Origin of the sequence: Roseovarius sp. W115 (genome assembly GCF_032842945.2) — a bacterium.
Classification (GTDB): Bacteria; Pseudomonadota; Alphaproteobacteria; order Rhodobacterales; family Rhodobacteraceae; genus Roseovarius; species Roseovarius rhodophyticola.
Window position 1 is genome coordinate 3330772 of record NZ_CP146606.1, and the last position, 113575, is coordinate 3444346.

The 113575-nt window shown below is 56.2% G+C and carries 110 protein-coding genes, 3 tRNA genes, 1 other RNA gene, 5 pseudogenes and 1 other annotated feature (2 of these 120 running past the window's edge); of the genes and pseudogenes, 68 read left to right on the top strand and 51 right to left on the bottom strand.

Features of this window, described 5'->3' with window-relative positions; genetic code table 11:
- Positions 1–633, bottom strand: the start of a protein-coding gene (locus RZS32_RS16925; protein WP_339106728.1) for a cation-translocating P-type ATPase. It extends 1974 nt beyond the left edge of the window; 633 of the gene's 2607 nt are visible here — the first part of the coding sequence; its start codon is at positions 631–633; its stop codon lies beyond the left edge, outside the window.
- A gap of 16 nt (positions 634–649) precedes the next feature.
- Here RZS32_RS16925 and RZS32_RS16930 point away from each other — a divergent pair, with 16 nt between their 5' ends.
- On the top strand, positions 650–1093 hold the full coding sequence (locus RZS32_RS16930) for a phasin family protein (protein ID WP_339106729.1): 444 nt from the start codon (positions 650–652) through the stop codon (positions 1091–1093).
- Here RZS32_RS16930 and RZS32_RS16935 read toward each other — a convergent pair.
- Both RZS32_RS16935 and RZS32_RS19035 read right to left on the bottom strand, forming a co-directional pair.
- Entirely contained in the window at positions 1078–2553 is a 1476-nt protein-coding gene (locus RZS32_RS16935) for a PHA/PHB synthase family protein (RefSeq protein WP_339106730.1), read from the bottom strand. The genes RZS32_RS16930 and RZS32_RS16935 overlap by 16 nt on opposite strands.
- A 57-nt stretch (positions 2554–2610) precedes the next feature.
- Positions 2611–2727 (bottom strand): annotated as a pseudogene (locus tag RZS32_RS19035) (poly-beta-hydroxybutyrate polymerase N-terminal domain-containing protein); the annotation flags it as partial.
- Positions 2728–2962: 235 nt separating this feature from the next.
- Between RZS32_RS19035 and RZS32_RS16940 the strand changes: the two are divergent.
- Both RZS32_RS16940 and RZS32_RS16945 read left to right on the top strand, forming a co-directional pair.
- Entirely contained in the window at positions 2963–3397 is a 435-nt protein-coding gene (locus tag RZS32_RS16940; protein ID WP_317054736.1) for an ion channel, read from the top strand.
- Positions 3398–3529: 132 nt separating this feature from the next.
- Positions 3530–4054 (top strand): VIT1/CCC1 transporter family protein, encoded by a 525-nt coding sequence (locus RZS32_RS16945; protein ID WP_317054737.1) that lies wholly within the window; start codon positions 3530–3532, stop codon positions 4052–4054.
- On the opposite strand, the gene RZS32_RS16950 is transcribed toward RZS32_RS16945, so the two are convergent.
- Positions 3990–5218, bottom strand: a protein-coding gene (locus RZS32_RS16950) for an IS3 family transposase (RefSeq protein ID WP_422395913.1) whose coding sequence is annotated in 2 segments (ribosomal slippage) — positions 3990–4924 and positions 4924–5218 — 1230 coding nt in all. Because the reading frame shifts where the segments join, the coding sequence is not laid out codon by codon here. The two genes, RZS32_RS16945 and RZS32_RS16950, sit on opposite strands and share 65 nt — an antisense overlap.
- Positions 4815–4931, bottom strand: a sequence feature (AL1L pseudoknot). It overlaps the preceding gene by 117 nt.
- Before the next feature lie 115 nt (positions 5219–5333).
- On the opposite strand from RZS32_RS16950, the gene RZS32_RS16955 reads away from it, so the two are divergent.
- The 5 genes and pseudogenes from RZS32_RS16955 to RZS32_RS16975 all read left to right on the top strand — a co-directional run bounded on the left by RZS32_RS16955 (position 5334) and on the right by RZS32_RS16975 (position 7799).
- Complete coding sequence (locus RZS32_RS16955) at positions 5334–5561, top strand: VIT1/CCC1 transporter family protein (protein ID WP_336623555.1); 228 nt, start codon at positions 5334–5336, stop codon at positions 5559–5561.
- Positions 5533–6060, top strand: coding sequence for a DUF4342 domain-containing protein (locus RZS32_RS16960; protein WP_317054739.1), 528 nt, complete (start codon positions 5533–5535; stop codon positions 6058–6060). Before RZS32_RS16955 ends, RZS32_RS16960 begins: the two co-directional genes overlap by 29 nt.
- Before the next feature lie 102 nt (positions 6061–6162).
- Entirely contained in the window at positions 6163–6684 is a 522-nt protein-coding gene (locus RZS32_RS16965) for a cytochrome c (protein ID WP_317054740.1), read from the top strand.
- Positions 6685–6904: 220 nt separating this feature from the next.
- Positions 6905–7164 (top strand): annotated as a pseudogene (locus RZS32_RS19040) (integrase core domain-containing protein); the annotation flags it as partial.
- Positions 7165–7619: 455 nt separating this feature from the next.
- Complete coding sequence (locus RZS32_RS16975; RefSeq protein WP_317054741.1) at positions 7620–7799, top strand: hypothetical protein; 180 nt, start codon at positions 7620–7622, stop codon at positions 7797–7799.
- On the opposite strand, the gene RZS32_RS16980 is transcribed toward RZS32_RS16975, so the two are convergent.
- Together RZS32_RS16980 and RZS32_RS16985 are read right to left on the bottom strand one after the other, a co-directional pair.
- Positions 7796–8518 carry an RlmE family RNA methyltransferase gene (locus RZS32_RS16980; protein ID WP_317054742.1) on the bottom strand — a complete coding sequence of 241 codons (723 nt, stop codon included), beginning with the start codon at positions 8516–8518 and terminating at the stop codon, positions 7796–7798. The genes RZS32_RS16975 and RZS32_RS16980 overlap by 4 nt on opposite strands.
- The gene (locus RZS32_RS16985) at positions 8518–9630 is read right to left on the bottom strand and encodes a Ppx/GppA phosphatase family protein (RefSeq protein ID WP_317054743.1); all 1113 of its coding nucleotides are present in this window, start codon (positions 9628–9630) and stop codon (positions 8518–8520) included. Before RZS32_RS16985 ends, RZS32_RS16980 begins: the two co-directional genes overlap by 1 nt.
- A 254-nt stretch (positions 9631–9884) precedes the next feature.
- On the opposite strand from RZS32_RS16985, the gene RZS32_RS16990 reads away from it, so the two are divergent.
- Genes RZS32_RS16990 through RZS32_RS17000 form a run of 3 tightly spaced genes read left to right on the top strand, consistent with a single transcriptional unit; the run spans position 9885 to position 12226 of the window.
- A complete protein-coding gene (locus tag RZS32_RS16990; protein ID WP_317054744.1) occupies positions 9885–10190 on the top strand; it encodes a virulence factor in 306 nt (101 codons plus the stop codon).
- 32 nt (positions 10191–10222) lie between these two features.
- Positions 10223–11155: a methylenetetrahydrofolate reductase gene (locus RZS32_RS16995; protein ID WP_317054745.1), complete on the top strand. Its 933-nt coding sequence runs from the start codon at positions 10223–10225 to the stop codon at positions 11153–11155.
- A gap of 3 nt (positions 11156–11158) precedes the next feature.
- Positions 11159–12226, top strand: coding sequence for a methyltetrahydrofolate cobalamin methyltransferase (locus tag RZS32_RS17000; protein WP_317054746.1), 1068 nt, complete (start codon positions 11159–11161; stop codon positions 12224–12226).
- 92 nt (positions 12227–12318) lie between these two features.
- On the opposite strand, the gene RZS32_RS17005 is transcribed toward RZS32_RS17000, so the two are convergent.
- Positions 12319–12684 carry a hypothetical protein gene (locus tag RZS32_RS17005; protein WP_317054747.1) on the bottom strand — a complete coding sequence of 122 codons (366 nt, stop codon included), beginning with the start codon at positions 12682–12684 and terminating at the stop codon, positions 12319–12321.
- An 88-nt stretch (positions 12685–12772) separates the two neighbouring features.
- Complete coding sequence (locus RZS32_RS17010) at positions 12773–13741, bottom strand: AraC family transcriptional regulator (protein WP_317054748.1); 969 nt, start codon at positions 13739–13741, stop codon at positions 12773–12775.
- Positions 13742–13807: 66 nt separating this feature from the next.
- Between RZS32_RS17010 and RZS32_RS17015 the strand changes: the two genes are divergently transcribed.
- Positions 13808–14401: a DUF4142 domain-containing protein gene (locus RZS32_RS17015; RefSeq protein ID WP_339106731.1), complete on the top strand. Its 594-nt coding sequence runs from the start codon at positions 13808–13810 to the stop codon at positions 14399–14401.
- Positions 14401–14745 (top strand): cupredoxin domain-containing protein, encoded by a 345-nt coding sequence (locus tag RZS32_RS17020; protein ID WP_339106732.1) that lies wholly within the window; start codon positions 14401–14403, stop codon positions 14743–14745. Before RZS32_RS17015 ends, RZS32_RS17020 begins: the two co-directional genes overlap by 1 nt.
- A 69-nt stretch (positions 14746–14814) precedes the next feature.
- Here the strand turns inward: RZS32_RS17020 and RZS32_RS17025 are convergent, their stop codons facing one another.
- The 9 genes from RZS32_RS17025 to RZS32_RS17065 form a co-directional block, all read right to left on the bottom strand.
- Entirely contained in the window at positions 14815–15441 is a 627-nt protein-coding gene (locus tag RZS32_RS17025; RefSeq protein WP_317054751.1) for a cysteine hydrolase, read from the bottom strand.
- A gap of 16 nt (positions 15442–15457) precedes the next feature.
- Entirely contained in the window at positions 15458–16177 is a 720-nt protein-coding gene (locus tag RZS32_RS17030) for an alanyl-tRNA editing protein (protein ID WP_317054752.1), read from the bottom strand.
- Complete coding sequence (locus tag RZS32_RS17035; RefSeq protein WP_317054753.1) at positions 16174–18630, bottom strand: DUF3772 domain-containing protein; 2457 nt, start codon at positions 18628–18630, stop codon at positions 16174–16176. The genes RZS32_RS17030 and RZS32_RS17035 overlap by 4 nt, the downstream gene beginning before the upstream one ends.
- Positions 18627–19658 (bottom strand): cysteine synthase A, encoded by a 1032-nt coding sequence (locus RZS32_RS17040; protein ID WP_339106733.1) that lies wholly within the window; start codon positions 19656–19658, stop codon positions 18627–18629. The genes RZS32_RS17035 and RZS32_RS17040 overlap by 4 nt, the downstream gene beginning before the upstream one ends.
- 54 nt (positions 19659–19712) lie before the next feature.
- Complete coding sequence (locus tag RZS32_RS17045) at positions 19713–20846, bottom strand: NUDIX domain-containing protein (RefSeq protein WP_339106734.1); 1134 nt, start codon at positions 20844–20846, stop codon at positions 19713–19715.
- Positions 20812–21270, bottom strand: a complete 459-nt coding sequence (locus RZS32_RS17050) for a TrgA family protein (RefSeq protein WP_317054755.1) — start codon at positions 21268–21270, stop codon at positions 20812–20814. The genes RZS32_RS17045 and RZS32_RS17050 overlap by 35 nt, the downstream gene beginning before the upstream one ends.
- Positions 21271–22479, bottom strand: coding sequence for a cyclopropane-fatty-acyl-phospholipid synthase family protein (locus tag RZS32_RS17055; protein ID WP_317057814.1), 1209 nt, complete (start codon positions 22477–22479; stop codon positions 21271–21273).
- Between the two features lie 77 nt (positions 22480–22556).
- Positions 22557–23981: a cryptochrome/photolyase family protein gene (locus RZS32_RS17060; RefSeq protein WP_317054756.1), complete on the bottom strand. Its 1425-nt coding sequence runs from the start codon at positions 23979–23981 to the stop codon at positions 22557–22559.
- A gap of 56 nt (positions 23982–24037) precedes the next feature.
- The gene (locus tag RZS32_RS17065; protein ID WP_317054757.1) at positions 24038–25258 is read right to left on the bottom strand and encodes an aminotransferase class V-fold PLP-dependent enzyme; all 1221 of its coding nucleotides are present in this window, start codon (positions 25256–25258) and stop codon (positions 24038–24040) included.
- Positions 25259–25540: 282 nt separating this feature from the next.
- On the opposite strand from RZS32_RS17065, the gene RZS32_RS17070 reads away from it, so the two are divergent.
- From RZS32_RS17070 to RZS32_RS17110, 9 genes are all read left to right on the top strand, one after another.
- Positions 25541–27388 carry a BCCT family transporter gene (locus RZS32_RS17070; RefSeq protein WP_317054758.1) on the top strand — a complete coding sequence of 616 codons (1848 nt, stop codon included), beginning with the start codon at positions 25541–25543 and terminating at the stop codon, positions 27386–27388.
- Between the two features lie 464 nt (positions 27389–27852).
- Positions 27853–28201: a transfer-messenger RNA gene (ssrA, locus tag RZS32_RS17075) on the top strand.
- Positions 28202–28418: 217 nt separating this feature from the next.
- Positions 28419–29234, top strand: a complete 816-nt coding sequence (locus RZS32_RS17080) for a sulfurtransferase/chromate resistance protein (RefSeq protein ID WP_317054759.1) — start codon at positions 28419–28421, stop codon at positions 29232–29234.
- Positions 29231–30484 carry a chromate efflux transporter gene (chrA, locus tag RZS32_RS17085; protein ID WP_317057815.1) on the top strand — a complete coding sequence of 418 codons (1254 nt, stop codon included), beginning with the start codon at positions 29231–29233 and terminating at the stop codon, positions 30482–30484. The genes RZS32_RS17080 and chrA overlap by 4 nt, the downstream gene beginning before the upstream one ends.
- A gap of 60 nt (positions 30485–30544) precedes the next feature.
- Entirely contained in the window at positions 30545–31018 is a 474-nt protein-coding gene (locus RZS32_RS17090; RefSeq protein WP_339106735.1) for an SspB family protein, read from the top strand.
- A 93-nt stretch (positions 31019–31111) separates the two neighbouring features.
- Positions 31112–32509, top strand: a complete 1398-nt coding sequence (gene fumC, locus RZS32_RS17095; RefSeq protein ID WP_317054761.1) for a class II fumarate hydratase — start codon at positions 31112–31114, stop codon at positions 32507–32509.
- Positions 32506–32682, top strand: coding sequence for a DUF4169 family protein (locus RZS32_RS17100; protein WP_317054762.1), 177 nt, complete (start codon positions 32506–32508; stop codon positions 32680–32682). The genes fumC and RZS32_RS17100 overlap by 4 nt, the downstream gene beginning before the upstream one ends.
- The gene (locus RZS32_RS17105) at positions 32679–32894 is read left to right on the top strand and encodes a ribbon-helix-helix domain-containing protein (protein ID WP_317054763.1); all 216 of its coding nucleotides are present in this window, start codon (positions 32679–32681) and stop codon (positions 32892–32894) included. The genes RZS32_RS17100 and RZS32_RS17105 overlap by 4 nt, the downstream gene beginning before the upstream one ends.
- Positions 32895–32928: 34 nt before the next feature.
- Positions 32929–33159 carry an N-(5'-phosphoribosyl)anthranilate isomerase gene (locus RZS32_RS17110; RefSeq protein ID WP_317054764.1) on the top strand — a complete coding sequence of 77 codons (231 nt, stop codon included), beginning with the start codon at positions 32929–32931 and terminating at the stop codon, positions 33157–33159.
- Positions 33160–33212: 53 nt separating this feature from the next.
- Here the strand turns inward: RZS32_RS17110 and RZS32_RS17115 are convergent, their stop codons facing one another.
- Genes RZS32_RS17115 through RZS32_RS17125 form a run of 3 tightly spaced genes read right to left on the bottom strand, consistent with a single transcriptional unit; the run spans position 33213 to position 36610 of the window.
- Positions 33213–34568 carry a cytochrome P450 gene (locus RZS32_RS17115; protein WP_317054765.1) on the bottom strand — a complete coding sequence of 452 codons (1356 nt, stop codon included), beginning with the start codon at positions 34566–34568 and terminating at the stop codon, positions 33213–33215.
- The gene (locus tag RZS32_RS17120; protein WP_317054766.1) at positions 34565–35803 is read right to left on the bottom strand and encodes a hypothetical protein; all 1239 of its coding nucleotides are present in this window, start codon (positions 35801–35803) and stop codon (positions 34565–34567) included. Before RZS32_RS17120 ends, RZS32_RS17115 begins: the two co-directional genes overlap by 4 nt.
- Positions 35804–35857: 54 nt before the next feature.
- The gene (locus tag RZS32_RS17125) at positions 35858–36610 is read right to left on the bottom strand and encodes a cytochrome c biogenesis CcdA family protein (RefSeq protein WP_317054767.1); all 753 of its coding nucleotides are present in this window, start codon (positions 36608–36610) and stop codon (positions 35858–35860) included.
- Between the two features lie 92 nt (positions 36611–36702).
- On the opposite strand from RZS32_RS17125, the gene RZS32_RS17130 reads away from it, so the two are divergent.
- The gene (locus tag RZS32_RS17130; RefSeq protein ID WP_317054768.1) at positions 36703–36933 is read left to right on the top strand and encodes a sulfurtransferase TusA family protein; all 231 of its coding nucleotides are present in this window, start codon (positions 36703–36705) and stop codon (positions 36931–36933) included.
- A gap of 67 nt (positions 36934–37000) precedes the next feature.
- Here RZS32_RS17130 and RZS32_RS17135 read toward each other — a convergent pair whose 3' ends face one another.
- The 8 genes and pseudogenes from RZS32_RS17135 to purC all read right to left on the bottom strand — a co-directional run bounded on the left by RZS32_RS17135 (position 37001) and on the right by purC (position 46489).
- A complete protein-coding gene (locus RZS32_RS17135; RefSeq protein WP_317054769.1) occupies positions 37001–39634 on the bottom strand; it encodes an Rne/Rng family ribonuclease in 2634 nt (877 codons plus the stop codon).
- Positions 39635–40330: 696 nt separating this feature from the next.
- The gene (locus RZS32_RS17140) at positions 40331–40699 is read right to left on the bottom strand and encodes a hypothetical protein (protein ID WP_317054770.1); all 369 of its coding nucleotides are present in this window, start codon (positions 40697–40699) and stop codon (positions 40331–40333) included.
- 381 nt (positions 40700–41080) lie between these two features.
- Positions 41081–41461, bottom strand: a complete 381-nt coding sequence (locus RZS32_RS17145; protein ID WP_317054771.1) for a hypothetical protein — start codon at positions 41459–41461, stop codon at positions 41081–41083.
- A gap of 198 nt (positions 41462–41659) precedes the next feature.
- Positions 41660–42994, bottom strand: a complete 1335-nt coding sequence (locus RZS32_RS17150; protein ID WP_317054772.1) for a sigma-54-dependent transcriptional regulator — start codon at positions 42992–42994, stop codon at positions 41660–41662.
- A gap of 5 nt (positions 42995–42999) precedes the next feature.
- On the bottom strand, positions 43000–44763 hold the full coding sequence (locus tag RZS32_RS17155) for a sensor histidine kinase (RefSeq protein ID WP_317054773.1): 1764 nt from the start codon (positions 44761–44763) through the stop codon (positions 43000–43002).
- A 43-nt stretch (positions 44764–44806) separates the two neighbouring features.
- Positions 44807–45473: pseudogene (gene purQ, locus RZS32_RS17160) on the bottom strand (phosphoribosylformylglycinamidine synthase subunit PurQ).
- Positions 45473–45712 carry a phosphoribosylformylglycinamidine synthase subunit PurS gene (gene purS, locus RZS32_RS17165; protein ID WP_317054774.1) on the bottom strand — a complete coding sequence of 80 codons (240 nt, stop codon included), beginning with the start codon at positions 45710–45712 and terminating at the stop codon, positions 45473–45475. Before purS ends, purQ begins: the two are co-directional and overlap by 1 nt.
- Positions 45713–45727: 15 nt before the next feature.
- On the bottom strand, positions 45728–46489 hold the full coding sequence (gene purC, locus RZS32_RS17170) for a phosphoribosylaminoimidazolesuccinocarboxamide synthase (RefSeq protein ID WP_317057816.1): 762 nt from the start codon (positions 46487–46489) through the stop codon (positions 45728–45730).
- Positions 46490–46659: 170 nt separating this feature from the next.
- Here purC and RZS32_RS17175 point away from each other — a divergent pair, with 170 nt between their 5' ends.
- The 3 genes from RZS32_RS17175 to bmt all read left to right on the top strand — a co-directional run bounded on the left by RZS32_RS17175 (position 46660) and on the right by bmt (position 50024).
- Positions 46660–46974 carry a DUF1476 domain-containing protein gene (locus RZS32_RS17175; RefSeq protein WP_317054775.1) on the top strand — a complete coding sequence of 105 codons (315 nt, stop codon included), beginning with the start codon at positions 46660–46662 and terminating at the stop codon, positions 46972–46974.
- Between the two features lie 137 nt (positions 46975–47111).
- The gene (locus tag RZS32_RS17180; protein WP_317054776.1) at positions 47112–48971 is read left to right on the top strand and encodes a phosphatidylglycerol lysyltransferase domain-containing protein; all 1860 of its coding nucleotides are present in this window, start codon (positions 47112–47114) and stop codon (positions 48969–48971) included.
- 33 nt (positions 48972–49004) lie between these two features.
- Positions 49005–50024: a betaine--homocysteine S-methyltransferase gene (gene bmt / locus RZS32_RS17185; protein ID WP_317054777.1), complete on the top strand. Its 1020-nt coding sequence runs from the start codon at positions 49005–49007 to the stop codon at positions 50022–50024.
- 67 nt (positions 50025–50091) lie between these two features.
- Here the strand turns inward: bmt and RZS32_RS17190 are convergent, their stop codons facing one another.
- Positions 50092–51183, bottom strand: a complete 1092-nt coding sequence (locus RZS32_RS17190) for a PA0069 family radical SAM protein (RefSeq protein ID WP_317054778.1) — start codon at positions 51181–51183, stop codon at positions 50092–50094.
- A gap of 210 nt (positions 51184–51393) precedes the next feature.
- Here RZS32_RS17190 and RZS32_RS17195 point away from each other — a divergent pair, with 210 nt between their 5' ends.
- From RZS32_RS17195 to RZS32_RS17205, 3 genes are all read left to right on the top strand, one after another.
- Positions 51394–52098, top strand: a complete 705-nt coding sequence (locus RZS32_RS17195; RefSeq protein ID WP_317054779.1) for a corrinoid protein — start codon at positions 51394–51396, stop codon at positions 52096–52098.
- A gap of 158 nt (positions 52099–52256) precedes the next feature.
- Positions 52257–53228: a phosphatase PAP2 family protein gene (locus RZS32_RS17200; protein WP_317054780.1), complete on the top strand. Its 972-nt coding sequence runs from the start codon at positions 52257–52259 to the stop codon at positions 53226–53228.
- Between the two features lie 73 nt (positions 53229–53301).
- On the top strand, positions 53302–53937 hold the full coding sequence (locus RZS32_RS17205) for a DUF1638 domain-containing protein (protein WP_317054781.1): 636 nt from the start codon (positions 53302–53304) through the stop codon (positions 53935–53937).
- A gap of 79 nt (positions 53938–54016) precedes the next feature.
- Here RZS32_RS17205 and RZS32_RS17210 read toward each other — a convergent pair whose 3' ends face one another.
- Entirely contained in the window at positions 54017–54427 is a 411-nt protein-coding gene (locus RZS32_RS17210) for a SufE family protein (protein WP_317054782.1), read from the bottom strand.
- 174 nt (positions 54428–54601) lie between these two features.
- Here RZS32_RS17210 and RZS32_RS17215 point away from each other — a divergent pair, with 174 nt between their 5' ends.
- Positions 54602–55192 (top strand): hypothetical protein, encoded by a 591-nt coding sequence (locus tag RZS32_RS17215; protein ID WP_317054783.1) that lies wholly within the window; start codon positions 54602–54604, stop codon positions 55190–55192.
- A 13-nt stretch (positions 55193–55205) separates the two neighbouring features.
- Here the strand turns inward: RZS32_RS17215 and rnd are convergent, their stop codons facing one another.
- The 3 genes from rnd to purM form a co-directional block, all read right to left on the bottom strand.
- Positions 55206–56366 carry a ribonuclease D gene (gene rnd, locus RZS32_RS17220; protein ID WP_317054784.1) on the bottom strand — a complete coding sequence of 387 codons (1161 nt, stop codon included), beginning with the start codon at positions 56364–56366 and terminating at the stop codon, positions 55206–55208.
- A gap of 90 nt (positions 56367–56456) precedes the next feature.
- Positions 56457–57050 carry a phosphoribosylglycinamide formyltransferase gene (gene purN, locus RZS32_RS17225; protein ID WP_317054785.1) on the bottom strand — a complete coding sequence of 198 codons (594 nt, stop codon included), beginning with the start codon at positions 57048–57050 and terminating at the stop codon, positions 56457–56459.
- Positions 57047–58093: a phosphoribosylformylglycinamidine cyclo-ligase gene (purM, locus tag RZS32_RS17230; protein ID WP_317054786.1), complete on the bottom strand. Its 1047-nt coding sequence runs from the start codon at positions 58091–58093 to the stop codon at positions 57047–57049. Before purM ends, purN begins: the two co-directional genes overlap by 4 nt.
- A gap of 108 nt (positions 58094–58201) precedes the next feature.
- Between purM and RZS32_RS17235 the strand changes: the two genes are divergently transcribed.
- Both RZS32_RS17235 and RZS32_RS17240 read left to right on the top strand, forming a co-directional pair.
- A tRNA-Ile gene (locus tag RZS32_RS17235) sits at positions 58202–58278 on the top strand.
- A gap of 93 nt (positions 58279–58371) precedes the next feature.
- On the top strand, positions 58372–58641 hold the full coding sequence (locus RZS32_RS17240) for a glutaredoxin family protein (protein WP_317054787.1): 270 nt from the start codon (positions 58372–58374) through the stop codon (positions 58639–58641).
- Positions 58642–58773: 132 nt separating this feature from the next.
- Here RZS32_RS17240 and RZS32_RS17245 read toward each other — a convergent pair whose 3' ends face one another.
- Positions 58774–60078, bottom strand: a complete 1305-nt coding sequence (locus RZS32_RS17245; RefSeq protein WP_317054788.1) for an ATP-binding protein — start codon at positions 60076–60078, stop codon at positions 58774–58776.
- A gap of 46 nt (positions 60079–60124) precedes the next feature.
- Between RZS32_RS17245 and RZS32_RS17250 the strand changes: the two genes are divergently transcribed.
- The 6 genes from RZS32_RS17250 to RZS32_RS17275 all read left to right on the top strand — a co-directional run bounded on the left by RZS32_RS17250 (position 60125) and on the right by RZS32_RS17275 (position 65413).
- A complete protein-coding gene (locus RZS32_RS17250; RefSeq protein WP_317054789.1) occupies positions 60125–61027 on the top strand; it encodes an MBL fold metallo-hydrolase in 903 nt (300 codons plus the stop codon).
- Positions 61028–61109: 82 nt separating this feature from the next.
- Positions 61110–61184 (top strand) — tRNA-Asn (locus RZS32_RS17255).
- Positions 61185–61273: 89 nt separating this feature from the next.
- A complete protein-coding gene (locus RZS32_RS17260) occupies positions 61274–61855 on the top strand; it encodes a hypothetical protein (RefSeq protein ID WP_317054790.1) in 582 nt (193 codons plus the stop codon).
- Positions 61856–62435: 580 nt separating this feature from the next.
- Complete coding sequence (locus RZS32_RS17265; protein WP_317054791.1) at positions 62436–63938, top strand: ABC transporter substrate-binding protein; 1503 nt, start codon at positions 62436–62438, stop codon at positions 63936–63938.
- A 336-nt stretch (positions 63939–64274) separates the two neighbouring features.
- Entirely contained in the window at positions 64275–64814 is a 540-nt protein-coding gene (locus RZS32_RS17270) for a hypothetical protein (RefSeq protein WP_317054792.1), read from the top strand.
- Entirely contained in the window at positions 64811–65413 is a 603-nt protein-coding gene (locus RZS32_RS17275) for a Hint domain-containing protein (protein WP_317054793.1), read from the top strand. Before RZS32_RS17270 ends, RZS32_RS17275 begins: the two co-directional genes overlap by 4 nt.
- A gap of 51 nt (positions 65414–65464) precedes the next feature.
- Here the strand turns inward: RZS32_RS17275 and RZS32_RS17280 are convergent, their stop codons facing one another.
- Positions 65465–66130, bottom strand: a complete 666-nt coding sequence (locus tag RZS32_RS17280; protein WP_317054794.1) for a helix-turn-helix transcriptional regulator — start codon at positions 66128–66130, stop codon at positions 65465–65467.
- Positions 66131–66400: 270 nt separating this feature from the next.
- Here RZS32_RS17280 and RZS32_RS17285 point away from each other — a divergent pair, with 270 nt between their 5' ends.
- From RZS32_RS17285 to sucD, 4 genes and pseudogenes are all read left to right on the top strand, one after another.
- Positions 66401–67612 (top strand): aminotransferase class V-fold PLP-dependent enzyme, encoded by a 1212-nt coding sequence (locus tag RZS32_RS17285; protein WP_317054795.1) that lies wholly within the window; start codon positions 66401–66403, stop codon positions 67610–67612.
- A 15-nt stretch (positions 67613–67627) separates the two neighbouring features.
- Complete coding sequence (locus tag RZS32_RS17290; RefSeq protein ID WP_317054796.1) at positions 67628–68611, top strand: 2-hydroxyacid dehydrogenase; 984 nt, start codon at positions 67628–67630, stop codon at positions 68609–68611.
- A 531-nt stretch (positions 68612–69142) separates the two neighbouring features.
- On the top strand, positions 69143–70327 hold the full coding sequence (locus tag RZS32_RS17295) for a malate--CoA ligase subunit beta (protein WP_317054797.1): 1185 nt from the start codon (positions 69143–69145) through the stop codon (positions 70325–70327).
- Positions 70327–71207 (top strand): annotated as a pseudogene (gene sucD, locus RZS32_RS17300) (succinate--CoA ligase subunit alpha). The gene RZS32_RS17295 and the pseudogene sucD overlap by 1 nt, the downstream one beginning before the upstream one ends.
- 85 nt (positions 71208–71292) lie before the next feature.
- Here the strand turns inward: sucD and RZS32_RS17305 are convergent.
- Positions 71293–71679: a cell division protein ZapA gene (locus tag RZS32_RS17305; RefSeq protein ID WP_317054799.1), complete on the bottom strand. Its 387-nt coding sequence runs from the start codon at positions 71677–71679 to the stop codon at positions 71293–71295.
- A complete protein-coding gene (locus RZS32_RS17310) occupies positions 71679–72176 on the bottom strand; it encodes a hypothetical protein (protein ID WP_317054800.1) in 498 nt (165 codons plus the stop codon). The genes RZS32_RS17305 and RZS32_RS17310 overlap by 1 nt, the downstream gene beginning before the upstream one ends.
- A 194-nt stretch (positions 72177–72370) precedes the next feature.
- Between RZS32_RS17310 and tkt the strand changes: the two genes are divergently transcribed.
- The 8 genes from tkt (at position 72371) to RZS32_RS17350 (ending at position 79153) form a co-directional block, all read left to right on the top strand.
- A complete protein-coding gene (gene tkt, locus RZS32_RS17315) occupies positions 72371–74386 on the top strand; it encodes a transketolase (RefSeq protein WP_317054801.1) in 2016 nt (671 codons plus the stop codon).
- Positions 74387–74510: 124 nt separating this feature from the next.
- Positions 74511–74876 carry a hypothetical protein gene (locus tag RZS32_RS17320; protein WP_339106736.1) on the top strand — a complete coding sequence of 122 codons (366 nt, stop codon included), beginning with the start codon at positions 74511–74513 and terminating at the stop codon, positions 74874–74876.
- 277 nt (positions 74877–75153) lie between these two features.
- A complete protein-coding gene (gene gap / locus RZS32_RS17325; protein ID WP_317054803.1) occupies positions 75154–76155 on the top strand; it encodes a type I glyceraldehyde-3-phosphate dehydrogenase in 1002 nt (333 codons plus the stop codon).
- Between the two features lie 197 nt (positions 76156–76352).
- The gene (locus tag RZS32_RS17330) at positions 76353–76613 is read left to right on the top strand and encodes a PepSY domain-containing protein (RefSeq protein ID WP_317054804.1); all 261 of its coding nucleotides are present in this window, start codon (positions 76353–76355) and stop codon (positions 76611–76613) included.
- 58 nt (positions 76614–76671) lie between these two features.
- On the top strand, positions 76672–77187 hold the full coding sequence (locus RZS32_RS17335; protein WP_317054805.1) for a helix-turn-helix transcriptional regulator: 516 nt from the start codon (positions 76672–76674) through the stop codon (positions 77185–77187).
- A gap of 60 nt (positions 77188–77247) precedes the next feature.
- Positions 77248–77391, top strand: a complete 144-nt coding sequence (locus RZS32_RS17340) for a hypothetical protein (RefSeq protein WP_317054806.1) — start codon at positions 77248–77250, stop codon at positions 77389–77391.
- Between the two features lie 33 nt (positions 77392–77424).
- A complete protein-coding gene (gene gap, locus RZS32_RS17345) occupies positions 77425–78432 on the top strand; it encodes a type I glyceraldehyde-3-phosphate dehydrogenase (protein WP_317054807.1) in 1008 nt (335 codons plus the stop codon).
- A 106-nt stretch (positions 78433–78538) separates the two neighbouring features.
- Positions 78539–79153: an outer membrane protein gene (locus tag RZS32_RS17350; protein WP_317054808.1), complete on the top strand. Its 615-nt coding sequence runs from the start codon at positions 78539–78541 to the stop codon at positions 79151–79153.
- Positions 79154–79159: 6 nt separating this feature from the next.
- Here RZS32_RS17350 and coaD read toward each other — a convergent pair.
- The 3 genes and pseudogenes from coaD to RZS32_RS17365 form a co-directional block, all read right to left on the bottom strand.
- A pseudogene (gene coaD, locus RZS32_RS17355) lies at positions 79160–79659 on the bottom strand (pantetheine-phosphate adenylyltransferase).
- Between the two features lie 124 nt (positions 79660–79783).
- The gene (locus RZS32_RS17360; RefSeq protein ID WP_317054809.1) at positions 79784–80218 is read right to left on the bottom strand and encodes a CBS domain-containing protein; all 435 of its coding nucleotides are present in this window, start codon (positions 80216–80218) and stop codon (positions 79784–79786) included.
- Positions 80219–80276: 58 nt separating this feature from the next.
- Positions 80277–81173 carry a LysR family transcriptional regulator gene (locus RZS32_RS17365; RefSeq protein ID WP_317054810.1) on the bottom strand — a complete coding sequence of 299 codons (897 nt, stop codon included), beginning with the start codon at positions 81171–81173 and terminating at the stop codon, positions 80277–80279.
- 118 nt (positions 81174–81291) lie between these two features.
- Between RZS32_RS17365 and RZS32_RS17370 the strand changes: the two genes are divergently transcribed.
- Together RZS32_RS17370 and RZS32_RS17375 are read left to right on the top strand one after the other, a co-directional pair.
- A complete protein-coding gene (locus tag RZS32_RS17370; RefSeq protein ID WP_317054811.1) occupies positions 81292–82791 on the top strand; it encodes a CoA-acylating methylmalonate-semialdehyde dehydrogenase in 1500 nt (499 codons plus the stop codon).
- Positions 82792–82975: 184 nt separating this feature from the next.
- Positions 82976–83743: a methyltransferase family protein gene (locus tag RZS32_RS17375; protein WP_317054812.1), complete on the top strand. Its 768-nt coding sequence runs from the start codon at positions 82976–82978 to the stop codon at positions 83741–83743.
- A gap of 78 nt (positions 83744–83821) precedes the next feature.
- On the opposite strand, the gene RZS32_RS17380 is transcribed toward RZS32_RS17375, so the two are convergent.
- Both RZS32_RS17380 and RZS32_RS17385 read right to left on the bottom strand, forming a co-directional pair.
- Positions 83822–84388 (bottom strand): L,D-transpeptidase, encoded by a 567-nt coding sequence (locus RZS32_RS17380; RefSeq protein ID WP_317057817.1) that lies wholly within the window; start codon positions 84386–84388, stop codon positions 83822–83824.
- Positions 84389–84508: 120 nt separating this feature from the next.
- Positions 84509–85642 carry a carboxylate-amine ligase gene (locus RZS32_RS17385; protein WP_317054813.1) on the bottom strand — a complete coding sequence of 378 codons (1134 nt, stop codon included), beginning with the start codon at positions 85640–85642 and terminating at the stop codon, positions 84509–84511.
- A gap of 500 nt (positions 85643–86142) precedes the next feature.
- On the opposite strand from RZS32_RS17385, the gene RZS32_RS17390 reads away from it, so the two are divergent.
- The gene (locus tag RZS32_RS17390; protein WP_317054555.1) at positions 86143–86844 is read left to right on the top strand and encodes a hypothetical protein; all 702 of its coding nucleotides are present in this window, start codon (positions 86143–86145) and stop codon (positions 86842–86844) included.
- Positions 86845–87021: 177 nt separating this feature from the next.
- On the opposite strand, the gene RZS32_RS17395 is transcribed toward RZS32_RS17390, so the two are convergent.
- The 3 genes from RZS32_RS17395 to RZS32_RS17405 are packed head-to-tail and all read right to left on the bottom strand — an operon-like array spanning position 87022 to position 90010.
- Entirely contained in the window at positions 87022–88164 is a 1143-nt protein-coding gene (locus RZS32_RS17395; RefSeq protein WP_317054814.1) for a trans-sulfuration enzyme family protein, read from the bottom strand.
- The gene (locus RZS32_RS17400; protein ID WP_317054815.1) at positions 88161–88895 is read right to left on the bottom strand and encodes a maleate cis-trans isomerase family protein; all 735 of its coding nucleotides are present in this window, start codon (positions 88893–88895) and stop codon (positions 88161–88163) included. Before RZS32_RS17400 ends, RZS32_RS17395 begins: the two co-directional genes overlap by 4 nt.
- Positions 88892–90010 (bottom strand): anhydro-N-acetylmuramic acid kinase, encoded by a 1119-nt coding sequence (locus RZS32_RS17405; RefSeq protein ID WP_317054816.1) that lies wholly within the window; start codon positions 90008–90010, stop codon positions 88892–88894. Before RZS32_RS17405 ends, RZS32_RS17400 begins: the two co-directional genes overlap by 4 nt.
- 63 nt (positions 90011–90073) lie before the next feature.
- Here RZS32_RS17405 and tyrS point away from each other — a divergent pair, with 63 nt between their 5' ends.
- The 4 genes from tyrS (at position 90074) to RZS32_RS17425 (ending at position 92956) form a co-directional block, all read left to right on the top strand.
- Positions 90074–91327 carry a tyrosine--tRNA ligase gene (tyrS, locus tag RZS32_RS17410; RefSeq protein ID WP_317054817.1) on the top strand — a complete coding sequence of 418 codons (1254 nt, stop codon included), beginning with the start codon at positions 90074–90076 and terminating at the stop codon, positions 91325–91327.
- Positions 91328–91414: 87 nt separating this feature from the next.
- Positions 91415–91747: an ArsR/SmtB family transcription factor gene (locus RZS32_RS17415; protein ID WP_317054818.1), complete on the top strand. Its 333-nt coding sequence runs from the start codon at positions 91415–91417 to the stop codon at positions 91745–91747.
- Between the two features lie 10 nt (positions 91748–91757).
- Entirely contained in the window at positions 91758–92288 is a 531-nt protein-coding gene (locus RZS32_RS17420) for an arsenate reductase ArsC (RefSeq protein WP_317054819.1), read from the top strand.
- Positions 92285–92956 carry an MIP/aquaporin family protein gene (locus RZS32_RS17425; RefSeq protein ID WP_317054820.1) on the top strand — a complete coding sequence of 224 codons (672 nt, stop codon included), beginning with the start codon at positions 92285–92287 and terminating at the stop codon, positions 92954–92956. The genes RZS32_RS17420 and RZS32_RS17425 overlap by 4 nt, the downstream gene beginning before the upstream one ends.
- An 11-nt stretch (positions 92957–92967) precedes the next feature.
- On the opposite strand, the gene aroB is transcribed toward RZS32_RS17425, so the two are convergent.
- Together aroB and RZS32_RS17435 are read right to left on the bottom strand one after the other, a co-directional pair.
- Positions 92968–94083, bottom strand: coding sequence for a 3-dehydroquinate synthase (gene aroB / locus RZS32_RS17430; RefSeq protein WP_317054821.1), 1116 nt, complete (start codon positions 94081–94083; stop codon positions 92968–92970).
- Complete coding sequence (locus RZS32_RS17435; protein WP_317057818.1) at positions 94080–94589, bottom strand: shikimate kinase; 510 nt, start codon at positions 94587–94589, stop codon at positions 94080–94082. Before RZS32_RS17435 ends, aroB begins: the two co-directional genes overlap by 4 nt.
- A 301-nt stretch (positions 94590–94890) precedes the next feature.
- Between RZS32_RS17435 and RZS32_RS17440 the strand changes: the two genes are divergently transcribed.
- The 3 genes from RZS32_RS17440 to RZS32_RS17450 all read left to right on the top strand — a co-directional run bounded on the left by RZS32_RS17440 (position 94891) and on the right by RZS32_RS17450 (position 98842).
- Positions 94891–96426, top strand: a complete 1536-nt coding sequence (locus tag RZS32_RS17440) for a hypothetical protein (RefSeq protein ID WP_317054822.1) — start codon at positions 94891–94893, stop codon at positions 96424–96426.
- Positions 96423–97364, top strand: coding sequence for a site-specific tyrosine recombinase XerD (locus RZS32_RS17445; protein WP_317054823.1), 942 nt, complete (start codon positions 96423–96425; stop codon positions 97362–97364). The genes RZS32_RS17440 and RZS32_RS17445 overlap by 4 nt, the downstream gene beginning before the upstream one ends.
- 170 nt (positions 97365–97534) lie before the next feature.
- Positions 97535–98842 (top strand): HlyC/CorC family transporter, encoded by a 1308-nt coding sequence (locus RZS32_RS17450; protein WP_339106737.1) that lies wholly within the window; start codon positions 97535–97537, stop codon positions 98840–98842.
- A gap of 94 nt (positions 98843–98936) precedes the next feature.
- Here RZS32_RS17450 and RZS32_RS17455 read toward each other — a convergent pair whose 3' ends face one another.
- A complete protein-coding gene (locus tag RZS32_RS17455; protein WP_339106738.1) occupies positions 98937–101369 on the bottom strand; it encodes a GcvT family protein in 2433 nt (810 codons plus the stop codon).
- 373 nt (positions 101370–101742) lie between these two features.
- Here RZS32_RS17455 and RZS32_RS17460 point away from each other — a divergent pair, with 373 nt between their 5' ends.
- The 3 genes from RZS32_RS17460 to RZS32_RS17470 all read left to right on the top strand — a co-directional run bounded on the left by RZS32_RS17460 (position 101743) and on the right by RZS32_RS17470 (position 105859).
- Positions 101743–102411 (top strand): hypothetical protein, encoded by a 669-nt coding sequence (locus RZS32_RS17460; protein WP_317054824.1) that lies wholly within the window; start codon positions 101743–101745, stop codon positions 102409–102411.
- Between the two features lie 341 nt (positions 102412–102752).
- The gene (locus tag RZS32_RS17465; RefSeq protein ID WP_339106739.1) at positions 102753–105170 is read left to right on the top strand and encodes a GcvT family protein; all 2418 of its coding nucleotides are present in this window, start codon (positions 102753–102755) and stop codon (positions 105168–105170) included.
- Between the two features lie 65 nt (positions 105171–105235).
- Entirely contained in the window at positions 105236–105859 is a 624-nt protein-coding gene (locus tag RZS32_RS17470) for a nucleotidyltransferase family protein (RefSeq protein ID WP_317054826.1), read from the top strand.
- A 98-nt stretch (positions 105860–105957) separates the two neighbouring features.
- Here RZS32_RS17470 and RZS32_RS17475 read toward each other — a convergent pair whose 3' ends face one another.
- The gene (locus RZS32_RS17475) at positions 105958–107877 is read right to left on the bottom strand and encodes a Hint domain-containing protein (RefSeq protein WP_317054827.1); all 1920 of its coding nucleotides are present in this window, start codon (positions 107875–107877) and stop codon (positions 105958–105960) included.
- Positions 107878–108646: 769 nt separating this feature from the next.
- Between RZS32_RS17475 and RZS32_RS17480 the strand changes: the two genes are divergently transcribed.
- The 3 genes from RZS32_RS17480 to RZS32_RS17490 are packed head-to-tail and all read left to right on the top strand — an operon-like array spanning position 108647 to position 110795.
- Positions 108647–109669 carry a glycosyltransferase family 2 protein gene (locus RZS32_RS17480; protein WP_317054828.1) on the top strand — a complete coding sequence of 341 codons (1023 nt, stop codon included), beginning with the start codon at positions 108647–108649 and terminating at the stop codon, positions 109667–109669.
- Positions 109669–110397, top strand: coding sequence for a class I SAM-dependent methyltransferase (locus RZS32_RS17485; protein ID WP_317054829.1), 729 nt, complete (start codon positions 109669–109671; stop codon positions 110395–110397). The genes RZS32_RS17480 and RZS32_RS17485 overlap by 1 nt, the downstream gene beginning before the upstream one ends.
- Positions 110398–110405: 8 nt before the next feature.
- A complete protein-coding gene (locus RZS32_RS17490; RefSeq protein ID WP_317054830.1) occupies positions 110406–110795 on the top strand; it encodes a GtrA family protein in 390 nt (129 codons plus the stop codon).
- Here the strand turns inward: RZS32_RS17490 and RZS32_RS17495 are convergent.
- Both RZS32_RS17495 and RZS32_RS17500 read right to left on the bottom strand, forming a co-directional pair.
- Complete coding sequence (locus tag RZS32_RS17495) at positions 110777–112399, bottom strand: DUF6798 domain-containing protein (protein ID WP_317054831.1); 1623 nt, start codon at positions 112397–112399, stop codon at positions 110777–110779. The genes RZS32_RS17490 and RZS32_RS17495 overlap by 19 nt on opposite strands.
- A gap of 137 nt (positions 112400–112536) precedes the next feature.
- Positions 112537–112622, bottom strand: a tRNA-Leu gene (locus RZS32_RS17500).
- A 132-nt stretch (positions 112623–112754) separates the two neighbouring features.
- Between RZS32_RS17500 and RZS32_RS17505 the strand changes: the two genes are divergently transcribed.
- Together RZS32_RS17505 and RZS32_RS17510 are read left to right on the top strand one after the other, a co-directional pair.
- Entirely contained in the window at positions 112755–113333 is a 579-nt protein-coding gene (locus RZS32_RS17505; RefSeq protein ID WP_317054832.1) for a YqaA family protein, read from the top strand.
- Positions 113330–113575 carry the 5' portion of a disulfide bond formation protein B gene (locus RZS32_RS17510; protein ID WP_317054833.1) on the top strand. 216 nt of this gene lie beyond the right edge of the window, so the window shows 246 of its 462 coding nt (coding positions 1–246); it begins with the start codon at positions 113330–113332; the stop codon falls past the right edge of the window. Before RZS32_RS17505 ends, RZS32_RS17510 begins: the two co-directional genes overlap by 4 nt.

Consider the following 113575-nt stretch of genomic DNA (forward strand, 5'->3'; position numbering starts at 1 on the left):
TGGCCGACGATCAATGCCTCCGGTGAGTTTTGCGATTTCTGCAAAACTGGTGTCGGACCCTGTCGCCGTGACTTCAGCCTCTGCAGTCCCAACCACAAGAGAGGTTCCCGCAAAAACAAGCCCGTCCACACCCTTCGACACTGGCATGGATTCTCCGGTCAGGATGCTCTCATTCAATTCCGCATCCCGCGACACAACAAGGTTTCCGTCAGCGGCAACGCGGTCGCCGGTGCTGAGCACAAGAAGGTCGCCCGGCACAACTTCTGCGGCAGGTATGCGCTCTTCCACGCCGTCCCGCCGCACCGTCGCGAGCGGGCTCAATAATTTTGTCAAAGCTGCCAGAGCTTTCTCCGCGCGCCATTCCTGTACGAAGCCCAGGACCGCGTTAAAAACGATAACAGCGGCTATGACCATCGCATCAATCGTTTCACCCAGCAACGCGGCGGCGACGACTGCCAATGCGAGGATTGCGATCAGAGGGCTGGTGAACTGTCTGAGAATGGCCTGCCACATTGGTGGTGGAGGCAGTAGCGGAAGTTCATTCAAACCATATGCATCGCGCGCTCGAAGCGCCGCGTCAGCACTGAGTCCCGGGCGTGACGTTGAGTCGGTCATAGCCGCAAAATGAGACACGCATGGCAACGCCCCATTGAGCAATATCAACCAGCGCCCAATTGGGAATGATAGTGTTCGGGCATCAGCGAGAGGAGATCAAAACATGCCCAAAGCAAAAAGTCCTGAGGTGAGTTCACCACTTGAACCAGAAAAAGTCTGGCGAACATTTACCGATATGCAAAACGGCGGGCTTGGATCGCTTTCTTGGCTTGGCACAAAATGGGTCGAAGCCATGAGTGATTTGGGATCGGAATGGCTGAGCTTTGTTGCAGATCGTGTGAAGGAAGATGTGAAGCTGCAGCATGAGCTTCTTCACGCAAAATCAGTCAATGACGTTCAACGCGTGCAAGCGGCATTCATTCAGAAAGCTCTTGATGACTATCGGCTCGAAACCGGAAAAGTGGTCAAGTTTTGCTCGAACACAATGGAAGAAATTTCAGCTAAAGCCGAAGAAGCTGCCGATCAGTCGAAAACATAAGTTCCAGGGGCTTTTTCCAAGGAAGACCAGGCTTCGGAGAGTTTTTTCTGCCTCGAGTAACCTTCGAGCCAGGTTGTCCAATCCGGCCACCAGGAGCCGTCTTCTGGCGTTTCTTTCTCGAACCAGGCATCCGGCCCTACAAACCGGGTGCCTTCCTGTTTTACGAGCGTGCGAAAATGTCGACCAGAATGCCCTGGCTCCGATATTACACCACCATTGTGACCGCCGTTGGTCAGGACAAAACGGACATTCGTATCCGTCAGGGCAAGCAGCTTGAATACAGAGGTCCAAGGTGAAACATGGTCGCTTTCTGTCGCAAGACAGTACATTGGCGCTCGAATATCGGTGAGCGACACACGCCGTCCATCAACGCGGTACGTTCTGTTGGCGAGCGCATTTTCCAGAAACAGCTTTCTCAGGTAGGTTGCGTGCATGCGCGCAGGCATGCGTGTCGCATCAGCATTCCAAGCCATCAGATCATTGATCGGCGAACGCTCGCCCAAAAGGTAGTGACGAATGACTCGGCTCCAAATCAAGTCCGCCGGACGCAACATCTGAAATGCAGCCGCCATCTGCTTAGCCTCCAGATACCCCTGCTCTGCCATAAGGTCTTCCAGAAACGCTACCTGTGCTTCTGTGATAAAGGTTCCAAGTTCACCCGGCTCGGTGAAATCCGTTTGACTAGCCAAAAGTGACAAGGTTGCAAAGACGCCCTGCCCGTCTCTTGCGGCCGCAGCCGCTGCAATTGCAAGCAAAGTGCCCCCTAGACAATACCCCACGGCATGTACCGCATTTGTATCGTGCTCTGAGGCAAGCCAATTGAGCGGTGCTCTGATGCCTAGCTCCAGGTAATCATTCAGATCCAATTCAGCGTCTTCAGAACCCGGGTTTTTCCAGGACAGACAAAACACCTCAAAGCCTTGGTCTACCAAATAGGATACGAGCGAGTTCTGAGGTGAAAGATCCAGAATGTAGTATTTCATAATCCACGCTGGGACGATGAAAACGGGTGGCTTCTTTACCTTTGAACCTTTTGGGTGATAGCGCAGAAGCTCCACGAGACGATTGCGAAATACCACATCACCCGGCGTCACGGCTATGGTCTCTCCAACCTTGAAGGGGTCGTGCTCTCTTGGCACTCCGGTTAGGGTGGTGGCCAGGTCGTCCAACCAGTTCCGCCAGCCATTCACAATGCTTTGTCCGCATGAACGCACCGCCCGATCAAGCACTGTAGGGTTGGTCAACGGAAAATTGGCCGGACAGAACATATCAAGCGCCTGACGGCTGTAGAAATCCATGGCATTCTGGTGTTTGGGATCAACCCCCGGCAATGGCCCAAATGCCTCGTGCCACCAATCTTGGGCAGCCAGAAACACATTTCGATAGAAACAATAGGGCGGCAAATTCCATAATGGGTTGGCAAATCTGGGATCATTCTCTTGCGTATTTTCGTGTATCAACCCCAACGCCAAATGCCTCTGCATTTCTTTGAACAGGTGTTGCTGCCTTTGTGGTGAAACCGCTATGTGCATGCTCCAATCTGTCCAAGCTACCATCAAGCCTGCGGGTGATACGCCCCCTGTCAGCCTTGCAATAGCGGCATGAAGTTTTTGATCGGTGCCAGACGTACCCATGTAGAGTGAACCTTTCGCTGAATCAGCTCCGCCATGTTTCACACCGCTCGTTCACATCGATTGATATCCGTCAGTTAGGGCTTTCGATTGACCAATAGTGTTTCGTGCAAGCTATTCATACGGAGAAGACTATGAACGATGCAGTCGATGAATTTGCCGACACAACCAATCTAGAAGCGCTCGTGAGTGTAAGCCGGGCAGCCTATGAAGGCACTCAAACATCGAACATTTTGCTATGATTGATCAGTTGTTGCTTGGCTCTGCCGTCACTCTCGTTTCGCTTGTTGGAGGTGCAATCCTGTGGTGGCTCCTGAATGAGAATCTTGAGTTTATGGAACCTTGGCTACAGCGGCCGCCACACCCCATTAAGTCGTTTGTTGTTATCCTGATGGTCGTGCTTGCGACCATGACAATGATGACGTTGGGTGTCTGGCTCTGGGCAGTTGTGTTTCGACAGATGTCAGTCTTCTCGTTACTGGAAGAAGCCGTCTACTACTCTTTGGTTGCTTACACGACCTTGGGCCTTGGCGATGTTACCATGCCGAAAGACAAGCGTCTTCTGGGAGGTATGACCGGGGCTAACGGTTTTCTCATGTTTGGCCTTATGACCGCTATGCTGACAGACACCCTACGGCACGTCCGGCGAGTTCAAAACAAACTAAGAGACTAGCGTTTGGCTTACGCTAAGGGTTTTGCAAAGTTGAGCATCACTTAAAGAGATCTACCCGCTCCGAACAATTTGATTTTTATTAATCCGGCCTGGTTTCTGGGTTGCAAAATGATCGTACTCAGGAGGCACGCCATGCCAGATCACGGTCACTCTCATCAAGAAATCTCAGCCAGAATCGGTGCACCGCCAGGAAGGGGTGTTCTCCGGGATGCGATCTATGGTGCCATTGATGGAACTGTAACAACATTTGCGATCGTCGCTGGGGTAGCTGGCGCCGGGCTTTCACCGATTGTCATCGTTGTATTGGGCCTAGCAAACGTCTTGGCAGATGGATTTTCCATGGCCGCAGCCAATTACTCGGGCGAAAAAGCTGAGCAAGACAATCTTAGGCAAATACGAGCAATAGAAGAGCACCATATTAAAACCTATCCCGAAGGCGAACGACAGGAAGTGCGTGAAATCCTTCGCCAAAAAGGTCTCGAAGGGCGTGTCTTAGAAGAAGCAACCGATGCGATAACGAAAGTTCCAGAAAGCTGGATTGCCCTGATGATTGAACCGCCCCGGTTTTGCCGGAGACTGTTGAGTTCGTATTTCAAGCTGCGATTTTGTTTGATTTCAAGGCTTGTTCGTATTTCTCCTCCGCTTCGATTGGTGTGATGTAGCCGAGAGGTTCGAGCAAGCGTTCCCTATTGAACCAATCGACCCATTGCAGGGTTTCCCATTCGACCTGATCTTTGGACTTCCATGGCCCCAGCCTGTTGATGACTTCCGTTTTGAACAGGCCGATGATTGTCTCAGCCAGTGCATTGTCATAGCTGTCGCCGACGCTGCCGACGGATGGTTCCAATCCTGCATCGACCAAACGCTCTGTGTACTTGATCGATACATATTGCGATCCGCGATCTGAATGATGGATCAGTTTCTCAGCAGGTCTGCGCGCATGGATCGCCTGTTCGAGCGCATCCAAGACAAACTGCGTGTCCTGTGTTGTCGATGCTTTCCAGCCGACGATCCGGTTGGCGAAGGTATCAATGACAAAGCCCACGTAGACGAAGCCCCGCCAGGTGGACACAAACGTGAAGTCGGACACCCAAAGCTCGTTTGGCATCGCAGCCCGGAACTGGCGATTAACCTTGTCCAGTGGGCATTGATCGGCAGGCTGACCATAGGTGGTTTTGACCTTCTTGCCCCGCCGAACGCCTTGAATACCAAGCTGGCGCATCAAGCGTTCAACCGTGCAGCGGGCGATATCGATCCTCTCGCGCTTCATTGCATGCCACAGTTTACGTGCGCCGTAGACTGATCTGTTCTTCTCCCAAACGTCTTTCATCTCTTTGCGCAGATACGCATCCCGCTTGGCGCGATCCGATGCACGGTCAGGTTCGCGTTCAACGGCCAGATGCTCGTAGAAAGTCGACGGGGCAATCTGCAGAACACGGCACATCGGCTCGACCCCATGCACGCTTCGGTGCTCCTTGATGAAGGCAATCATTTGCGGAATGGGCGGTCGAGCTCCGCCTGTGCAAAATAAGCAGATGCCTTTTTGAGGATCTCATTGGCCTGACGCAGTTGCCGGTTCTCGCGTTCAAGTTCCTTGATGCGTTCCCTCTCAACCGTCGTCAGACCATCACGCTTACCCGTGTCTGTCTCATGTTGTTTGACCCAGATGCGCAGGCTGTCCCTGCTGCATCCAACCTTCTGAGAAATCGACAAGATTGCTGCCGATCTGCTCGCATATTCTGCCTCGTGATCCAAAACCATCCGCACCGCTCGGGCGCGCAGTTCCTCTGGATAACGTGTTCCGTTCTTCGTCTTTCCCATAACCCAGTATCCTTACTTCTGGGTCTCCGGCAAACAAGGGGCGGTTCAGATTGAAGGAGAATACGGTCTAGGAGGAACCAACCCACATCCTTTACGCGCGGCATTTGCCACGTTCATTTCATTTCTTGTTGCAGGAATGATACCTCTTTTTCCGTTTTTATTGGGTTTTGAAAGAGCATTCGAGTTTTCCGTATGGATGACGATGGCGACCTTCTTCTTGATTGGTGCGCTCAAAAGCAATTGGTCTCTTAGCCCCTGGTGGCTTTCCAGTATTGAAACGGCACTCATTGGAGGGTCTGCAGCCGCATTGGCATATGGCGTTGGCGCGTTGTTTCATATGTAAAGATTTTGCGCTTCATTTCGATTTGAAGACTGTGATTTCGCTCTGTTTGAAGTTTTGCATGGAAATCCGCCATTCTGATTTTGGTTTGATCAATATCAATGGCCCGCCATTGGCGCGGTTTAATCTCTTTGTCGGAAGACGTCCCAATATCAGAGGAGCGCCGGATATGGACGACGAGAACCGCCCGAAGAAAACCTTCATCGAGGAAATCGAAGTTGCAGGAGATAAGCTGGTAGAGCGTGTAAAAGAGTTGGCCAAAGAGGGTAGCGTTCGTCAGTTGAAAATCCTTGCTGACGACGGGGATGTATTTTTGGAAACCCCTCTGAACATTGGTCTTGCGGTCGGTGGTGTTGTGGTACTGGCCGCACCTTGGCTCGCGATACTTGGGGTGATCGCCGGACTAGTGACAAAAGTACGAATTGTGGTCGAGCGAGAAGTCGAAGACGAAACCTCTGATATGATCCAAGGTTCTAAGACGGACCACAAAGACATCGATTAATTGACTGATGTTCTCAAAGGCTTGCCCGAAAGGTAAGGGCTGGCCTTAGACTCACCTTTTTTGAATGGAAACGTAAATGCTGAGCAAGAAAGCTCTTAGGGTATGAAAAAAGATCAGAAGCCGCTGCGTGCTGTCGCGAGAGTTCTCCGGCGCTGGCTATACCAAGATGAGGTTTCGGCAAAACCTGGACGCTCAATTCATTTCTTTTCAGTCTCGTTGGGTTTTATTCTGATGGGATGCACAACAACCGTCTCAGACGATGTGTCGCGAGACGCAGGACAGATGATTTTTGCCGACAACTGTGTTGAATGTCATGGCGCAGATGCGAAGGGCGATGGGCCCTGGGCGAAAAACTTAAAGACACAACCCGCGGACCTTACCAAAATCGCGAGCAGAAGAAATGGGGTCTGGCCGATGCTCGAAGTGATGTCGATCATTGATGGATATTCGAAGAAAACCATACCACGTGAGGAAATGCCGATCATCATCGGCCTTAGTGAAGGACCAATGGTGGATTTTGACACCGGAAACGGTTTGGTTGAACCCACACCTGCGCGTTTGGTTGCTATTGCAATTTATCTCGAAAGCATTCAGTCCCCAACGCCCAGGCAATACGTTCCCTGAAGCGGGAAGTTCATTTAAAAGTGGACATCCTTGCACCCTACCAGGTTCAATGTTTGCTTTGCATAAAGCCTACGCCCCATTAGCTAAATACATATCCAAGGTCTCATGATGGGATTCAGGAGCTGCTTCACCCAGCAATTTAGCCTTTGCCGATTTCTGCAAACTGGAGAAGTGGCCGGTTCATACATTGGGACCGAGACCAACAAGAGCGGCCTTGATTAACGGCCCGGAGTTCATTGCAGCTCCGCTCCAGGACTGGCTCAGACGCGTTGGCATCCAGCCGATGCAGATCTACCCAGGATCACCCTGGGAAAATGGCTACAACGAACGCTTCAATGGAACACTCCGTCGCGAAGTCCTCAACGCCGAATGGTTTCACACAACCAAATCTGGCCACATCATGCTCTGAACATGCGACCGCCAGTCCCAGAAACCTCATTAGAGAAACCCCAAATCACTGGTACTGAACGAGGGGGCTAGACATTCAACGAAACCTTCGACCCTGATTTAACCGCCGCAATCCCTGTTCCGGCATGCACTGTGCCCTGTTCAGTCATAGAAAATTCCCTGTTAGCGCGAGCAGGGAAAATCGCCATAACTCGTTGAAAAACCGTTGTTAAACAGAACGAAAATTGCTCGACTACCCTTAAAATAAGCAAATTTCCCTGTAAACAGGGATTTCTGGACCAGAGACCAGTACGCTCAGGACTGAGTCCACCGCCATTTTAGTGCGCTACCGCCTCCGGCGACTTGAGCGCGCTCTGGGTTCGAACTTTGCCGAACCACTCCGCCAGCATACCTGATGTAACCGCGTCATGCCCTGCCACATTCCGCCCTCATAGCGTCACGAAATCGCGCCATGGCGGGGCCAAATCTGCCCTATTAACACACTATCAACCCTGACGGGGGCGCACAGATTGAGGCAGAGCTGTGTGATGTCAAACGAGCAAGAAGAACCCACATTCGTGCGTCACGCGAAGCTTTTTGAGCTTTTGCGGCAGGAGAACATTGCAACTCAGCATACCACTTCAGCGGCACAGCCCGTGCAAGAGCGTCAGATGAGCGAACAGGAGCTTTTGTCGCGCGCTTTGGGGTCTCTCAATCCGCGTGGTTAATCCGCACCGCGAAACCCTGTGGCCACCACGAATTTTTCGGAACTGTCCGCGCGGGATGCGGGTGGTTTGACGTTGGCGACCTTGGTGAAACGCTGTTTCAAGAGCTTTTGAAGCTCGCCCTCCGCACCGCCGGCCAAAACCTTGGACACGAATGTGCCGCCGTCATCCAGCACGTCGAAGGCCAGATACGCGGCCGCTTCGCAAAGCGCGATGATCCGCAAGTGGTCGGTTTGCTTGTGTCCTGACGACGCCGCGGCCATGTCAGACATCACAACATCTGCCTTGCCACCGAGCCAGTCCTTCACCTTGTCATCGGCCCCGTCTTCCATGAAATCGAGCACATGAATCTCGCATCCGGGGATGGGATCAACCTCTTGCAGGTCTATGCCAAGGATGGTGCCAACTGCTTTGTTCTTTTTCTCAGCAAGCGCGTTTACACGCGGCACCGCCACCTGACACCAGCCGCCGGGGGCACAGCCCAGATCGACCACCCGCGCGCCAGGCACCAGAAAGCGAAACTTGTCGTCAAGTTCCATGATCTTGTAGGCCGCGCGCCCTCGATACCCCTCGGCCTGCGCGCGCTTAACGTATGGATCGTTGAGCTGCCTTTGTAGCCAACGGGTAGACGAGGACCTGCGTCCCTTGGCCGTTTTCACGCGCACGGTCAGATCGCGTTGTCCGCGACCGGACGTATTTTTGCCAGTGGGTTTCTTGGCCATTAGGGGCACCCCTCGCCCAGCACGCCATCTGCAGCCATTTGTGCATAGAGCATTCCTTCACGCAGACCGCGATCAGCTACAGACAGGCGGTCTGTTGGCCAACAACGCAAGAGCGCCTGAAGAATTGCCGCGCCCGACATTATGAGTGCCTGACGATCCAGCCCGATGCGCGGATCGGACCGCCGGCCTTCGGGACCCATGTGCAAATACGTGCGGATCACCTTGTCAATCTCGTCACTGGTCATGCGCAGACCATCAACCTTGTTGCGGTCATAGCGTTTGAGACCCAGATGGCTTGCCGCGACAGTGGTGACGGTGCCCGAGGTGCCCACGATCTGAAAGCCATCGCGCGGGGGTTCATCTTTGTAGGGTGCAAACTCGGCCAGGTTTTCCTCAAAGAACCAACTCATCAGCGCAAAGCGTGCTGCGTCATCTTCCACATCTCGAAACTGGTCACGCAATGTCGCGACGCCCAAGGGCACGCTGATCCAGTCGACAACACGCGCCTTGGAGCCTTCGCCGTCGCAGGTCGGAAACCCGCCATGCATGCGCATGATCGCGCCCGCGCGCTCACTTGGACGCACATCCTTGAGATCAATCCACACAAGCTCAGTCGAGCCGCCGCCAATGTCCACGACCAAAAGCTGCTCAGTCTTTTTGCTAACGAGCGGCGCGCAGGACACCACGGCCAGCTGCGCCTCTTGCTGCGGTTCGATGATTTCCAGCGGAAGACCTGTTTCGCGCCGCACCCGCTTCATGAAGGACGCACCATTGCTGGCGCGTCGGCAGGCTTCGGTTGCCACCAGCCGCATGCGGTTCACCTTGTGCCGTTTTATCTTTTGCTGGCACACGCGAAGCGCCTGAATTGTGCGGTAAATTGAGGATCGCGACAGCTTGCCCGAGTTTTCAAGCCCGGCACCCAGTTGAACTGATTTTGAGAAGCTGTCCACGACTTTGAACTGGTCGCCCTCTGGTCGGGCAATCAGCATACGGCAACTGTTTGTGCCCAAATCCAACGCCGCATAGAGCGGCCCGGGAGTGGGCTTGATCAGTGCGGGGCTCTCTACCTGTTTCGGGATAGCGCCCGCACCAACGGGACGCTTGGGCGTCATTACTTACGCCCTCCATTTCGAGTTGATTACAAGGTAGTCATCCGATGGCTTTCGCGCAAGCATTGAACGCGCCTCATATGAGACTTGACCGGAATTCAAGGCCCCGGCAGTGGCCGGACGCGGTCAGAGCATCTATATCGGCTAGAAGACCAGATGAGCCAAAGGTCGCTCGGTGACCGTGTTAAGTCGAAAAACGACACCGTGCCGCATCGGGGCTGCATTATGAGGGGACAACTGAGGATGAGGAATCAGCGATGGTAGATGTCACTGTGGTGTACTGGCGCGATATCCCCGCGCAGGTCATTGTCGGCAAAGGCCGTCGGGGTGCCAAACGGCCATTGCCCGAGCGCTTTGAACAGGCCATTGACCGGGCGGCGATGAAAATTGGCGCGGCGGACACCGATGCCTACCTCGCCGAATGGCGCAAGGCCGCGCCCTACCCTGTGGACGGTGAGGCCGAAGCGGTGGCCGAGGCCGAGGCCGCGCGGCTGGACACGGAATACGACCAAGACCGGATCAAGGAATTGATCGCAAACGATGGCTGGGCCAACTCAAATTGAGCAAAAGCCCAAAATCTTTCTGGGAGGCCGCGATGGCTTTGTTGAACTTCAAAAGACGCGAGACACCAGGTGAGCGCGTGGTCACACCGGAAATGGAGGCCTTTCTCAAGGGATACTCCATAGAGGTCATGCCACGGACAGCTGAGAAGGTTGAAAACTTCCGTGATCTTCTGCCCAAAGGCACCCGTGTCTACATCGCCCATATCGAGGGCACGCCGATTGAAGACATGGTCGCCACGGCCAAACGTCTGGCCGCCGATGGCTATCCCGTCATGCCCCACTTCCCGGCGCGGATCATCAAGGATCAGGCGGTGCTGGAAGACTGGATTGCGCGCTATCAAGGCGAGGCCGGTGTCGATCAGGCGCTTTTGCTCGCCGGTGGTGTGGAAAAGCCCCATGGCGACTATCACAGCTCCATGCAGCTTTTGGAGAGCGGTGCGTTCGACCGTGCCGGGTTCAAACGCTTGCATGTTGCGGGCCATCCTGAGGGGAATAAAGACATTGATCCAGACGGCAGCATGAAGAATGTCGAAGAGGCGCTTCGCTGGAAGCAGAAATTCTCTGAAACCACCGACGCCGAGATGGCGCTGGCCACGCAGTTTGCCTTTGACGCAGGTCCCATCATCAAATGGGCCGATGATCTGGCGGCGGCCGGGATCACCCTGCCCGTCCACATTGGCATCGCGGGTCCGGCCAAGCTTCAGACGCTGATCAAATTCGCCATCGCCTGTGGTGTCGGGCCGTCGCTCAAAGTGCTGCAAAAGCGCGCGATGGATGTCTCCAAGCTTCTTCTGCCCTATGAGCCGACCGATGTTCTCAGCCAACTGGCCGCCCACAAAGCCACCAATCCGGATTTCAACATCACCAACGTGCATTTCTTCCCATTGGGCGGGATCAAGACCAACGCCACCTGGGCGATTGAAAATGGCGGCGCGTCCACCGTGCCTGCCAGCCAGCAAGGATAAACCATGACGCAGACCATCGTCGAAAGCAAAACCAAGACCGCCGTGATCGGCTTTGATCAGCCCTTCTGCGTGATTGGCGAACGGATCAACCCCACGGGGCGCAAGAAACTGGCGGCTGAGCTTGAAGCGGGTGATTTTTCAACCGTTGAGGCGGATGCGGTGGCGCAGGTGGCCGCTGGGGCCACTGTGCTCGATATCAATGCAGGCGTGGTTTACAACTCCAACCCCGATCCCAACCAGACCGAACCGCCGCTCATGCGCAAGGTCGTAGAACTGGTTCAAGGCCTGGTAGATGTCCCGCTTTGCATTGACAGCTCGGTACCAGGCGCCTTGGAGGCCGGGTTGGAAACCTGCGAAGGGCGTCCTTTGTTGAACTCGGTCACGGGTGAGGAAGAGCGGCTTGAAGCCATTCTGCCGCTGGTGAAAAAGTACAATGTGCCTGTCGTGGCCATCTCCAATGATGATACGGGCATCTCCGAAGACCCTGATGTGCGCTTTGCTGTGGCGAAAAAGATCGTCGAGCGTGCAGCTGACTTCGGCATCCCGGCCCATGACATTGTCGTGGACCCGCTGGTCATGCCCATCGGCGCGATGGGCACCGCCGGTCAGCAAGTCTTTACCCTTGTGCGCAAACTGCGCGAGGAACTGGGTGTGAACACGACTTGTGGTGCGTCCAACATTTCGTTTGGCCTGCCCAACCGCCATGGCATTAACAACGCCTTTTTGCCTATGGCGATGGGCGCTGGCATGACGTCGGCTATCATGAACCCGATCGCCCTGCCTGTGAAGGAGGCCGAGAAGGCCGCTAAACGCGCCGAAATCGAAGCGGCTGGCATTGTTTTGCCAGAAGACATGGATGACGAAACCTTCTGTCAGCTCTTCGGCCTTGGCTCCACCAAACCGCGCCCGGGCAAGGAAATGGAAGCCATTCGAGCGGCCAACTTCCTGACCAACAACGACCCGCATGGCGGCGAATGGATCAAATTCAACAAGGCACCACTGAAACCCGGCGAAGAGGCCGCAGGCGGACGTGGCGGACGTGCTGGTGGGCGACGCAGACGTCGGGCATAAGGCGCGTTGATCCCACCTTTGAAGCGCAAAAAAGGCCCTGCATGCTGTGCAGGGCCTTTTTATTTGTGTGGGCGTTTAAGAAGTTTGAAGCCTTATGCAGGTGCCATTTCTTCCTCGGTTTTATGCAGACCCACAACCATCAGGACAGTGGCGCCAAGAGCAAAATAATACCAAAAATCAAGACCAACGAAGCCCAGCACGAAGGGGGCGGCAACAAAAACGGCCCCAACCGCACCGTCAACCGCCAGATGCAGCCAATAAGGCAGAACGCGGAACAAACCCAGATGGTGATCCGTCAAAATTGTTAGAACAAGTGCGGCTGCGCCTGTGGCAACTGACAACCACATGGCAAGCGGGTTTTCTGCACCCAAGCCAAAGAGAAATGGCATGACAAGCAGGCCAAGCGCGACCGGATAGTCCAGGTAGGCGTGAATAGTTTTGGTGATGAAGCGAGGCATAGGGTGTTCCTTTCAAAGTTTGCGTGCGTCTCTATTTGACAAACTTATGAGGGCACACCTCACTTTCCATTCTAGATTGTTCGCCTTTTCATGCAGATCGTTCAAGCGTGCGTACGTTCAGGGATTTCTTTCTAAACGCTGCAGGTGTTGACCCGGTCTCTTTTTTGAAAACGCGCGTAAAGGCAGAGTCAGACGCGTAGCCCGCCTTCTCTGCAACATCAGTTAGCGTATTTGTTGTGTCCAGAAGCGCTTGTTTGGCGATCTCCATGCGCCAGCCGGTTACATATTCCATTGGCGTGATCTCCATTTGTTTTTGAAACGCCACCGCGAAACTGGTGCGCGACATTCCTGCAACCCGCGCCAACGCTTCGACAGACCAAGTCTGCTGTGGGGATTTGTGGAACGCATCCAAGGACAGACAGAGTTTTTCGTCAGCAAACCCCCCGAGCCCGTATTTCGCCCCGGCGCCGCTTTCGAGGAAAGCGCGAATGGCCTGTGCAAGTATCGCTTCTGACATCTTCAAAGCAATCAGGTCGCCGCCCATGCGTTTTCCCCCTGCCTCATCACCGATAACCCGAAGCGTTGCCTCCATCCACTTTCCCGCGGTCTCTCCGTAGTTCTTTACGTGGACCAAAGGCGGTAAGCGGTCAAAAAGAATGTGACGCGAGGTGGGCTCGAATGAAAAATGGCCGCAAATCAGCTGCGTTTCGCTGCTTGGTTCTGAATTACCACCATATACGAGAACACCAGATCCATCATAACCGGAATCTTCCAGAACGGTATCCAGAGGCTTCACTGCCGTTTCCGCTTCGTGATCATAAAACAAATCATGAGACGCGCCATGCGGGATGATAATCAAATCCCCTTGTTCAACAGACACCACTTCATCTGTGGCCTTCACACGCACCTTGCACGCGCCGCGATGTGCATAGTGAAAACGTGCTACGTTCTCGAAGCTTGGAACACATACGCCCCACGGCTTTGAAAAAGACGTGCGAAAGTACAATGTTCCGCGCATGGACAGGCGGGTCAGGATATCACTGAGTAAATCAAGCATAACACTTAGATATCACGTCATGCCGCTTTGTACATCAACGTGAACGATCTGCACAAGAATACGTACGTGGTAGCATTCAAAGGCTGCTACGCCCTGGTTTATCGAACTTACATGAGAGAAACCGGAGGATTACTCATGAAAAAATTGATATCAGCACTTGCCGTTGCCGCTGCGTTTATCGGTGCGCAGGCCACTGCGCAGGATATTGCGAATATGAGCGACACGGAATTTGCGCACATCGCATACACTGCTGACAATATCGATATTCGATATGCACATCTGGCGCTGGCACTATCGGACAATCCCGAAATCAAGAAATTTGCCAAAACCATGATCAGCGACCATGAAGCTGTGAACGAAGCTGCGCTTGAGTTGCTGGCCAAACTTGGAGCCACTGCTCAGGATAACGCTGTGAGCCAGGCGCTGAACGAGCGTGCAGACAACATCATCAATGAGTTTTCTCAACTGCGCGGTGCCGCCTTCGACAAAGCGTATGCCGAAAACGAACTGGCCTATCATCAAGAGGTCAACGCCTTGGTTGAGGGTACAATGATCCCGAACATCGACAATGCTGAGGTCAAGGCGCTCTTTGAGCAAGGTCTGAAGATTTTTAAGGCACACGAAAAGCACGCAGAAATGATGGTAAAGAGCGTGCAGTAATGTGCTCTGATTTCTCGCGCAGACATATCTTGATCGCAGGAGCGGCCGCGTCAGTGGCCGCTTTAACCAACCCTGCCAAAGCCGAGGTTCGGTCGAAGATACACGACGTCCGCATAAAAGATTTCGTGTATGTCCCGGATACCCTCCATGTACATGTTGGCGACACTATAAGGTGGATCAACGATGATCTTGCTCCCCATACCGCCACGGCTTTGGAGTTTGGTTGGGACACAGGTGAGCTTAAACGCGGTGAAAGTGCCGAAGTCGTTGTTTCCGAAAACATGGAAACAGCGTATTTCTGTGTGTTTCATCCGCACATGAAGGCTCAACTTGTCATTTCCTGAAGCGTTTGGCTCCAAGTGATGACCCAAGTCTAAGGCGAATTGTGTGAGTTGCTGCTCAGGTCAGACGAATTAGCCCTGACCTGACGCGACCATTTCTTCAAGCACTTTGTCCAGAGACTGCACAGCACCGTGCTGAAGATACTCCATGGCCCGCAGCGCCGCTTCATGCGCCTCGATGCTGGAGCCTGCGACGCAGTCCTCGATCACGCGGCAGAAATAATCGCCCTGATGCGCATCCACAAAGGTGTAGTGCACGCAGACATCCGTCAACCCGCCCACCAGAATCAGGGTTTCGGCCTTCAGACCCCTGAGCAGGATCTCAAGATCGGTTCCGTAAAAGGCCGAATAGCGGCGTTTCTGGATTTTGTAATCATCGGGACGAATGCCCAGCTCTTCAACGGCCAGTTCTGTCAGGGGATTGTTGTCGAGGCAGTGCACGTCCTCGTCCCCATCCGTCTCACGGCCCATGTCGACCAGATCGGCACGGTGGATTTCCTGAATAAAAATAACCGGAATGCCCACCTCACGCGCTTGATCTATGGCCTTACGCGATTGCGCCATGCGCTCGGCATAGTCCGCCATATGCGCAATGGCGCGTTCGTCGTCCGAGAGCGGTGCAAACGTCGACTTCTGGATATCAATCACGATGAGCGCCGCGCGTCCCTCGATCAGGTTGCGTGCTTTTGCATGTGCCATGATAACTCCCTCTGCCTCACCCATCGAGATGCAGATACACCCGGCGGTTCTGACGGCCCTTCTTTTCGATTTTGCCAATGCGAAGCTTGCCGATCTCGCCGGTGCGCGCCACATGCGTGCCGCCACAGGGTTGTAGATCGACCTGCGACTCACCTTCGCCAATGCGCACCAATCGCACCTGCCCTTCTCCCACAGGTGGCTTGACGGACATGGTTTTCACCAAACCTGGGTTCTCACGCAGTTCCGCATCTGTGATCCAGCTTTCGCTGACCGGAAGATTGAGCGCCACCATTGCATTGAGCAGCTCTTCCAGCTTGGATTTATCCTCTGGAGGCTCTGCCATATCAAAATCGAGCCGTCCTTTTTCGGTGCTGATGGAGCCTCCCGTCACCGGCAAAGGCAGGACCACCGATAGCAGATGCAAGGCCGTGTGCACGCGCATGTGCCGATAGCGCCGGTCCCAGTCAATATGCTGCATGACCTCCGTGCCGGCCGGTGGCAAGGGCTGTGGCTCGGCGGGAATGAGCGCAATCTGCCAGGCGTCGAGCTTAATCGTCGTCGCAATTTCAAGCGTCGCATCGCCCCAGACAATATGACCGCTATCCCCCGGTTGCCCTCCGCTTGTGGGGTAAAAGAGCGACTTGTTCAGGACAATGCCCCCTTCGGGTGTATGTGCCGTTACATGTCCCTTGGCATCACGGGCGTAGGCATTCAGCAGGAACAACCGATCGGTCATCGCCCGCCTCCATCACCGTCCGCGTCCCCTTTGCCAGCATCCAGATCCTCGGGTGTGATATGGGCGGACATGTCCTTGGATTTGGCGGGAACTTCCTTGGCTTGATCTGACGGAGGGCTTGGCAGTGCTTCGGGGTTGCGGATCCAGATATCACGCTGCGCGAAGGGCACTTCTATTCCTTCTTCCTCAAAGCGTCTGGCGATTTCGTGATTCATCTCGGAATGCACCGACATCACGTAGTTCACATCGCGCAAGATCGCGCGGATTTCGAAATCAAGCGACGAGGCCCCGAAGGACCGGAAAAGAACAGCAGGCGGCGGGTTCATCAGCACCAGAGGATGCGCATCCGCCACTTCTTGCAGGATGGTCTCGACCTTCTTTGTATCGGTCCCATAGGCCACGCCCACCGGCACAATGACCCGCCCCACAGTGTTCCCGCGGGTGTAGTTTGTTACCCTACCACTGACGAGGTCAGAGTTGGGCACGATGACATCTGAACGATCAAAGGTCTGAATGATAGTCGACCGCACCGATATATCACGAACCGTGCCATGCACGCCGCCCACTTCGATCCAGTCGCCTTCGGAAATCGGCCGTTCAATCAAAAGAATGATGCCAGAGACAAAGTTCGACACGATGTTTTGCAGGCCAAAACCAATACCCACAGACAGCGCACCGGCGACAATTGCGATGGAACTGAGATCAATCCCGGCACTTGTGATCGCGATCACCGCCGCCAGGAAAATACCGAGATATCCGACGCCCGACACAATTGCATTACGCCCTCCGGCATCGATGCGCGTCTTGGGCAGGATGGTATTTTTCAGCGCTCCTTGCACCATGCGCGTCGCAAGATACCCCAGCACAAAGACCAGCGCGAAGGTGAGGAAAATCATCGGCGAGATGCGCACACCACCGATGCTGATCCCGTCTAGCACCTGCGTCCAAAGCTCGGTCAGATCCGCAACTCTGGCACCCCAGATCAGGGCAAAGATTGGCAGCGAGGCCAAGACCAGCAGAAAACCGATCAGGATTGGGATCAGAGACTCCGCAGCCCCTTCCCGGTTGCCCGTGATCAGAACATAGACCTCGACCACCAGACGCTGCAGTACCAGTAGCACCGCCAACATCTCAAGCGACGCCAGCGATGGCAGCATGAGGGATTCAGCCAGTCGGAAATACCCGATGGCTGCGAGAAGAGGAGTGACAAAGGCCAGCACGACCAGCCCCACAGCCAGCAAACTGATGAGCTTGGTTCTGTAGCTTTCTTCACCATCGGCTTCGGACGAGTTGCGGACATGCACACGGAGCAGATTGGCCAAGCGCCAGAGCAAGAAGCTGGACATAACCAGCACAGGGAATACCACCACATTCCTGGCCGCATCACTCCAACCGGAAATGTCACCGACATCGCGCAGGAACACTGCGGTAGCGGCGACCAGACCCAGACAAGCGCCAAAGAAACGTCCCCGGGACCTTTGTGTCGCGTCCAGAACCAAAGGCAGCGTTCGTGCTTCATCGGCTGGGAACACCCGGGTGGCCAGCCAGCGCGCAAGAAGAAAGGCAAACGCGGCGGGTACAAAAGCCGCAAGAAGCTGATCGCCGCGCAACCCGACAAGCCCGGTGGACACAACGGCCTCGATCAGCAGCAGTATGCCAACGAAAGGCAGCACCAAACTGCCAAGAGAGACAAGGAACCCGGTGATCCAAAGGCCCGCACCTGGGCTTTCTCCCAGGACGCGGTTGGTTAAGCGGCGGCTCCAGACCCTGCCGCGCGACACGAGGATAAGGCCAAGCAGGGTCAAAACCGCAACGACCGGCAGACTGTTTTTGGTTTCGGCGGCCTGAACCGGGTTGCGCCAGGCTTTGGACACTTCTCCGGAAAGCTGTGTCAGTGTCGCAGGCAGCGCCGCTAGACCCGCGGCCCAGTGCGTTGGGTTCAGAGGTGATGGCCCAAATTCCAGCAACTCCTCGGCCTGTCGGTCACGAATGATCTTATCGATACCGCGGATAAGCCCATCCGCTCTGCTGAAGGCCAGTTCGGCGCGCAGAACAGGGGCATTCAATCGGTCGAAACGGTCCTGCAACAATTGGCGATTGGCGGCGACATCTTCAGGTTCTTCCCCCTCTTCGGGCACGGGACCGAGATCACTGATCTGGCGGCGCACAGTGGCGAGCGCGTTGCTGTTGATGCTCTGTGCGTCAAGAAATTGTTGTCTCCAGCTGGCAAGGTCTTCGCGCAGGGTTTCAAGCGCTGTGGTCGACGCGCGCGCCGCTTCAATCGCCTCATCCGCACGGTCAGCTGTCCGGATCCAGGTCTCATAGTCCGGCTCAGCTTCTGACAGCTGCGGTACAGATTGCGCCTGTGCGCTTTCCACCTGCATCAAAAGAGGCGCGGCGGCGCAAAACGCCAAGGCCAACAAGAGGAATAAGCCTTTCAAAAGGCGTGTCATTCCACGAATACTCCGGGGATGCTTTGTGGGCCGGTTGTCATCCAACTGGCCACAGGCAAGTCTTTTTCGCGCAGGAAATCAGGATTGAAAAGCTTGGATTGATACCGTGTGCCATAGTCGCAAAGGATGGTCACAATGGTATGCCCCGGTCCCATTTCCTTGGCCATGCGGATGGCCCCGGCGATATTCACGCCGGTGGACGCGCCCATGATCAGCCCTTCATGTTCGAGCAGGTCAAAGACAATCGGCAGGGCCTCTTCATCAGTGATCTGATAGGCAAAATCGGGACTTAACCCTTCGAGGTTGGCCGTCACCCGCACCTGCCCGATCCCTTCGGCAATTGATCCACCCTCGGAATCGAGCTCTCCCTTGGTGAACCATGAAAAAAGCTTAGCTCCCATTGGATCAGCAAGGCCAATTTTCACGCCCTTGGATTGCAGCGCCATGGCCACGCCGGTGAGGGTTCCGCCCGAGCCGCAGGCACAGATAAACCCATCGACCTTGCCCCCGGTTTGCTCCCAGATCTCAGGGCCGGTGGTTTCGATATGCGCTTGGCGGTTGGCGACATTGTCGAACTGATTGGCCCAAACCACGCCCTTGTCCGAGGTCTCGGCCAGTTTTTCGGCCAGACGCCGCGAGTAATGCACGAAATTGTTCTGATTGGCATAAGGGGCGGCTGGCACCTGCACCAATTCAGCCCCCGCCAGACGCAGCATGTCTTTTTTCTCTTCGCTTTGCGTCTCGGGGATCACGATCACCGTCTTGAATCCCATAGACGCACCGACAACGGCCAGACCAATGCCGGTGTTGCCCGCTGTCCCTTCGACGATCGTTCCGCCGGGTTTGAGATCACCCCGCGCAATTGCATCGCGAATAATAAAGAGCGCTGCGCGATCCTTGACTGACTGGCCAGGGTTCATGAATTCCGCCTTGCCATATATCTCGCAACCCGTGGCCTCGCTGGCTTGACGCAGCCGGATCAAAGGGGTGTGGCCGACGGCGTCGGCGAGGTCCTTGGCGATGCGCATGATGAGGCTCCCTGTCAGTGCTGCGCCCAGATTTAGAGCCTCTCTCGGGCTAACTCAACCAATAGAACGCAGGCGCGGTCGTTCCCGTTCCAGCCACAAGAGCAAAAGCACCAAAGGCCCGATATTTGCCTCGCCGGTTCGCGTGAGGTTTAGTGCATCCTCAAAGCTCAGGACATGTGTGCGAATGTCTTCGTGTTCGGTCTCGAGCCCGCCCTGCCCCTGTGCCATATCCGGCAGGTCGCACAGGCCCACATAGCAATGAAAGACCTCCGTTGAGCAACCGGGTGAGCAGTAATGACTGGAGACATGCTTGAGGGTGTGCAGGTCAAGCCCCGCCTCCTCGACACATTCACGGCGGGCTGTGGTTTCGGGTGCTTCACCGGGGTCCACACGCCCAGCAACAGGCTCCAACACCCATGGAAGCGGGTCGGCGCGCCCAAATGGTCCCATTCGGAATTGCTCTACAAGGAGGACCCGGTCACGCACCGGGTCATAAGGCAGCACGATCGCGGCATCTGTGGCCACAAACACTTCCCGCACAACATCTTCGCTTTGCCCGCCATCGAATGTCGGATGCCGCAGACGGTAGCTTCGCGTTAGAAAATAGCCCTCATGTGTGGCGCGCTCGGCGCCAACTTCGACATTTTCAGAAGACAGCGCGGTTCGGATGGCCGATGGCGCAGTTTGCAGAGCAGCCACGCGGGAATGGGCGCGGGCCAGGATCATTGGCATGCGTGCCGCAACTTCACTGACGTCATGTCGACCGTAATAGCTCATGATCTCCTCTATTGCATGCAACAGCATTGGGAGTTGCGTAAGCTCCCACGCCTTCACCAGTGTTGGATTTTCGACTGAAGCTACGAGAAAAATAGTCGTTTCTTCGCCTTCAACTGCACAGTCAGACGGCGCAAGTTTGAAGCTTTGTGCCAGGAAGCGCAGACGTTTCGCATGCTCTACAGGACAGGTTAAGATTTGGCCGTCTGTTGTCGCATCGAGTGCAGGCACTAATCCCGGTATCACGGTAAACGCCCCTGCTCCAGACGCGTAACCAGCCAATGAAAATGGCCTTAGGTCCTGTTCTGTGTCTCCAAGAAGATGCGAAAGCACGTCTGACCTGGCCAAAGCGCCGGTCAGGAAAAACCGGCATGTCACGTCAGGACCACCGCTTGGCAATCCACTCGCAGACAAGCCCAAGAACCGCGCCACCGCCGAACATCAAGATCGCAAGTGGGACATGGAGAATTTTTATTCCGTAGTCCACTGCGATTTCAAACACAGCCACTATCCCCTGAACAGGGCCGCTATACCGGCTCTCCAGGGCAAGCCGTAACATTTCGTTCAGGCTTTGAAAGAACAGCGCCCAGAAAATCAGCGCAACCACGCCAGTCAAACCAGCACTGATCCCGTCTATGTACCCACGGTTCAGACGCGTTCCGATAACAACCCAGCCAACGACCAATCCCAGGAAGACGTTAAATTCATTAAACCAACCGAAATCTGTGCCTTCCGGCATCAGAGGACGGATCATTTCAGAAGCATACCACGCAATAACCGCAAGTCCGATGGCGGCCACCGCCTTGCCCGTGGTTGGCATGTGATCTGTTAGAGGCATTTACTCCGGCCGTGCGATAGTGATCTGTGTCACATCGCAATTACCCGTTAAGAACGCTCCCGCACAAGAGGTCAGATAAAAATTCCACATCCGTTGAAATCGTGCATCAAAGCCCAATTTCGCGACCTGATCCCATTTTTCATTGAATGTCTCGTGCCAGCGCCGAAGCGTCTGCCTGTAACTTTCACCAAATTCAATCGACCTTTGCACTGTAAGCCCTGCGCGTTCAGCTTGTGTTTTTAAGGCTGACGGACTGGGAAGCATGCCACCGGGAAAAATGTATTTTTGAATGAAATCAACATCATTCTTGTAGGCTTCAAAGCGATGGTCACCCACAGTGATGATTTGTAGCGTGGCATTGGCCCCAGCCTTGAGGCGGGCGCGGACGGTGTCGAAGTAAACCGGCCAGTATTTCTCGCCCACCGCTTCAAACATCTCGATGCTGGCAATACCGTCATATTGCCCCTGCTCGTCGCGATAGTCCTGTAGCTTGAACTCTACTTGATCAGAAAGTCCTGCTTTTTCAATACGTTCTTGCGCATAGTTGAACTGCTCTTTGCTGATGGTCAGCCCTGTGACCTTCAATCCCCGCTCTTTGGCGGCGTATTCGGCAAATCCACCCCAGCCGCAGCCGATTTCAAGCACGTGATCCCCGGGTTTCACTCCCATCTGATCAACCATCGAGGCGTATTTTGCGATCTGCGCCTTCTCAAGGCTTTCCTGACCTGTCTCGAAGATAGCACTGGAATAAGTCATCGTGTCATCGAGCCAGAGCGCATAGAAATCATTTCCCAAATCATAGTGATAGCTGATGTTCTTACGCGCCTGTTTCCTGGTGTTGCGCTGAAACCAGAAGCGCAGCTTCTCATAGAGTTCAACCAGCTTCTGACCGGGGTAGCCGTTATACATGTCGTCGTTGTCGGTGTTCACGAGATCCATGAAGGCCTGCAAATCCGGCGTGCTCCACCAGCCATCCAGATATGCGTCGCAAAACCCAAGATATCCTTCGCGCACAAGCCGCGCAAAGACATCGTCATTGTGAATATCGACATGCGCCACCGGTCCTGGCGCGGCGCCTTCAACGCGAAACACCCGCCCATCGTCCAGACCAATGTCCAGCCGTCCATGCTGCAATCGCTGAGCCACGGCAAACATTTGACTGAAATAGCGCGGCAGATCGCGCTGACCGCCTGTGTCTGTCAGGATCATGACACCCCCACTCATGTCATCTTCGTTCGACAGTAAGGGGTTAACGGGATGACCCGCAAGGGAATTTGTCAGAGTATTCAAAACGTTCTGGCCTCATATGCTTGTAGCGCGCGGTTGCGTCCGCCGCTTAGATCGACGATGCGTTCTGGGTAAAGCGCCGAGGCCGACAAGTTCCAGCTTTTGGGAACGGCGTCGAAGTAGCTCAGCGCGGTTTTGGTGGGGTTTTCGTGACCTTCGGCGATCCAACGACGGCGGTAGACGCCGTCAGGATCAAACTTCTCGGCCTGTGTTTCGGGGTTGAAGATTCGAAAGTACGGTGCGGCGTCCGGTCCGCTTCCTGCCGTCCACTGCCAGCCCATCGCATTGGCGGCAATGTCCCAGTCGGTCAGGCAATCCTCAAACCAGCGCATTCCGATTTTCCAATGTGTCATCAGATGCTTGGTGAGGTAACTTGCGACAATCATCCGGGCACGATTGTGCATCTTGCCGGTCACATACATCTCACGCATGGCGGCATCGACGAAAGGCTCTCCTGTGCGTCCCTGTTTCCAGGCAGCGACCTCGGGATGATCCTCATCCTCGTTCCAGGGAAATGCATCCCAATCCGATTTCCAGTTGCCTGCAAGGATTTCGGGTGTGTGATAGACCAGATGGTAGGCAAACTCGCGCCACACGAGTTCCTTGAGCCAATGTTCTGCCCCTCGTCCTCCGCCTTCGTCCAAGGCACGCTGTCCTGCATGCCAGCACTGGCGCGGAGAAATCTCGCCATAGGTGAGATTTTCGGACATGCCCGATGTCGCATCAAGAGCAGGCATGTTGCGGTCATCTTTGTAGGGCGGGATCGAATTGGCCATGAACCAGTCCAGCCGGTCGCGTGCGGCCTCTTCCCCAACCCGTTGATGTGGCAGACACACGGGCGCTCCGCGCTTCATCGCGGCCCCCATTGCCCATTGATCCAAGGTTTCCGTTTCAGGCCAGGTTTCCGGCGCAGGGAGTTTTGACGGCGCGGCCTGAGGCTCGGGCACGGTCCTGTCGCGTACTGCGCGCCACATCGGTGAATAGACCCGGTAAAATCCGCCGGTTTTGGTCTCAACCGTCCATGGTTCAAACAAGACATGACCGGCGAAACTCTCAGCCTCGACGCCACGCTGCTTGAGCGCGCCCTTGATTAATGTATCGCGCGCGATAGCATCCGGATCGTAAAGCCGCGACCAATGTACGGCCGTTGCACCGGTCTCAGAGATCAGTTGCTCCAGCACAGCCATGGCCTCGCCACTGCGAAAAATGAGCTGGCTGCTCATGTCATCTAGGCGCTTGGCCAACTGCGCCAGGGACAGACCCAGCCGCCATTTGGGCGCCGCTCCCAAAGAGTCCACACTATGATCGCGAATGAACACCGGGATGACTGGGCCACTGCGTTTGACCGCGGCTAAAAGCGCGGGATGATCAGCCAGCCGCAAATCACGGCGCAGCCACAAGATGGTGGGTGACGTGTCACTCATTCTGGCCGTGCCCCCGTTGTTATATAAGAGCAATACGGCCAGGATTGCTCTTTGGATTACAGTGTTTCGTCCAACGCGTTCAAAAGCTTGTCGACTTCAGCTTTCGACGTGTAGTGCACAAAGCTAAGTCGCAGCACGCCCTTGTCCAGATCAATTCCCATGGCCTGAAGCGGACGTGATCCGTAGAAATCTCCTCCGCCGGTCATGATGCCGTGTTGTGCCAGTTGAGCGGCGGCCTCTTCGCCGGGTCCGGCCAATTCCACCGCCACAGTGGGTGCTTTGTCGGCTGCATCGCGCGGACCGATGAGACGCACGGAATTCTTGTCGCCGAGGTAATCCAACAAAGGTTGCAACAGTTCGGTTTCATGGGTGCGCATCAATTTAAGCACACCGGCCGCGCGGTCTGTAGCTTCGCCTGTGATTCCGTGATGCGTGGCCAGCATATCATAGTAGTCCGCCATCCCCGCGCTCGCCGCCACTTGCGCATGGTCAGGCCCCGCTGGCGTGAACCGCTTGTACAGGCTGTTTACGTTGAACCAATGCCCCTGATTTGGCAACAGCTCTCCCAGCTCTCGGCGGATCACCATGATGCCCTGATGCGGCCCGTAGGTCTTGTAGGCCGAAAAGAGGTAAATGTCGGGGCCCATATCGCCCACATTCACAAATCCATGCGGCGCATAAGAGACGCCATCGACACAGACAAACGCGCCGGCTGCGTGCGCTGCTGAGGTGATCTCAACAATTGGGTTCACCGCACCGACGATGTTTGAACAATGCGGAAAACAGACCAGCCGCACGCTTTCATCCAGTAGGTTTTCAAGCGCTTCCAGTTCCAAAAGCCCTGTCTCGGGATTGATCTGCCATTCACGCACCTCGATGCCCGCATCGGCCAACCGCCGCCATGGCCCGGAATTGGCCTCGTGATCCTGATCCGTAACGATGATCGCATCACCGGGGCTCAGCCATTCACGAAAAGCCTGCACCAGAACATAGGTGTTCTGCGTGGTGGACGGCCCGAAGCTTAGCTCATCCGGGGCCACCCCGAGCATGGCCGAAAGACGCGCACGCGCCTCATCCATTTCTTCGCCCGCCAACCGGCTTGCCGCATACGGCGCGTAGGGCTGCACTTTGCGCTGTCGGTAATAGCGCTCCAACCGTTCAATCACGGGTCCACAGGTGTAAGACCCACCGGCATTTTCAAAGAACGCCTGGCCTTGAAGGCTTGGCTCGTCAAAGGCGGGAAACTGGGCCCGTACGAAGTCTGTATCGAGTTTCATGTGGCCATGAACACCAAACCAAAAGGTATGGTCAAGTCGCGATGATCATACGACCTATGCATTTCTTCAGCCTAAAAATGACACGGTAATGTATTCAATCGCATGCAAAAATTATGTTGGAAACGCGTCGGATTTAACCAGATTCACGACGCAATCAAGCAGGCCCCTCCACGGAATTCCGATCACGCTCACGCAAGAACTGCGCCGCGAGACGCGCAGAATACAAACAACGATGCCACGCAGGCGTGCATCACCGTGATACCAAACACAGGGACATATCAAATGAGTATCAAACCACCGTTCACGGACGTGGACATTAAAACGCAGGATGGAGGCTTTTACAAAGACAACAGCCTGCCTATCGCGCTGATTTCTAAATCAATTATGGTTGGCCTTGTGCTATGGGCTCTTGTCTTTCCAGCCAACGCAAACGGCACTTTGGGAAGCCTGAACAGTCAACTTCTTGAAGTGTTCAACCAGTTCTACATCATCATTGTGGGATGTTTTATCTTCTTTTTGCTGGCCGTCGCCCTCATGCCGAAAACTGGCGCACGCGTGATGGGACCACCCGGCGAAAAGCCCGAGTTTTCGAATTTCTCTTGGTTTTCCATGATGTTCGGCGCTGGTCTTGGCGTGGGTTTGATGGTCTTTGCTACGGCTGAACCGCTGAGCCTGTGGGGATCGAACCCTATCGTCGTCGCAGGAGAGGTTAAAGGCAACACAGAAGAAGCGATCCAGTCGGCCTATCGCTACACGTTTGCGCATTACGGCTTTCATGCCTGGGCCATCTACGTGGTGACCGGGCTGAGCCTCGCCTATTACGCCTACACACGCAACATGCCATTGACGATCCGCTCTGCGCTAACCCCGCTCTTTGGCTCTGCGCTAAACGGTTTTCTGGGTCACGTCGTTGATGTGCTGGGTGTTGTGGCCACGATCCTTGGCGTGTCTGTCACGATCGGATATGGCGTGAGCCAGTTCATCGACGGTGTCTATGCCATCACCGGCATGGATTGGATGATGAACATCGTCGAAGGCGAAGCCCCTGCACCGGGCAAAGTCGGTCTGATTGCGGGCTTGCTGATGATCATGGGGATGTCAATCATATCGGCTGTGTCAGGCGTTGGACGTGGGGTGAAATACCTCTCAAACCTCAATCTGGTCCTCTCGGTGATCTTGCTGCTCACCTTTGTGATCTTCGGCTCTTTCACATTTGCGATGTCGACTTATGGCTCAGCATTTGTTGACTACATCATCAACTTCTTCTCGATTAGTTTCTCCGCTTGGGGACCACAATCTGAAGCAGACTTTGCTGCGGCTATCCCAGAAGCGGCGCAACCGCTGGCCGGTGAGCTTTTTGCTGGGGCCACCAACGCCTGGAGCGCTTGGGGAGGGTCTGTAGGCTTTGACGTCTTTAAGTCAGGTCTTGAAGGAGCAACTGCAGAGCTGGACGACGCCACATTGGCGGCTGTCTATGAAGCGGGCAACCAAGGGCGTCAATTCGGCTGGCAGGCCGGATGGACCACGTTCTATTGGGCCTGGTGGATCGCGTTCTCGCCGTTTGTGGGCCTGTTCTTGGCGCGCATTTCCAAAGGCCGCACCGTGCGTGAATTCATCATCGGTTGCGTCATCGCACCGGCATTGGTCTGCTTTGCTTGGATGACCATCCTGGGTGGTACAGCGATTGACCTTGAGATGAGCGGTGCTGCGGAAGGCGCCATCGTTGGTGCATCTAACACGGCAAAGCTCTTTGTCACTTTGGGTCAAATGCTTGAGCCAGGCCTTCTTTCTGCACTGACGATCATGTGCGTTGTGCTGATCATGACCTTCCTAGTCACATCAGCGGACTCCGGCATCCTTGTGATGAACACCATCATGTCTGGTGGTAGCCAGGAAACAGGCATCAAGCACCGTATCATCTGGGGTCTGATCCTGACGGCGGTGATTGGCACGCTGATCATTGCCGCGGGCGAAAACAACCCGATGGACGCGCTCAGAAACGCAATGATCATCGGCGCGCTGCCCTTTACCATGGTGATGGGCCTGATGTGCGTGGCGCTGGCCAAGGCGCTTTATCGCGATGGCCTTCGTGAAAAGCATGGTGTGGCTGAGGCCAATCCGGCTGAGTAACCCAAGCCGTTAACACAAAAGAAACCGGCGCTGGCTCAGTGCAGCGCCGGTTTTTCTTTGTCTTGTTGGTGAAAACTGTGGGCCCAAAAGTAGAGAGGTCGGCCTGCTTTTCGCTGGCCGACCTCTGCCCCACCCAAGAGCTGGTTGTCGAATTCCGCTCTCGACACGATCTGCTATGCGACTAGAAGGGACCAACCTGCATCATGCGCGCTAACGGATCGTTAGGTATCTGAAAGGATAGATAGCATGATTCTCTGCGACTGCACGGTTTTGGTGAATTGTTCTCAAAAACCGGCAAATCCTCGCTCAAATTGCTTAATATTCGCGAATTTAAGGCCGTAAACAGCCAAAATCACCCGCCTTTGAGGGCTGAAAATTATTGATTTTAAAAGGGTTTTGCCAAATTTCCTGCGTTGTGTCGGTGCGGTCGCACGTGAAAGTCACGGTCAGGCCCGAAGAAAGCACATCTTTGCAAACCCTCTGGCATGGCTTATATTCCATTTGTCCTTCGGGACTATGGACATAAACGCGCTCGTAATAAGCGGATCGGACCCGGGGGCGGTACCCGGCGACTCCACCAAAATTCCTTCGTTTGGGGATCATGGGGTCGAAACAGGATCGACGAACGTCTAAAGGGGTTAGCTTTGTCCCGGTGAGTTACCACCGTTATCGGTACACCTAAGCTAGTTGCAAACGACAACAAAGCTCCGGTTGCTCTCGCTGCGTAAGCAGTGCGAAAAGCCGAAATCTAAGCCCTAGCCTCTAGCAAGGTTAGGCGGGGTTCGCAGGCACCTGGCAACAGAAGCCTGCACTTTCATTTTACCGCGAATTATGTGCCGGCGGGGTTTGCCACGGCTTTTGTCCGGCGGGGTGGAACCCCGCCCAAGGGCGCTTGACCGCCCTTCGCCTCTCAGCCATCATTGCACCAAGGGGCCATTCTGCGACTGCCCCGTGAGGCTTTGGCCCAAAGTCGCATCCACTGAAACGCGTTTGCTTGCGCAAAACGCTTGCACCAGAGGATGCTTTTGCAATGCCTGCACCGAATGCAATTACTGTTTCCCAACTCAACCGCCTGATTGGCACAGCTGACTGCCCGGATATCATTGATGTCTGTATCCAAGAGGATTTTGACCAAGACCCCTATCTTATCCCCGGATCGCGGCGGCATCCGCATACCGATATCACGGGAATGATCGAAACGCTGAGAACACCGCGCGCAATTGTCGTTTGCCAAAAGGGGCTGAAGCTCAGTCAGGGCGTTGCGGCGTGGCTGCGCAGTGAAGGTATCCAGGCAGAGTATCTGCAAGGGGGGATGTATAGTTGGCGCGAGACCAAGGACGCCTTGCGAGTGCCAGCAAGCGCCCTGCCCGAACCCACGGGTCACCAGACGCTCTGGGTCACGCGGCACCGGCCCAAGATTGACCGCATTGCCTGTCCCTGGCTTATTCGCCGATTCGTTGATCGGGGGGCGCGGTTTCTCTTTGTCTCGCCCGACGATGTTGAGGCGGTGGCTGAGAAGTTCAACGCCGTGCCTTTTGACATCGAAGGCGTGTTCTGGTCGCATCGTGGCGACGCATGCACTTTTGATGCCATGCTGGAGGAATTCAAACTGACCTCCCCGGCCCTGTCTCGCATGGCAGATGTCATTCGCGCCGCCGACACAAACAGAAACGCAGACCACCCCGCCGCCGCTGGCCTTCTGGCTGTGTCTGTTGGTCTCTCGCGCCAGTTTCGAGAGGATCACGCCCAGCTTGAGGCGGGCATGACGCTCTATGATGCCCTGTACCGCTGGGCACGAGATGGGTATGAGGAAACCCATGATTGGCCGAGCAGCCGGGGCGCATGATGCAGGTTTCCACTTCTGAGCTCATCCGCGTCTTTGGGCGCATCGGCGTCCTGTCCTTTGGCGGACCGGCGGCACAAATCTCGCTCATGCAAACCGAACTTGTGGACCGCCACAAATGGCTGACTGAAGACCAGTTTCTCAAAGCGCTGTCCTTTTGCATGCTCTTGCCGGGGCCGGAGGCGATGCAACTGGCCACCTATGCCGGATGGCGGTTGCGCGGGGTGCCGGGTGGTCTACTGGCCGGGCTGCTTTTCGTGTTGCCTGGCGCTTTGGTGATCACGGCTCTTGGTTTTGGTTACGCCTACTTTGGACAGGTTCCGCTCGTCCAAACCGCGTTCCTGGGCATCAAGGCCGCTGTTGTGGTCATCGTTTTTCAGGCGCTGTTCAAATTGGCGCGCCGCGCGCTTACCTCTGGCCTTTCCCGCGCGCTGGCCCTTGCGGCGTTTATCGCGATCTTCTTTCTGTCCGTGCCATTCCCAATCATCATCGCCTGCGCGGCTCTCATAGGTTGGGTCTTGTCTGAACCCGCCGCAGAACGAACCTCACATACGCCCGTAACGGAACGCCCAGAAACTCTCAGCACAGTTGCGATCTGGGGCACACTTTGGGCGGCCCCTATCGGGCTTCTTTGGCTCATCGAGGCCGATCTGCTACTCGAGATGGCGCTATTTTTCTCGAAACTGGCCATCGTGACCTTTGGCGGCGCCTATGCCGTGCTGGCCTACATGACGCAGGAGATCGTGCAATCCTATGGCTGGCTCACCACCGATCAGATGATCGACAGCCTGGGCCTGGCAGAAACCACGCCCGGCCCCCTGATCCTGGTCACACAGTTCACCGCTTTTCTGACCGGCTTTCAAACCGGCGGGCCGGGTCTGGCGCTGGCCGCAGCGGTCATAACGCTATGGGTCACGTTCATCCCATGCTTTCTTTGGATTTTCGTCGCGGCACCCTATGTGGAGGCCCTGCTTGCCCGCCCGCGGCTCAAAGGTGCGTTTGACGCCATTTCCGCCAGCGTGGCGGGGGTTATCCTGAACCTTGCCGTCTGGTTCACCTTGCATGTGCTCTTTGCGCAAGTGCCGCAAACGCGTTTCGGTCCTCTGCCCGAGATCGAAAGCTTGTTATGGGTCAATGCCGTTCTCATAGCCCTCGCCGCCTTGATCTTTCTCAAGTTGCGATGGCCCATGGTGCCCACGCTTCTCGCAATGGCCGCCCTAGCGGGCGTTTCACAGCCGATCTTCGGTCTCTGAGCCCTTTTGTTTTGCCGTAAATTCCCTATGCTGAGTCGTAATACGGCCTATGGGTGGTAAATGACGCGCTCCATCGACTACGGAAAACTGATGCATCGTGCGATGCGCAACCTGATCCAGGATGTGCTTTGCGATGTGCGTGACAATGGTCTGCCTGGCGCGCACCATTTCTTTATCACCTTTGAGACCACGCATCCTGAAACCAACATCGCCGATTGGTTGAAAGAACGATATCCCAGTGAAATGACTGTGGTGATGCAGCATTGGTTCGACAATCTGACAGTGACCGATGACGGCTTTTCCGTGACATTGAATTTCGGGGATCAACCGGAAAATCTGTATATTCCCTATGACGCGATCCAGACTTTTGTTGACCCGTCTGTGGAATTTGGTCTGCGGTTTGAGTCGCAGGAAGACGAGGACGAAGAAGACACAGCGTCCCAAACTGATAGCAGCGACGAAGAGGTCGCGGCCCCGGAGCCCGACACAGCCGTCGAAGCGGATGTGGTCAGCCTCGACAGTTTCCGCAAATAGCAAAATGTCCCGGATCGTGAACGTTGCGGGTGATTGAACTTCCTCACCGTTGCGGTAAGACAGGGCAAAGCAATTCCGACGGAGATCACCATCATGTCCAAGACGCGCACCGAATCCGATAGTTTCGGCCCTCTGGAGGTTCCCATCGAGAAATACTGGGGTGCGCAAACACAACGGTCCTTGATGAACTTTCCCATCGGATGGGAGACACAACCCGTCGCGATCGTCCGTGCGCTTGGGGTGATCAAACAGGCATGCGCGATGGCCAACAAAGCCTCTGGCGCATTAGACGCCAAGCTGGGGGATGCGATCATTCAGGCGGCCAGTGAAGTGGTGGATGGCAAGCTGGATGATCACTTCCCGCTGGTTGTCTGGCAAACCGGCTCTGGCACGCAATCCAACATGAATGCCAATGAGGTTATCGCCAACCGCGCGATTGAAATTTTGGGGGGCACTATCGGCGCCAAGGACCCCGTGCATCCCAATGATCACTGCAATATGGGGCAGTCTTCGAACGACACGTTTCCCACCGCGATGCATATCGCAACGGCGATGAGCGTGCGCGATGTGCTTTTGCCGGGGCTGCAGAAACTCCTCGCCGGGTTAGAGCAGAAATCCGAAGAATTCAAAGACATCATCAAGATCGGCCGCACCCATACACAGGATGCCACGCCGCTCACGCTGGGACAGGAGTTTTCTGGCTACGCGCATCAGATCCGGCAGGGCATTGCGCGTGTTGAGGCCTGCCTGCCAGGTATCTACGAACTAGCCCAGGGCGGCACGGCGGTAGGCACGGGTCTGAACACCACGCACGGCTGGGGCGAGACCGTGGCGGCCAATATGGCAGAGATCACCGGGCTTCCTTTTGTCACCGCGCCTAACAAGTTCGAAGCCTTGGCCGCGCATGACGCCATGGTGTTCATGTCTGGTGCTTTGGCCACCGTGGCGGGCAGCTGTTACAAAATTGCCAATGACATCCGGTTCCTCGGCTCTGGTCCACGGTCTGGTCTGGGCGAATTGATCCTGCCGGAAAATGAACCGGGCTCGTCCATCATGCCGGGCAAGGTCAACCCAACCCAAGCCGAGGCTCTGACGCAGGTGGCCGCGCATGTGATGGGCAATGATGCCGCAATGAAATTTGCCGGATCCCAAGGTCATTTTGAGTTGAACGTCTACAACCCGATGATGTCCTACAACCTGCTGCAGTCGATCCAGCTTTTGGGCGACGCCACTGACAGCTTTACGGAACGCATGCTGTTGGGCATTCAGGCCAATGAACCGCGCATCGACAAGCTGATGAAAGAAAGCCTGATGCTGGTCACGGCGTTGGCACCGACCATTGGGTATGACAACGCCACCAAGGTTGCCAAAACCGCGCATAAGAACGGCACGACGCTGAAGGAAGAGGCGATTGCGCTTGGCTTTGTTGATGAGGAAACCTTTGACCGCGTGGTGCGCCCTGAGGACATGATCGGCCCGAAAGACGCATGAGCAAACCCGTCAACCTGAACCAGTTTCGCAAGGCCAAGGCTCGCAAGGAAGGACGCGCTCAGGCGGATGAAAACGCGGTGAAGTTTGGACGCAGCAAAGTCGATAAAGAGCTGGAACGCAGGCGATCTCAAAAAGCGCATGAGACGCTGGATCAGCATCGGCGCGACGAATGAGCGGACGGCCTGTTAAACACTCGCTCAGTTTGCGTGGCCACCGCACCAGCGTGTCTTTGGAAGATGAGTTCTGGCAGGCTTTTCGGGACATTGCGGCTGAGCGCGGACAACCGATCAACGCTCTCGCTGCTGAAATAGACGCCGCTCGCGGGGTTGAGATGGGACTGGCCTCGGCCATCCGGGTGTTCGTGCTGCGCCACTATCGCGGTTAACTGCGCTTTAACCTGCCCCACGCGTTTTGAACGCATGTCACATCTACATCTCATGCTGCCTGCTGACATCTGGATGCAAAAAATCTTCGACGCCAAGGCCGCACGCGAAGGCGGCGTGGTCCGGCGCAGCACGCGGGATGTGGAGCGCATTGTCGGACGCAGCCGTTTCTTGAACGAAGTGCAGCGCCGCGGGTATCACGCCGTAGAGAACTCCGGTCAGATTGTCATCTTCTGCAACAATGACCGCGTTCAGGTTCTTTGCTGACCCAAAAGCCTTCTGAAGGCTTTTGGAAAATCCTTTCTGAAAGGATTTCCGCGTCAACCGCGTGGCGTCACCTTCAACCAAATTCCGTCCTTGCCTCGGACCGTCAGATGCGCCACCGGCATAGCAGGCCGCTCTGGCACAAGGTCAAACCGATAGGCGCGCACCAGAAGTGCCAGCAAAAGCACACCTTCGATCATCGCAAACCCTGCCCCCGTGCACACGCGTTGCCCAGCCGAGAACGGCATATACGCCTCGCGCAGACAGCTTTTGCCGTTCTCGCTGTCAAACCGTGCGGGGTCAAACTCATCCGGCCGCTCCCAAAGCCGTTCATGGCGGTGTAGGTGCCAGGGGCTTAGCACGATCTGACTGCCCTTGCGCACATCGCGGTCGCGAAACCGCTCTGGGCAAGCCGCCTCGCGCACCATCATCGGCACGGGTGGGTAAAGCCGCAGGGTTTCGCGGAACACATCTCGGGTGATCTTCAGCCGTGCAATGTCGGAAAACCCAATTTCACCATTTCCCGCCTCTTCCGCCACGCGGTCCTGCCATTCGGGGAACATCGCCAAAAGATAAAGCGCCCAGGCCAGAGCAGACGCGCTCGTCTCGTGCCCGGCCAGAAAGAAAATAGCCACCTGATCGACCATTTCCTCAGTCTCAAACCGCTGCCCCGTTACGGGATCAACTGTCGTCATGATTTTGGTCGCCAGATCATCCGGCGCGATGCCCTCCTTGATCTCGGCCATGCGCCGTTCGGTTAACTGCGTGATGAGCGACCTGATATGTCGCGCCGTATAGCGCGTTTCGCGGCGGTGAGGGCGTGGCAGCCACTTGGGCAATGGCAAGAGAGCGGCCAGATTGACCACCGGTTGCGTGCGTTGATGGGCGCGAAACGCCTCAAACACTTGAGTGGCCAGATCATCCTCAATGGGCAGCGAAAACAGCGTGCGAAAAATTACATCGGCCGCCGCATGGCTGGTCTGTGCCTCGATTTCCAGGGGCGAGCCATCCGCCATGTCTGCCAAACGCGTCACTGCCCCCTGTCCTGCGGCCAGCATCGCCGGAAACGTGTCGCGCAACCGCCCGCCTTCAAACGCGGGGTCGATAATCCGCCGCTGCCGCTTCCATGTCTCGCCGTTGGTGACAAACACCGAATTGCCCAGCAAAGGCGCCAGCCCCTCGCGAATACGGTCCGACTTAGGGAAGTCATCGGGGCGCTCTTTCAGCACCAGATTCACGAGATCAGGTTGATTGCACAGGTATGATCGAAAGAACGGCGTGCGGAATTCGGCCATCCAAGCGCGGTAGAGCCTCGCAGGCTGTGCCGAGAGCAGATCTTGCTTGAATAAACGCATGTAGCGCCAGAGCGACACGCGTCCCTCTCGCGATGGTGGTTTGGGGGGCAAGGTCATACAGCCACGCTCGTGTAGCGCGAAGCTGGTGTTTCAATGCGACTTGGCGATGGCTGTCGGTCTGCAAACCTTGCACCTAAACTGTGCGGCCCGGCGGTGATCTGGAAATAGTCGTAGTCGCCGGGACGGTCAAAAGCGCAGAGATACTGAAAATGCAGCCGGAAAAACCGCCAGCGTAGCGCGCGCCAGCGCTCGGGACTCAGCGTTTGCGTGAACGCAGCGGAGATTACCAAGGGCCAGCGTTTGCCATCGGGTGCTACGCCCGACACACTGACCGGATCGCAAAGGGCAAAGGCGCAGCCGTCTCCGGGTGCTGTCACGTCGACCCAGCTTAGTTCCTTCCGCTTGCTGAGAAAGGCCAGATCGGCCCGTAATCGATGCGCCTCGGGCAAAAAAGACACCATTGGCACCACCTGCCCCAATGTCAGAAATGACAGGGCCGGGCCGGTTTCCGGAACGCCTTTGGTGCGCACCACATCGGCCAGAATGGACACCCCCAAATGCGCACCCGAGGAATGACCCACCACAAGCACCTCATCAACATCACTTTTCAAAGCTTTGACGACCTCTTCCACGAACTCCGCCATCCGCGCCTCAAGCTCCGGCGGATTGGCCCCACTGGATTGCGCCGAATAGGCGTAGTCCAGCATCAGATAATAGGCAAAGAATTTGCCATCCTGCGCTTTGAACCATTTCAAGATGCCGACAAAGACCACAACACCTGCGATGCCTGAGGCCGCGTCCCCAAACTGTCCTAACCACGGAACCAGATAGGCTTTGCCCAACCAGATCGTGGCAGCACCAGCGATAACAGACAAGATGAGCTGCACCAGAAGAAACCCAACGGGATAAAGTGCGGCAATCACCGGCCCCTTGCGCAGTCGCATGAGCCGAAAGAGAGCGCCAGAGGCAATATATATCCAAGCCGTCCGCAGTAGCACGAAATAGGTCCCTCCAATCCCGCGCTCCATGCTGTCTTGCACAATGTCGGACCATGTCAGAACGGTGAAATCGGTTTCGACCGTCTGACCTTCAATTGTAGCATCGATATGCCAGCCATAGCGCGCTGCCCCTTCGGTTTGGGGTTTTAGCGCGATATAGTATCCAGACACCTCTGCCTGCGCCGCACTTTCCTTGCGATACAGCTCACGGTACCGCCGGGGCGGAAACGGGTCATACCCAGGAATGTAGAACACGCGGCGCGTGCGGATTTGCGGGGTGGGTTGACTGCTCATTCCGGACCTCTGTTGCGAGGCAGGTTAGCGCAACTTGTGCATCAGCGGTAGGGTTTAGCCGACGTAAGCTAATGCAGGGAAAACTTCGAGCAACCAATAGGAAAACGCCGAAAAACCACCGGTGAGCATCAAAAGACCGATGGTCCAGAGCAAGAGCCCCATGATTTTCTCAATTTGCTCCATATGGCGCTTCATCCAGGACATCAGCCCACCCAGCTTCGGCAAGAAAATCGCGAACAGCAGGAAAGGCACGCCAAGGCCAATGGCATAGACACCCAAAAGGAAGGTGCCGCGTGTCACGGAGGCCTCAGAGGCGGCCAAAGACAGGATCGCGCCCAGCTGCGGCCCGATGCACGGGGTCCAGCCAAATGCAAAGGCGAGACCCAAAATATAGGCCCCGGAAGACGATCCGCCCTGATCCCCCACATCAAGGCGTGCCTCGCGGTCGAGGATCTTGATACGGTAGATACCGATGAAATGCGCCCCGAAACCCATTACAATAATGCCAGCCAAGACGTTGAAATAGCTTTGATATTGCAAAAAGGCACGGCCTGCAGCGGATGCCGCGAAGCCAAGGAACAAAAAGACCGTTGAAAGCCCCAGAACAAAGAAAAGCGCCGGGACAACTGCTTTGTTCCGCGCTTGGGACTGCTCATTCAGATCCGTCACCGACACGCCGCTCATATAGGCCAGATAAGGTGGCACGATGGGCAATACGCAAGGGCTGAGGAAGGAAAATACCCCCGCCACCAAAGCGACCATCATGGCGGGCAACAGAGCCGCGTCTATGATTTCGATCCCGAACATGGTCCCTACCTAGTAGAATTCCCTTGTAACGTCACCCGGCTAAAAGTCACATCTCTGTGGACAGGTCGTGACCAAGGACATAAGTGCACATTATGAGTTCGGAAGCGACAATAGATGCCCGAGGGCTGTTATGTCCTTTGCCTGTGCTGAAACTGCGCAAGCGTATCAAATCGTTGAATATTGGCGACACGGCCTGCCTTTTGGCGGATGATCCGGCGGCGGTTGTCGATGTGCCGCATTTCTGTGCCGAAGCAGGCCACGAATTGGTTGAGATCACCGAGGCACAGGGCCATCAGGCCTATCTCGTGCGCAAAGCGGTCTAATATTGCGCCTAAATGCAAAAACAGCGCCTCAAAGAGACGCTGTTTTCAACTCTATGGCCGTCCGGGACTAGCCGACTGACCACCACCCCTTGCGCTTGGGCTTGGCACTTTCTTCTGCTGCAACAGGCTCCGGGGCTGTCTCAGCCACTGGTTCTGGGGCTGGCTCAGCCTTAGGCTTGCGCGTGCGGGTGCGTTTCTTGGGCGCTTCCGGCTCCGGTTCAGCCTCTGTCGCATCTTGTACTTCAGTCGCCTCAGCCTCGGCATCCGCCTTCTTCTTGCGCGTGCGTGGCTTGCGCTTGGGCTTTTCGGGTTCCGCGTCAGGCTCCGCTTTGGCTTCTTCTACCTCTGGTTTTGCCTCCTCAGACGCAGGCGCGCTTTCGGTGTCTTCGCTGTCTTTCTTCTTGCGAGACCGGGATCGCGGCTTGCGCTTGGGCTTTTCCTCGGGCTGCGCATCGGTTTCGGCGTCAGGCGGAGTTTCAGGCGCAGAGGCCTCACCGCCCTCTTCGGCCTGGTCCTCGGAATTTTCACCATTCTCTTCGGTGGTATTCGCGTCTTCACCCTGGTTGTTGTTCTTGTTGCGCGAACGGCGGCGGCGACGGCGACGGCGCTTCTTGGGGCGCTCTTCTGCATCAGGATCCGTCTCTACGGACTCGACAGGAGTCTCTTCTTCCTCTTCGGGAATATCCAGATCATCAAGCAGCGCGCTGCCTGCCGACACAACCGTCTCGGCGGCTTTCACCACCCGTGTTGCGGTTTTAAACTTCTCGAGGCTGAAATCGGGGCTGATCAATGCAGGATCACCCTCAATGCGAACCGAAAGACCATAGGCCGCCTCGATATGCGCCACGCGTTCGCGTTTCTGGTTCATCAGGAAGTTGGCAATCCCCACCGGGCACTTCACCAACACCTCGCGAGAGCGTTTGCGGGTGGCCTCTTCTTCAATCTGGCGCAGGATGCTGAGGGCAAGGTTGTCATCCGACCGGATCAACCCTGTGCCATGACAGGACGGGCATGGCTGCGTCGTCGCCTCAATCATACCGGGGCGCAGGCGCTGACGGCTCATCTCCATGAGGCCAAAGCCGGAAATCCGCCCCACCTGAATGCGTGCGCGGTCGGTCTTGAGCCGGTCCTTCATGCGCTTTTCAACAGCGGAGTTGTTCTTGCGCTCATCCATGTCGATGAAGTCGATCACGATAAGGCCCGCAAGGTCACGCAGACGCAGCTGACGCGCCACCTCTTCAGCGGCTTCCAGGTTGGTCTTGAGCGCGGTCTCCTCGATCGAGCCTTCCTTCGTGGCCCGGCCCGAGTTCACATCGATGGCGACAAGTGCCTCAGTCACGCCGATCACGATATAACCGCCGGACTTAAGCTGCACCGTGGGATTGAACATGGCCGCCAGGTAGCTCTCGACCTGATAGCGCGCGAAGAGCGGCAGCGCCTCGTTGTAGTGTTTCACATTCTTGGCATGGGACGGCATGATCATCTTCATGAAGTCCTTGGCGATGCGATAGCCGCGCTCGCCTTCCACGTGGACCTCGTCGATATCACGGTTGTAAAGATCACGGATGGACCGCTTGATCAGGTCGCCTTCCTCGTAGATCTTCGCAGGTGCGATAGACTTCAGCGTCAGCTCGCGAATTTGCTCCCAAAGCCGCTGGAGGTACTCGTAGTCCCGCTTGATCTCGGCCTTGGTTCGCTTGGCCCCTGCCGTGCGCACAATCAGGCCCGCACCTTGCGGCACGTCGATTTCGTTGGCGATTTCCTTGAGCTTCTTGCGATCCGCGGCATTGGTGATCTTGCGGCTGATTCCACCGCCACGCGCGGTGTTAGGCATGAGAACGCAATACCGGCCAGCGAGCGAAAGATAGGTCGTGAGTGCAGCACCCTTGTTGCCGCGCTCTTCCTTAACAACCTGCACCAGAAGGATCTGGCGCACATTGATCACTTCCTGGATCTTATAGCGACGTGGGCGGGGTTTGCGCGGCGGACGGATGTCGTCCTGGTCATCTTCATCTGCCACTGACTCGATGGATTCGTCCTTTGAAGACGCATCCGAGCGCTTCTTGGACTTGTCTTCGTCGTCTGAGTCGTCGCCCACGGTGTCCGAGGTCTCATCACCCTTGGATACGTCGTCTTCTACATCGTCAGGCTGGGTCTCCGCGGCCTCTTCCTGAGCATCTTCAGGTTCTTCAACGGGCGTCTCTGCGACGGTCTCCATTGGAGACAGCCCTTCCTCGCTGTCGCTGTCGGCCTCTGCGCCTTCGCCGTCTTCTAGGTCTATGGTCTCCATGCCAGAGACTTCACCTGTCACAACCGCATCGTCAGCCTCGGTCTTAGCCGCCTTTGATCGACGGCGGCGCGTGCGTTTGGGCTTTTTCTCTTCTTCCTCGTCGCGCGCCTTCATCGCTTCGGCATAGGCGCGCTCTTCTTCGATGAGCGCTTCGCGATCTGCGACCGGGATCTGATAGTAATCGGGATGAATTTCCGTAAAGGCGAGGAACCCATGGCGATTGCCGCCATAGTCCACAAACGCCGCCTGAAGCGACGGCTCGACCCGTGTTACTTTTGCAAGGTAGATGTTGCCAGCAAGCTGGCGTTTGTTCTCGGACTCAAAGTCAAATTCCTCAACCTTGTTTCCATCCACCACCACGACGCGGGTTTCCTCCGCGTGGGTGGCGTCGATAAGCATTTTCTTAGCCATTTTAATCCGTTGCACGCCCCGCGCGCGCCTAACCCTGGGGGAGGTAAAGCGCGTCGGTCGTGTCTGTTCAATGCGAAATAGGACGCACGGCGGGGCCGATTTCCTCGGCCACAGCTGGGAGACATCTGTGTGCTCACGCGCGTCATCGCGGTTCTTCTCCAGGGCATCGACCTCGGCCTCTGCCCCCGTTTATGTGCCGCGTCACCGCATCATATGTGGGTGCGCTGGCGTCTCATGGCCTCTTCCGAGACCCAATCGGTTGCTTCAACGCCTCAAGGGGCTTGAAACAGCGAAACTCACCGACCCGCTTTCGGGCCGTATGTCTAGTTAAGGTGTGGAATGGGGGAATGACAATGGGAAATCGTGTTTTGGCGGGAGAAAGGTGGTTTGAAATGGGTGCGCAGGAGCACTGCACCCGGCCACAATGTATGGTAGATTGGGTGTCTTTGGGTTTCGCGGAAGCGGTAGGGTTCAAGATGGGATACCTGATTTTCACGCCGCATATTGAGAAGGTCGGCTTTGAGTTCTTAGCCTCCGACTTGGTCATCGGCCCAAAGGCATGGAATCGAGGGCCGCAGGCCCGCCGCTGGCACGGCTCAAGTTCAATGTACGCCGTGTCCGCTTAATCGACCTTTAAGCTCCAAAGAATGCTAATTTTCCCTACGGAAACTATCAGATGACCGCTTTGAGCCCACCCTACCGTTTGTGGTCTACTGCGAATTGCACTTCGTAGGCAGCTTCGCAAAGTTCGAACTTGTTGACCGCCGTGTGCAAAGAACGCGCAGCCGATAAGAAGCGTGCCGCCATAAATAGAGCTTCAGAGTCCTCTGAGTTGCCCGCTTCTTCGGCGTCAAAGTAGCGACTATCGAGCGCATCTATCTGCTCTTGCGAAACACTATTGGATTGAATTTCAAAGCTTTCTGGAAGAAGGCGCACAACCTTTTCTGGCAAAGTCACTAACTCATCCGACAATATGGATATGACTCTCTCTTTGGCGTCAGCCAACGCGGCAGATTTGAGTTCCGCCGCAAGTTTCGGGTCCAGTGTTTCTAGGCGCGATTGCATTGGCGAAGTATATTGGCTGGTTACTGCAAGTGAAGGGCGAATGGCAGCAAAGTCCGCTTAGCCGCCGTTCAACCTAGATTTGACCTACAAAATCTATCGGATGACAGGTTAGAGCCCAATCCAAATACCAGAAAACACGCCTATGGTATGATTGCATGGTGAAGAAATTCCGTGAGCAAGATGCCCACTCTACGCTTGCTTTTGAGCTGGCTCAATGAAGTGCAGTGCGCCCCCATGAACACTAAATTGCAATCCATTTCTGCGGGTATTGAGAATATACGGGATTTCAAAACTGAGGTCCGTATATTTTAGTTGGATCGCAATCTTGACCCAGTGCGTGAAATCGACACCAAAAAAGAAACTATCCAAAAAATTGGATTGCTACCAGGCAAGTGTTTCTTGTGAACGTTCTTCCAATTCATATCCGAGTTCACCTCGCAACTTCGCCATTTCTTCTGAGTTTAGGTCAACTTCACCGTCCGAAATGTGGGACACTCTTTTCAGTGTGCCAACCGGAAGTATGTCAATCAGGTTGTTAACATCTTTCAGCAGGCCTTCTTTCCAATCAGATTTCAGCCCTTCAAAATTAACTACTTCGTCCATAATATACCCGTACACAACCTCCGAACGCGGAAACTTATCCAAAACATCTTTAAGACGTCCTGATTCCAATGCTTCGTGAAACAAGTACTCTGGAGAATCGATCTTCTGAAAGTCTTCGATGTTTGAGATTCCAAGAACTTGCTTGATAGCATCGCTCATTGCTGCGGTCTTTCAGGTAGCAAATCTCTGTCTATTTTCCAACGATCTACCAAACCATCAGTCCTAGTCAAACCGTTCTCGTTCCATTTACATTCGGTACCACATCAATGAACCTGAGCAACGTCCACTTTGTCCGCCTAGCCGACATTCTCGATCACCTGAACATCGTAAGTTGCCCACGCGTCTTATGCTGCGACATCAAAGATAATCCGACCGCTGCAACCCATACTTTGCCATTTTCTCATTCAGCGTCCGGCGTGGCAGGCAGAGCTCGTCCATAACGGACGCGATCGAGCCTTTGTGGCGGCGCATGGTGTTGTCGATGAGCATCCGTTCAAACGCCTCAACATACTCCTTGAGCGGCTTGCCTTCTGTGGTCATCACCGGCTGCATATCCTGGTGATCGGACATTAAAAGCGAGGCGATGGTGCCGGAGCCACGGCGCGATTGCAGCACGGCGCGTTCGGCGATGTTTATGAGCTGGCGCACATTGCCGGGCCACGGGGCCTGTAAAAGCTGGGCCGCCTCCTGTGCGCTTACCTGCGGAGTTTCACAGCCATAGTCATCGGCAAAGGACTCACTAAAGCGCGTAAAGAGTGTCAGAATATCTTCGCCCCGCTGGCGCAGCGGCGGCACGGTGATCCGCAGGGATGCCAGGCGGTAAAACAGATCCGAGCGCAGCGCGTCTTCGCAGGTGCGATCCTGCTCCTGCATGTTAGAAATGGCCACGACACGGGTTTCCGGCGGCGTGCCCTCATCGTTGATGAAGGTCAAAAGCCGCGCCTGCGCCGTCTCTGAAAGCGTCTCTACATCCTCAAGAACCAGCGTCCCACCCCGCGCCTCTTCCACAGCAGGCAGTTGCGCATCATCAGGCTGCATCGGACCAAAAAGCCGCTTCATCAAGGCGTCTTCTTCAAAGGCCGAGCAGGACACCAGGACAAACTTTTTGCCAGCCCGCGAGCCTACAGCGTGCAGCGCATGCGCCACGAGCGTCTTGCCCGTACCGGTTTCCCCTTCGATCAGCACATGACCATCGGCCTGCCCCAAATCAAGAATGTCCTCTTTCAGGCGTTCCATCACCGGCGAGGCACCAATGAGTTTCTTGATAAGTTGCCCGCCATCGGACAGCTCACGCCGCAACGCGCGACTATCGAGCACCATGCGCCGCGAGCTTGTGGCTTTCTTGGCCAGCTCGTTCATCCGGTCCGGGTTGAACGGTTTTTCCAGGAAATCAAATGCGCCGATGCGCATGGCCTCGACCGCCATGGGCACATCGCCATGCCCGGTGATCATGATCACAGGCAGCGCGCTATCCGTGCCCATCAGCTTTTTGAGAAACTGCATCCCGTCCATGCCGGGCATGCGAATGTCGGTCACAACGATACCCGGATAGTCCGGTCCTAACACCTTGAGCGCCTCTTCGGCTGATGGGAATGCCTCAGTGTCATACCCTGAGAGCGCCAGCCACTGGCTGATGGACTGACGCATGTCTTTTTCGTCATCGACGATGGCGATTTTCATGGCACTTGGCATGTCACCTACTCCGCTGCTCGGGTCTCATCTGGCAAGATTGGCAACTGCATTTCGAACACAGCGCCCCCTGTTTCTGCATTTCTGGCCGTCAATCGGCCTCCAAGGTCGTTGACGATGCCAGAAGAAATGGCAAGCCCCAACCCCACACCGTCACCGGGCTCTTTTGTGGTGTAGAAGGGTTCAAACAGGTTCTCAATGTTGACGATCCCGGATCCGTTGTCGCGCACGGTGAGCACGGCGGTCTCTCCTGCGGCCAGCAAAATCTCAATACGTGGCTCGTCATTCGATTTGGTTGCATCCAGCGCGTTGCGCAACAGGTTGATGATCACTTGTTCGATGCGCACGCGGTTGCCCATCACCCAGACGGATTCTGACGGCAAGGTTCGGGTAATGTCGACACGGCCCTGTCGCAGTTGTGGCTCCATCAGCGCCAGCGAGGAATGTACAGCATCGCCCATATTTACTGGCGATATGTCTTCTCCATCCTGGCGCGCGTAGGACTTCAGCTGTTTGGTTATCACGCCCATACGCTCGATCAGGTCATCGATCCGCTGGAACGAAGAGAGTGCTTCATCCGGACGGTTGCGATTGAGCAAAAGACGTGCCCCAGCGAGGTAGGTTTTCATCGCGGCAAGCGGTTGATTAAGTTCGTGACTGACCGCTGCTGACATCTCTCCCAGCACCGCCAGTTTTGAGCTTTGCTGCAGGGTTTGCTCGGCCACGGCGAGGTTCTCCTGCACCCTTTGGCGCTCGGCAATTTCTCGCTGCAGCCTTGCGTTCAATGCGCGAAGCTCTGCCGACTCCCGCTGGAACAAGCTCATCCGCGCCGCGGTTTTTCGGTTTAGGAAATAGAAGGCCAGCGCGAGAAGAATCGCGAACACCATGATCTCGAGCGCCAGAACACCGTTCACCCGATCCCGGATGCTGGCAAATGTCGTAAAGGACGTGATCCGCCAGCCGCGAAAGGCCACCCTGCCCTGCACCCGCATCACCGCTTCACCGGCCAGATAGGCATCCGGCGGCAAGGCCGAGGACCAGTCAGTGGTGGCCTGCAATGCACGCAGAATGGCGGAATTGGCGGGTTGTTGTGCCAAGGCATCTTCTTCAGTCAAACCTCGCCATCGCGGCTCTGTCGCAAGAATAATCTGTCCATTGCTGTCCGTGACCAGAATGGCATCTGAAATCCCGGCCCAGGCCAGTTCAAACTTTCGCAGGTCGACCTCAACCACGATCATGCCCACCAAAGTCCCGTTGCTGGTGATCCGTCGGGAATAAACAAACCCAAAGCCACCAGCCTCGTCCTGAATCACCGTGAAAATGTTGTCTGCAGACCGCAACGTGTCGACGAAATAAGGCTCTCCCTTTTTGTTTTCACCAATCTGTGCGCGATCCGTTGCTGCAACAACACGGCCGTCCTTGTCCAGCATGGTGAGAGAGGCCGCGCCGATTTCTTCATTGAAGGCGATGAGCCGCTGTGAAGACTGCGTATAGTTGGCGGTATCCAACGCGGCGATCAACGCTGGGTCACGGGCCAAAAGCTGTGGCACAATCGCGTTCTGACGCAGCTCGGACAACAGGTTGCCGCTGTAAAGTGCAAGGCGCAGTTCCGCTCTGTTGCGGGTATTTTCCGTAAAACGGTCCGTCAGTAGCCTGTTGGTGACGAAAACCACCGAGATCGCAATCGCTGTTAACAGCAACAACGCCAGCCGCGCGCGCCAGCCAATGGTTCTGGCTTGATGCTCTGGGTCCGACGAACGTAACTTGATCATGTGCCTATGCTAAACTGCGCAGTGATGGGTCTCAAGCGTGGGTTTATGCATCCGCCAGTTGCCCGACAAGGCTGGCGAAAAGCGTCGCACCTTCGGTGTTTCCGTGGGTGGGCTCGGCCATACGCTCCGGGTGGGGCATCATCCCTAGCACCCGCCGGTTTTCGGACAGCACACCTGCAATATCCTGCTGAGAGCCATTTGGATTTTCGACATAACGAAATGCGACACGCTCTTCTTCGTTGAGTGCCTTGAGTGTATCGCTGTCGGCAAAGTAATTGCCATCATGATGCGCGATCGGAATCGTGATCGTGGTGCCAGCATTATAGCCAGATGTGAACGCGGAATTAGATGTTTCCACTTTCAGATCAAGGGCTTTGCAGACGTACTTCAGGCCTGAGTTTCGCAGCAACACTCCGGGCAGCATTCCGGTTTCCGTCAAAACCTGAAATCCGTTGCAAATGCCCAAGGCATAGCCACCTCGATCCGCATGCGCCTTGACCGATTGGCAGATCGGCGAATTGGCTGCAATCGCCCCGCAGCGCAGGTAGTCGCCAAAGGAAAACCCCCGGAATGCCCACCACGTCCACGCCGTTGGGCAGGTCGGTATCCTTGTGCCAGACCATCGTGACCTTGGCACCGGCCTTCTCAAACGCGACCTTCATGTCACGGTCACAGTTGGACCCGGGAAAGACAACAACAGCCGCATGCATCAGGCGATCTCCACCGAATAGGATTCGATGACCGTGTTGGCCAGAAGCTTTTCACACATCGCTGTGACGGTTTGCTCTGCCTTCGCTGCATCAGTTTCATTGAGATCAAGCTCGATCACCTTGCCCTGCCGAACGCCTTCGACCCCGTCAAATCCTAGCTGACCAAGCGCATGGCGCACCGCCTCGCCCTGCGGATCCAGAACCCCGTTTTTCAGCATGACATGTACGCGTGCTTTCATCTGCTCTTGCCCCTGTTAGTTGATCAGCGTCGGTTTGGTCATTGGCGTGGCACCCTTGGGCATAACGCCCAGACGTTTGGCCACTTCGGTATAGGCATCCGTCAGACTGCCCAGATCGCGGCGGAAGACGTCTTTGTCGAGCTTTTCGCCCGTCTCGATATCCCACAAACGGCAGCTGTCGGGCGAGATTTCATCGGCCACAATGAGGCGCATGAAATCCCCGTCATAGATGCGGCCAATCTCGATTTTGAAATCTACCAGACGGATACCGACCCCATACATGACACCCGAGAGGAAATCATTCACCCGCAAAGCCAGTGAAAGGATGTCTTCCATATCCTGCTGGCTGGCCCAGCCAAAGGCGGCGATATGCTCTTCGGTCACCAATGGATCGCCGAGGTTGTCATCCTTGAGGCAATACTCCACCACCGGCCGTGGCAGTTGCGTGCCTTCATCCATGCCCAGACGCTGCGCCATGGTTCCGGCGGCGTAGTTGCGCACGATCACTTCCAGCGGCACGATTTCACAGGTGCGCACCAGTTGCTCGCGCATGTTGATGCGTTTGATGAAGTGGTTTGGAATGCCCACGTTCGTGAGGCCATTCATAAAATACTCGCTCAGCATGTTGTTGAGCACGCCTTTGCCTTCGATGACGTCCTTTTTCTGAGCGTTAAAGGCTGTGGCATCATCTTTGAAATACTGCACAATCGTGCCGGGCTCAGGCCCTTCAAAGAGTGTCTTTGCCTTGCCTTCGTAGATTTTCTTGCGCCGCGCCATGGGCTCTCTTTCTGAAAGGGCCGCGCGCGGGTTGGCGCGGCATATGGCGCTCTCATAGTGCATGGCGCGAAATGGGGCAAGAACGGCTTTAGCCCTTGCACGTTTGGGGCCTTGCAGCCATATCTTTAGCAATAGCACCACATGGCGCTGTGCTTAAAACGGAGAGCATGATGAGCACCTTTGACGACCGCGAAAACGCCTTTGAAAACAAATATGCCCACGACGCCGAGATGCAGTTCAAGGTCGAGGCCCGCCGCAACAAGCTTGTTGGTCTGTGGGCGGCCGAGTTGATGGGCAAATCTGGCGAAGAGGCCCAGGCCTATGCCAAAGAGGTGGTTCTGTCTGATTTTGAGGAGGCCGGTTATGAGGATGTCGTGCGCAAAGTGGCCGGTGACCTGGGGGATTTGGCCGATGCGGACACCGTGCGTGCCAAAATTGAGGAAATGATCCCTGTCGCCCAGGACCAGATTATGAGCGAAATCTGATCCTCGCTACCATTACAAATTGAAGGCGCGCCACGTCTGGTCGCGCCTTTTTTCATGCGCATTTTAAACGTTAAGCGCTCTGAAAGCCCTGGCATGGCACCTATTCCGCGTTGAAGTTTCATCCGTTGGGAGGTTGCATGTTCACATTGGCCTGGGGCAAAACACCCGCAACTGTATGCCTGCGCCATGTGATGCCCTTTTTCATCGGCGCGTTGTGCCTTTGGATCGTGCAAGACCAACTCACACCGGATAGCCTCACGGGCTTGGGGGCGGCTCTGTCAAACCTGACGTTCAAACAGTGGGCCGTCGCCGGATTGGCAACCACGGCAAGCTTTTGGGCCTTGGGTCGCTACGATGTCATCCTGCACCAGCATCTTCGCACAGATTGCCGCCCCCGCCACGCCTGCGCCAGCGGTGTCGCCGCCATTGCCATCGGTCAAACCATCGGGCTAGGGGTTCTGAGCGGAGCCTTGGTGCGCTGGCGGCTGGTGCCGGACCTGTCGCTGGTTCAGGCCACAAAAATCGCCACGGGTGTGGCGGTCAGTTTTCTGTCCGGTTTGGTGCTGTGCCTTGGCTTGATGGGGGTGTTGTTCCCATCAGATGTCCTGTCTTTTCATCAAGGTTTGTTTTGTCTAATTTTTTTTTGTAACATTGGGTTACTGTGTTTTCTTTATCCAAAAATCAGACTTGGACGCTCCATTTTCCGGGGCCCAAGCCTGCGAATGCTCGGGGGTATTGCCGGTCTTGCCCTGATCGATACTTTTTGTGCTGGGGTGGCTCTGTGGTGTCTCATGCCATCTGGCACTGAGCTGCCGCTTGTTGCGCTTATGCCTGCCTATATGTTGGCACTTGGCGCGGCTCTGTTGAGCGGCACGCCCGGCGGTGTGGGGCCGTTTGAGCTTGTGCTGCTGGCGGCTCTTCCTGGCATTCCTCAGGCAGAGGTTCTCTGCGGTATCGTTGCGTTTCGTCTGATCTACTATGCATTACCCTTCGGCTTGGCCGCGTGCATGCTGTTGCGCCCGTTTACGCAATCTGGACATTCGGAAATTTGTCGACGTGACGTGCACGAACGCGACCTCAAAAAAGCACCCCGCGCCGAAATTGGCCTGTGCCGACAAGCGGACGCTGGTGTGATCGCATCGCGTCATGTCAGCCTGCCGGTGTTGCGCCCGGGGCAAAGCCTGTGTCTGCTGTTCGCAGCGCTTGGCGGAGCCACCGAAGCAGCGCTTGCAACATTGAAAAAGCAAGCGCACCGGGAAATGCTTTTTCCTTTGGTTTACAAGGCCGATGGCCGCATGGCGGCTGTAGCAACAAAGTCTGGATGGCGGGCGTTGCATGTGGCGGATGATTTGGTGCTCAAACCGTCAGAGTTTCAGACCGAGGGTCGCGCGTTTCGACAGTTGCGGCGCAAACTACGTCAGGCAGAGCAAGCAGGTCTCTCAATCGAGCGCGGTACCGCCCTGCCGTGGAAAGAGCTGGCACAAGTCGACGCGGATTGGCAGGCGCGTCAAGGTCGGGCGCGCGGTATGACGATGGGGCAGTTTTGTCCCGAATACCTTAGTCATCAAGGTGTTTTTCTTGCACGTCTCAAGGGCCGTGTCGTGGCCTTTGCCAGCTTTCACATCAGTACGGATGAGTGGTGTCTGGACCTGATGCGGGCCAATGCGCCGGTCCCGGATGGTACCATGCATGCGCTGATCACCGCTGCTATTGACGCGGCCGATGAGGCTGGTGTGCCGCAATTTTGTCTTGCCGCATTGCCACCAGAGCGGGGTCCGATCGCGTGGTTGGCAGCCAAATCGGGATATTCCACCGGCTTGTCCCAGTTCAAAAAAAGCTTCAATCCTAAACGCTCACCGCGCTATGCGCTGGCCCCAAGCTGGGGTCTGCTTGCACTTGGTCTGGGTGATCTGTTGCGTGCGGTCCGCCGCCCCAATCGCAATCTGTCTCACAATCATCATGAAAATAATGAATTTGCGCGCGCGCGAGGTGTGTGAGACATCCCGTGGCATCACAACGAAAGCGACATCATGACCAACGCCCTGAGTGCGATGCTGACCGAGCGGGACTGGATCCTTACCGATGGTGCCACTGGCACCAACCTGTTCAATATGGGGCTCAGCTCGGGCGACGCGCCGGAGATGTGGAATGTTGAGCACCCCGAGCGGATCGACAAACTTTATAAATTGGCGGTGGATGCGGGATCAGACCTGTTCCTCACCAACTCCTTTGGCGGCAACGCCGCGCGCCTGAAGCTGCACAGCGCGGAAAAGCGCGCGCGTGAGCTTTCGCGTATCTCCGCCGAAATCGGCCGTGAGGTTGTTGATCGTCAAGACCGCAAAGTTGTGGTCGCAGGCTCGGTTGGCCCCACCGGTGAAATCATGGCCCCCATGGGCAGCCTCACGCACGAGCTTGCTGTGGAGATTTTTCATGAACAGGCGGATGGGCTGAAAGAGGGCGGCGCAGATGTGCTCTGGCTCGAAACCATCTCAGCGCCTGAGGAATACAAAGCCGCCGCCGAGGCATTTGCTCTGGCGGACATCCCCTGGTGCGGCACGATGAGTTTTGACACCGCCGGACGCACCATGATGGGGCTGACATCGACCGACATGGCCAAACTGGTGGAAAAATTGCCAAACGCCCCTTTGGCCTATGGTGCGAATTGCGGTGTCGGCGCGTCTGACCTTTTGCGTACGGTCCTTGGGTTTGCCGCACATGGAACCGACCGGCCCGTGATCGCGAAAGGCAATGCGGGCATCCCTAAATATGTTGATGGTCACATCCACTATGACGGCACACCTGAATTGATGGCTGAATACGCGGTTCTTGCTCGCGATGCCGGTGCGACGATCATTGGGGGGTGTTGCGGCACCCAAGCCGAACATCTGGCATTGATGCGCGACGCCCTTGAAAGCCGCCCACGTGGTGAACGGCCCACGCTAGAAGCGATTGCCGAAGCGATCGGCCCGTTTTCCTCTGCTGTGGACGGCACCGAAGAGGGCGCAGGCGCCCCTGAGAGAGACCGGCGCAGACGCCGCAGACGCGCCTAAGGAAGTCCTGCTGAGGTGAACCAAACCTGTAGAGGCGCCCGTTTCCGACGATCTCATGCCGCCTATCTCATTCAAACAGTGAAAGCTGATCACCGGGTCTAGGCGGCGGCCGAAACCGATCGCAGCGCAACACAGACATCTCCTGATCCAGACCCAAACGGGCGCTGGCAAGTTTGAACCTTTGCGCAATGATGTCGGCATAGGCCCCCTGCCCGCGCATTCGGCGCCCCCAATCCGCGGCGTAATCCTGACCGTCATGCATCTCGCGCACCAGGCCCATAACCCGCTTTGCCCGGTCCGGCACATGCGCGTCCAGCCATTCGCGAAAGAGCGCAGACACCTCCAACGGCAGCCGCAGCATCACCCATGTCGCCGCCGTCGCCCCCGCCTTGGCCCCGGCAGCCAGCAATGGTTCAATCTCGTGGCAGGTCAGCCCGGGAATGATTGGCGAGGTCATAATTCGCACAGGAATGCAGGCTTCGGCCAGTCGAGAAATCATTCTCAATCGCCGCTTCGGCGCAGGCGCACGCGGCTCCAATTTCCGCGACATCTCCGCATCGAGCGTTGTCACGGATATGCCGACTTTCACCAGCCCGCGCGTGGCCATATCCGACAGGATGTCGATATCACGTTCAATCAAACTTCCCTTGGTGACGATCGCGACCGGATGGTTGAAATCGGACAGAATCTGAAGGCAGGCACGCATGATTCCAAACTTTTTCTCAATCGGTTGATAGGGATCTGTATTTGTCCCGATGGCGATGGGAGCGACCTGATAGGTTTTGTTCCTCAGTTCCCTGGCCAAAACCCGCGGTATCTCGGGACGCGCCACCAATCGGGTTTCAAAGTCCAAACCGGCTGACAAACCTAGCCAGGCGTGCGTGGGCCGGGCAAAGCAATAGATGCACCCATGCTCACACCCGCGATACGGGTTGATTGACCGGTCAAAGGGCAAATCAGGTGAACGATTGTAGGTAATGGACTTTCGCGGACATTCCACACTGACCTCTGTGCGCAATGGGCGAACCTCATCGTCCATATCCCAGCCATCCGCTTCAAATGGTCTCTCATGCGTTTCATAGCGCCCGGTTTTATTGCTCACGGCCCCACGTCCTGCACGGCGCAAACTCGGGTCGTATGAGAGAGATTTTTCCTGCATGGTGCGATTTAAGAACAAAAAAGGAACATATGCAATAAACTTATATATCTCCTCGAAAGTTTTCGCACTATGGCGAGGCAAATCTGCGTTAGAAGTCGGGGAAAGCGCCACCTATGTCGCAATTCGAACAGTGAATTTCGAAACTTTCGGTGAATGCTCAGTCAGTATACATGCGCGCACGCTTGCGCCCGAGCCCCAAGGATAAAGCCAATGTCCGACGAAGAAGACGACATCATCCTCAGCGAACTCGATGACGAGGAACTTGTCCAACAGATGTGGGATGACCTCTATGACGGTCTCAAGGAAGAGATTGAAGAGGGTGTGAATATCCTGCTCGAACGCAAATGGGAGCCCTACAGGGTCCTGACCGAGGCGCTTGTGGGCGGCATGACAATTGTTGGGAAAGACTTCCGCGACGGCATATTGTTTGTACCCGAAGTGCTACTTGCGGCGAATGCAATGAAGGGCGGCATGGCCATCCTCAAGCCGCTTCTGGCCGAAACTGGCGCACCGCGCGTGGGCAAGATGGTCATCGGCACGGTCAAGGGCGACATCCACGACATCGGCAAGAACCTTGTCGGGATGATGATGGAAGGTGCTGGGTTTGAGGTGGTCGATCTGGGCATCAACAACCCTGTTGAGAACTACCTTGAGGCGATTGAGACCGAACAGCCGGATATCCTTGGCATGTCGGCTCTGCTCACGACCACAATGCCCTACATGAAGGTCGTCATCGACACGATGGTCGAACAGGGCATTCGCGATGATTACATCGTTCTCGTGGGCGGCGCGCCGCTGAATGAGGAATTCGGCAAGGCCATCGGCGCGGACGCTTATTGTCGGGACGCGGCGGTCGCAGTGGAAACCGCCAAGGAGCTGGTGGGCCGCAAGCACAATCAGGGTGCGACGGGCTAAGCCGTTACACCGGCCAATTATTGTTAAGCGAGGTCTGTTTGGGCCTCGCTTCTTTGTTTGCAGTCGCAAGGCGCAAAAACTCGCCATGCCCGACCCCAATTTTCGACATAGTTTTCTGAAAAAACACCTCCGTCACGAAATGGGTCCGGATCGGCTGAATGCCTCTTCTAATCACGAGTAAATGGCTGTGGTTGAGCGTTTTTGCCATCCTGGTGGTAAATCTCGTGGCCTTTTGGGCAACGCGCGCGACGCTCTCGTTCGTTGGCCTTGGGCTCTATGTGAAACTGGCGCTCACGTTTGGCGGATTCTGGATTTGTATGCTGAAGGTGTCGCAACGCGGCAAAATTCGATCTCCGCTGGTGCCGAAGCTGCAAGCCTTCTGCGAAGGTATGCTGTTTATGTGCTGTATCTCCGTTGTGATCCCTCCGCTCAACCATCTGACAATGATGATCCCGTTCCCTTTTCAGGACGTCCTGCTGGCCGGATGGGACGAAAGCCTGGGGTTCAACTGGGTTGCGTATTTTGAATGGGTTCACGGACGCCCCATGTTGATTTCGCTGTTGGATCAAGCATATGTGTGGCTGTCTATGGTCGGGCTTATGGGCATGACAGCCCTGATTTTCTCCGGCGACTGGCTACGCACGCGATTTTATATGGACGTCTTCTTTTACACGGCCGTTATATGCGTTCTGGTCGGTGCCCTGTTCCCGGCCATGGCTGCCGTGGACCGCTATGTTCTTGATCCATCAATCTACACAAACTTCCCAGAGCCGCCGGGTGTGTATCATATCCCATATTTCGAGATGCTGCGCGACCCTCAGGTTAGCGTTTTGATCAGTCCCGTCGGTTTGCCCGGTCTGGTGACCTTTCCATCATATCACACGGCCTCCGGTGTTCTTCTGGCGATTTGCTTTTTCCGCACTTGGATGTTTTGGCCGATGTCGCTCTATTCGATCATCATGATTGCGTCGACGCCTGTGTTTGGCGGGCATTATTTTGTGGACATATTCGCCGGCGCTTTGTTCGCGATCGCGGCGGTTGTTCTGCTTGCAAAACGCCCACACTATCGTGACGTTTTTGGCGCAAAACCAATCAAACTTAAGTCGCTTGATAATCCCGAATTGGCGTAACCGAGCGCGCGATCCCAAGTTGTCAGTTGTAAGCTGGAAACATCGGCAACTATCATTCGCATGAGGTACGTAAATGACCAAAGTGCCTGACGACAAAACGCTCACCGAATACGGCTTTTCCGAAAGGCACAAAGGTCAGATTCTGCTCATCGCATGCGGCGCCCTGGCGCGCGAAATTCTTGCGCTTAAAGAGACCAATGGCTGGGATCACATGGTTCTCCAATGTCTGCCTGCGAAATACCACCTTTACCCGGACAAGATCACAGACGCAGTGGAAGACACCGTTAGAAAACATCGCAACAGCTATGAGCGCATCTTTGTTGTTTATGCCGATTGCGGCACAGGTGGGCTGTTGCAGAAGAAATGTGAAGAACTTGGTGTGGACATGGTCGCTGGCCCGCATTGCTACTCCTTCTTCGAAGGCAACGATGATTTTGCCAAGCGTGACGAAATCACTGCCTTTTACCTGACGGATTTTCTGGTCAAACAATTCGATGCATTCGTATGGAAACCAATGGGACTCGATCGGCATCCAGAGCTACGCGATATGCTTTTCGGCAACTACACCAAACTGGTCTACCAGGCACAAGTGGAGGACCCTGCCCTGCGCGCCAAGGCCGAAGACTGCGCCAATCGACTGGGTCTGGATTATGAGTACCGCTTCACGGGCTACGGCGATTTGGCCAAGGCGCTGAAATCTCAAGCCTGAGCTTTAACTTGCTTAAAATACCCCAGAAAGTACCAAGGATTGGCTCCTGGTTCACAGCGTTCATGACACCGCCCTGAGTTCACGCCGCTTCTGAAGCGACGGCCCTGATCCTCTCGATCATTGCGCGCAAGCCGTTTGAGCGCTGTGCCGACAGATGATCATTCAAGCCCAGCCGCGCCAATTCGCCATGAGCGTCCACCTGAGGCACATCGCGCACAGCCATATCGTTATAAAGTGCTCTGAGCACGGCGATCAGTCCGCGCACGATCATCGCATCGCTGTCGCCATCAAAGCGAAACGTGCCGCCTGTGACCTGTGGATGCAACCATACCTGACTGGCGCAGCCATCCACCTTGGTGGCCGTCACTTTCAGTGCGTCCTCCAAAGGATCCATTGCCTTACCCTGCTCAATTACATAGCGATAACGATCTTCCCATTCCTCGAGAAATTCGAAATCTTCGACGATTGCTTCAAACGCTTCGCTTGCCACGCGCCTGATCCTTTTGGTTTATGCTGATCCACAGGTAGGCGCAGTGTCCAAGGACGTCCAGAGTGAATTCATTCCATTGTCTTGCCCGAACCGGAGACAAACTTCGCGCGCTTGCATCTTTTCAAGCCGCAGAGGATCGGGTACTCGGGTAACAGGTGAATAAAGGCGGTGATGATGCGCGGCGTAGTTTCTGTTCTCTTGATTGGCACTCTGGTCCTGTCCAGTTGCAGCGCGTGGCGCGAGTCGCGGGCCAACCCGTCCAACTGGTTTGGCAACAGCAGATCGGCGGTCGTGGAAACGCGCGCGCAAACCCCAACGACGATTGCACCAGACGACCGTCAGACGAACAACCCGCTGATTGACACACGAGGCGGGAATCAATTGGTCCGGCGCAATGTCACCACTGTTCAGCGCACCGGTCTTTTTCGCCGTCGCAACGCGCAAGTGCAGTATGAAGGCACGCTTGTGGACGAAGTGACCGACCTCGTTGTGGAACGCACGCCCACTGGTGCGATTGTTCGCGTTACAGGTCTGCCGAACCGCGAAGGGGCGTTCGACGTGCGTCTTTTGCGGGTTAATCTTGATGGTCCGGTGGATGGCGTGCTGGAATATACGTTGAACGCGGTCCAGCCTGTTCAAACGCGTGTTGGCACGCAACGCACCCGTGAGGTGAAAGCCGGCGCATTTATTGGCAACGCGCTTTTGGAAGACGTGCGTGAAATTCGTGTCTCTGCCGAACGCAACGTTTTATCGACGCGACGTTAGAAGCTCACGACGTTCAAAGTTCAACTGTGCAGATTGTGCCGCCTTTGGCGCCCAGAGCGACTTCACCATTGCAAAGCCGAAGCGCATCCGCGCCGAATACATCATAGCGCCACCCTCCCAGTGCAGGTACATCCCGTTCACCCGCTGATATCGCATCAAGATCAGCAGCAGAGGCGATCAGTTTGGACGCGACCGCGTATTCCTCGGTCTTGGCCTTGAGCAAAACGCGCAGAAGGTCCGCCAAAGCTGGGTTGACCTGAAGCTTATCACGGGACCGGTCCGGTTTGGGCAGGTCATCATTGGCACAGGCGACGCCGGTCTCAACGGCTTTGAGGATACCATCCGCAATGTCTCCTCGACGCGCTTCGCGCAGCAAGAGCCGCGCACGTGACAGGTCTTTGTGTGATCCGGGTTTGGTTGACGCAAGCTCAACCAGCGCATCATCCTTGAAAACACGATTACGTGGTACATTGCGCGTCTGTGCATATTCTTCGCGAAACCGTGCCAGTTCACGGACAATGGCTAAGAACCGTCCAGAGACGTTACGTGTTTTCACGCGCAGCCAGGCATCTTCGGGGCGGGTGATATAGGTTTCGGGGTTTGTCAGAACCTCCATCTCCTCTGCCACCCATTTGTCGCGTCCTGTCTCGGACAGTTTGGCCGACAAGTGTTCGTAGATCTGCCGCAAATGCGTGACGTCAGCGAGGGCGTATTTCTTCTGCGCGCTGGTCAGCGGACGCCGCGACCAGTCGGTAAATCGTGAGGTTTTGTCCAGCGATTGTTTGGGAATGCGACGCACCAGCGTCTCGTAACCCACTTGTTCTCCAAACCCACACACCATCGCCGCTACCTGCGTGTCAAAGAGAGGCGCCGGGATCAGCCCACCATCAACATGGAAAATTTCTAGGTCCTGCCGAGCGGCATGAAAGACCTTGACCACGCCGGGTGCGCGAAAAAGATCATACAGTGGCTCCAACGACATGGAGGCGCCCTCAATGGGATCAACCAGGACAGCATCGTCATCATTGCGCCCTGGCAAGGCCAGTTGGATAAGGCACAGCTTGGAATAGTAACTGCGTTCGCGGAGGAATTCGGTATCAACCGTCACATAGTCCACATCCTGAGCGCGTTTGCAAAATTCGGACAGCTCATCGGTGGTTGTGATCGTCTTCATATTCAGCGGGTCTTGTCTCTTGTTGGTTTTATCAGGCCCGGTGCCTTAACCCGGTATAGGGGAGGTGCTCAGAAATGAAAACGCCTGAATTCATGGCAAAAGCACGGGTGTCTTGTCACCTTCCGCGAAACGTTTCAATACGGCAGGGTACAGAATATGCTCTTGCTCCAGCACACGTGCAGCCAATATGTCGGGCGTGTCGCCCGAAAGGACCGGCACCCGCGCCTGCCCCAACAGCGGTCCGTCATCAAGCTCCAGACGCACCTCATGCACGCTGCACCCGGCTTCGGTCTCTCCGGCCTCCAAAGCGCGCGCATGGGTGTTGAGGCCTTTGTATTTCGGTAAGAGCGAAGGGTGAATGTTGATCATCTGCCCTGCCCAGCGGGAAATGAAACGTTCGGTGAAGATCCGCATGAAGCCAGCAAAACAGATAATGTCCGGCGCATGTGCAGCCAGCGTTTCGTTGAGTACGGCCTCAAAGGCATCCTGGTCGCCCTTGAAGGGACGGTGGTCCACCACATCTGTGGCGACACCGAGGGTCTGCGCCTTGGTCAATCCCGCAGCTTCTGCATTGTTGGACACTGCTACCACAGGTCTAGCGGGGTGATCGCCGACCATGCTTTCAATCAGCGCCACCATGTTGGAGCCGCCACCAGAAAACAGGATCGCCACGCGTTTGGTCAAGACAGCGTTCCAGTGTAAGACACGCCCTGCCCTGCGGTCACATGGCCCAAACGAACAACGGTCTCACCTTCACCTTCAAGAAGCGCGACCAATGCCTCGGCCTGGCCCTCGGCCACGGCCAGAACCATGCCAATGCCGCAGTTAAAAGTTTTGAGCATTTCTGCCTCGGCCATGCCGCCAGTGGCTTGGAGCCATTTGAAAACAGGAGGCAATTCATAAGACCCAAGATCAATCTGCGCCATCATGCCGTCTGGCAGAACCCGCGGGATATTCTCGGTCAATCCGCCCCCGGTGATATGCGCCAGAGCATGCACGCCCCCTGCCCTCACCGCTGCCAGCGCCTGTTTCACATAAAGCCGCGTTGGCGTCAGAAGCGCTGCGCCCAATGTGCCGTCATCCCAGGGACACTCCGCATCCCAGCCAAGGCCAGAGACCTCCACCAGCTTGCGCACCAAAGAATAGCCATTGGAATGCACCCCATCCGAGGTGAGCCCAAGCAGCACATCGCCCTCAACCACCCCGGCAGGCAGGTCTGCACCACGCTCCATCGCACCCACGGCAAAGCCTGCGAGGTCAAAATCACCGTCAGGATACATCCCCGGCATCTCGGCGGTCTCACCGCCAATGAGCGCACAGCCAGACCGCACACAGCCCTCCGCAATGCCCTCAATAATGCGCGCCGCACTGTCGGTATCGAGTTTTCCAGTCGCGAAGTAGTCAAGGAAGAAAAGCGGTTCTGCCCCTTGGCATACAAGGTCATTGACGCACATCGCCACCAGATCAATGCCCACACCGTCCACATTGCCGGTATCAATTGCGATGCGCAGCTTCGTGCCCACCCCATCTGTGGCGGCCACAAGAATGGGGTCGTTGTACCCGGCGGCTTTAAGATCAAAAAGCGCGCCAAACCCGCCAAGCCCGGCCATCACGCCGGACCGCGTCGTGCGCTTGGCCGCAGGCTTGATCCGGTCGACAAGTGCATTGCCTGCATCGATATCCACACCTGCATCCGCATAGGTGATGCCGTTCTTGCCGTCGCTCATGGCCCGCTCCGCTTTGGTCCTGCGGTGTTCGGTTAGACCATCATGCTGGCCCGCGCAATCACAAAGCCTTGACGCTCCACGTCTGCCCGCCTAGGACGATCCCAGGTCGGGCCTGTAGCTCAATTGGTTAGAGCAGAGCGCTCATAACGCTTTGGTTGGGGGTTCGAGTCCCTCCGGGCCTACCATCGTTCACTGCACTTTACGCAATCGTGATCCGCCGCCCCTTGCGCGATTGCCTTGCGCAGTCCTAATCCGTAACGAGAATAAGGACGACCAAAATGCCCAAGGCGACCCTCTACCGGATGGACCTGCCCAACTACACCTGCGGCTATGGTACCGCGGCGCGTGATCTTCTGCGCAGTAATGGTTTTGACATCGAAGAACACATCCTGCGCACACGGGCGGCGACGGACAAGTTCAAGGATAAGCATCACATCACCACCACACCGCTTGTCTTCATCGATGGTGTCAAGATCGGAGGTTACACTGATCTAAAGAAACATCTCAAAGCGCAAAAGCCCAAAAAGAAGCGGTTCTGGCAGCGGTGACTGGCGTGAAACGATTGACAGTTTGTTAAAGCGTTTCGCGTGCGAAACATTTAAGTAGAGGCGTTTTCTGCGCAGAAAACAGACCAGAAAATACGTATTTTCTGCGCTGGAATTTTTGAAAATTCCAATCCCTCACCGCCCGATCACGATATCCGCCTGCAATCCACCCAGGGCCTTGCTTTGCCCAAGCCTCAGGGTTCCGCCATGGGCGCGTGCGATGTCCATGGCAATCGACAAACCGAGCCCGACACCGGTCCCAAGGTTCTGATTGCGCGCCTCGACCAGCCGGGCGAAGGGTTTGAGCGCCTCTTCGCGCCGGTCTTCGGGGATGCCGGGGCCATTATCCTCAATCCGGATGCGCAGGGCGCGATCTGTGATCTGAACTGAAACTTCAGCTTTCTTGCCGTAACGTACTGCGTTGCCGACGAGGTTCTCCACCGCCCTTCGGATGCCGCCGGGGCGCAATGGCACATCACCTTCCCCTTCTGATTGCGTCAATGTGACGTCCTTGCCTTCTCTCTGGAACCCGCCAACCACATCCAGAACCAACGCATGTGGATCAACTGGTTCCGGCTCACCCTCTTGCGCGCCCTGGGCGAAATCGAGGAATTCCGTGATCAGCCGTTCCATGTCTTTTACATCGCGTTCCAGCGGAGCGCGATTGGCCTCATCCATCATACTGAGCGCCAGCTTCAGCCGGGTAATGGGTGTGCGCAGATCGTGGCTGACACCCGAGAGCATCATCGTGCGCTGCTCAATCTGCCTCTCAATGCGCGCGCGCATGTCCAGAAACGCATGCCCCGCTGCGCGCACCTCGACAGACCCCGCCGGGCGATATTCGACATGCCGCCCTCGGCCAAAGGCCTCTGACGCGGAGGCCAGCCGCGTGATGGGACGCAGTTGATTGCGCAGGTAAAAATAGGCGATGACCGTCATGATGCCCGAAAACACCACCATATTGACCAAAAGCTGATGCGGATTGGAGGCTGACACCCGCCGACGGTCAAAGGTCAGGCGGAACGCATCTGTGCCGTTCTGGAAATAGAGATGCACTTCCTTTTCATTCGGCAATTCAATCGCTTTGACCGATGGCAGCAATTGGGTGAATTCCCGGATCACAAACGCCCCGGTGAAGTCGTACCAGCGTCGGGTGTTCTGGAGCGGCAGTTCGGCCATGGCTACATCCTCTACCATGACCTGAAGCGTTGCTGCCACGCCACTTTGTGCAATCTCTTCTGCGGTTTCACCACTATTGAGCAGCACACGCACTTCGCGGCTTGCGGTGCGCGTCATCTGATTGGTCACACCCTCAAAATGGCGCTGGATGAAAATAACAGAGACCACAAGCATCAGTGTGATCACCGGCAAAAGCAGGATAAGAAAGGCCCGGCCATACAAGCTGCGGGGCATATAGCGTTTGAGCCAGCGGAACGACATGCGCTAAACGTAGCGGCAGGCAGAGCAGACGGAAAGAGCGATCAGCATGGATGAGTTTGATCCCACACCGGGTGTGGTCGCAGATTTGGGGGATGGCATCCGTCGTATTCTTGCACCCAACCCGTCACCTATGACCTTTCGGGGAACGAACACCTATCTTGTCGGCGCAACCGATGTGGCGGTGATAGACCCCGGACCTGCGGATGAAAACCATCTATCGGCCATTCTCACGGCCCTTGCTCCGGATCAGCGTATCACGCATATCTTTGTCACCCATAGCCACCTTGATCATTCTCCCCTGTCCCCGGTCCTGGCACGCGAAACCGGGGCCAAAGTTCACGCGTTTGGGCCGTCCCGCGCCGGGCGCAGTGCCGTCATGCAAGGCCTTGCCGCCGCCGGGTTGACGGATGCCGGTGAAGGCGTGGATCCTGATTTCGCGCCCGATGTTGTGTTGGAGGATGGTGCGCAAATGGAGGGCCCTGACTGGAGCCTGACCGCTCTCTGGACGCCGGGGCATCTGGGCAACCACCTGTGCTTTGCCATGGGCGACGTGATCTTCAGCGGAGATCTCGTCATGGGCTGGGCCAGCTCTCTGGTCGCGCCGCCCGATGGGGACCTGACCGATTTTATGGCTTCCTGCCGCAGGTTAAGACAAATGAACGCCCGCGTTCTGCATGCCGGTCACGGTGCCCCGATCACCGACCCTGCCGCGCGGATCGACTGGCTCATCGCCCACCGAAATGAGCGGGAAGCGGCGATCCTGACAGCACTGAGCACAGCCCCCGCCACCGCAGAAGCGCTCACACGACAAATTTACACCGACACGCCCCAAGCCCTTCTGCCCGCTGCCGAACGCAACGTGCTGGCGCATCTTATTGACCTGCATGGCAAAAACACCGTGCACCCGGTGGGCGAGCTGACGCGCGATGCCATCTTCGCCCTGACCTGAGGTCGTTACGGGCGCGCAGAGAAAAATTTGTCACAATCCCTCTGGACGCGCAGAATCCAGATTGCTATATCCCGCTCGTTGGTCCGGCGTAGCTCAGCGGTAGAGCAGTTGACTGTTAATCAATTGGTCGTAGGTTCGATCCCTACCGCCGGAGCCAAAATTCTCAATAATATTAATATTTTATCTACCGCTACAATTTTTAGCCCATGCATATCTTGCCCGGGGTAACATTTGGGGTAACACAAAATGAAACTCACAATCGAAAACGTAATCGAAGAACGTCTGCTTCTAAAACAGGGAAAATATGTGCAGACTTGTGCGCATATTGAAAAGATCCTTTGGATGGTTTTGCTGCAAATTAGCGGACTAAGAGTTGAAGACTTAGACGAGTTGCACGAACTCATGCAGCACCGCAAATCCACCGCTAAGCTACGGAGCAGGTTGAAAAAGCTTTCTAGCGATGTTGATGACGCCGCGTTGAGCGAACTCAGCTCTATTTTGGAACAGATCGATGACGAAATCGACTCAAGACATATGGCTGTGCATGGCGCTTGGCAGCAAAATGCAGATGGCAAGATTCACTGCGAGTACTATAAAAATCTCGGCACTGCAAAAAACCCAAATTGGCAAATCTATGCAGACCCCATTTCCGAAGAAGAAATTGACTATGCATTGCAAACAGTCGACGACTTGTTAAAGCGCAGCTGGGAAGTATGCAAATCGGTCGACGCAGTGAACAAAAAAGAGACCCTAGGGATCAGCAGGACAAATAGTAAACTGCCGAAACAATCGGTCCGGCCAGCGACAAGAAGTACGAACATAGCATAAGGCGCCCGTTTTGCTGCATCAGTGCTGCGTTTTCCTTAATGTCTTGATCGTGAAAACCGCCCACCTGCTCTAGAACTTCAGCGAACATTCTATCTTTGGAAATATCTTCGCGCCAATTCTTGAACTCTCCGCCGGGCGTACCGAACAAGACCGGACGCGCTGACCACCCAGCGAACCCAGCGGCAAGCAACAGAAATGCAGCGCAGATCAGAAGTGCTTCTTTATTGGAAGTGCTGTCAGCCAGTCCTACCAAGATTGCAGCCGCCGCAAACAGGCATCCTTGACTTATGTTAGGCTGAGTTGACAGGTCTTGTTTACAGTCCGCATAGCAGATTTAATAACATCTCCCAAAGTACTGAATATACGCATTAAACATTCCCTCTTGGTCAGCAAAATTACCAATCAGCACTCGGCAATTCCATGCGACTACCCCTTCCGATCGAAGAAAAGATAACCTTCGGTTGGTCGACTTTAGGCATAGTTTGTTCCCGTTACCCAAAAACGTGAACGTCCGATTTCGCCGAAATACTTGATCCCTCGGGATGAACCCGCAACACTGCATCAGCAACCGGGGGTACTTATGACAAAGTCTACACACTGGCTCGTAATCGTGGGGTCTTTGACCATCATTGGCCTGCTGCCGATCCCTGCCACGTCGGGAGAGGTTTTGCGCATGGCGCATGATGTTGGCTCCGGGGGGTTGTCCAACCTTGATCCCATCGACAAGGGCCGTGTGCTTCAGATCACAGAAAAAACCATGAATCGGCTCATCAGACCCAATGCTGAGGGGCGGCCTTCACCTGATCTTGCCAAATCCTGGTCGACCAACGAGGACGGTACGGTCTGGACTTTAAACTTAAGGAATGATGTTCGCTTTCATGACGGGACTACTTTTGATGCCGATGATGTTGTCTATTCGCTCAATCGCATACTTGATCCCCAGCGTGACAGCCCGGCCCGATCCGTCATTGAGATGGTTAAGTCAGTGCATGCAAAAGACAAGACCACGGTAAAGCTTACCCTGCATGCCACCTTTGCCGATTTGCCGTTGCAGTTGATGGATGCGCGTCTGCGTATGATCCCCGAAGGGTCAGATGATACAATCGCCAAAACCGGGATCGGCACAGGCCCCTTCAAAATCTCGAAATTTGACGCAGACGGCATCACGGTTCTGGAGGCAAATGAAGACTATTGGGAAGGCGCTCCCAAGCTTAACCGCATAGAACTTATTGGTATTCCAGACTCCAATACCCGACTGCAGGCGTTTCTGGCCGGTCAACTCGACATGGAACGCGGGGTCAAGCCGCTGATGCGGCGGGCGCTTCTGCGGTCCGATCGCTATGTGGTGCAGGATATTCCAACTGGCAACTGGTCAGGTCTGGTCTTTCGGACCGATGTGGCCCCGTTTGACGATGTACGCGTCCGCCGCGCTTTGCGGCTCGTTGTCGATCGCGAAGAAATGCTGAAACTGGCCCTTGATGGTGGCGGCATAATCAGCTGTGACACCCCGGTGGCGCCAAATGATCAATATCGCGGTGAGCAAAACTGCCCTCAAGACATTGAACAAGCCAAGGCGCTTTTGGCTGAAGCTGGTTACCCCGATGGGCTCACAATAAAGCTACATGTCGCGCCCATTGATGGGATATGGTCGTCTATGGCGGTGGTGTTTCAACAGCAGGCCGCCAAAGCCGGTATAAAGGTGAAAATTGTCAACGCGGCCGCTGATGGCTATTGGTCTGAGGTTTGGATGAAGAAAGACATGTTCGCTACCAGCTGGGGTGAACGTCCGGCTCATCAGGCCCTGAGTGAGGCGTTTTCGTCCGAGGCCAAATGGAACGAAAGTTACCTGAGTGATCACAACTTTGACTTCGCCCTCGAACGCGCGCAGGCTGAACTTGATTTCTACGACCGCAAGCAGGCCTACATTGAAGTTCAGGATTACCTTGCTCAAATCTCGGGCACTTTGATCCCTTTCCACCGCAGCCAGCTTGTGGCGCTGTCCCCCCGCGTGAAAAATGTGCCCGCGGTCAAAAGCGACCGAATTATGTGGCATGAAGTGGATGTGGTGGATGAGGGATCTTAAGGAAACCACATACCGTATCTTATTGGCATTGAACTAAATATACGTCCTCTTGCTCAAAAGCATCAGATCAAAAGCAATATGCTGATCTGCCAAATTTCAGCCAAACTTGGCGTTTACTTTCCTTAAACGCGCACGGTTTGCTCCAATGAACACAGCGCTTTTGTATGCTTGTTCTTGGTTGGCTCCGCGCAAGGAAACAACCAAATTCAGCCGTAAATGGTCAAAGATAAACTGACAGCCAAAGACGAAAGAGGAACGCGATCCAGACAAAACATCCCGCCTGACAGAAGAAAGCTGTCGCGCCCGGAGTATTTGGCTCGCGTAAAGATATCCACGATGCCCGACATCAACGGAACCGGCAATGCTGACAATATCGACGTCACTGACGACGATGGCACGCTGAACGGCACCCCCCAAGGTACGCCGATTGATGATATCACTGCGCGGGGTGGTGATGACACGATCTCCGTGACAGACAGCACTATCGCCAATGATGTTCGCGGCAACGCCGGGTCTGATGATATCACAATATCAGGCAGCACTGTGTCCGGTCAGGTGAATAACGGGCGCAATGCCGACACGGTGAGCATTGAAGGTTCCGATGTTGGCAATGTCCGGCTTGGCAATGGCAATGATACGCTTGACTTTATCAGCACCACAGTCACCGGTGACATACGCGGCGGCGGTGGAACAGATACGCTTAACCTACCCGTTGGAACGGTTGTAACCGATGCCACATTTGGCACCTTTACCGTTACAACGGGCGGCAGCTATAGCCTGTCAAACGGCACCTTTACATTGCCGTCCGGGATCACGAACAGCTACAGGACTTTTGAGAACGGGACCGGTTTGCATGTTTCACAAGGGATACCTTGATTGAGACGGCAAAAGGACCGATTGCAATTCAAAAGCTAGCTCCAGGTGATGTTGTTCTCACATCAGGCGTTGGACCCAAGAAAATCCGTTGGATAGGTAGTCACGCCATTGGTTGCGCTGAATTGAGCGCGGAGCCAAAGCTGCGTCCGGTGCGTATCACCGCAGGGGCCCTGGGTCATGGGCTTCCCAAAAGAGACCTCCTTGTGTCGCGGCAGCACCGCATGCTCGTTCGTTCAAAAGTCGCCGCGCGTATGTTTGGAAATTCAGAAGTATTGCTGTCGGCCATAAGGTTGACAGACATGCCCGGAATTTACCTCGACGGCTCCGTTGAGAGCGTTGAGTATTTCCACCTTCTGTTTGATCGACATGAGGTCATCTTTGCTGAAGGCGCGCCGACTGAGAGCCTGTTCACAGGCCCGGAAGCGCTCAAATCTCTTGGTTCCGAGGCGAGAAACGAAATCTTGTCCATTCTGCCTGAAGTGGCGGACTTGAAGTACGCGCCTCAACCTGCCCGGTTCATTCCTCCAAGACACCGGCAAACACGGCTTGTCGAACGCCACATACGAAACGGGAAACCTCTTGTGCGTGCAGCGGGTTAATTTTCTTCGGAGAAAAAGAGGAGTTGCAGCACCTTTTGAATGCGTCCCTCCTCAGTAATTCCCAGCCACATATTTCGCAATCGCCGCCCCGCGGGAGTTCACTTCAAGCTTCTGATAGATCGCTTTGAGGTAGTATTTCACCGTATTCTCGCTCAGCCCCAGCCGTGCGGAAATCTGGAAATTCGTCAGTCCATCGCCCAAAAGTCCGAGGATCTCATGCTCGCGCCGCGACAGGGTATCCGCTGCCTCGGACGTCAGCTTACGCAAGATATCCGTAGGCACAATTGAATGACCCTCAATCAGCTTGCCCAAAATGCGTGGCAGGCTGGTGAGCACCTGCCCCATCATGCACACTGAATTGGCCCCGGACTTGATCGCTGTGCGGATAAACGCGAATTCACTGTCTTCAGCCACCACGACAACCATCACCTCAGGATGATCTTTGCGCACCATATCAAGCACATGGGTCAAATCGCCATCCGCCAGACGCACGCCTAAGATCAGAATTGTCTTACCCCTGGTCCTCGACAACAACGCCTTGAGACTGGCTTTGTCGGTTGCGTATTCACCAAGCTCCACCTCGGCAATCTGCGCCACAAGAGATCCGATTCCCTGACACACAATCAATTGCCTGTCCGCCACAATCACATGCGGAAGGTCATCTGTCGGAATGGGAGGGTTTTGAGCCAATGCCATCATATCCCGGGCAATTTTCATACCGAATCTCTCTTTCGACTATAGCCATCTGCCCAGTTTCAGATGGTATGCTTTACGACACTAGAGCATCAGAACCCGATGAAATCAAAAGAAAATTCCGCATACAAAAGTATGCCGACCGGGATTTCGCGGCTTTTTCTCACCCTTGCGGGTAGGAATTACCTACCCTTTGGGCAGTTTCGGGGGCTTTGACGAAAAAACCCTCTTTTCAGACGAAAATTGCATGTTAGCTCCGTCGATCAACGAGACAGATTATGGAGCGCGACGACAATGAACGGATTTCAGCACCTTTACATTCCTGGGCCCACCAATGTGCCTGAGCCTGTCCGTCAGGCGATGAACCTGCCCATGGAAGACATGCGCGCTCCGGACTTCCCGGATTTTGTCCAAGGTCTGCTGATTGATCTCAAAAAGGCCTACCGCATGGAGACAGGTCGGATTTTCGTGTTTCCATCATCCGGCACCGGTGCTTGGGAATCCGCCATTCAGAATACGCTTCAGAAGGGTGACAAGGTTCTGATGTCGCGGTTTGGTCAGTTTTCTCTTCTCTGGGTCGATATGGCCGAGCGCCTGGGCCTTGATGTCGAAGTGATCGACGTCGAATGGGGCAAAGGTGTGCCGGTCGAAGACTACGCGACGCGTCTTGCTGCTGACAAAGAGCACAAGATCAAAGCCGTGTTTGCGACGCAAAACGAAACCGCCACAGGCGTGACGTCAGACATAGAAGGCGTGCGCAAGGCGCTTGATGCCGCTGACCACCCAGCGATGCTATTTGTTGATGGCGTTAGCTCCATCGCCTCAATTGAATTTGAGATGGACAAATGGGGCGTGGACCTCGCCGTCTCCGGCTCTCAGAAAGGCTTCATGCTGCCTGCAGGTCTTGGCATTCTTGGCGCCTCGAAAAAAGCGCTTGCTGCCAACAAGGCGCTTGAAAATGCCGGTATGGCGCGCTGCTATTTCAGCTTTGAAGATATGATCAAGCTGAACGATACCGGTTATTTCCCTTACACCCCTGCGACCCAGCTGCTGCGCGGTCTGCGCTGTTCACTCGACATGATGCTGGAAACCGGCATGGAAAGCATCTGGGCGCGCCACAAGCGCTTGGCAGAAGGCGTTCGTGCCGCTGTCGACGCTTGGGATGGATGTGAATTGGTGGCACGCGGTCCCGACTGGCACTCGGATACCGTTTCGGCGATTTACGCCCCTGAAGGTGTGGATGCACGCGACGTGATTTCGACCGCCTATTATAAATACCAGACCTCGCTGGGCACCGGTCTCAACAAACTGATGGGCAAAGCCTTCCGCATTGGGCATTTGGGGTCTCTCAACCCGGTCATGCTGTGCGGTGCGATTTCAGCGGCGGAAATGGCATTGGTTGACGCCGGTGCGAAAATTGAGCCAGGGTCCGGTGTGGCCGCGGCACAGGCCGAGTTCCGTGCAACCACACCCAATGTGAACGCGCCGGTCGTGAAAGCGGCCTGAAGGACAGGAAGATAAATGAAAATTTTGGTGACCAGGGCCTGGCCCAAGGCGGCAGAAGACCGTCTTGAGCAGGCCGGGCTTGGCGAAGTGACGCTGCGCAATCCCGACACGTCCATGAGCCATGAGGAGTGGATGGCTGCGGCAGAGACCTATGACGTGATCATGCCCACCGTCTCGGATAAAATTCCGGCGGAGTTTTACCCGGCCGCGAAAGGCAAGCTGAAGATCTTTGCCAACTACGGCGTAGGTTTCAATCACATTGATATCGACGCGGCGCACGCCAATGGCATTGCGGTCACCAACACGCCTGATGTGCTCACCGATTGCACGGCTGACTTGGCGATGGGCCTGATGTTTGCCGCCGCCCGCCGTATCGGCGAAGGTGAGCGTGAAACACGGGCTGGTGGTTGGGAAGGCTGGCGACCCACGCATATGATCGGCAAGAAGGTCACCGGGGCCACAATCGGCATCATCGGGTTTGGCCGCATCGGTCAGGCGATGGCGCGCCGGGCGCATAACGGGTTTGGCATGCGCGTGGTGTTTCAGGATGCGTGGGACGTGCCAGACGACATCAAGGCGGCCAATGGCAATGCGGAACAATTGGGCTCAATGACAGAGGTTGCGGCGCAATCCGATTTCCTGTCCCTGCACTGCCCCGGTGGCGCAGATACCTACAAAATGATCAACGCCGATGTGTTCGGCGCTTTGAAACCCGGCGCGATCCTAGTGAATTCAGCGCGCGGCGATGTGGTGGATGAAGATGCGCTCTTTGATGCGCTTGATAGTGGTAAACTGTCTGCGGCGGGACTGGATGTGTATCACAATGAACCTGCGCTTGATCCGCGGTTTCTGAAATACGACAACATCGTTCTGGCGCCGCATTTGGGAAGCGCCACAGACGGCACGCGAGAGGCAATGGGCCATCGCGCCATCGACAATCTCGAAGCGTTCCTGAAAGGTGAGCATCCCGGGGATCTGGTAACGCCGGGCAAGGATTAACTCGGTCTTAACAAAAGAGATCAAGTATCGGGCCATGACACAAAATGGCACGATTATGCCTGAACATTGGATGGCAGGCATCTTTGCTGCAAAAGCCGCGCGCGATGGAAGCGTGATCAGGCGGAGCGTACGAGATATCGAACGTTTTGTTGGTCGGACTACATTCCTGCGAGAGCTTGAGCGTCGCGGGTTTCAAGCGGCTGAGAATGCCGGCCAGCTAGTCATTTTTTGTAACCGCGAACCGATACGCCGCATTTTGTAGAAGCGTGTTTGCCGCAACGGAATTGGAAAATTGCAATTTTCCAATGTGGAATTTTGCAAAATTCCACATCCCTGTGAAACTGCATGTAGCCAAAACACTATGACTTTAATAAGAAAATCCACTCCTCCGCATCCCATTGCATCCAGAAACCCGTTCAATGGGTAGCCCGCGCCTACCCGCGGTGCGCAATTTATTACCCGCAGGGACGTAGCTCTGCCAGCAGACATATTCCACATTGAAAGCATACTTCTCAAAGGAGGGTCCGTTTGATGGATATCCACGAATACCAGGCCAAGAAACTGCTCAGCAAATTCGGTGTTAACATTCCGCGCGGGGGCATTGCCTACAGCCCGGAACAGGCTGTTTATCGCTGCTCCGAGCTTTCGGGCGATTCTTGGGTGGTCAAAGCGCAAATCCACTCAGGTGCCCGCGGCAAAGCAGGCGGTGTGCGCATCTGCAAAAGCGAAGAAGAGATTTGGGATGCCGCGCAATGGATGCTCGGCCGCAAGCTGGTAACTCATCAAACCGGGCCTCAAGGCAAAATGGTCAGCCGCCTCTATATCGAGGAGGCCACGGATATTGCGCAGGAAATTTACCTGGGCTTCGTGATGGACCGCAAATTGGAGCGCGTGGTCGTGGTCGCCTCTGCCGAAGGTGGCATGGAGATTGAAGAGATTTCTGCCGAAGAGCCTGACTCGATCATACGGTCTGTCGTTGATCCGGCCGTTGGCATGCAGGCCTTTCAGGCACGTGAGATTGCGTTCTCCCTTGGGTTGGAACCCCAACTCATCGCGCAGGCGAGCAAGACCATCATGGGCTGTTATCAGATGATGTCCGAAATGGACGCCAATATGGTTGAGATCAACCCACTGGTGGTAACATCCAGCAATGAGATTGTAGCGCTCGACGCCAAAGTGAGCTTTGACACCAATGCGCTCTACCGGCACCCCAAAATTTCCGAGCTGCGCGATAAAAGTCAGGAAGACCCACGCGAAACCTATGCCGGTGATCGCGGCCTGAACTACATCGGGCTCGAAGGTGAAATTGGTTGCATCGTGAATGGCGCAGGCTTGGCCATGGCGACGCTCGACATGATCAAGATGGCCGGTGGGGAACCTGCCAACTTCCTCGATGTGGGCGGCGGAGCGAGCCCTGAGCGGGTTCTGAAATCCTTCAAGGCGGTGCTCAATGATCCCAATGTTGAAGCCATCCTTGTGAACATCTTCGCGGGCATCAACCGCTGCGACTGGATTGCCGAGGGGGTGATCCTCGCGGTCAAGGAACTTGATCTCAAAATGCCTTTGGTGGTGCGCCTGTCGGGCACAAATGTTGAAGAAGGTCTCAAGCTGCTCGCAGAAAGTGGCCTGAACATTGAAACAGCGAATTCGTTGGCCGAGGCTGCAGACAAAGTCGTCACGGCATGGCGCGCAACTCAAATGGCGGAGGCAAGCTGATGGCTATTCTCATCAACAAAGACACCAAGGTTCTTGTCACCGGCATCACCGGCCGCATCGGAAGCTTTCACACCCAGGACATGATCAATCACGGCACCAATGTCGTGGGTGGCGTCACCCCCGGTAAGGGCGGCACCAAACACCTGGACCTGCCTGTGTTCAACACCGTCAAAGGCGCTGTGGCCGAAACCGGCGCCGATCTGGTGGTGAGCTTTGTACCCCTCCCTTTGCTGCCGATAGCATCATGGAAGCCGCGGATGCGGGTATCAAAACCTGTGTCTGCATCGCAGACGGTATCCCCGCACAGGACATGATCCACGTCAAACGCTACATGCGCCGCTACAAGGAAGAAAAGCGCATGCGCCTGATCGGTCCCAACTGTGCGGGCATCATTACTCCAGGCGAAGGCTTTGCCGGTCTGATGCCGCCGCATATCTACAAGCCTGGTCGCGTGGGCATCGTCGGACGCTCAGGCACGTTGGGATATGAGGCGGCCAGCCAGATGAGTGAGCGCGGCATTGGCGTGTCGTCCTCCATCGGCATCGGCGGGGATCCGATTAATGGGTCAAGCTTCAAGGATATTCTGGAACTGTTCGAAGCCGATCCTGACACAGATGCCGTGGTTCTGGTCGGTGAGATTGGCGGCCCTCAAGAAGCGGAGGCCGCCGAATACATCCGGGATCACATGAGCAAACCGGTCGCGGCCTATATTGCGGGTCTTTCGGCTCCCAAAGGACGGCGTATGGGCCACGCCGGCGCCATCGTGTCAGCCTTTGGCGAATCCGCACAAGAAAAAGTCGACATCCTGCAAGAGGCCGGTGTGACCATTGTCCCCACACCGTCCTCTTTCGGGGACGCCGTCGAAAAGATGGTGGCGTAACCTCTTCCTGCAGCCACTGTCAAAAAAACTCCGGTGCTTTAGCTGCACCGGAGTTTCTTTTTCTCAATACCTTAAGGACGTTACTTCAAGCAGATTCAGCGTGCTCCGCCAAGGCTTCTGCCCGCCTCGCCAGAGCATCCAGCGCATCCAGCGCAGGACGGGGAACCACAGGCACCTCAATGCGCTGCACCTCGCCGGGTTGAGCATTGCGCAATTGATCAAGCTCTGCCTCTTTCTCGGTCATTTTGTCCTCGGATTCACGCAGCTTGTCCTGAACCCCTGCGGTTTTGTCGGCCAGCATCAATCCCGCCATCAGCAACATACGCGCTTCTGGAATGCGCCCGATCTGCGCCGTTAAAAGACTGGCCTCTTCATCCAGCATCGCCGCCGCCGCACGCAGGTAATGCTCTTCGCCTTCCTGACAGGCGACTTCAAACTTGCGGCCACCGATTTCCACATCAACTTCCGGCATCAGGCATTCTCCTGCTCATTTGCGCCAGCGTCCGAGGCGCTATCGATCAAAGCTTGAAGTTCGGCCATCACGGCATCGGTCTCGGCACGGTCGGCCTCCCGGCTGGCACGCAGACTTTCCAACTCAGCCATCATCGATTTGTTTATCAGATGCGCCTCCCCAACTCCTTCGGAATTGGCAATTCTTAGGGCGGTGTTGTTTTGTCTCAATTGCTCATTGGCCTGACGCAAAGATTGTAACTGCCGATCCAGTTTGGCCAGAGCTTGCGTGCTTTGCGCGCGCACGTCGTCAATCTCCGTTGCCATGGCTTCTTTGCTGTCTTTCAATGCTTTGACGCGCTCTTCGAGCTGTTCGTTCGCAAGTTTTTCATCGTCCAGAGCGCGTTGCAGCTCTGCCACCGTTTGTGCATCATCGGCCTCGCTCTGCGCATCCAGTTGCCGGCCGATACGGTCCAACGCGGCACTGATCCTGCGCTGATACTCTTCGATTTCGCTCATATTCCTCTGTCCCTGTCGTCATGCGGCATCAAACTCATCGCGAATCGTTTGGGTGCCTAATTGAAGGTTACTTTAGCCAAAGGGTATGTAAAATGCGCCCCCCGATGCAAATCGCAGGCCTGACGCGCTTGATCTTTGAGAGTGGGCTGATATGCACCTGCCCAACAGGACCTAGCCCCAAAGGAAGCTGCCCCGTGGATATTGCCGCCCTGCGCTCTGCAAACCCCGATCATTGGAAAAAAGCCACCGCCATCCGCGCTCTTACATTGGATGCCGTACATGCCGCAAATTCCGGCCACTCCGGTGCCCCGATGGGCATGGCCGATGTGGCCACGGTGCTGTTTGAAAAACACCTGAAATTTGATGCCAGCGCGCCGCAATGGCCGGATCGGGACAGATTTATCTTGTCGGCGGGGCACGGCTCGATGCTGGTCTATTCCCTGCTCTACCTCACTGGTAGCCCGGGCATGACGCTCGATCAGATCAAGAACTTCCGGCAATGGGGCTCGATCACGGCAGGTCATCCTGAGAATTTCCTGCATGACGGGATTGAAACCACGACAGGCCCACTGGGACAGGGGATTTCCAACTCCGTTGGCTTTGCCATCGCCGAGGAAGCGCTGCGGGCACGGTTTGGCAAGAAACTGGTGGATCACTACACCTATGTCATGGCCGGAGACGGCTGTTTGATGGAAGGTGTCAGCCAAGAGGCCATTGGTCTGGCGGGACGTCTGGGCCTCGGCAAGCTGATTGTGCTTTGGGACAACAACAACATCACCATTGATGGCACGGTTGAGCTTGCTGACCGCACCGATCAGGTCAAACGCTTTCGTGCCTCGGGATGGCAGGTGTTGGAATGTGACGGGCATGATCCCGAAGCGATTGATGCGGCACTAACCAAAGCCAAAACCGGCCGTCGCCCCACAATGATCGCTTGTAAAACGCATATCGCCCTGGGCCACGCGGCACAGGACACTTCCAAGGGCCATGGCGCATTGACGGACCCGGATCAGTTGAAGGCCGCAAAAGACGCCTATGGCTGGAGCGGTGGCCCCTTTGAGGTGCCCGCTGATGTGAAATCCGCTTGGGAAGCCATCGGCACGCGCGGGGCTGCGGATCATGCGGCCTGGTCCGCCCGGCTGTCCGAGCAATCTGAGCGCCGTCAGGCCGAATTTTCCCGGGTTATGGCCGGGGACGTGCCAAAATCCCTGCCCTCGCGCATCCGCGCACTGAAAAAGCAAATCTCAGAAGAGCAGCCCAAAGTCGCCACGCGTAAATCCAGTGAAATGGTGCTCGACGTGGTCAATCCGATCATGGGCGAAACCATAGGCGGCTCGGCGGATCTTTCGGGGTCAAACAACACCAAGTCGAAAGACATGACTGTCTTTGATGAGGGCAACCGCAAGGGGCGCTACATCCATTACGGCATCCGCGAACACGGCATGGCCGCTGCGATGAACGGCATGGCGCTGCATGGCGGGATCAAGCCTTATGGTGGCACGTTCATGTGCTTTACCGATTACGCGCGCCCTGCAATGCGTCTGGCGGCGTTGATGAAAGTGCCCACGGTGTTTGTCATGACCCATGACAGCATCGGTCTGGGCGAAGACGGCCCGACGCACCAACCGGTTGAGCATCTGGCGATTAGCCGGTCTACCCCTAACACGTTGGTGTTCCGCCCCTGCGACACGGTTGAGACGGCAGAGTCTTGGGAACTGGCTTTGTCCTCAAAATCAACACCTTCCGTGCTGTCCTTGACACGGCAAGGCCTGCCGACGCTGCGCACAGAGCACAAACAGCGCAACCTCACCGCCCAAGGCGCCTATGTGCTGGCGGATGCGGACGGCAAACGTCAGGCGCTCTTGATGGCGACGGGCTCTGAGGTCGAGATTGCCATGAAGGCGCGTGATCTGTTGCAGGCCGAGGGGATTGGCACGCGCGTGGTCTCCATGCCCTGCTGGGAGCTTTTCGAAGAACAGGACGAGGCCTACCGCCGCAAAGTCCTGCCCGGTGGCCCAGTGCGGGTCGCTGTTGAAGCGGCCATCCGCTTTGGCTGGGACCGCTGGCTTTACGGCGAACGCGGCAAACGCGAGAAATCCGGCTTCATCGGCATGCATGGCTTTGGCGCCTCTGCCCCGGCAGACGTGCTTTACGAGAAGTTCGGGATTACGCCTGAGGCGGTCGCTGAGAAAGCCAAGTCGCTGCTTTAAAAGCTGAAACCGGGCGCAGGCCCCGCATCGCGATAACATGAGCGGCCAGCACTGGAAGGCCGCTCAATCCGGGCTACCGTATTAGGTACACACATTTCGTACATAAACTAAGGCTGGACCTCCCATGATCTACACTTCGACAAAGACCGTCACTCTGGCTGCGGCCCTGATCGCCATCAGCGCTTCGGCCTCAATCGCTGCTGACTTTGCCACAGACGCAGAAATCACTGCAGCCATGAGTGACCGCACCTATCTGGGAGGTATGCTCACCGGCACGTTCTCGGAATACTACGCGGCAGATGGCACCATCAAAGGCGACGGTTACGGTGGCAAGTGGCGCGCTGCGGACAATTCCATGTGCTTTCAGTATGGCACAGATCCAGAAAGCTGCTGGCAGCTGAAAATCAACGGCGAAGCAGTCACCCTATTCAAAGACGGTAAGGTCGACGGGTCTGGTGTGGTTGTTGAAGGCAATCCCAACAATTATTGATCAACGGTAAGGCATCCTTGCAATTCCCATGTGATGATCAAGACTGCTGAACGCATTTTCAGGGTGGGATTAAACCCACCCTCATCAAACTTCTGGATTATGAAACGCCGACAAAATCCGGAGCTTTCAAGCAGATTGTTTCCCTTGTTTCATCCACATCCTCACGTTTGCGATAACCGTTACCGCAAACACCTTCAAACAGGGCATTTTCCACCTTTCGGGCCGGGGAACCTGGGTCTATATGCCTGCCAAACCCCTTCGTTTCAGGAGATTGTTCATGACCATTACCGTCGGCATCAATGGCTTTGGCCGCATCGGACGCTGTACCCTCGCCCATATCGCCGCCAGCACTCGCAATGACATCAAGGTGGCCAAGGTGAACGCCACTGGCCCGCTGGAGACAGCGGCGCATCTGATGAAGTACGACAGCGTGCATGGCCGCTTTCCCAATGACATCACTCTGGGAGATGGCACCATGGATCTGGGCCGTGGAACGATGGAGATGTTCTCGACCTATGACATGGACGAGCTGGACTGGTCCGGTGTGGATGTCGTGCTGGAATGTACCGGCAAATTCAACGACGGCGAAAAGGCCAAGAAACACCTGGAGCGTGGCGCGGGCAAGGTTCTTCTCTCGGCCCCCGGCAAGAACGTGGACCGCACGGTTGTTTACGGCGTGAATGATCAGGACATGCAGCCCGGTGAGCGCATGATCTCGAACGGGTCCTGCACGACCAATTGCCTGGCGCCCGTGGCCAAGGTGCTGCATGAGGGCATCGGCATCGAGAGCGGCATTATGACCACGATCCATGCCTACACCGGTGATCAGCCCACGCTCGACCGCCGTCACAAGGACCTCTACCGCGCCCGTGCCGCAGCCATGTCAATGATCCCGACCTCCACCGGGGCTGCCAAGGCGCTTGGTGAAGTGCTGCCCGATCTGAAAGGCAAGCTCGACGGCTCGGCCATCCGCGTGCCCACGCCGAATGTCTCTGCCGTAGATCTCACTTTCATCGCCAAGAAAGACGTCACTGAGGCGGACGTGAACGACGTCGTGGCTGAGGCCGCAGCAGGCCCGATGAAAGGCGTTCTGGCTTATGATCCCGAACCCAAGGTCTCGATCGACTTCAACCACACCGAGGAAAGCTCAATCTTTGCCCCCGACCAGACCAAGGTCACCGGCGGGCGTCTGGTGCGCGTGCTGGCCTGGTACGACAATGAATGGGGCTTTTCGTGCCGCATGGCCGATGTGGCCGTGGCCATGGCGCGCCTGTCGTAAGAATTCGCTCAAAGACCTGATTTCAAAGTCCCTCGTCGATCGCTCGGCGAGGGTTTTTCTTTGTCTGGCCACATAAACTTTGGTGATAGAGCGCCTCATATCCTACCAAAGTGCGATGGGATGAACGCCGCCGCATCCCCAGTTTCGCTGCATCGGGGCACACCCGCCCCTGCACTGAAACGGAAAAGAAACACATCATGAAACGTATCATCGCACTTACCCTCGCCGTCACCGCCGGTTCTGTCGCGGCTTTTGCCTCTGAAAATGCGGCATTGGATGCCGACACATTGGCCGCGATTTCAACGCAGATGACCGATCAGGGCTATCAGATTGTCGAGATTGAGGCCGAGGATGGCGGCTATGAGGTCGAGGCCAGAAAAGGCGGCGCGCTCTATGAGCTGACGCTTGATGCCGATCTCAAGGTGATCGACACCGAGCTTGAAGATGAAGACGACTGACGCCGGTTCTGCTTGACTGTGCTGGAAAAGCAAGGCGGGGCCGCGTAAAGCTTTGCCCATGAGCAAAGCGATCATCGAAAAACCCGGCCTACTTGTGGCTTTGATCGCGGTGCAGCTTTTGTGCACCGCGTTCTTTTTGTGGGACGTGGTTGAGGATTTTCGCAGTGGTGCCTTTTTCGGACCAGCGCCGGTTTATGCCACAACAGAAGCGCTTGCCGCAACTAGTCTAGGACTGGCCGTTGTTGTGGAACTTCATATTCTGCGAGGCTTGATGAGACGGAAAGCCCAGTTGGAAACGCAAGTCTCTGTGGCGTCCGGCGCACTCAGCGACGTGATCTCAGCCCATTTTGACGCTTGGAACCTCACCCCCGCAGAGCGCGATGTCGCGCTCTTTGCTATCAAGGGATTTTCCATCGCTGAAACAGCAAAACTGCGCGGCGCAGCGGAAGGCACGGTGAAGTCTCAGTTGAACGCGGTTTATCGTAAGGCGGATGTGCAAGGTCGCGGGGCTTTGCTCGGGCTTTTGATCGATGACCTCGTCGCAGCGCCGCTAATCGGCGCGGCAAAAGGTTGAATCCTTGCAAGCCCACGTGCGCTGAGGCATATCTTATCAAAAATAAGAAATCACAGGCGCATGACCAACAAAATTGCCCTTTTCCTCGGTGCCCTTGTACTCATTGCGCTTCTCATTGATATCGTATTCTTGGACATGAACGGATCGCTGTTTCTATCGCGAAAGCTTGTGGACTTCATTGAGTGGCTGAAGTTCTGGCGGTAACATCGTCACAATCCCCCGCGCAGGAGTTCACCCATGCCCACACGCCTTGCTATCAACGGATTTGGCCGCATTGGGCGCAATGTTCTGCGCGCATTGCATGAAAGCGGGCGAGATGATCTTGAGGTGGTGGCGATCAACGATTTGATGCCGCTTGAGACCAATGCAGCCCTTCTGGAAAACGACACGGTGCATGGCGCCTTTCCCGGTGACATCACCCGAGGCGATGCCAGCCTCGATATCGGACGCGGACCTATCGCAATTTTTGCCGAACGTGATCCTACTGCCCTGCCCTGGGGTGATGTGAAGGTCGATATCGTGTTGGAATGCACCGGCGTCTTCCGTGATGTGCCTGGAGCGTCGAAACATCTTGAGGCCGGGGCGAAACGCGTCCTGATCTCTGCTCCCGGCAGGGGTGTCGAGCGTACCGTCGTCTACGGCATCAACGAAAGTGAGATCATCGTATCAGACACCATCGTGTCAAACGCGTCCTGCACCACCAATTGCCTGTCACCGATTGCCAAGGTTCTGGATGATGCCTTTGGCCTCAAGCGCGGTTTTGTCACCACGATCCATTCCTACACTGCGTCTCAACGATTGCTGGACAGCGGTCACAAAGATGCCCGCCGGGCGCGGGCTGCCGCCGAAAACATCATCCCAACCACCACCGGGGCCGCCCGCGCGGTGGGACTGGTTTTGCCGAAACTCGTAGGCAAACTCGACGGCACCGCCATTCGCGTGCCCACACCGAATGTCTCGGCCATCGACTTCACCTTTGAGAGTGAGACCAACCTGACGCCGGACGCTATTGAGACCGCGGTGGTTGCCGCCGCCAATGGACCCATGGGTGCCGTTCTGGGCGTCTCAAACAAGCCACTCGTCTCACGCGACTTTAACCACAACCCGTTGTCCTGCGTGTTTGACACACATGAGACCCGCGTGCTGGACGGCACGATGGGGCGTGTGTTGTGCTGGTATGACAACGAATGGGGGTTTTCCAACCGGATGCTGGATGTGGCCGCTGTCATGGGAAAGCTGAGCTGAGGTTGCATCGCACGCCCAAGCGTTAACCAAAATTTAAGGTTTTGCGCCCGGATGCCGCGCGGCCGTGCTAATTCACACGCATTCGAATTAATTTTGCGAGTGATACATGTTGAAGTTTCTGAGTGCCGCCCTTGTCTTGGGCGTGTGTGCCCTTTCTCCTCTGCCAACCTATGCGCAAGACAAAAAGGGCAAATGGTATGCCGGAGGGTTTTTGGGATATGGCGCGAGCACCTCGCGCTGGACCCAAGGTGCGGTCAGCACCGGTGACTTCAACACCGATGGAATGATTGCCGGGCTTTACGGTGGACGCAACTGGCAGCAAAACAAAACTGTCTACGGCATTGAGCTTGAATTGGCCGTCAGTGAGATCGAAGGGGCGACTGAAACCAATTGTGTGGGCTGTCGTACGGATATTGACAGCTACGGTTTTGTCAAAGCCCGTCTGGGTCGCGACACAGGGCGTGGTCTGATCTATGGCACTCTGGGATACGGTGCGGCCAGCGTGACGCAGATGCTGACTGGGAGCGGTCATGTGTCCGACATCACGCCGGGCTGGCAGGTCGGTCTCGGGTATGAGGCCCCTTTTCAAGAGGGATGGAACCTGCGCGCAGAGGCTGCATATCTACGGTTTGGCGGGGTCAGCAACACGCTCAGCGGGCCGATCTCCGTTGATGTCGGTGGGGTGACACTGCTTAAGCTTGGGCTGACACAGAAATTCTAAGCTGTCCTACCGCTTGGCGTCGTACTTTGCGGTCAAAGCTGTATTGACTTCAGGCGGCACAAATTTGGACACATCCCCCCCAGCCGCGCGATTTCCTTCACGAGCTTGCTGGCAATCGCTTGACGCCGGGCATCCGCCATCAGGAAAACCGTCTCAATCCGGTTGTCCATCGCCCGGTTCATGCCAACCATCTGGAATTCATACTCGAAATCCGCCACAGCGCGCAGACCCCGAATGATCATACTGGCCCCCACATCCCGGGCGCAGTCAATGAGCAGGTTTTCAAAAGGATGGGCGACGATCTCGACACCGGTCTCATCGCAAATCCCTGCGCATTCTGCCTCGACCATGGCCACGCGCTCTTCGAGCGTAAAGAGTGGCCCCTTGTCCCGATTGATCGCCACACCGATGACAAGCCGGTCCACAAGAGTTGCAGCGCGTGCGATGATATCGGTATGGCCCAACGTGATTGGGTCAAATGTGCCAGGGTACAAACCAATGCGCATGACAGAGGCCTCTTTCATCAATTGCCCGAGCAAGCAACACCAGGACCTGGGTGATTGCAAGCGTCGAGCGCCTAATTGAGTATTTGTGAAACAGTGAAATCAGAGACCGTGCGTCATTTGCGCGTCAGTGCCCCATCACCATGCTTTCCAGCGCCTCTTTCTCCATGGAAAGCTCTTGCAGGCGGGCCTTGACCACGTCGCCGATTGTCACGATGCCAACCAATGCGCCGTCTTCGACCACCGGCATATGGCGGAAGCGTCCCTCGGTCATGCGGCCAAGCACGTGATCGGCGCTGTCCTGACGCGAACAACACACCGGATCAGGGGTCATCAGGTCTGAGACATGATCATTCAGGCACCCACCGCCCTTTGAGGCAAGCGCGCGCACGATGTCTCGTTCCGACAGGATGCCATCCGCGGACTTGCCGTCGCCTGAAACCACCAGACCACCGATGCGGTGCTCGGACAAAAGCGCGGCCGCGTCAGCGACATTTGTCCGCGGCGTGATGGTGATCACAGCATCATTGCCTTTTGACTGCAAAATCTGTTGGACGATCATTTTAGGTCCCTCTTTCTGAAAATTTCTGTGTTCAGCGTCTCTTAGACGCAGAATTCTGTCAAGTTTTAGCCTCAAGACGCGCCACCTCTTGCCGAATGCCCGTGCTGAGCGCTTCGGCAAACCGGTTCATCCGCTCAAGCCTGCGATCATCTTCGTGCCGCACAAGATAGAAGCTGCGCGTCAGGGAAAATACCTCTGGAAGGACCGTAATAACGTCGTCAAACCAGGCGCGTGCAAAGTCATGCACGATGCCAATTCCGCCGCCTTGCTTGATCCAGTTCATTTGCACCGACACAGAGTTTGAGGCCAACGCGACACGTTCGATACCGGTTTCATGCAGGTAGTCCAATTCCTTGTCGAAAATCATGTCCGGGATGTACCCCACCATGCGATGCGCCTTGAGATCACTTAACGCAGTGATGGTTGGCGCTTGACGCAAATAGGCTCCAGAGGCCGCGAGATGCAGGCTATAATCGCTGATTTTCTGCACGCTGAGCCGTCCGGCGGTGGGCGGGCTGACGGCCACAACCATGTCCGCCTCGCGCCGCGTCAGGCTGAAGACGCGCGGTTGTGCGACGATCTGAACCTCCAGCTCAGGGTTCTCGGCGGCGATGGATGCACAGACCTGCGGCAAGAGGAAATTCGCCACGCCGTCAGGTGCGCCAATGCGGATTTGGCCCGACAATCCCCCTGCTTGTCCGGCAAGTTCTTCTGAGGCATCCTGCATGGCAAGCTCGGCGCGGCTGGCATGGGCCATAAGCCGTTGGCCTGCGTCCGTGAGCGCGTATCCAGTTGGCGACTTGGCAAAAAGCGGCGTGCTGTAGACATGCTCCAGTCTGCCAATGCGCCGTCCCACGGTGGCAGGATCAAGCTTGAGCGCGCGCCCGGCCCCCGACAGGCTCTCAGACCGTGCAACAGCGAGAAACACGCGCAAATCATCCCACTTGGCATCCATTGTCCGCTCCGCTTAAATTCGCAGCGCTTTGCAAAAATGCAAAACCTTTTTGAGACATTGCCTCTTTTACCACAAAAAATGCAACGCTATCCTCCGCTCAAAATTATGGAGGAGTGCCATGAAAGACCTGACCCACTACATCAACGGCGAACGCGTGTCCGGCACATCGGGCCGCTTTTCCGATGTCTTCAACCCCGCGACCGGCGAAGTGCAATCACGCTGTCCGCTGGCCAGCAAGGAAGAGTTTGACCAAGCGGTCGGGATTGCCGCCGCCGCGCAACCGGCCTGGGGGGCCACCAACCCGCAACGCCGCGCGCGCGTGATGATGAAATTCGTCGACCTGCTCAATCGCGATATGGACAAACTGGCCGAGGCGCTGAGCTCGGAACACGGCAAGACCTTCCCCGACGCCAAGGGCGATGTGCAGCGCGGTCTGGAAGTGGTGGAATACTGCATCGGCGCGCCACAGATGCTGAAGGGCGAGTTTACCGATAGCGCCGGTCCTGGCATCGACATGTATTCCATGCGTCAGCCTTTGGGTGTGACGGGCGGCATCACCCCGTTTAACTTCCCCGCCATGATCCCGATGTGGATGTTTGCCCCGGCGCTGGCCTGCGGCAACGCGTTTATCCTCAAACCATCCGAGCGCGATCCGTCTGTGCCGATCATGCTGGCCGAATTGATGGAAGAAGCCGGGCTGCCCAAGGGCCTTTTGCAGGTCGTGAATGGCGACAAGGAAGCCGTGGATGCGATGCTGGACAATGAGACCGTGCAATCCATCGGCTTTGTCGGCTCTACCCCAATTGCCGAATACATCTATGGGCGCGGCTGTTCCAACGGTAAGCGCGTGCAATGCTTTGGCGGCGCCAAGAACCATATGATTGTCATGCCTGACGCTGATATGGATCAGGCCGCCGACGCGCTGATCGGGGCCGGGTATGGTGCGGCGGGCGAACGCTGCATGGCGATTTCAGTGGCCGTACCTGTCGGCGATGAAGCTGCAGATAAGCTGATTGAAAAACTCGTGCCTCGAATTGAGAAACTGAAAGTTGGCCCTTACACGGCGGGCGACGACGTGGACTATGGCCCTGTGGTTACGGCAGCGGCGAAACAGAACATTCTGGGTCTCATTGAGTCCGGCATTCAACAAGGCGCTGAACTGGTGGTCGATGGCCGCGACTTCTCATTGCAAGGCTATGAGGACGGGTTCTTTGTCGGCCCGCATCTCTTTGATCGGGTCACGCCCGACATGGACATCTATAAGAAAGAGATTTTTGGTCCTGTCCTCTCAACGGTGCGCGCGGGCAGCTATGAAGAGGCCATCGGCCTGGCCATGGACCACGAATACGGCAACGGCACGGCGATTTTCACCCGCGATGGTGATGCGGCGCGCGACTTCGCCAACCGGATCAACGTGGGTATGGTGGGTGTCAACGTCCCGATCCCTGTGCCGCTAGCCTATCATACCTTTGGCGGGTGGAAGAAGTCAGCCTTTGGCGATCTCAACCAACACGGGCCGGATGCGTTCCGCTTTTACACCCGCACCAAGACCATCACCTCGCGCTGGCCTTCGGGCATCAAGGAAGGCGGCGAGTTCAACTTCAAAGCGATGGATTGATCCAAAACGCATTCTGAAGATCTTGCGAAAGCCCCGTCTCTTCGGCGGGGCTTATGTCTTGGCGCGCCTCAAGAGCGCACCAGAAACAATTGAAACCAAACGGGGTCTTCCGCGACGTCGGATTGAAGCATTCTCCCTCTAGACCGTCTTCATCTTTTAGCTCTCGCCAAGATTGGAGACATTCATGAGACTTTTCGCAATGGCCTATAGCCTGACCTGCTACGCCCTCGCCGTCACGGTGCTCGTCGCCCTGATCCTGTTCATCGAGGGGCTGATCCTACCCGTCACGATCAACCAGCCCTCCCCACTTTCCCCGCAACTGCCTGTTCTTCCGGCCATTCTTGCCAATGTTGCGTTAATCGCTTTCTGGGGGCTGCAGCACAGCGTGATGGCGGATACCCGGTTCAAAGCTTGGTGGACGCAATTCGTGCATCCGGCTATTGAGCGCAGCACGTTCATCCTGTTCACAACTCTGTCCACCACCGCCTTGATGCTCTTCTGGTCGCCCATCCCGATCACGCTTTGGGATACAAGCGGCACACCTCTCGCGCTTGTGCTGTGTGCGGGGTATTTCTTTGGCTGGGCGGTGCTCTTGTTCGCGACCTTCCTGATCAACCACTTCCATCTCTTCGGTCTCGAACAGGCCTATCGTTTTCTATCCCAAACACAGTCAAAGAAGGCGACATTCGTGACGCCTCTCCTCTACCGGATCGTGCGACACCCGATGATGACGGGTATTCTGGTTTCCCTGTGGTGCGTGCCGCATATGACGGTTGGACGGCTTGTTTTCAACCTCGCGATGACCGCTTACATCCTCATTGGCACACGTCATGAGGAAGACACGCTCGTCGCGGAACTGGGCGAAGAATATGAAGCCTATCGCCGGTCAACACCGATGCTTTTGCCACGGTTCAAAGCGCGTAAACCGCGCGGGTCTATGGTGGCTGGCTAACTCAACGAAGTTGAAAAAAGCAAAGGGCGCGAGATGAGATGCTCGCGCCCTGAAACAATGCAATTTCCTTGATCGCGGCTAAAGCAGCAGAACCTTCGTTCCAACCTCGGTCTTGGCAAAAACTTCGGCGATGTGCTCATTGTAAAGCCCGATGCAGCCAGAGGAGGAGCGCCGCCCAATCTTGCGCGTGTCATGCGTGCCATGGATGAGGTAGGCAGGCCAGCTGAGATACATCGCATGCGTGCCTAGCGGGTTGCCGGGGCCAGCTTCCATAAAGGCCGGCAGGCTCGGGTCGCGTTTGCGCATATTGGCGGTGGGCGTCCATGTCGGGCCAACCTTCTTGCGAACAACCTCGGTATACCCCCGGCGGGTCAATTCGTCGGTCATAGGCACAGAGGATGGGTAAAGCTTGTACGTGCCATCCGCGGACCAGTGATGCAAGGCCCGGCTGTCAATGTCGCAAACGATACGGCCAACCCCTAATTCATCGAAATAATTCGACCAATCGCGGGTTTGGAATGAAGAGGCATTGCGGCGTACAGCCGATTGTGTGCTCAGCTCCTCAGCGCGCAAAATGGCCGGAGTGGCCAAGGTGGTTGCCGCACCCATCATAAGCGCACGGCGCGTCATCTTGAAGTTCGACATGACGATCTGTTCCCTCACAGTGACGATGTTTAGCGTACTAAATGCCATCTTGGACGACAAAAAACGAGAGGGAGAGATGTCGCAAACACCGCATCTCACGTGAGTGTGATCGCAATTTGGCTATAAATCCGCGTGAAACTCTTCGATGAGATACGTCACAACCGCTTGCAGGCCTGTATCATGGCTTGCGCCCGATGCGCGCGCGGTCTCATACGCGGCGCGTTGCCGGGTTGAGGATGTGCCCGTGCGCATCACATCCCGCGCAGCCTCGATTTCAGTCACCGATTCAAAGAAAAGCGCATCTTCTTCGAGCAGGTCGATCATCTCTTCGATAAGATCCGCGGTCGAAACAATCTCTTGGCGCCCAAAATCAATCAGCCCCTCACGCACACCATACCGCTGGGCCCGCCAGCGGTTTTCATCGACCAGGAAGCGGTCATAAAGCCGCCAACGCTGGTTCTTGGTGGCCAATCGCCAGAGCATGCGTGTGAGCGCCTGCGTCAGCGCGGCCAGCATCAAGGTGTGCTCCAATCGCGGCTGCACATCGCAGATCCGCGACTCCAGCGTTGGAAAGCGCGAGGACGGGCGCAAATCCCACCAGATCTTTGAGCTGTCTTCAATCACGCCCAGATCAACAAGGATCTGCACCGCGCGTTCAAACTCCCCAAAACTGTCCATATGCGGCGGCAGACCTGTGCGCGGCAGGTTGTCAAAAACCGTCAGCCGATAGCTGTCCAGCCCGGTATCCCGACCCTGCCAATAGGGCGAGGAACAGCTAAGCGCCAGCAGATGCGGCAGAAAGTAACTGAGCTGGTTCATCAGGTCGATCCGCCGGTCCGGCGCATCCACACCCACATGCACATGCATGCCGCAGATCAGCATGCGTTGGACCACGCCAGCAAGGTCACTGGAGAGATCGTTGTAACGGTCTTTGTCAGTGTGATGCTGATCCCGCCAGTCCGAGAAAGGGTGGCACGATGCGGCAATGGGCGCGAGATTATACATCGCAGCATGTTTCGACACGCAAGAGCGCAACCGCCGCAAATCCTCACGCGCCTCGGCCACATTCGCGCACACTTTGGTGCCAATCTCGATCTGACACTTGAGGAATTCCGGCGCGACCTGACCTTCAAGCTCAGCCGCACAGGCCTCCATCAAATCCGGCGGCGCTTCGGCCAGGGCCAGACTGTCGCGATCAACCAGAAGATATTCTTCCTCGATCCCGATGGTAAATTCCGGATTGTCCTGGGCCATCCGCCCTCTCTACAACATGACGTGCACCCCAGCAAAGCAAGGATGCGGCGCGCTGCCAAGGGGGAAGGTGGAAAAAGTTTATATCGGGGGATATCAATTGCCGTGCGCCAACATCTGCTGGTTTTCTCCCTTTTCGATGACCGCTCAGAGGCCATTCAAGACCTCTGCTCATCGCGCCCAGGGCACGGAATCAAGGGGCGTAGCCCCGCCGTGCCAGCGCCGGACCGGCCCTTTGCGCCGGCGCTTTGTCTGGCCTGGGCGCTCCGAAAATCTGGCTGACTGACGTGTCGGGGATAAAGCGCGCCTGTTACACTTCGGAGGCGCCGTCCCCCGGTCCGCCGCTGTCTCGGCTTGTGTTGAACGTCAGCAAGGAGCCCGAAGCGCGTGATGCTGTGAGCCATTTGAAAGACCGCTATTAGAAAAATCGTTTGACCCGTAGCACACGCTACGCTCAAGATTCATGCAATTCACCTCGCCCTAAATTTCGTGGAAAGTTACATATGTCTGAAAAAGAGGAAGAAACAAAAGAACGTAACAGTTTAGGTATCATAAAAGAGCTAATAAAAGTCTCTCCGCAATTCGCATGGATAGTTTTGGCGATATCCGTGATTTTTTTCTTTCGCGAACCGATCCGTGATTTGTTTGAGGGCGAGCGGGTGCAAAAAGTTTCAATTTCAGTGTTTTCAGTTGAATTATTTGAAGCGAAAGGTCGCAACGACGAACGAATTGACCTCCGTGATCTCAACGCGTTGGATGCGCGTGCCGCACGGGCTATAGATTACATTGATGGTTCGAGAATTCTTTGGGTGGATGATAGTCACCCAAACGGAAATATTTTTGAGCGTAAGGCACTCGAAGAACTTGGTATTATTATCGATTTAACGACGAATACAGAAGAAGCGCTAAAATACCTAAAGTTGAATGAATACGACGTAGTAATCACTGATCTGAAGCGCGAAAATGATGACTCGGCTGTTTGTCAGATCGAACTTTTCAAGGAGGCCGGGTGTGATCTGCTAAGAGAAATGTCGGTATTATTCGATGGCAACATGCCTAGAACTTATATCTATGCTGCAAACATCAAACCGGAGTATGGCACACCACCGTTTGCCTCTGGTATGACCAACCGGATTGATGAACTAAGCCACTACGTTTTAGATTCACTTGAGCGACGAGAAATTAAGATCGCTGATGTTGAGTAGTCGATTTTCATGACCGATTAGAGGGTAAATTAATTTGAGCTTGATGTTTGAGCTTTGGGCGCATCCAAATTCGGAACTTCAATAAACTGTCGTCGGCGTAAGTGAACGAAACCGGCCTTTGGTACGATCTTCAACGAAAGGCAGCTTTGTCCGCAAAGCCGACACCCGCCATCCCTCCTACCCCTCCAAAGCCTGCGCCAAATCCTCTTTCAAATCCTCCACATCCTCAATCCCGACCGAAAGCCGCAATAACCCTCCCGGAATGCCGGACTCCGGTTCAATCGTGGCGCGGTGCTCCACAAGGCTTTCGACGCCACCCAGCGATGTGGCGCGGTGGATGAGGTTGAGCCGTCCTTTGACACGCAGCGCACTATCCGCCCCACCCTTCACAATGAAAGACATCAGATACCCAAATCCTCCACACATCTGACGCGTGGCTATGTCATGGCCAGGATGATGTGGCAGGCCGGGGTACAGCACGGTTTCCACCGCCTCATGAGCGCTGAGAAACTCTGCCAAAGCCTGCGCATTGGCGCACATCCGTTCCATCCGAAGCGGCAGAGTGCGCATGCCGCGCAAGGCCAGCCACGCCTCAAATGGCCCCATGATCGCACCTGCATCATGACGGTCCGCGCGAATGGCACTCCACAAGGGCATGTCGGGGTTTGTACAGGACAAGGCGCCGCCCATAACATCGCTATGGCCATTGATGGCCTTGGTCACCGAATGCATCGAGATATCAGCCCCCAACGCCAGAGACCGGGTCAAAACCGGGCTTGAGGCCGTGCCATCCACCGCCAGGAGCGCGCCTGCCTGCTGTGTCAGTTCCGCGGCCTGCGCAATATCGGTAACTTTGAGCCAGGGGTTTGAGGGCGTTTCGATCCAGACAAGATCCGCCGGTGTTGCACAGGCCTGCGACAAAGCCTCGGGGTTTGCCGCATCGACTTCTTCCAGCACGATATCGCCTCGCGCAGCGAGCGTGCGTGCCAGATGGGTCACGCCATAGTAAATCCCCGATTGAAGAACCACTCTCGCGCCTTTCGGCAAGGCGCGAAACACTGCCGCCGCTGCCGCCATACCGGATGGCAAGAGCAGGGTTTCCGCAGCACTCTCCAACTCCCGTAGCACCCCTTCCGCAGTACGCACCGTGTCATTGTCGTCGCGGGCATAGGAATTCCGCTCATGGATGAGCGCATTATCCGCCCCTCGTATATAAGTGGTCGCGGTATGAATGCCCGGCACGAGCCCCGCAGTTGCCGGATCAATCGCCCCGCTGGCACGCGCGGCAATGGTGGCAGGGCTCAGCGGTTTCGATGTCATGTCAGCTTTTCCTTAAACAATTGCCCCGGGCCCCAGCCCGCAGCATCGATGCCTGAAATCATCAACAGGTGCCACAAGAGCGCCTGGTTGGAGCTGATCACCGGTACGCCTGTTTCGGCTTCTAACGCGTCGATGATCCCATAGGTGCGCAAATTGGTGCAGGAGGCAAAGACCGCATCGGCTTTATGGGTCTGCAGTGCCTCAAGGATTGCGGTCTTGGTCGAGGCCTCGCTGATCCGGGCCACATTGGGGTCGATCTCTTCGCCAAAGCTGGTCTCATGCACGACCGCGATCCCGCGCGCCTCCAGAAACTGCCGCATCGGGCTGGCCACCTGGCTGGTGTAAGGCGTGATCATGATGATCCGCTTGGCGCTGAGCGCCTGCAAACCCGCCAGCACGCCGCTGATCGGATTTGTGACCGGAAGGCCCGGGCGCACGGCATGCACCTGCTCTGTCACCGCATCAGGCCCGATCAAGACAGAGGCCGAGGTGCAGCCATAGCCAATCGCCTCAACCGTATCCGGCAAAAGCGACACTGACGCGGCCACGCGCGCCTGCATATCCATCAGCGACTGGGGTGTCACGGAAGGCGCGGAGTAGATGCGCGTATGATACAGCCCCACATCGCGGCCCTGTAATGTCTGACGCGCCTCAACCTCCAGCGTTTCATCGGTGCTCAAGACCACCAGGCCAAGACGTCGGGCCATGCCGTGATCCAATTCATATGTCATGGTGCCTCTCCTCTGGGCCAGCTAAGTGTACCGCCTGCAACAGCGGCCCCAACCCCGGTTGTGCTGGGACAAGACGTAGGCAATCCGCGCAGCACGCGCACGGCCAAATGTGCAAAGGCTTGCGCCTCCAGCATATCGCCATCAAGCCCGACCGCCTCTACCGGGTCAACTTTTGCGTCCAAAGCGGCGCGCAGCATCGCCATCATCACCGGGTTCTTGCGCCCGCCACCACAGACCAACACGCGCTCTGGCGGGGTTGGACAATGCTCCATACCCTGCAGCACCGCTGCCGCAGCCATGCCCGTGAGTGTCGCCACCGCATCGGCATCGCTCAGCTCACGCACCAGACCGATCATGTCGGCAAAGGCATCCCGGTCGAGCGACTTGGGCGGAATTTTCCGGAAATAGATGTCTTCAAGAAACAGCTCTAGCGCGCCTTGAGCCACAGTCCCTTGCAGCGCAAGTTTCCCATCGCGATCAAACGGCTCACTACGCCGGTCCATCATCACATCATTGATCGGCGCATTCGCCGGACCCGTGTCAAAGGCCAGCAGCGCGCCCTCCTCTTCGGGTTTGTCCTTTGTCGGATCAATCCAGGTGAGGTTGCCCACGCCCCCCAGATTGAGAAAGGCCAAAGGCCGCTCGGCCTGCATCCATTTGGCACAGGCGAAATGGAAAAACGGCGCAAGTGGCGCGCCCTCCCCGCCCAGTTCCACATCGGCACTGCGAAAATCCCAAACGACCGGCAGGTTGAGCGCCTCGGCCAAAGCTGCGCCATCGCCCATCTGATGCGTGCCACGCCCCTTTGGCTCATGCGCCAATGTCTGACCGTGAAAGCCAACGATCTCGGCCCCCTCAAAGCCTGAGAGCACGTCGAGATGCGCCTGTTGCACCATGGGCAATGCCTCTTGTCCCACCTCGCCGGGCCATTTGCCCAATGCGTCGCGCAACACTTCTTCCTCAGCACGGGAATAGCCGCGATAGGCCGTCTCGCCAAAGCCGAAAATCACCTCGCCATCGGTCTGAACCATGGCCGCGTCCACCCCGTCCAACGAGGTGCCCGACATCGCCCCCAAGGCCCAAACCGGGCCCGCTTTGATCCGGGCCTTCAACATGGCCTTTTCCTTCGTTCAAACCGCCCCTATACATGCCGCGCAAAGACACCCGGGACAAGCGATATGACCACCCAACCGAAATCAGATTTCCTGCGCGTGATGATCGAGCGCGGCTTTATGGCCGATTGCACTGATCTTGCGGCGCTTGACGCGGCTCTGATCAAAGGCGTGGTCCCGGCCTATATCGGCTTTGATGCCACCGCGAAATCGCTGCATGTGGGCTCGCTCATTCAAATCATGATGCTGCGCTGGCTGCAAAAGACCGGACACAAGCCGATTACGCTGATGGGCGGGGGCACGACAAAGGTGGGCGACCCGAGTTTTCGCGCCGATGAACGCCCCCTGCTCGATGATGCGGCCATTCAGGCCAATATTGATGGCATTCAGAAGGTGTTTGCCGCCTATGTGAATTACGGTGACCGGGCCACCGATGCCGTTATGCTCAACAATGATGAATGGTTGAGCGGTCTGAAATACATCGAATTTCTGCGCGACATTGGCCGGCATTTCTCGGTCAACCGCATGCTGGCCTTTGAGTCGGTAAAATCGCGTCTGGACCGGGAACAAAGCCTCAGCTTTCTCGAATTCAACTACATGATCCTGCAGGCCTATGACTTCATGGAGCTGAACCGCCGCTATGGCTGTCTCCTGCAGATGGGCGGTTCGGATCAGTGGGGCAATATCGTGAACGGCATCGACCTGACGCGGCGTGTCCTTGATCACGAGGTTTACGGCCTCACGTCACCGCTGCTGGAAACCGCCGATGGCCGCAAGATGGGCAAAAGCCAGGATGGCGCTGTCTGGCTCAATGCCGACATGTGCGCGCCCTACACGTTCTGGCAATTCTGGCGCAACACGATGGATGCCGATGTGGGGCGCTTCCTGAAGCTTTACACCGAATTGCCAGTGGATGAATGCGACCGCCTCGGCGCACTCGCCGGATCAGAGATCAACGCGGCCAAGATCATTCTGGCCAATAAGGTCACAACGCTTTTGCATGGGGCTGATGCCGCGCAGGCCGCAGAAACCACAGCACGCGAGGTCTTTGAGAAAGGCGGCGTTGGGGATGATTTGCCAACACTTGAACTGTCTGCGTCGGATATCGGTGACGGCGTGTCCATCGTGCAGCTAATCGTGAAATGCGGCCTTGCCAAATCCGGCAAGGATGCCAAGCGATTGATTGCGGAAAATGGGGCCAAACTTGACGATGCCCCGCTCACCGATGCTGGTCTGATGATCGATGCAAATGCCCTCTCCTCACCGATCAAGCTTTCGGCCGGAAAAAAACGGCATGCGCTGGTGAAGCTCGTCGACTGATCGGAATTTGCGGATAACGCGGCCTGTCACAAAACTTTCGCAGAACATCGATTGCATCATGGCTCATATATCGATAATTCCCGATGCATGGATACATCTACCGCCCTTTCCGCCCTGCAGGCGCTCTCGCATGAGACCCGGCTTGAGGTGTTTCGCCTGTTGATGCGGGCCGGGCCCGAAGGGCTTGCCGCGGGTGACATCGCGACAACCTGCGGCGTGCGGCAGAACACCATGTCATCGCATCTGTCGATCCTTACGCAGGCAGGTCTGATCGTTTCGGAACGCGACGGGCGCACCATTCTGTACCGAGCCAATGTAGGGGGTATTCAAAACCTTCTGGGTTTTCTGATCGAGGATTGCTGCGGTGGAAATCCTGCTGAATGCCAACCCCTGATCCAACAACTTGCCTGCCCATGCTGAGGACCATGCCATGTCGTCAAGTTCATCCGAATTGAAAAACGTCCTGTTTCTCTGCACCGGAAACTCCGCGCGCTCACTCATCGCCGAAGCGGTCATGCAGCGCGAGGGCTTGGGACGGTTCAACGCCTATTCCGCGGGGTCACAGCCCACAGGCGCGCCAAACCCGCACGCCATCGCCGTGCTGGAACAGCTCAACCACGACACCAGCGGCTTACGTTCCAAAAGCTGGGATGAATTCGCAGGCCCGGATGCACCAAACATGGATTTCGTGTTCACCGTCTGCGACAACGCCGCGAATGAAACTTGCCCTTTTTGGCCCGGTCAGCCGATCAGCGCGCATTGGGGTCTGCCAGATCCTGCGGCCGTCACCGGCTCTGATGCCGAAATTGGCCTGGCCTTTCACGACACATACCGCATGCTGCGCAACCGCATTTCCATCTTTGTGAACCTGACGTTCTCGCAACTGGACGGGCTGTCGCTCAAGAAAGAACTCGACGCCATTGGCGCGCATAAAGACCAGAAGGATCCAGATCCCACATGACGTTTGACTTACCACGTCGCCTCACGGCGGAATTTCTGGGGACGCTCTTGCTGGTCTGCACCGTGGTCGGCTCGGGTATTATGGCCGAGACGCTGACAGAAGATGTCGCCGTGGCCTTGTTGGGCAATACGATCCCGACCGGTGCGATCCTCATTGTCCTGATCACCATTCTGGGGCCGATTTCCGGCGCGCATTTCAACCCGGCCGTGACCTTTGCCTTCCTGCTCCGACGAGAGATTTCAGGCACAGACGCCATAGCGTTCATGGTCGCGCAGGTCGGTGGCGGCATCCTTGGCACACTCATCGCTCACGGGATGTTTGCGCTTGATCTGCTGCAGGCGTCGACAACCATCCGCACCGGCGGCGCGCAATGGTTTGCCGAGGTGGTGGCAACCTTTGGTCTTGTGGGTGTTATTCTCGCTGGCATTCGGTTCAAGGCTGAGGCCGTGCCCATGCTCGTCGGCCTCTACATTACCGCCGCTTACTGGTTCACCGCCTCCACGTCCTTTGCCAACCCAGCAGTCGCTATTTCACGCGCGTTCACGGACACGTTTTCCGGCATTCGGCCAGTGGACCTACCGGGCTTTATCACTGCGGAGTTTGTCGGGGCCGCCATTGCCGTGGCGATTTTTGGCTGGCTGCTGAAACAGGACACGCGCAAAACGTAGCGCGAAATTCTTCAGGTCCGTGCGACAAGCGCCTCGTCCAGCATGGCCTTGACCGTCACATGGTCAACGTCATCAGTGACAAAAGCGTCGCCAATACCGCGGGCAAGGATGAATCGCAGGCGTCCATCAATCACTTTCTTGTCTTGCCCCATAAGCTCAAAAAGAGCTTCAGCGCCGGGTAAATCCCCTGGAATATCCGCCAGATCCACCTTCATCTTCATGTCACGAAGATGCGCCCGAACGCGGCTGGGTTCCTCTTGAGCACAAAGCTTCATGCGGGCAGACAGCTCAAAGGCCAACGCACATCCAACCGCGACGCCCTCTCCATGCAAAAGCCGGTCTGAATACCCGGTGGCCGCTTCCAAAGCGTGGCAAAACGTGTGGCCAAGGTTAAGGAGCGCGCGATCTCCCTGCTCGGTTTCATCACGTACGACAATATCGGCTTTCATCTCAACAGAGCGCTTTACCGCATAGTGCCGCGCATCTTTGTGCCCATCCCGTACGCGTGGTCCATTCTTTTCCAGCCACTCAAAGAACACCGCGTCGCCCAAAAGCCCGTATTTCACCACCTCGCCGTAGCCTGCGAGAAAATCACGTTCGGTCAGCGTGTCGAGCACGTCAATGTCGGCAAGCACCATAGCCGGCTGATGAAACGCCCCGATCAGGTTCTTGCCGTGCGGCGCGTTGATCCCGGTTTTACCCCCCACAGAGCTGTCAACCTGCGCCAACAGGCTGGTGGGGATCTGAACAAAACGCACGCCGCGCCGTAAGACGGCGGCGGCAAAGCCCACGAGGTCGCCAATCACCCCGCCGCCCAGTGCGATGACCACATCCCGCCGTTCAATCTTTTCCGACAACAGCCATTCGACGGTGCGTTCGAGATGAGGCCATGACTTCGTGGCTTCGCCTGCTGGCAAGATCAGTGAAGATGACTGAATGCCTACTGCGTCGAGCGTATTTGTTAGGTTCGCCAGATGCGCCTTGGCCACGCGCTCATCGCTGATGATGGCCACACGGGGTCTATGCAAAAGCGGGCCGAGGTAGCGTCCGGCCTCACGCAACACCCCAGAGCCGATATGAATGTCATAGGCACGATCGCCCAGTCCAACATGCACTGTTTCGATCATGATAACGCCTCCAGCACATCTTTGCGTCCCGCCAGAGCCTGTCGGACCTGATCGGCCATGGCTTCTATCGAATACTCCGTCCGCGCCACGACCGCCAGATCAGCCATTTCATAAAACGGCAACCGCTCTTCATACAGGTCTTTCAGAGTTTGGTAGGGATTAGCTGTGCGAAGTAATGGCCTGGTATCTTTATGTTTTACACGGCTCCATAGCAATTCAAGATCGGCCTTCAGCCACACCGCAATGCCCTTGTCGCGGATCATGTCACGATTGCGCGCAGATAGAAATGCACCGCCGCCTGCTGATAATATACAGCGTTCATTGTCCAAGAGCCGCTCGATGACCTGCGTTTCACGATCCCGAAAGAACGCCTCGCCATCGCGCTCAAAAATTTCTTTTATCGACATATTGGCCGCAGCCTCAATCTCGACATCCGAATCAAGGAACGGCACATCAAGCATAGCCGCCAAAGCCTTGCCCACAGCGGTTTTTCCTGCGCCCATCATCCCCACAAGAACCACCGTCTTTTTCAACTTCCAGGTGTTTTCCGAGGTCAAATCTCGGCGCTCCCCTGCCAATTTTTCACGCTTTGTCACTGAATGACGTGATCTTGGGCAAAAGGCCAGTTATAAGTTGGACAAAACAATGGAAAGCGAGCAGGCAGGCGCAACATGTTACGGCTCATAAAATTTTTGCTGTACCTAATCGGATTGGGGTTCATCGCGTTGGTGGCATACGCATATATCGGGCCGTTTTTCGGCGCTGACTTTTCTCCGCCAAGCGAAGAGATCCGTCAGGAAATCATTCTTGAGAGCTCTTAACGCGTTAACACTTGTTTCTATCATCGCGTCCCCAGCCCTCGCCGAAGAGCCGCTGTCCGCGATTGACTGGCTGAAGGATCCCGCCCCCATCAGCCTGACTCAACCGCTTGTCACGCCGTTGCTGGACACACCCGAAGAGACTGGCAGCACGACACCAGATGTGACGGTCGCCCCTCTTGGCACGACACAATCCGAGACAATCGGGCTTTTGCCGTTTAGCACAACCGGGCTGCCGCCAGAGCTTTGGTCTGCGTCGCAGGCGGACACGATATCGGCGATGTTTGATCGCATATCGACTGATCCGCTGCCCGCGCTTCAGGCGCTCTATTACACACTGCTTCTGGCCGAAGCAGAGGCGCCTAGCGCACAAAACGCGCCATCCGAGACCTTCTTGCAGGACCGCGCCGCGACGCTCATGCGGATGGGCGCAGTGGATCCCGCCCTTGCCCTGATCGAACAAGCTGGTCCGCAACAGCCTGCGGTCTTTGATCTTTGGTTCGATCTGGCGCTTTTGACCGGGACCGAAGATCAGGCCTGTCGAGCCCTCTCTGCCAACCCCACGCTCACACAAAACTATGAGACGCGGATTTTCTGTTCGGCCCGAGATGGCGACTGGCAAACGGCAGCACTCACGTTTGAGACGGCCAATGCCCTTGGTCTGCTGGATGACACGACCGGCACCCTTTTGGCGCAATACCTTGATCCTGAGACAATAGAAGCCGCACCCAACCTGCCGCCCAGCCGAAACATGACACCGCTCGGTTTCCGACTTTTTGAGGCCGCAGGCACGCCCATGCCCACACGCAATCTGCCACGCGCCTTTGCCGTGGCGGATCTGCGTGGCGTTTCTGGCTGGAAAGCAGAAATTGAAGCAGCCGAACGGCTTGCCCACACAGGCGCCCTGCCCGCCAATCGTCTTTTGGGCCTTTACACGTCGCAACGCCCCGCAGCCTCCGGTGGTGTGTGGGAACGCGTTTCCGGTGTTCAGGCTTTGGAACGCGCTTTGAACCAAAACAACACCGATGCCGTGGCACGCGCCTTGACAAAACTCTGGCCAGACATGCGGCGCGAAGGCCTCGCAGTGGCGCTGGCGACGCTCTACGGCCCTGCCCTGGCGCGACTGGATTTGCCAACACCTGCGGCCTCGATGGCCTACCATGCGGGCCTTTTGTCACCAGACTATGAGACGCTGGCGCAAGCTTTGCAGCCCAACAACAGAACCGACCGGTTCCTGCAATCTGTCGCCCTTGGCACGCCGGACCGCAGCCTTGCGGCCAGCACAACCGAGATTGCCATCGCCGAGGCTTTTGGGCGAACCGAAGCCTCGCCTGATCATCGTGGCATGCTCGACACGGGCCGTCTGGGACAGGCCATTCTGAGTGCCGCCCTTCAACTTGATGCCGCAGGCCCCAACCAAAGCCGCGATATCATCTCTGGCCTGTCGACCCTACGTGCCGTGGGGCTAGAGGACACCGCCCGCCGTGCCGCCTTGCAAATCCTGCTGCTCAAGGCGCGCTCATGACCGCCCGGCATTGGATGTCGGGGTTTCTAGAGGCGCAGGCCGCTGAGTTGGGGGCATCGGAAAACACGTTGCAGGCCTATGCCCGTGACCTGCGCGACTATGCCGACTGGTCCGTCAAGGAAGGGCATGATCCCTGCACCGCAGGACAGCTTGAGATCGAGGCGTATCTCACCCATTGCGATGATCAGGGACTGGCGCGATCAACCCGCGCGCGGCGGCTGTCGGCGATTAAACAGTTTTACCGCTTTGCTTTTGACGAACGCCTGCGTGACGACAACCCCGCCATCAAGATCAGCGGTCCGGGACGGGAAAAATCCCTGCCCAAGACGCTCGATCTGGATGAGGTGGACCGGCTTTTGCGCGCCGCCACAGAGGTCGGGCGCACGGAAGCTGACCGCAGCCGCAATACCTGTTTGATGGAGCTTCTCTATGCCACCGGCATGCGGGTGAGTGAGCTTGTCTCCCTGCCGGTGGCCACCGTGCGAGGCGGTCCTGAAATGCTCCTGATCAAGGGCAAGGGCGGCAAGGAACGCATGGTCCCGCTGTCGCCCTCGGCCCATGAGGCGGTTGAGGATTGGCTGGCGCATCGCGACACGGCACAAGAAAAGAAACGTGCAGAGTGCAAACCGGATTCGGCGTTTCTCTTCCCATCCTCCGGCAAACTGGGGCATATGACACGACACAGGTTTTACATGCTGATCAAAGAGTTAGCCGTCTGTGCCGGCGTGTCCCCTGACAAGGTGACACCACATACGTTGCGCCATGCCTTTGCTACGCATCTTCTGGCCAACGGGGCAGACCTGCGCGTGATCCAAACCCTTCTGGGTCATGCCGACGTGGCCACGACCGAGATTTACACCCATGTGCTGGACGAACACCTGCGCGACCTGGTGAACGATGCACATCCCATGATGAAACGGGCGCGCGGCGAGGATTAGGTTTGGCCGCTTGTTGGGGCAAATCCAATGAGACGTCGAAGCGCGACCCATCAAAAAAGAAAGACATCCGTGTCCAGATTGCCAAGGTCTTGAACCTTCATGATGGCTGTCCCTTGAATGACACCGCTCTGCACCCCATAACCCAAGGAACGACTTGGATAAGACCCTAGATGGAACCCGTATCATCTTCGCTCGACGCGGCCTTTTGGATCACCTGCCTTTCAATTCTTGGGCTCTTGGTCCTCTCGGCCTGTTTCTCGGGCAGTGAAACCGCGCTGACGGCTGCGTCGCGCGGTAAATTGCGTGCGCAGGCTGAAAAAGGCTCAAAAGGCGCCGAAAAGGCGCTTGAGATCACAGAAGACAATGAACGCCTGATTGGCTCGGTCCTTTTGGGCAATAACCTTGTAAACATCTTGGCCACGTCGCTGGCCACGGCCCTCTTCACGCGGCTTTTCGGCGAATCCGGAGTGGCTCTGGCCACACTGGTCATGACCTTGCTGGTTCTTATCTTCGCTGAGGTTTTGCCAAAAACCTACGCCATCACGAACGCCGAAGTGGCCGCCTCCAAGGCCGCCCCGGTCATCAAGTTTATCATTCGCATCTTTGATCCGGTCGTATCGGCGGTGCGGGTTCTGGTGCGCGGTGTCCTGAGCCTGTTTGGCGTCAGAACCGATCCGGACAGTCACATCCTTGCCGTGCGCGAGGAGATCGCCGGTGCGCTTTACCTCGGCCATTCCGAAGGTGTGGTCGAAAAAGAAGACCGCGACCGCATCCTTGGCGCTCTGGATCTTGGCGAACGTGCTGTGGAAGAAATCATGCTTCACCGCAGCCAGATCGAAATGATCGACGCCGAACTGGACGCCGAGGCGATCCTTGATCAATGCCTGAAAAGCAACCACACCCGCCTGCCCGTTTTCCGAGATGACCCCGACAACATCATCGGCGTGGTCCATGCCAAAGACCTCTTGCGCGCCATGCACAAGCTGATCACGCAGGATTTCGGCAATCGCGAGTTGCTCAAGAATTTCGACATCTGCTCGGTGGCGATGAAACCCTATTTTGTGCCGGAAACCACCACGCTGGATGACCAGATGCGGCAATTCCTGCGCATGCGCTCGCATTTTGCGCTCGTGGTGGATGAATATGGCGACCTTCAGGGGCTGATCACTCTGGAGGATATTCTGGAAGAGATCGTCGGTGAGATTACGGACGAATTCGACCCACAAGCCGAGCATCCGATCCGGCGCGCCGATGATGACCAATTCCTCATCGACGGCGCCATGACCATCCGCGACCTCAACCGCGCGACAGACTGGACCCTGCCGGATGATGAAGCCAACACCGTCGCTGGTTTGGTCATCCATGAGGCCCAGATCATCCCCAACGTGAAGCAGGTCTTTAACTTCCACGGCTTCCGATTTGAAGTCGTGGAAAAGCAGGACAACCGCATCACCAAGCTGAAGATCCGCAAGCTCTGAGGGTCAGGCCGGGTTTGAGTATTTTTAAGAACGATGAAAGATTAAGGTCTTTGCCCCGTCTTTCACTGTTCCCCAAATACTCTCACCGAAGGCGTCACGCGCGCAGTTTTTCGCCCTTGGGATCAAACGGCGGCTCATGCAGGATACGCGCCTTATGTGGCTGCCCCAGAACCATGACCTCCACGTCATCCCCTGCCTTCACCGTGCCGGATTTCACATAGCCAAGCGCCAGGCTCATACCCACCGTGTAACCATAGGTCCCCGAGGTCACGCGCCCCACCGGGTTGCCCTTGGAATCCCGGATGGGTTCGCCGCCCGTGGCATCAGCGTTCGAGGCGTTGACCGCGTCTTCGTCAATATGAATGAGCACAAGCTCTTCGCGTGTGGGCTCAGACATGACCTTGGCCGTGGCCTCTTTGTGCAGAAACTCCTTGTCCATCTTGCAGAGCGGCGCAAAACCCACCTCATGCGGGAAATACTCCGGGCTGTATTCGCGGGACCATGAGCCATAGCCCTTCTCTACGCGCATCGACATCAGGGCGCGGCCGCCCACGGGCCCTGCGCCAAACTCTTTGCCGACCTCCAGAAGCGCGCGGTAGAGTTTTTCCTGATCTTCCGTCTTGCAGTGCAATTCCCAGCCCAGATCGCCGGTGAAGCTCACACGAAGGGCCAGACACCGCACACCAGCCAGATCAATCATCGCCGAACGCATGAACGGCATGTCCTCAGTCGCCAGCGAATGGTTGGTCATGCGTTGCAGCATGTCGCGTGAACTGGGGCCTGCCACGTTAAACCCGCACATCGCCTCGGTGTGGCTTTCAAATGTCGTGCCTTCTGGCAATGGCACCATGTCGAAAAAGCGCTTGTGATAGCGTTCAGCCATACCGGACGAGATCACCCAGAACTCGTCTTCGGCCACGCGGGTCACAGTGGCATCCCCCGCAATCCCGCCGCGCACGCCGATCAACGGCGTCAGGCAGGACCGACCTACGGATTTTGGCATCCGGTTGGCAAAGACGGCATTCAGCCAATCCTCGGCCCCCGGCCCCTTCACGTGATATTTTGCGAAGTTCGAGATATCAATGATACCTGCGCGGTCGCGCAGCATCTTGCATTCCTCACCCACAGGTCCCCACCAGTTCTGGCGGGTGAACCCGTTCGTGTCCTCGACCCCTGGTGCATCAGCAAACCATTGCGGATGCTCCCAGCCGTAGTTGAGGCCAAAGACCGCGCCCATTTCCTTTTGCAAGGCGTAGATGGGCCGCGTGCGCACAGGCCGGCCCGCCGCGCGTTCCTCGTTGGGATAATGGATGGCAAAGCGATGCGCATAGACATCCTCCACCTTGGCTTTCACAAAATCCTTGTCATTGGCCCAGAGCCCGAAGCGCGCGATGTCCCAGGGGAACATGTCATATTGCATCTCACCTTCGACGATCCACTGACTGACCATCAGGCCCATGCCTGCCGATTGGCTGAACCCAGGAATGATGCCGCCGACCATGAAGTAGTTCTTCAACTCCGGTACAGGTCCAAGGATCACATTGCTGTCGGGGGACCAGATCATTGGGCCGTTAATCACCCGCTTGATCCCCGCCTCAGCCGCCACTGGCACGCGGTCCATGGCGCGCATCACGTTCTCCATAATCCGGTCGAGATCATCGGCAAACAGATCATGGGCAAAATCAAGCGGTGTGCCGGCTTCGGCCCAGAATTTCATGTCTTTCTCGTAGGCCCCAATCAAAAGGCCCTTGCCTTCCTGACGCAGGTAATATTCCCCATCGCGGTCTGCCACAGACGGCAGACGACGATCCATGCCGTCAATCTCGGCAATCGTCTCAGTCACGAAATACTGGTGTTCTGTGGGCTGCAGCGGCACCTCAATGCCCGCCAGTGCGGCCACTTCGCGCCCCCAAAGCCCGGCGCAGTTGATCACCCATTCGGTCTCGATATTGCCATTCGGCGTCTCGACGATCCAGCTACCATCCGGCTTTTGCGTGGTCGCTGTAACAGGTGTAAAGCGATGAATTTCCGCCCCACGCTGCCGCGCCCCCACGGCATAGGCATTGGTCACACCCGAAGGGTCCACATTGCCACCATCCGGCTCCCACATGATGCAACGGATACCGTCGAAATTGACCAGCGGGTGCTTTTCCTCAGCCTCTTCGCGGCTGATCTCGTGGAAGTTCATGCCGTATAGCTGCGCTTTGGCGGCCTGCAGCTTGAGCTGATGCTCACGGTTTTCCGTCTGCGCCAGGTAGAGCGAACCAGGCTGGAACACGCCACAGCTTTGACCGGTCTCTTCCTCCAGCGAATTGTAAAGGTTCATCGTGTAATGCTGCAGGCGGGAGATGTTGGCGCTGTCATGCAACCCATGAATGTTGGCTGCCGCGTGCCAGGTCGATCCTGATGTCAGTTCATCGCGTTCAAGCAGAACCACATCCGACCAGCCCAGTTTCGTAAGGTGATACAGCACCGAGCAGCCAATCACGCCGCCCCCGATAACAACTGCCTGAGCATGGGTCTTCATGGGTCTCACCTCTGTCGCCTGTTTGATGTCAGGATGCACATCCCCGCGCGCGCCTGACGGACACTTCGCGACATGTTTTGTCGCCTGTCGCGGTTTTGTCCTTTCGGTTTGCGTCAGAGGATTTCAGATTGCGGCAATGGATGCGTGTGGGGGAATAAGAAGGATTGGCATCGGCCCAAATCAGAAACAATCCAAAGCAGCGCGATGGGCTGCGCGCCCGCTCTCGCAGTTGGACGGCTCTTGGATAAGTAACTTTCCGACTGAAACTATCAGATGTCCAATATGAGCCCTTAGCGGACGTTTTTCTTGGCAGCGTGGATTGGCCATGACCGCATTTTCAGCAAAGATCAATTCATAATACGTAGGAGCCGATATGGTCGTAAGCAATTACTATCCCGTCACGCAAGATTTCGGCCTCATCGAGACTGATCCTGTAAGTGTAGCGGATGAAATCCAAAGATGGTGGCTCGAGCTCGGTCACAGATTGGACGTCAAACATGAACAGAATACTCTCTCGGGGTTTCTCTCGGAACTCGAACCCTTATGTGCAGTGCTCAACAAGACACTGCTGTTGCCTGCCAAGAACAGGTGGACCGTTGTTTATAGAAACGGGCTTAATGGTTCTGACCCTCTGTCGATAGCGCGAGTGTTGTCTCGTAGGATGCGTGTTAGAACCATGTGTGTTTGTAGTAAGCCCGATGCTGTGTTTCCTGCAACAATGTGGAGTGTCTACGATCCAGACGCGGTCTGCAGGCGCTCAATCTGTGCTGCAAATGACGGTGGCCGTTGGGTCTTCGAGCAGTTCGGCGAACCGTTTGACTTCGAAAACACATCCTCTTTCAGCGCTCGTAGAAAAAAGGATAGATTCACACCTGAAATGCTGGCGACAAACCTCTCTCACTTTCAAATAGATGATATTGGTGAAGGCCTGTTTGAAGATGGTCCTACTTTGCCCGGGATACTATTATCTCGGGAAGTGCCAAAAACGGTAATGACCTACTCTTTTGAGGAAGTGCAGAATGGGCTGCCTTGGAAAACTTAGCTGAACCGTTCGAAAACGGAGTGGCACTGTCGGGCAAGACTCGCGTTTTGAAAGGCAGGTTTGTCCGCAAAGCGGAGATTCACCAACCTCACGTGCCAACACTCCCCCCATCCCCTAACAATCACATAACCCACCGCACGCCATATTAACCCACACCCCTTACCGACCCTGCACCGACGCAATACCGACGTGATACCGACGCACTACTGACGTCCAAATTCCTGCATTTTAAGGCCGTTAACCATTCGACCATGGAAACGACACATCCTGTCGCAAATTGACATGCCCGGAGCGGCAGGCCAGACAGTCTGACACCACGATTTCAGACGAGGGAGACCCCCATGAAAACCACCACGCGTGTGGCCGTGATCGGCGGCGGAGTTGTCGGGTGCAGTGTGCTCTATCACCTGACCAAGCTGGGTTGGTCGGATGTGACGCTGATTGAGCGCTCAGAACTGACTTCGGGGTCCACATGGCACGCGGCGGGCGGTTTTCACACCCTGAACGGCGACACGAATATGGCCGTACTACAGGGCTATACGATCAAACTTTACAAGGAGTTAGAGGAAATCACCGGCATGTCCTGCGGGCTTCATCACGTGGGCGGCGTGACGCTGGCGGACAACAAGGACCGGTTCGACATGCTGCTCGCCGAGCGGGCCAAGCACCGCTATATGGGGCTTGAGACCGAGATTGTCGGCCCCGACGAGATTCGCAAAATTGCACCGATTACAAACACCGACGGCATTCTGGGCGCACTCTATGATCCGCTCGACGGCCACCTTGATCCTTCCGGCACCACGCATGCCTACGCCAAGGCCGCGCGCTTAGGGGGTGCGACGATCCTGACCAACTGTAAGGTCATAGAAACAAACCAGAATCCTGATGGCTCCTGGGATGTTGTCACCGAACGCGGCACCATCCATGCCGAACATGTGGTGAATGCTGGCGGCCTCTGGGCGCGTGAAGTGGGGGCGATGGCGGGGATCTATGTGCCCATCTATCCGATGGAGCACCAGTATCTCGTCACCGAAGAAGTCCCTGAAATCGCTGAGATTATCGACGCGGGTGAAGAGCATCCCCACGTGATGGACCCCGCCGGGGAAAGTTACCTCCGGCAAGAAGGCCGCGGGCTTTGCATCGGGTTCTACGAACAGCCCTGCCGCGCGTGGTCAGTCGACGGCACGCCGTGGGAGTTTGGCCACGAACTCCTTCCCGATGACTTTGACAAGATCGAACAGTCCATTGATTTCGCTTACAAACGCTTCCCTTGTCTGGAGCGCGCGGGTGTGAAATCCGTCATCCACGGACCGTTCACTTTTGCCCCAGATGGCAACCCTTTGGTCGGCCCCGTTCCGGGCTTGCGCAATTACTGGTCCGCCTGCGGTGTCATGGCCGGTTTCAGCCAGGGCGGCGGTGTCGGCCTGGTGTTGGCTCAGTGGATGGTCGAGGGCGAATGTGAGCGCGACGTCTCGGCGATGGATGTGGCGCGTTACGGCGATTGGATCACGCCGGGCTACACCCTGCCCAAGGTGATCGAGAACTACCAGAAACGCTTTTCCGTTTCCTACCCGAACGAGGAACTCCCCGCCGCGCGCCCGTTCCGGCAGACGCCGATGTATGACGTGTTTGACGCCATGGGTGCTGTCTGGGGGCACCAATACGGGCTAGAGGTCGTGAACTACTTTGCCCAAGGCGATGAACCGCGGTTTGAAACACCCAGCTTCCGGCGTTCCAACGCGTGGGAGGCGACTGCCCGCGAGGTGAAGGCCGTCCGGCAAGGCGTTGGAATCAATGAGGTTCACAACTTTGGCAAGTATCTGGTGACGGGCGTTAACGCCCGCGAGTGGCTTGACCGGATCATGGCCGGGCGCATCCCAAAACCGGGGCGGATCAGCCTGACACCGATGTTGTCGCACAAGGGGCGTCTGATCGGGGATTTCACCGTCTCCTGTCTCAGCGATACCGCGTTTCAACTCACCGCCTCTTACGGCTCACAAGCCTACCACATGCGCTGGTTCCAGATGAACGAGGCAGAGGGTGTGGAGCTTGAGAACATCTCGGACCGGCTGAACGGGTTTCAGATTGCTGGCCCCAAGGCGCGCGATCTGCTGCAATCCTGTACGCGCATGGACATCTCAACCATGCGGTTCATGGATGTGCGGCATGTGACGGTCGGGATGGTCGATTGCCTGGTCCAGCGCGTCAGCTACACCGGCGATCTGGGATATGAAATCTACTGTGATCCCATGGCCCAACGGGCGTTATGGGCCGTGCTATGGGAGGCGGGTCAAAGCGTCGGCATCAAACCTTTTGGCATGCGCGCGATGATGTCGCTCAGGCTGGACCGGTTCTTTGGGTCTTGGCTTAGCGAATTCTCACCTGACTACACCCCCGCAGAAACCGGCATGGACCGGTTTGTCAGCTTCACCAAGAACAGTGATTTCATCGGCCGCGCTGCGGTTGAGGCGGAACGCGCCTCAGGGTCTGCGCGCACACTTGTGCCTTTTGAGGTCGCGGCACTGGACGCAGATGTGCATGCCTATGAACCCGTCTGGATCAATGGCAAGGTTCAGGGCTTCTGCACGTCAGGCGGCTATTCGCATCACGCCGATAAATCCATCGCACTGGCCTTGATCCCTACAGAGTTGGCCAAACCGGGGCTGCAGGCTGAAATCGAAATTCTGGGCGAAATGCGCCCGGCACAGTTGATTTCAGAGCCATACTTTGATCCCGAAGGCACACGCATGCGAGGCTGAAGCACGGCTTGCCGGTCAGGTTTAGATCGGTCACTCTAAGCTAAGTCACTCACAAAGAGCGTCCTATGAGCCTCGTTTGTCTTGTTCCTGCTGCCGGGGCGTCCACGCGTATGCGCGGGCGGGACAAGCTGCTGGAAAAGATTGACGGCGTACCGCTTCTGGCGCGGCAAACCTCTGCGGTGATGACGCTCGGGGTTCCGGTGCTGATCACCCTGCCTGCGCAGTCGGAAGACAGGGTTAACGCCCTGCAGCCCGTGCGCGATGATCAGGTAACCTTGATGAACATCGCCGACGCAGACGAGGGCCTCAGCGCGTCGATCCGCATGGGGGCCAACTGGGCCATGGCACAAGGGGCCACAGCATTGATGGTGGCCCTGCCCGATTTGCCAGATGTGTGCGCCGAGGATTTCGCAACCTTGCATGACACGCACCGGGCCCATCCCGACGCCGTCATTCGTGCCACAACAGCCGAAGGCCAGACGGGCCATCCAACTGTCTTACCGGCCCGGCTTTTCGGCGCCCTCGCGCGGCTCACAGGGGATCAAGGCGCCAAAGCTCTTTTGAGAAATGAGCCGATCACCCCCTGCCCTTTGCCTGGCAAACGCGCGGTCACAGATCTTGATACACCGGAAGCCTGGGAGGCCTGGCGCGCGTTACGTGTCGCCAAAAGCAAGCAATCCCAGCCGTAAGGCCGGGACTGCTAAACTCGAAATCGAGACCCCCAGTCTCTGATTTCGATTGTGCCGGTCTTTGTAGAGCAGACCGGCGGGCTGCATTCAAAATAGCGTCACCCCACCAATAGCCGCGCCTCGTGGTGCTTTAGCGACTTGCGCGCGGCCTGATAGGCCTCGATGCCGTCGTGATCCTGAAGCTCCGGGAACAGATTAAAGATCTCGCTGCGCTGCGCATGACCCATACCATCCAGAACCTGTTGACCTGGCTGGAAACTTTCGGTCCAGGAGCCGTTGGACAGAACCACCTCATGGCGGTCGAACATGAAATGCACGTAACTCACGCTGCTGGCCTCAACCACTTCAACGCCCGCCTTGTGGGTTAGGTGTTTGGCGGCGGCGAGCACCTCGCGCTCTTCGAAATAAAGCGACGATTTCTCGCTGGCGAGCAGCAGGCGGTGCTGCGGCGACACAAGCATATCGCGTTCCGGCAAGCCGTGCCCAAGCGAACCTGCGCGAATAAGAACAGGTTTCAGATGCGGCGCCTGGCGCAGTTCCTGCTTGGTCAGATCACGCTGTCCGATCCAGCGAATTTCCTGCAAACCATTGTCGCGGGTGATCACGCGGTCCCCCACTTGCAAATCCTCCACAAGCCGCTCACCTGTGGGTGTTGCAATTACCATACCGGGTGTGAAGCAGGGGATAACATTTTCAATATTGCTGAATTCGGCCTCGCCGGTTTCATTGCCATCTGCGTCAAAGAAGGTAACGAAACCATCTTCCTGATCCGCAGACGTGAATGTCACGCGAAGACTGCCGCCCGGGTTTTCCGCTTCGGCCGCACCAGTCAGGTCAAGTGTATCAAAATCATCGTCGGGATCGCCCGATGTGGTGGTTTCCCCACCGTCGATTTCATCACCGGCGGTGATATCTATGAACGTGTCACGATCTGCGCCCCCGGAGAGTTCATCCTCGCCATCGCCACCGGAAATCAGGTCATTGCCGTCGCCACCTTCGATCTCGTCGTCGCCGCCTTCGCCAAAGATTTGGTCATCGCCGGCGCCGCCCTCAAGGTCATCATCGCCATCTTCGGTGGCGGGACCGGACAGGGAGCTGTCGCCAAAGATGATGTCATCGCCAGCACCGCCCTCAACTTCGTCGTCGCCGGAGCCGCCAAAGACAACATCGTTGCCCTCACCCGCCTCAACCTCATCATCTCCGCCAAGCGCATCGATAACGTCATCATTGGGCGCTGCCCCCGGAAGGATCGCATCCTCATTGTCAACACGATCTCCCTGCGGGTCACCAAGAAAGTCGGCATCAATCTCATTGTCGGCGTCATTGCCGCTTACGACGCCATCCGGCTCTCCCAGAATATCGGTATTATAAACAGCGACATAATCAATTGAGCCGTTGAAGAAATGATCATACCGACCATCGTCTTTTTCACGGGCCGCAAAGGTCCAGGACTCGTCGTCATTGTCGCCGATGTCCATCGTCAGACCGGTGGTGTCGATGTCTTGAGAGTAGTTTTCGCCGGTGGTCAGGTTTTCAACAAAAAACCGACCGCCTTCGGTCTCGGACCAAGTGTAGGTTGCCTTGACCGTATCTCCCGGAGAGAAAAAGTCATCCGGCGTGCTGACATTCACATCTTCGCCACCGTCGACATGCCGTACGTTCACAGCACCCTCGAGCGACACGTTAATCCCGAAGTAGCCTTCACTGCTGCGGTCGTTGAATTCGCCGCGGTTAACAAGAGTGTCGTCAGATGTTCCGACATGTGCATCTTGTGTAAACTGCACCGCGACGCTGCCTTCGGAGAGATTGAAGGCTGCGTCATTGCCTCCGTTTACGTCAAAGTAGTCTCCACGACCATCGGTCTGGAGCGCATCCCCCGATGCGAAGGCATCGCCCTCGAACTCGCCGTCTTGTGCCACACCATCAGCGAGGCCCGTGTCCGCATCCGGATCAGAAGACAGAAAATCCCACAACCCAACGAGGTTTGCGGCAAACGGGTCATTGACGTTATTAGGCATCGTCATCTCCAACACACACCGTCCGGATGAACGGCTTACACGTAACAAGCCCAGCGACGATGCGGTTGTCTGAACACCATGAGTGCGGAAGGGACTTCGAGGTCCTCTTGCAACATCAGGGTTTGGCCATGTTGCGATCTCCCCAGACCGGCATTTGGCGCAAAATTCCTGCTAAGTGCAGACACCACCCCCAGGCGGGCCTTCTCTTAGTTAAAGGAATGTGACGAGTTGACGAAAGTGAAAACTGGCAGAAACATGTCTTCTTTGTGTCCGGGAACAAGCAATGCGTGTGGTGCGCGAAAAACGTATGTAAATCGAAAAGAAGATTGTCCTGAATTCGAGAACAACAGAGAAAAGCAGTTTCAATATTTTCCTGTAAATTGAATTTGACCGACAACATTGAGCACGCGAAGCGCTCTTACTGTTTCAATTTCAAATACAATGGCCACCTCGCCTTCAACGGGAAAAGCCTACCGGGCGCATAACGCTGATTGGTCAAAATTCATCGGTAATAGGCAATTTTTCTGCAATGCGTTCTTTATTTGGAAACAATCATTCGCGCGGAGACACGAATCAAGGCGGTAGAAGACATAATCTGGCCATATTTCACTTTGGATTGTGCGAGCGTGTGCAATTCCTTGCCGCTCGTTGACAACACATCACCTGCCCCGAAGCGCGCCACAAACACTGCATTATCGTCAAACTTTGGCCTGACTTTTTGTCTAGGTACCAGACATCACACGTGGTTTGGGCACGGTAAGAGGGCAAAATGGCAAGCAAAGCGATGGCTGTCGCCGATAAAAGCATGGCGCAAAACCAGGGAAAACGCACCGGGTCTCGCGGCAAGCAAAAACTGGTTTCACTCGTTGTGCCGGTATTTAACGAACAACAAGCCATCGAGCCGTTTTTGGCCCGCATTGACGACGTATTCGCACCACTGGCCAAGACCTACACCTACGAAATCGTCTTCGTGAATGACGGCAGCCGAGACGCCACCGAGTTCGCAATCCGAAGCCGCATGCTCGAAAACCCGCGCCTCTGCCTCGTGAACCTGTCGCGCAACTTCGGCAAGGAAGCCGCGCTTTGCGCCGGGATCGACCATGCCAAAGGCGATGCCTGCATTCCGATGGATGTCGACCTGCAGGACCCGCCCGAGCTTATTCCTGAAATGCTCAAGCACTGGGAAAAAGGGGCGAAAGTGGTCAATGCACGCCGCAGCGGCAGGGCCGAAGATACTTGGCTTAAACGTATCACAGCCCAAGGGTTCTACCGCATCTTTAACCGGCTTTCAGAGCACGCAATTCCACAAGATGTCGGGGATTTTCGACTTCTCGATCGCCAGGTGGTCGATGTTGTACGCGAATTGGGCGAACGCGTCAGGTTTAACAAGGCACTTTTCAGCTGGGTCGGATTTGAAACAGCTGAGGTAACATTCGAACGCCCAAAACGCGAGCATGGCACGAGTGCATGGTCCTATTGGCGGTTATGGAATTTCGCACTCGATGGAATATTTTCCTCGACCACGGCCCCTCTGAGAATTTGGACCTATACCGGTGCCATTCTTGCTCTGATGTCCTTTTTGTATGCCACGACGATCTTACTGCGAACGCTGATCATTGGTGTGGACGTCCCTGGATATGCTTCAACGATCATTCTCATCCTGCTTTTTGGCGGGCTGAACCTTTTCGCCATAGGCATCCTTGGGGAATATATCGGGCGCATTTATTCCGAAGTTCGCGAACGTCCGCTCTATGTGCTGCGCTCAGTGCATAGCGGAAAGGAGAAATCATAATGGATCGCGCTGTATTTGACCGAATGGCAGAACAAGAAGACGTGCATTGGTGGTTTGCCGCCCGGCGTCAAATATTGACTGCAGTTATCACAAGGCTGGTGAATCTGCCGACGGAGGCACGTATTCTCGAAGCCGGCTGCGGCACGGGCGGCAATCTTCAAATGCTGGAGGCGTTTGGGCAAGTTCGTGCGTTTGAGCTTGATGCGGATGCAAGACGCACGGCTGAACTGAAGAGCTCTTTGGCAATTGCCGAAGGTGCGCTGCCCGACGCTATTCCCTACAAAAATGAACGCTTTGATCTGATTGGGCTTTTCGATGTCCTCGAACATGTTGAAAAAGACGAAGCTTCTCTGGCCTCCCTCAAGTCGCGTCTCGCACCTGAAGGCCGTATCGTGATGACCGTTCCAGCCTTTCCCTGGCTTTGGTCGCGTCATGACGAAAGGCATCACCATTTCCGCCGGTATACGAAATCGCATCTCGCAGAGGTTGCCACCGCTGCCGGGTTAAAAATGGAACATGGGTTTTACTTTAACACAGCTCTGTTCCCCGTGGCTGTCGCCGGGCGCGCCGCCAAGGCAGTTGTGCGGTCTGATCGTGCAGACGACACGCTTCCCAATCCGTTGATCAACGCCGCCCTGCGCACCGTGTTTGGCGCAGAACGGCATTTGGTTGGACGCGTCAAAATGCCTGTCGGATTGTCCCTCTGCGCAGTCTTGTCATCCGAGTGACCGCACCCGTGATTAAGCAACTTTCAAGGTTTGCTGGCATCGGCGCACTCGCCACGCTTCTGCACGTTACGGTCGCTTTGATCGTGGCAGAAGGTTTTGGCGCAGATCCACAACTCTCAAACCTCACCGGTTTTTTGACAGCCGTCGGCTTTTCCTATTTCGGACATGGCCATTTCACCTTTTCCACCGAGTTAAAACATCGGGTTCACGGGACACGCTTTTTGTCGGTGTCTGTGCTGGGCCTCTGCGTTTCGAGTGGTTTAACCTATGCGATCACCGACATCGCGGGCTTGCCCTTCTTGGCAGCCATGGGCGTTGTTGCGGTCGCAGTTCCGCTCTCAACCTTTGTTCTTTGCAAGCTCTGGGTTTTTCACGACCCTCAGCGCGACGGGCCATAAAGAACAAGCGTTTTGCTTTGCACCACACGTGACAACTGCGCACAGTCTTGCGGGGCTTCATCCTGCGCAACAAGCCGCAAAAAATAGTCAGCCCCGGTTTGCTCCAGGATGTCGACCATGCCAGCGCACGTCGCCGCATGACGTTGATCCTCACTCCAGCGGATCGCGGCCAACCACCCAGCAGCATCGCGATTTTCGGGTGAAGGATCCACGATCTGGTCGATGCGTTCCCGAGTCAAAGCGGCTTGTTCGGGTTGAGCCACGGAAAACAGCTTGAAGTCCACATAGGCGCTGCGTTGCGCAATCAAACGAAATTCAGACAAACTGATTGGGATGACAAAAAGCGCATCCCGCGGTGTGACATCACGTATTTCCTCCAGCGCTTGTCGCGTTTCTGCAGGAACAGGCGGGACAGACGGTTTGGCCGGGAACAAAAGTAAAAGAGCTGTGACCAAACCAATGGTCAAAAGTGATTTCCTCCGCGCGTCATGGCCTATACGCCACATAAGGATGCCAAGCACGATGAAAAACACACCTCCAACAGAGATGTTCAGAGCGATAACACCACCCAAAAGGCCGCCACTTAACCAGTGCAGCGATGACCAAGGCGCACGCAAAAGCCCGGCGAGAGCCAGGGCCGGCGCAATTGCAAACATAATGGGCGTGGAGCGGTTGGCATCAAGAACGAACAGGGGAACCCAGTCGGAGAGGCTCAACTTGTAAATCATGATTGTGATCATGTGCAAAAGGGCGAAACTGATCATGACACCCAAAGCAAACCGGCCGATTGAGGCATCAGAACGCATCAGTTGCAAACTGCCTACAAGACCGGCCAACAGATATACAGTCGCCACACCGATGGAGTGCCAGGTTGGATCGTAGTGATGCGGTGCCCGAAACCGGTAAGCCTCTTCGATAATGTCTAGGGACACCGCAGTGTCAGGGACGGCCCAGAGGGATGACAAAATCGGTAACGCGGCGGGAAGGGCCACAAGGATGGCTGCAAGCGCCATTTTGACCGCATCGCCTGGATGTCTAAGCAAAGCGCCGACCCCGGCAATCAGGGCGCCGTGAAACGCTGTCATGGGCTGCGCGAAAACGGCCAACCCCAAGAGCACCCCCGCAAACAAAGATTTACGCAAGCAAGCGGCAGAAATAGCGCCCAGCACCAAAGCGAGTGCGACGTTGTGATGGTGAAAGAAGGGAGAAATGAGCCCGCCAAAATCTCCACGGCCCAGTCCATCCAACCGCACCTCAACACCAAGGCCCAACACCAATGGCAAGGCAAAAAGCGGCGCTCCGAGTGCGATCAGCAAGACATACAATACGACTGCGACGCCAGCGGCCAACACCCATAGGGCCATGCGGAACACCGGTTCAACACCAAAGGTCGCTGTGCCCAAAGCATGCAGCCAATCGTAGACTTTGGCGTGATTGGCAAAGAGCCGCAGTTGATCATCCCGCGGGTATAGCGTCGGGTCGACGCGATAGTCAGCCAGAGGTGCATAGGCAAAATCATCGCCATAGGGGTACGGAAAATACCCGATGAATGCGTGGGCCAAAAGCCCAAGGGCCACCGCAAACAGGATGTGGTGCAGGTGCATGCCTGACTGCTCTTTTCTTGTTTCTTGTGCGACTTACGCATGAAAAATGCCCGCAAATCAAGGCAGCACGGAACAACGCTCCATGCCATGACGCACGCAAAGCACGGTTGGTCCGAAAACACTGTCGGGAATGGATTTGGTACCCAAGGCCGGACTCGAACCGGCACGCCCGCAAAGGCGGGGGATTTTGAATCCCCTGCGTCTACCATTCCGCCACTTGGGCACGCGGGTGACTTCTAGCCAATGCGCGCAGGCGCGTCCAGAGGGGACTGACCGGGAAAATGCAATGCTTTGCCCTTGACGCGATACCGGACGCATGGTCATTCGCAAACAGGTACACTATTGAGGCCGTTTCATGCTGCGACGTCTGTACGATTGGGTCATTTCTCTGGCCGACCATCCCCGCGCGCTTTGGGTGCTGGCGGTGGTGTCTTTTGTCGAAAGCTCGGTCTTTCCCATCCCCCCTGATGTCCTTATGATCCCCATGATCATTGCCCGCCCGTCGCGCGCCTGGCTGATCGCCGGGGTCGCCTTGGTGAGCTCGGTCTTAGGTGGCATGCTTGGCTACGCGATCGGGGCCTTTGCCTATGAACAGCTTGGTCAGCCTATTCTTGAGGCATTGGGCAAGGGCGAGGCGATGGACGCCTTTAACGACAAATTCAATGATTTAGGCTTCTGGGCCGTGCTGACGGCGGGTGTCACGCCCTTCCCTTACAAGGTCATCACGATCATGTCCGGGTGGACCGGCATGCCGCTCTTTACCTTTATTGCCACATCAATCCTGGCGCGCGGCTTGCGGTTTTTCCTTGTCGCCTGGCTCTTGTGGAAATTTGGCGCGCCGATCCGTGATTTCATCGAACGCCGTCTTGGGTTGATGACAATCCTGTTTGTCATCCTGCTTTTTGGCGGGTTTTATGTTCTGAAATTCCTATGACACAACGTCAGCTCTATATCCTGCTGGCCGCTGGTGGATCAGCCGGGCTGCTGCTTGCAGCATTCGCGTTCCAGCATCTGGGTGGGATGGCCCCCTGCAAGCTTTGCATATGGCAGCGCTGGCCGCATGGCGCGGCGATTGGGATCGGCGCTTTGGCTTTGATACTCCCATGGGTTCTGTTGCCGTTGCTGGGTGCTTTGGCGGCTTTGATGACCGCTGGTATTGGCGCCTACCATACAGGT

Coding starts and splice junctions, on each gene's coding strand:
- RZS32_RS16940 (WP_317054736.1), top strand. CDS start 2,963: ATGATTGATCAGTTGTTGCTTGGCTCTGCCGTCACTCTCGTTTCGCTT.
- RZS32_RS16945 (WP_317054737.1), top strand. CDS start 3,530: ATGCCAGATCACGGTCACTCTCATCAAGAAATCTCAGCCAGAATCGGT.
- RZS32_RS16960 (WP_317054739.1), top strand. CDS start 5,533: ATGGCGTTGGCGCGTTGTTTCATATGTAAAGATTTTGCGCTTCATTTC.
- RZS32_RS16965 (WP_317054740.1), top strand. CDS start 6,163: ATGAAAAAAGATCAGAAGCCGCTGCGTGCTGTCGCGAGAGTTCTCCGG.
- RZS32_RS16975 (WP_317054741.1), top strand. CDS start 7,620: ATGTCAAACGAGCAAGAAGAACCCACATTCGTGCGTCACGCGAAGCTT.
- RZS32_RS16980 (WP_317054742.1), bottom strand. CDS start 8,518: ATGGCCAAGAAACCCACTGGCAAAAATACGTCCGGTCGCGGACAACGC.
- RZS32_RS16985 (WP_317054743.1), bottom strand. CDS start 9,630: ATGACGCCCAAGCGTCCCGTTGGTGCGGGCGCTATCCCGAAACAGGTA.
- RZS32_RS16990 (WP_317054744.1), top strand. CDS start 9,885: ATGGTAGATGTCACTGTGGTGTACTGGCGCGATATCCCCGCGCAGGTC.
- RZS32_RS16995 (WP_317054745.1), top strand. CDS start 10,223: ATGGCTTTGTTGAACTTCAAAAGACGCGAGACACCAGGTGAGCGCGTG.
- RZS32_RS17000 (WP_317054746.1), top strand. CDS start 11,159: ATGACGCAGACCATCGTCGAAAGCAAAACCAAGACCGCCGTGATCGGC.
- RZS32_RS17005 (WP_317054747.1), bottom strand. CDS start 12,684: ATGCCTCGCTTCATCACCAAAACTATTCACGCCTACCTGGACTATCCG.
- RZS32_RS17010 (WP_317054748.1), bottom strand. CDS start 13,741: ATGCTTGATTTACTCAGTGATATCCTGACCCGCCTGTCCATGCGCGGA.
- RZS32_RS17020 (WP_339106732.1), top strand. CDS start 14,401: ATGTGCTCTGATTTCTCGCGCAGACATATCTTGATCGCAGGAGCGGCC.
- RZS32_RS17025 (WP_317054751.1), bottom strand. CDS start 15,441: ATGGCACATGCAAAAGCACGCAACCTGATCGAGGGACGCGCGGCGCTC.
- RZS32_RS17030 (WP_317054752.1), bottom strand. CDS start 16,177: ATGACCGATCGGTTGTTCCTGCTGAATGCCTACGCCCGTGATGCCAAG.
- RZS32_RS17035 (WP_317054753.1), bottom strand. CDS start 18,630: ATGACACGCCTTTTGAAAGGCTTATTCCTCTTGTTGGCCTTGGCGTTT.
- RZS32_RS17040 (WP_339106733.1), bottom strand. CDS start 19,658: ATGCGCATCGCCAAGGACCTCGCCGACGCCGTCGGCCACACCCCTTTG.
- RZS32_RS17050 (WP_317054755.1), bottom strand. CDS start 21,270: ATGCCTCTAACAGATCACATGCCAACCACGGGCAAGGCGGTGGCCGCC.
- RZS32_RS17055 (WP_317057814.1), bottom strand. CDS start 22,479: ATGATCCTGACAGACACAGGCGGTCAGCGCGATCTGCCGCGCTATTTC.
- RZS32_RS17060 (WP_317054756.1), bottom strand. CDS start 23,981: ATGAGTGACACGTCACCCACCATCTTGTGGCTGCGCCGTGATTTGCGG.
- RZS32_RS17065 (WP_317054757.1), bottom strand. CDS start 25,258: ATGAAACTCGATACAGACTTCGTACGGGCCCAGTTTCCCGCCTTTGAC.
- RZS32_RS17070 (WP_317054758.1), top strand. CDS start 25,541: ATGAGTATCAAACCACCGTTCACGGACGTGGACATTAAAACGCAGGAT.
- RZS32_RS17080 (WP_317054759.1), top strand. CDS start 28,419: ATGCCTGCACCGAATGCAATTACTGTTTCCCAACTCAACCGCCTGATT.
- chrA (WP_317057815.1), top strand. CDS start 29,231: ATGATGCAGGTTTCCACTTCTGAGCTCATCCGCGTCTTTGGGCGCATC.
- RZS32_RS17090 (WP_339106735.1), top strand. CDS start 30,545: ATGACGCGCTCCATCGACTACGGAAAACTGATGCATCGTGCGATGCGC.
- fumC (WP_317054761.1), top strand. CDS start 31,112: ATGTCCAAGACGCGCACCGAATCCGATAGTTTCGGCCCTCTGGAGGTT.
- RZS32_RS17100 (WP_317054762.1), top strand. CDS start 32,506: ATGAGCAAACCCGTCAACCTGAACCAGTTTCGCAAGGCCAAGGCTCGC.
- RZS32_RS17105 (WP_317054763.1), top strand. CDS start 32,679: ATGAGCGGACGGCCTGTTAAACACTCGCTCAGTTTGCGTGGCCACCGC.
- RZS32_RS17110 (WP_317054764.1), top strand. CDS start 32,929: ATGTCACATCTACATCTCATGCTGCCTGCTGACATCTGGATGCAAAAA.
- RZS32_RS17115 (WP_317054765.1), bottom strand. CDS start 34,568: ATGACCTTGCCCCCCAAACCACCATCGCGAGAGGGACGCGTGTCGCTC.
- RZS32_RS17120 (WP_317054766.1), bottom strand. CDS start 35,803: ATGAGCAGTCAACCCACCCCGCAAATCCGCACGCGCCGCGTGTTCTAC.
- RZS32_RS17125 (WP_317054767.1), bottom strand. CDS start 36,610: ATGTTCGGGATCGAAATCATAGACGCGGCTCTGTTGCCCGCCATGATG.
- RZS32_RS17130 (WP_317054768.1), top strand. CDS start 36,703: ATGAGTTCGGAAGCGACAATAGATGCCCGAGGGCTGTTATGTCCTTTG.
- RZS32_RS17135 (WP_317054769.1), bottom strand. CDS start 39,634: ATGGCTAAGAAAATGCTTATCGACGCCACCCACGCGGAGGAAACCCGC.
- RZS32_RS17140 (WP_317054770.1), bottom strand. CDS start 40,699: ATGCAATCGCGCCTAGAAACACTGGACCCGAAACTTGCGGCGGAACTC.
- RZS32_RS17145 (WP_317054771.1), bottom strand. CDS start 41,461: ATGAGCGATGCTATCAAGCAAGTTCTTGGAATCTCAAACATCGAAGAC.
- RZS32_RS17150 (WP_317054772.1), bottom strand. CDS start 42,994: ATGCCAAGTGCCATGAAAATCGCCATCGTCGATGACGAAAAAGACATG.
- RZS32_RS17155 (WP_317054773.1), bottom strand. CDS start 44,763: ATGATCAAGTTACGTTCGTCGGACCCAGAGCATCAAGCCAGAACCATT.
- purS (WP_317054774.1), bottom strand. CDS start 45,712: ATGAAAGCACGCGTACATGTCATGCTGAAAAACGGGGTTCTGGATCCG.
- purC (WP_317057816.1), bottom strand. CDS start 46,489: ATGGCGCGGCGCAAGAAAATCTACGAAGGCAAGGCAAAGACACTCTTT.
- RZS32_RS17175 (WP_317054775.1), top strand. CDS start 46,660: ATGAGCACCTTTGACGACCGCGAAAACGCCTTTGAAAACAAATATGCC.
- RZS32_RS17180 (WP_317054776.1), top strand. CDS start 47,112: ATGTTCACATTGGCCTGGGGCAAAACACCCGCAACTGTATGCCTGCGC.
- bmt (WP_317054777.1), top strand. CDS start 49,005: ATGACCAACGCCCTGAGTGCGATGCTGACCGAGCGGGACTGGATCCTT.
- RZS32_RS17190 (WP_317054778.1), bottom strand. CDS start 51,183: ATGCAGGAAAAATCTCTCTCATACGACCCGAGTTTGCGCCGTGCAGGA.
- RZS32_RS17195 (WP_317054779.1), top strand. CDS start 51,394: ATGTCCGACGAAGAAGACGACATCATCCTCAGCGAACTCGATGACGAG.
- RZS32_RS17200 (WP_317054780.1), top strand. CDS start 52,257: ATGCCTCTTCTAATCACGAGTAAATGGCTGTGGTTGAGCGTTTTTGCC.
- RZS32_RS17205 (WP_317054781.1), top strand. CDS start 53,302: ATGACCAAAGTGCCTGACGACAAAACGCTCACCGAATACGGCTTTTCC.
- RZS32_RS17215 (WP_317054783.1), top strand. CDS start 54,602: ATGCGCGGCGTAGTTTCTGTTCTCTTGATTGGCACTCTGGTCCTGTCC.
- rnd (WP_317054784.1), bottom strand. CDS start 56,366: ATGAAGACGATCACAACCACCGATGAGCTGTCCGAATTTTGCAAACGC.
- purM (WP_317054786.1), bottom strand. CDS start 58,093: ATGAGCGACGGCAAGAACGGCATCACCTATGCGGATGCAGGTGTGGAT.
- RZS32_RS17240 (WP_317054787.1), top strand. CDS start 58,372: ATGCCCAAGGCGACCCTCTACCGGATGGACCTGCCCAACTACACCTGC.
- RZS32_RS17245 (WP_317054788.1), bottom strand. CDS start 60,078: ATGTCGTTCCGCTGGCTCAAACGCTATATGCCCCGCAGCTTGTATGGC.
- RZS32_RS17250 (WP_317054789.1), top strand. CDS start 60,125: ATGGATGAGTTTGATCCCACACCGGGTGTGGTCGCAGATTTGGGGGAT.
- RZS32_RS17260 (WP_317054790.1), top strand. CDS start 61,274: ATGAAACTCACAATCGAAAACGTAATCGAAGAACGTCTGCTTCTAAAA.
- RZS32_RS17265 (WP_317054791.1), top strand. CDS start 62,436: ATGACAAAGTCTACACACTGGCTCGTAATCGTGGGGTCTTTGACCATC.
- RZS32_RS17270 (WP_317054792.1), top strand. CDS start 64,275: ATGCCCGACATCAACGGAACCGGCAATGCTGACAATATCGACGTCACT.
- RZS32_RS17280 (WP_317054794.1), bottom strand. CDS start 66,130: ATGAAAATTGCCCGGGATATGATGGCATTGGCTCAAAACCCTCCCATT.
- RZS32_RS17285 (WP_317054795.1), top strand. CDS start 66,401: ATGAACGGATTTCAGCACCTTTACATTCCTGGGCCCACCAATGTGCCT.
- RZS32_RS17290 (WP_317054796.1), top strand. CDS start 67,628: ATGAAAATTTTGGTGACCAGGGCCTGGCCCAAGGCGGCAGAAGACCGT.
- RZS32_RS17295 (WP_317054797.1), top strand. CDS start 69,143: ATGGATATCCACGAATACCAGGCCAAGAAACTGCTCAGCAAATTCGGT.
- RZS32_RS17305 (WP_317054799.1), bottom strand. CDS start 71,679: ATGCCGGAAGTTGATGTGGAAATCGGTGGCCGCAAGTTTGAAGTCGCC.
- RZS32_RS17310 (WP_317054800.1), bottom strand. CDS start 72,176: ATGAGCGAAATCGAAGAGTATCAGCGCAGGATCAGTGCCGCGTTGGAC.
- RZS32_RS17320 (WP_339106736.1), top strand. CDS start 74,511: ATGATCTACACTTCGACAAAGACCGTCACTCTGGCTGCGGCCCTGATC.
- gap (WP_317054803.1), top strand. CDS start 75,154: ATGACCATTACCGTCGGCATCAATGGCTTTGGCCGCATCGGACGCTGT.
- RZS32_RS17330 (WP_317054804.1), top strand. CDS start 76,353: ATGAAACGTATCATCGCACTTACCCTCGCCGTCACCGCCGGTTCTGTC.
- RZS32_RS17335 (WP_317054805.1), top strand. CDS start 76,672: ATGAGCAAAGCGATCATCGAAAAACCCGGCCTACTTGTGGCTTTGATC.
- RZS32_RS17340 (WP_317054806.1), top strand. CDS start 77,248: ATGACCAACAAAATTGCCCTTTTCCTCGGTGCCCTTGTACTCATTGCG.
- gap (WP_317054807.1), top strand. CDS start 77,425: ATGCCCACACGCCTTGCTATCAACGGATTTGGCCGCATTGGGCGCAAT.
- RZS32_RS17350 (WP_317054808.1), top strand. CDS start 78,539: ATGTTGAAGTTTCTGAGTGCCGCCCTTGTCTTGGGCGTGTGTGCCCTT.
- RZS32_RS17360 (WP_317054809.1), bottom strand. CDS start 80,218: ATGATCGTCCAACAGATTTTGCAGTCAAAAGGCAATGATGCTGTGATC.
- RZS32_RS17365 (WP_317054810.1), bottom strand. CDS start 81,173: ATGGATGCCAAGTGGGATGATTTGCGCGTGTTTCTCGCTGTTGCACGG.
- RZS32_RS17370 (WP_317054811.1), top strand. CDS start 81,292: ATGAAAGACCTGACCCACTACATCAACGGCGAACGCGTGTCCGGCACA.
- RZS32_RS17375 (WP_317054812.1), top strand. CDS start 82,976: ATGAGACTTTTCGCAATGGCCTATAGCCTGACCTGCTACGCCCTCGCC.
- RZS32_RS17380 (WP_317057817.1), bottom strand. CDS start 84,388: ATGTCGAACTTCAAGATGACGCGCCGTGCGCTTATGATGGGTGCGGCA.
- RZS32_RS17385 (WP_317054813.1), bottom strand. CDS start 85,642: ATGGCCCAGGACAATCCGGAATTTACCATCGGGATCGAGGAAGAATAT.
- RZS32_RS17390 (WP_317054555.1), top strand. CDS start 86,143: ATGTCTGAAAAAGAGGAAGAAACAAAAGAACGTAACAGTTTAGGTATC.
- RZS32_RS17395 (WP_317054814.1), bottom strand. CDS start 88,164: ATGACATCGAAACCGCTGAGCCCTGCCACCATTGCCGCGCGTGCCAGC.
- RZS32_RS17400 (WP_317054815.1), bottom strand. CDS start 88,895: ATGACATATGAATTGGATCACGGCATGGCCCGACGTCTTGGCCTGGTG.
- RZS32_RS17405 (WP_317054816.1), bottom strand. CDS start 90,010: ATGTTGAAGGCCCGGATCAAAGCGGGCCCGGTTTGGGCCTTGGGGGCG.
- tyrS (WP_317054817.1), top strand. CDS start 90,074: ATGACCACCCAACCGAAATCAGATTTCCTGCGCGTGATGATCGAGCGC.
- RZS32_RS17415 (WP_317054818.1), top strand. CDS start 91,415: ATGGATACATCTACCGCCCTTTCCGCCCTGCAGGCGCTCTCGCATGAG.
- RZS32_RS17420 (WP_317054819.1), top strand. CDS start 91,758: ATGTCGTCAAGTTCATCCGAATTGAAAAACGTCCTGTTTCTCTGCACC.
- RZS32_RS17425 (WP_317054820.1), top strand. CDS start 92,285: ATGACGTTTGACTTACCACGTCGCCTCACGGCGGAATTTCTGGGGACG.
- aroB (WP_317054821.1), bottom strand. CDS start 94,083: ATGATCGAAACAGTGCATGTTGGACTGGGCGATCGTGCCTATGACATT.
- RZS32_RS17435 (WP_317057818.1), bottom strand. CDS start 94,589: ATGATGGGCGCAGGAAAAACCGCTGTGGGCAAGGCTTTGGCGGCTATG.
- RZS32_RS17445 (WP_317054823.1), top strand. CDS start 96,423: ATGACCGCCCGGCATTGGATGTCGGGGTTTCTAGAGGCGCAGGCCGCT.
- RZS32_RS17450 (WP_339106737.1), top strand. CDS start 97,535: ATGGAACCCGTATCATCTTCGCTCGACGCGGCCTTTTGGATCACCTGC.
- RZS32_RS17455 (WP_339106738.1), bottom strand. CDS start 101,369: ATGAAGACCCATGCTCAGGCAGTTGTTATCGGGGGCGGCGTGATTGGC.
- RZS32_RS17460 (WP_317054824.1), top strand. CDS start 101,743: ATGGTCGTAAGCAATTACTATCCCGTCACGCAAGATTTCGGCCTCATC.
- RZS32_RS17465 (WP_339106739.1), top strand. CDS start 102,753: ATGAAAACCACCACGCGTGTGGCCGTGATCGGCGGCGGAGTTGTCGGG.
- RZS32_RS17470 (WP_317054826.1), top strand. CDS start 105,236: ATGAGCCTCGTTTGTCTTGTTCCTGCTGCCGGGGCGTCCACGCGTATG.
- RZS32_RS17475 (WP_317054827.1), bottom strand. CDS start 107,877: ATGCCTAATAACGTCAATGACCCGTTTGCCGCAAACCTCGTTGGGTTG.
- RZS32_RS17480 (WP_317054828.1), top strand. CDS start 108,647: ATGGCAAGCAAAGCGATGGCTGTCGCCGATAAAAGCATGGCGCAAAAC.
- RZS32_RS17485 (WP_317054829.1), top strand. CDS start 109,669: ATGGATCGCGCTGTATTTGACCGAATGGCAGAACAAGAAGACGTGCAT.
- RZS32_RS17495 (WP_317054831.1), bottom strand. CDS start 112,399: ATGCACCTGCACCACATCCTGTTTGCGGTGGCCCTTGGGCTTTTGGCC.
- RZS32_RS17505 (WP_317054832.1), top strand. CDS start 112,755: ATGCTGCGACGTCTGTACGATTGGGTCATTTCTCTGGCCGACCATCCC.